Genomic DNA, 115,343 nt, shown 5'->3' with positions numbered 1-115,343 from the left:
TATTTGGCTTGGAAGCAGGATTATGAAAAACGTTGAATAACAGCAAAATTAAAAGCGCCGTTTTTGCGGCGCTTTTTGCTTTATATATTTAATTGTTCCGAGTGATTTTTGTCTGGGTATGCCCGTCGTTATCCTCGTAAATTTCGAGAGTGTATTTGTACTCCTTAGCCCCGTCCTTAACGGTAAAGTCTGTTGTGCCGTATTTATGTGCCTGAATAAGGATCGTGCTGTTCTCTCCCGTTGAGTGAACGCTAATCTCGGCTAATTCAGCGTTGTCATTGGTTATGACAGCGGCTTCGGTGAGAACCTGATCGTCCGGAAGGAAGGTAGTCACGTTAGTTTCAACCTCCGGTGTAACAAGCGCGATTATCAGAACAGCCGCAAGCGGTACCAAAAAGCCTGTCAGCCTCATCCAAAGCTTCGGGGTGAATACGTAAAGATACAACAACACCTGTCCAAGACAGAAAAGTCCGGTCACAAGCTGGTACGGAAAATGCTTGAACGAATATATAAACGAGTTTACATAAGTAAAGGTCAGAAAGATGAGCGCAGGCGACAAAATCAGCAGGCTCAGCCAGTTTTTCTTTCGGATATACCAGCCGGCAAAAGCCATAGGAAACGTGAGCAAAGTCCAGTAAAACCAGTATCTGTAATACATAAACAAGCCCCAGCCCATATTCGAAAACGGAACCTGAAAAAGATAGATAAGCGGCTGGCTTATCAGGAAAAACACAAAGGTTTTCAGCGCTGATTCAAGCGGCTTTTTGCAGTTTGCCATTATGAAAACCGCAAGCAGAATCCACGCCTCAAAGGTCACACCCATATTGTAGAACGAAGTATTTTCAAAAATCGGTACAACTAAAAAAATGAACGTTATTACAGCCGAAGCGACAGCGAGTACGATCACCTTCCACCACTTCATATCAATGCCGCCGAAAAGCTTGTCGGTACAGCGCCGTAATAATGATTGTTTTTTGTCTGTCATTAACTAATCAACTTCCTTCCATAAAAAACTACACGCCAATTATACCATAAAACTCCGCAATTTGCAATTACTAAAACAAAAAACCTGCCCTCTCCGCGGAGAAGGCAGGTTGATTTTTCAGCTTACTTTACGGGCACACAGTGCTCGTCGTTGATTTTCTGAACTTTTTTAACGCGGCGTACATATTTTTCAGCCGTCAGCGGCTCGGTTGCCATAAATGTCTTTACATTTTCCATTGCAATCATACCGCCGATGATTTTCGCGCCAAGGCAGAGCACGTTTGCGTCGTTGTGCTGTCGCGCGAGCGCCGAGCAGAACGGATCCTGACAAACGCAGGCGTAAATTCCGCTGACCTTGTTTGCAATCATAGCGCTGCCGTAGCCTACGCCGTCAACAAAAATTCCTCTGTCGCACTCGCCTTTTGCAACCGCCAATGCCGCCGGCAGTACAAAATCGGACAAATCGCAGGAGTTCTCGTCGTAAGCTCCAAAGTCAACCACAGTGTGGCCCTGAGCTTCAAGATAAGCCTTAATCTCGTTTTTCATTGATGTACCTGCGTGGTCATTCGCCATAGCTATTTTCATAAAAACATCTCCTTTATTTTAGTTTGAAAAAGGAACGCAAAGTACGGCCCTTGCGTTCCTTAAATTTTAATATGCGTTTTACTTTGCGGCTTCAAGCTTTGATTTGCGTTCTGCCTTCATTTTCGGGAGTTCCTTGTCAAACTTAAAGAACAGCAGAAGGATGATTGTCACAATAATGCAGACTATCGGAACGCCGACAAAGCCCAACTGGATAAATATTTTTTCTGTTTCGGTCTGAATATCCGAATTTGCGTCATAGCCGCCAATCTCCATAAGACCGAGCATAACGGTTACGTTAAAGCCGAAGGCGAGCTTTGCAAGGAAGCTGTCGAGCGACGACAAAATACCTGCCGCGCGGATGCCCGACTTGAGCTCGCAGTACTCTACAACGTCGGCAAGAAGCGCGAATCTGATACCCATCAGGTAGCCGAGCGGGAACCATACGAATACCGTACCTACGCAGAGCCAGATAAGATTAGCGCCGCAGAAGATAAAGATTACATTTCCTGCAAGGGCGATGAAGTTCATAAGGATAGCCGACTTCTTTTTGCCCATAATCTTGCAGAAGAACGGAATTGTCAGCTGACCTGCAACCATACTCAGCGAGGTAACAAGCGCCTGAATAGAAACGATTTCTTCAACCCCGAGCGAGCCGATATCTCCGATATAATAGTTGTAGTAATAGAATACGCCTGCCTGCTTTACGGCGAAGCCGAGCAGATAGATGAACATTGTGATTACAAACAGAATATACTGTCCGTTAATCGCCTTGATTCCGTCTTTCAGCTTGATTTTTTCTTCCTTAATCGGTTTAACAATCTCTCGCGTGTATTTGCGTATGAGAATACGAGCAGAAGGATTGCGCCGATCGAGAAGATACCGATTGTCCAAGCGTAGGAGTAAAGGTCTTTTTTGCCGCCGAAGTTGTTGATGAGGGGCAGAGCAAAGAAGGTTACGCAGAAGCTGCCCATCCCAGCCATTACCATACGGAAGGTAACGAGAACGTTGCGCTCCTTTTGGTCGGCGGAAAGGCTCGGCAAAATAGCCGAAAGCGGAGTGTTAACGATTGTATAGCAGGTGCTTACAAGGTTAAATGTGATGAACGCAAAAAGAATAATAAGCACCTTGTTGTTAGAAACAAAGGAAGGCAGAAGGAATGTAAGAACCGCAAAAAACGCGAGCGGCAACGCGCCGATTAAAAAGTACGGACGGCATTTTCCGCTTTTTAACTCGGTTTTGTCAACTACAATTCCCATCAACACGTCGGTGATAGCGTCGATAAACTTTGAAGCGAGCGTAATAACGCCTACAGCCGCGGCGTCGAGCAACAGCGCGTCTGTGTAGTACACCGTGAGGTATGTACATATCATCGGCCAAATCAGGTTACTCGCCATATCGGCGGCGCCGTAACCGAGCCGCTGCCTCATTTTAGAAAATCCCACTTGTTATCTCCTCATAAAATTATTGATATTTTTCTATAGTTTTAGTATATTATATCATTTATTCTCTTTTCTTGCAATAATATTTGGGCATTATTTTCTTATTTTTTTATATCGGAGCAGAACAATAATTTATTATTTACTCAAAACCGTGGACAAGCATATATTTTTCTGCTATGATTAATGAAAATAAAAGTCACTTCGGAGGAGCTATGCAATACAGAAAAGATAAAAACGGCGATGAGCTTTCACTGCTCGGCTACGGCTGTATGCGCTTTTCAAAAAAGGGCGGCGGGATTGACATTGACAAGGCTGAGCGCGAGCTTATGGAGGCGTACCGCTCAGGTGTTAATTACTACGATACCGCGTATATTTACGGCGGAAGCGAAGCCGCTGTCGGTGAGATTTTTGAGAGGAACAATATCCGCGAAAAAATCAAAATCGCTACCAAGCTGCCGCAGTACCTTGTGGGCAGCAGAGCCGCGCTCGACAAGTACTTAAACGAGCAGCTCTCACGCCTGAGAACGAGTTATGTCGACTATTACCTGATGCACCATCTCACGGATATCTCGATGTGGGAAAAGCTGAAAAACTTGGGCGTAATCGACTTGATTGCCGAAAAGAAGAAGAGCGGAGTTATCCGAAATATCGGTTTTTCATACCACGGCAACTCCGACGGTTTCTTAAAAATTCTGAACGACTACGACTGGGATATCTGCCAAATTCAGTATAACTACTTTGACGAGTACTCACAGGCAGGCGTGTCCGGCTTAAAGGCGGCTGCCGCAAAGGGAATTCCCGTTGTAATTATGGAGCCGCTGCGCGGCGGAAAGCTTGTAAATATGCTGCCCGAAGCCGCAAAGAAGGTTATGAAGGACAGCAAACGCGACTGGACTCCTGCTCAGTGGAGCTTCCGCTGGCTGTACAACCAGCCCGAGGTAACGGTTGTGCTTTCGGGAATGAACTCTATTGAGATGGTACGCGAAAACTGCCGCACAGCTTCGGACTCGGAAGCAGGACAATTTACAGCAGAGGATTTTGAAACCCTTAGAGCAGTAACCGAGAAAATCCGCGAAAACGAGAAGGTCGGCTGTACCGGCTGCCGTTACTGTATGCCCTGCCCAAAGGGAGTTGACATTCCCGGTACGTTTAGCAGCTACAATACGATGTTTATTGAGTCAAAGCGCGACGGTCGAATGCAGTACGCTCAGGCGGTCGGACTGACAAAGGAGAGCGCATTTGCCTCTCAATGTATTGGCTGCGGAAAATGCGAAAAACATTGTCCGCAGGAAATTCCCATCCGCAAAATGCTCAAAGAGGCTGACAAAGCGCTCAGACCTCTCCCCTATAAAATCGGCATAAATATCGCGAGGAAATTTATGCTCAGAGACGCCAAGAAGCATTAAGACAGAACAAAGCCCGGCAATCGCTGCCGGGCTTTTGTGTTTGATTATAAATCGTCCTCAACCTTATCATTAAGGCAGGGGATGAATTTTTTGTGCCACTCGGGCGGCTGGGGCATTTCCGTACCGGTCACGCATGCCCAAATAACGCGGCGGTGAATTATCAGAAACGCACCTGCGATTACCAGTAAAAACTTAAGTAAACGTTTCATAATTATCCTTTCTTAAAAATCGAGCATATTTTACCCTTTCGGGATTTCGTATAATTATATTATTCCGACATTGAAGCCGCAAATTCACGCGCCTTTGCGTAGTCGTCCTCTGAGGGCAAGCCCTTGTTAATAAAAATCCAAGAGGCAGCGCAGTGGAATTCCTTTTCGCTGAGCGGAATGTTCAGAGCGTCGCACTCCTTTTTTACCATTCCCCAGGTGGATTTTCCCGAGCATGAGGTGCTGAAATTTACAACCTCTCCGATTTTATCCTTATTACGGGCGAGGAAGTCCTTGACCTCTTTGTCGATATTCGCCGCGTACATTGCGTTGACGAGGAACAGACGGTCAACCCTATTACTGAGGTCGGTCGCTACGGTGAGCGCCTTTTTGCCTGTCGCCTTTGCAATCTGATTTGCGAGCTTTTCGGTATTGCCCTTTTTGGATTTTGTAAAATAGCGGATTTCAGTATTCATAGGATGCCTCCCTGTTTAGTATTTTCCGTAAACATCAATATTACTGATTTTATTGTAACAAATCATCATTTTGATGTCAACAAGAATTTACCATACAATCAGGATTTGCCGAGCATCTTTTTAGCCATACCGAAGTAAACCATACATACGATGTAGCCGACAAATTCAAAGCCTGCTTTTACCGCTCCGAGCAGCTCTGCTCTGCGCGGAACAAAGCCTGCGGCTATCTGCAAAATCAAAGCGACACCGAACAGAACGGTTATCACAACAATCATAACCTTTCCTGTTCTCTGGATGTGAACATTTTTCAGGTACTCCGCGAGGGTGAAAATTGCCAGAATAGCGTAAATGTTAATCAGCAGAGTGAAAACCTCGTCAATCGCGGCAAAAATGCTGTTTACCGTTCCTGCCGTCAAGGTCATTCCCACGGTACAGACGGCGCAGATAACTACAAAATACAGCGCCTTGTTGAAGTACCACTCGTCCTTGCGCGCCTGATTAAGACCGATAAACTGAATAACAAACGCTGCTATTCCCACTGCGGACGAAAGCAGAACCAACGTTGCCAAGCCCCAAAACTGGGCGGTGTCGATATCGGGCAGTTTTATTTTTCTGTCGAGCAAAACCATCAATACAGCGACGAACATCAGCCCTGCGGAGATAATATTGAGTATCTCGGAAATAAAAAGCTTTTTTACGCCCGAGTAAGCGCGAGGATATTTCATATACTTCTCTCCTTTTAAGGCTGATCGGTGCGCTGAATCGGAGCACCCGAATAGTCACCGAGCTGCAGAAGCGTCCAAACGTCCTCTTGCGCTCCCTTTTCCTTGTTGGTATTAGTCATAATATCGTCGCAGTAGCGGTAAAGCTGATTTGTCGCTGTGACAACCTCGCTCCAGTTCTCCTTCTGTTCATCGGAGAGGGGATCCACCTTGAGCTCCTCCTTGTAAAGGATTTTCTCCGACAAGTAGTCGGTAAACTTTATCGCTCCGTAAACGTTCATATGGTCGACGTTATAAAAATCGTGCTTTTCATCAATGCCGATTCGCTTTGCGTCGTTTTCAAGCGTGTAGTAACTGTAGCCCCGGCTGTTTACGATTGAAGCCATTTTATTTGAGCGCTTAACGCGGTTATATGTTTCCTGCGTTACATAGTGAGGGGCGCGTACAAACATCAAATTAATATGCTGCTCGTCGCAGTAGTCGAGCAAATCGTTGAGCTGTTTTTCAAGCTCCGGGTCTAAGTCGAGCTCGCCTGTTTCCAGTGCAAGCTTGTCGTTAAGGCACGGCTTGTCGGGGCTGTGAATATACGCGGTAGTGCGGAAGCCCTTAAGGTAGTTAAAGCCTCGCGCGTCAAGGGTTAGGTTGCTTGCAATCATATGCAAGCGTTCGGGGTATTCCGTCCACAGACCGTGGTATTTAATGAGCGGAAAAAAGTATTCCCACCGCTGATCGACAGGCACGTTTTTGTTGATGTAATCAATTTTATTTTCGCTGAGCGGAAGGTTGTCAAAGAACTTGTGAACATGCGCCTCGTTAATATCATTGTCGCTGTTGCCGTACAAAAAGGCGTTAGCCTCAACCACAATCATTCCCGGGTGTTGGGTTCGCACCGTCTCCTTAACGGCGGTTTTTATACCCTCGGAGGTGATTGACTCCGAAGCCAAAAGGTAGCTTGTAAAGCCGTACTGCTCGTAAGCTCTGCCGGGCATAAAGCTGGTGTAGATATCGCTTGCTCCGATGAACACAACGTCGAGCGAGTCGGTCTCCTCCTGATAAAAGCCTTCAATACGCAGACTGTTGTGGTCTACGTTGCGCAGGAAGAACTGCTGCAAAACAAGGCACGAAACCATAATCGCCAACAGAAAGAGGGAGACTTTTACCGTGCGTGTAACTTTTAATTGGTATCTCATCATTATCCCCCTTCCGTCAGAATTGCATATATACAAAGTCAGCCGCGTTGTAGCCCGAGCCGTAAACGCCGAATACAACAATCGACATCACGGCGATATAAAGCACGATAAATCGGAAAACATACGACTTTTTATCGAGCATAGCGCGGATAGTCGTGTCGGGATGTCTCTCCTGAATAATGCTTGCGACAAGCACTACGGTTGAGGCAAGCAGCAGGATAAGATAGTCTCGCCAGCCGAGTCCGAGCTTGGTGATTTCCGCAAAACCTGTCGCGAAATTCTGCCCTGTGAAAAACAGCCCGATTGTCCTCATACCCTGTCCAAACGAAGGCGCAACGTCAAACACATAGCCCACGAGGATAACAAGCAGGGTACGGAAAATCTGAAAACCGATAAAGACAGGATTTTTACGGCTGATTTTAAGCTTGTCAACCGCGCCGTCAAAGAGCGGCTGCATAATAATGCTCAGCATAATAATCACGCCGTTCCAAACGCCGAACGCTACGTACTTCCAGTCTGCTCCGTGCCACACGCCGACGATTAAAAACACAATCAGCGAGGCAACGCTTGTGGGCAGTACCTTTGCGATATGCGCTCCCGCGGCGGTTTTTCCGAAGCGTGTGCCCTTCATCTTCTTGCTTGCGTTGATAAACACATTTGACATAGCGATGGGATAGAACACATAGTTTTTCATCCATCCGCCGAGCGAAATATGCCACCTGCGCCAGTACTCGTTTATTGAGCGCGAGAAGTACGGACGCTTGAAGTTGTCAATCATATCTATGCCGAAAATCTGCGCAACGCCGCGCGAGATATCAATACCGCCAGAGAAGTCGGCGTAAAGCTGTATCGCGTAAAGCAAAATTGTAAAGGTCAGCGTTGTTCCGCTGTAATTAGCGTAATTTTTCTCGACCGCACCGATTAAAATATACGCTCTGTCAGCGATAATCAGCTTTTTGAAGAAGCCCCAGACAATCAGCTCCATACCGTGCTTCATACGGCCGAAGTCAAAGTCGTGCGGCTCAAAAAGCTGTTTTGCAAGCTGGTCGTAAATGCTGATAGGGCCTTGGATAATCTGCGGAAAGAACGAAACGAACAGCAGCAGCTTAAACGGATTTTTCTGCGCCTCGGTCTTTTCGCGGTAAACGTCCACGATATATCCCATTGACTGGAAGGTGTAGAACGAAATTCCGAGAGGCAAAATCAGGTTGAGCGTAGGCGCTGAAAAGCTTATTCCGAAGCCTCCGAGCACGTCGTTCAGACTGCCTGCAAAGAAGTTATAATACTTCAAAAATGCCAGTATTCCGAAGTTCAGAACAAGGCAAAGCGCCATAATCAAGCGCTTTTGTGTTTTTATTTTATTCTTGAAATTTTTCTTTTGCTCTCTGTCCCAATCCTTCTTTTTTTCTTTCAGAAGTTTTTTGGAATTTAACGACACGCGCTCAATCCAAAGCGCTATCAGGTACGTGCTGAGCGATGTAAACAGTATAAAATACGCGAGCTTATATCCGACTACCGCATAAAAGAATATACTCGCCGCCAGCAGAACCGTCCACTTATATTTCTTTACAGGAAATAAAAAGTAAACAAACATCGTCACAAACACAAATGCAAGGAAGTTCAGCGTTGTGTAAGACAAGTTAAAAAGCAAAAAACCACCCTCCTGTTATAATTCTGTTTTTAATTATAACATAAAACACTTCTATTTCATATATAAAACTTTTGATTTTTACTAAAATTATTTCAATATCCTTGAAAAACAACAAAAGCAGTGCCCTTCGGCACTGCCCTGTTAAAATGCTGTTATGTTACGCCGTATCCCTTTTCGTCAAGCAACTCCCAAACCATATCGACAACGCTGTACGTTTCGTCGGGGTCGTCGTTGGTGACTGCGAACACGTTTATTCCGTTTTTAATATCGGTATACGCCATTGTTTCGTAGGTAGTGATTGCTCCTGTATGGAACAGTCCGCCGCCTATGATACGAACTCCAAAGCCGTAATGGTCCTCGTCATCGTCGGTGTAGTCCGTCGTCATAAGCTGTAAGCTCTCTTTTGTAAGAATTTTATTCGTCCTAAAAGAGGTCAGCCATTTGTCAATATCATAAGCGTTCGAAATCATATCTCCCAAGCCCATAGTAACGCCCACGTGAACCGTCTCGGGATTTACCGTCGGCGCGGCGAGATTAGGAACATCTTTAAAATCAACCTCGTCGACAAAGAAGGTGTGCTCCATTCCGAGAGGATTTATGATTTTTTCGCGCAGATAATCGTAGTAATTCTTGCCCGAAACCTTCTCTACGATCCTCGCCAGCAGAAAATAATTTGAATTCGAATATTCAAACTCAGTATCAGGCTCGAACTCAAGCGGTTGTTCAAGCAGCCATTCCTCGAGCGCTTCGCGGTTTTCCCTGACACTGTTATCGTTCGTGACGGTTTCCCTGAGCTCGCCGGCAGGCAGCTCTGTAAACGCGCCGTCGATATATTCAATATCGTAAAACTCGCGAATTCCCGAGCGCATACTCAGCAAATGCCAAAGTGATAAATCATCGCCGTATTCGTAGTCGGGATAATATTTTGACAGCTTATCCTCTACGCTGAGCTTGCCATCCTGCTGAAGCGTAAGGACAGCCGCAGCGGTAAACTGCTTTGCCACCGAGCCTACGCAGAACAGCGTATCAATTTTAATCGGCTTTCCGGTGTCTGTATTTTGAACGCCCTCAGCCTTCTCAAAAACCGTCTTGCCGTTTTTGGTCATAAGCACAACGCCGCTGAAAGCTTTGTAATTATCAAGCGGTTTGCTCTGCGGCTTTGTCGCAGCCGTTTCGGTTGTCGTTAACGCAGTGTCGGGCTGTGTTTCGGAGCTTTCGGCTGAACTGCAGGAAGCAAAGGAAAACAACATTACTGCAGTAAGTATTAACGAGAGAATTCTTTTCATTTACTTCCCTCCTTATGCTTTTTCAATTATATTTATAATCGTACCTTAGTATAACATAAAATCCATAACAAAACCATAACAAAATTTAATTGTTTCAATCTTTTTTTGCACAACATAAGCGCAGCAGCCGTTAAACTGCCGCGCTTATATTACTAAATCCGACTTGAGGTTTTATATTCTGCCGTGTGTATTCTTCTTAGCTTAATCAGTTTGTTAATCCAAATCCGAGTATACAATAATCTTATCCTCGGCTTCAAGCGAAACCTTTATTTCAGACAAATCGCCGCTGAAGATTACTGTTTCATCATTGGCTTTTACATAGCCGAGAACCAGTACGGGATACTGCTTTTCCGAAGCTTCGGCTGATGAAACAGACGCTTCAAACACTGCGCGTACCAAATCGTAAGCCGTACACGGAGCAGGAGTTTCTCTGAAGAAGGACGAAACCTTTTTAATCTGCGGTTTCTTGCTTTGAACACCCTGTTTATCCGAAGAATAGCTCAGCAAATCCTTATAGAAATCATATATTGACTCTTTCTCCCCTATTTGCGTGATAATATTGCCCGAAAAACGGTTGCTGATTACCGCTTCGACCATATCGTAACCCTTGACTATGTCATAATGCCTCGGGTCTGTGATTTCGACGATAGTTTTAACCGCCTTTTTATCGTAGCCGGGGTTTTTACGAAGCATTTCCCTGATAAAATCCTGAACATAAACAAGATACATAAGGGCTGATGAGTCGGCGTTTTCATCAAGTTCCGTATCGTCGGACAAAATAAGTATACTTGTATCCTCCGGCGCGTCAAATAGCAGACGGTTAATCGGCTCAAAGGTTTTATCAATATTATAGATATCCAGTTCGGCAACCTCTTCAACAAAAGGATAGCTTTTGTAATAATCCATTCTTTTTAAACTGCCGGCTTCATCAATCACGGCAACTTTAAGCGGACTGTTTTGATTATCGCCGTTCTGACATGATATGTAGGCTTCGTAGCAGCTCATAATCTCTTCCACATTGCTGTTGTGGCCTATCATAATCACTCTTTTACATTCGCCTTGCGTACTGTTCAGCTTAACACTATAGCCTGAGCTTTTGAGCTCATGCTTTTTGTTAATATTTTTCTGATTATCCGCCACAAAGCAAAAACAGCTTTTGCCGTTATGGTTAAGCAATGTTAGAGGTATTGCATTTTCATGCGTTGAGAGGTAATCGCGGATATAAGCGGTTTCGTCATCGGTCTGCACAGGCGCGGTATAAAACGCTGCTCCCTTGTTTGAGAACAAATCATCGTATACAAGCGTCATTTCCGGCGTTATTGATATTTGAGCCAGAAGCTGACCGAGGAACTTTTCAACCTGGAACATTTCGATATTGCATTTTCCGCCGAGTTCTTTACCGCTGATAATTCTCTGAACAACATCATAAGTCCATTCATCGGTAATCTCGATGATGATGTTCTGATTGTGAGCGGCGTTTCCTGCCGACACAATATCCGCAACCTGCATCAAGGCTTTTACTGCCTGCGGATTACCCTCGTCCGGCTGTCCGTCCTCAGCAGCAGACTCCGACGGATCGTTGCTCAGAATAATTACAGCCTTAGCCAAGTCAATTCTTATATCCTTGAGCTGCTTTTGAGAGAAAATATTTCCTTCAATTACGATAAAAGTAACGTTTTCATCGAGCTTGTTGTTTTTGAGATACCGTCTGCGTGCAAAAAAGCCCATTTTATCAGCTTTTTTACAGACATTCTCATTCTCTTTTTCAATCGTAAGATGAAGTCTTTCTTCGATTTCCTTTTTAATTTCATCGCTGCCCGATTTAACCAGAGCGACAACCGTCTCCTTATTATCGTTGTAAAGGAGATCGTTGACAATTTCGGGAGCTCTCGCGTTCCAATTAAGGATGACAGTGTGATTTGACAGATAAAGCCGCGTATTGCCTGCGCTTGCATTCTCTATAAAATCGTTGAGAATATTTGTAAGATAACCGATAACCGCTCCCGTGAAGGTTATCATACCGATGATAATAACCGACAGGCAGGTTAAGGTTAACGCAACGCCCGTAGTGCCTATATCCTTTATTACGGACTCAATACATCCCGCGTCAAGAATCATAGTAACCGTATAATATGAGGCATGAAAAAAATTCATTTTCTCTGTTCCGTGCAGAGAAAGAGAACTAATAAGCGCAGCTGAAGCTGTGATAAAAAGCACGTTGAACAAGATAATTAATACCAATACCACACGTTTCGGATGCTTTGCAACCTGGATACTCAGCCATTCTCTGAACTTTATCATACAAACCTCCTGCAATTATCCTTAAAAAAGAATACTATTTCAAAATTAATTGTACACTCTTATATAAAGAATTGCAAGTAATCAGCGTCTTTTTGAACAGCATATAATTGAGCATATCCGATTTAAAAAACAAATAAAAACCGACGGAAAAATAAAAATCGAATAGGATAACAAAAATTGCTATAGATTCCCGTGACGAATCTATAGCAATTCTGTTTTCAATTATTCAGTTATAGAATAGGTAACAAACACATCCGTATAATCCTTCAGTGCCTTTTCTTCCTCTGTCAGCTGGTTAAGGGATTCGGCGTGCGCCGTGCCGAAATTGGTAACAGTTGCGCCGATTTGGATAGATTGCTTTTGTTCTGTTCCGTCATTAAATACTACTGTGCAGTAAAGAGTGTTGCCTATGATTGTATCCAATCGATTTGCCTTTGCTTCGAGACTTTCATCATCCGGCACAGGCTCATTTGTGCGCTTGCCGACAATTCCGATTGCACAGCCGTCGGGATTCTGGTTGTTGTAAGCAATCGTAATAGAGGTATATTTTTTGCCTTCATAACGATTCAATATTTCCTCTGCCGCGTGTTTTTCAAAGTCACTTTGATGGTCATTCTCCATTGCCGCGTCAAGCGCTTTTTGGTCGTTCTCGATACATTTGACATCAAACAAGGTGTCAATGCTTTCACTTACTACATCGCCGTCAATAACGGGATTATTATCCTTGCGGCAGTGGACGGCAATCGCGTCCTTATCCACAGAATAGGTAACGCTCTTGATATTCTCGCCTTTTACGGCAAGAGGAAGGTCTATATAATACTCCAAGCCGTCATCTTTTGTCGCAATACTCATGTCGCCTTCTCCTATTCCGACAGATACGGGATTGTCCTTTGTAATCTCAGCCGCATTGACCGTCATAACGAATGAATGTTTTGAAATATTCCTCGTGCTTTAACGTGCCAAGCTTTTCAAAGGCGGTGAGGACAGCCGTTTGCACGGCGTCCTCGCAGTCCTTTTCATTTCTGAGCATGGACATCGCCACACGGTAAAGCGTCGGCTCGCTGTCAAGAATGAGGTTGCTGAAGGTTTCTCGCGTCATACTGCACCTCATTCTTTTATTTTAACACAGTCGTCGCGGAAGTTTAGCGTTATATTCTCCGCGTTGTCGTCAATCGTCTGATTGCCCTGTGAGTTGAAACGCAGATAAGCGTTGTCCATTACATCATCGTTAATAACGATACCATAGGTTAGGGTGCGTGTTTCGCCTTTACTCATGCGGACAAGGTTGCTTCCGTCGCCGGGTGTAGAGCAGACAGTTGCTGCGTTGCCATAGAGAACTTCCTGCATAACGCCGTAAGCGTCCTCCTCGCCGTTGTGACGGTAGCTGCCGTCCTTGTCTTTTATCAGGATAACGGGCGTGAAATCTCCCATAACATCAAAATCGGCATTCGGGAAATCCGTGTTCTGCGTAATTTCTACTGTTACAGCAAAGAAGTGACGATTGTCCTGAGTGTCCCATGTTTTGCGCTGTGAATTTACACCGTCCGCATCGGTGGAATTATGACGGGTATAGGGAGTAATACTTGACGATGTTTTCAAAATCCTTTGCGGGTTCAAGAGAAAAAACATAGTGCGGCGAGTTCACGCCTTGCTCTGTTTTTATGGTTTTTATGTTACATGATTTTGAAGTTTATCAAAGCTCGGTACAGAACTCAACCTTTTTGCCTTCAAGAATGAGGTTTGTAGTTCTTACGGCGCACATTTTTCCGCACATTGAGCAGGTGTGACGGTCGGCAGGAGGAGTGCTTTCAAAGTAAGCTCTCGCCTTTTCTTCGTCGAGCGCAACCTTGAACATCTCTTCCCAATCGACCTTGTGACGAGCCGCCGCCATAGCGTCGTCGCGTTCTCTTGCGTGAGGAACACCCTTTGCGATGTCCGCGGCGTGCGCGGCGATACGGCTTGCAATTATTCCCTCCTTAACATCGTTGAGGTCGGGAAGTCTGAGGTGCTCTGCCGGAGTTACATAGCAGAGGAAATCCGCTCCGCTTGCAGCTGCGATTGCTCCGCCTATGGCAGAGGTGATGTGGTCATAACCGGGGGCTATATCGGTCACAAGCGGTCCGAGCACATAGAACGGAGCGTTGTGGCAAATTCTTTTTTCAAGCTTCATATTAGCTTCAATTTCGTTCATAGCCATGTGTCCGGGACCTTCTACCATGACCTGAACGTCCTTAGCCCAGGCTCTCTCGGTGAGTGCTCCAAGCTCGATAAGCTCTGAAATCTGTCCTGCGTCGGTGCTGTCGTCAATGCAGCCCGGTCTGAGCGCGTCACCGAGGCTGATGGTTACGTCAAACTCGCGCAGTATTTCAAGAACTTCATCATAAAATTCATAGAACGGGTTTTCGTTGCCCGTCATCATCATCCACGCAAAAAGGAGCGAGCCGCCGCGTGAAACAATGTTCATCTTGCGTTTATCGCGCATAAACGCTTCAACCGCTCTGCGGTTTATGCCTGCGTGAATTGTCATGAAGTCAACGCCTTCCTCGGCATGAGCGCGTACAACCTTGAGAAAATCCTTTGCGCTTATTTCAAGCAAATCCTTTTCAAGATAACCGATAGCGTCATACATAGGAACAGTGCCTATCATAGCAGGCGATTTTTCAATTAGCTCCTGACGGAAGGTGTTGGTCTTGCCGTAGTTGCTTAAATCCATAATAGCTTCGGCTCCGAATTTAAGCGCCATGTCAACCTTTTGCATTTCAACGGTGTAATCCTTGCAGTCGCCCGAGATGCCGAGGTTAACATTGATTTTTGTGCGCAGTCCCATTCCTATACCTTCGGGTGAGATGTTCTTGTGATTAATGTTGCAGGGAATCGCGACAACGCCTTTTGCGACAGATTCGCGGAGCTTTTCGGGATCCATATATTCCTTTTCCGCAACAATTTTCATTTCGGGTGTGATAATGCCTTTTTTAGCGGCTTCCATCTGTGTTTTGTATTCTCTCATTTTTAAACTTTCCTTTCAGTCAGATAATTAAAGTACACCTCTAAGCAAATTTACTGTTAAGGTCAAACGCGTGGTTCATCGGTCCGCTTCCCCTGCCCAGATTCAGCATTGCGGCAAGCGCGCCCGAGATATATTCCTTTGACCTTTGCACAGCTGTTTCAAGGTCATAGCCTTTGGCAAGATTTGAAGCTATGGCGCTTGAAAGAGTGCAGCCTGTTCCGTGTGTGTTGGGATTATTGATCCTTTTGCCCTCAAACCATTTGAAGCTGCCGTTTGAGTACAAAAGATCGTTAGCGTCGTTTATGCTGTGACCTCCCTTTAACAGCACTGCGCAGTTGTATTTATCCCCTATTGCCTTGGCAGCGTTTTCCATTTCTTCCGGGGTTTCGATTGCAAGTCCGCTGAGGACCCGAGCCTCGGGAATGTTGGGAGTTACAACCGCCGCAAGCGGCAAAAGCTCCTTAGCAAGAGTTGAAACCGCTTCGGTCTGCATCAGTTTTGCTTCGCTGGTTGAAACCATAACGGGATCAACAACAATGTTTTTTGCGTTGTAAAACCGCAGTCTGTCAGCAATTACGCGAATCAACCCGGAGCTTGAAACCATTCCGATTTTAACAGCGTCGGGGAAAATGTCGGTAAATACCGCGTCAAGCTGCTGTTTTAAGAATTCGGGAGTTGCTTCCTGAATAGCTGTTACGCCGGTGGTGTTTTGAGCTGTAAGCGCCGTAACCGCGCTCATGGCGTAAACACCGTTAACAGTCATCGTTTTTATATCTGCCTGAATACCGGCGCCTCCGCAGGAATCGCTTCCCGCGATTGATAATGCTGTTTTCATGTGATACCTCTTTTGCATTATTTTTATTGAGCGGCAAAGAGTGGTGCCCCCGGTTTACCGCTTTTTATTATTTTTCGGCGACAGCTTTTGCTTTTTCTTTAAGCTGTTGTGCCGCCGTTTTTATATCGTCAGCAGAGAAAAGTGCTGATACAACAGCAATTCCGCTGATTTTATTACATTTTATTTGTTCAATGTTTTTAAGATTTATTCCGCCGATCGCCACCGAAGGGATACTAACCGACGAGGCAATTTGGTTAAGCTGTTCGTTTGTGATCCGGACAGCGTTTTGTTTGGTGGAAGAAGGAAAAACAGCGCCAATTCCGAGGTAGTCCGCACCCTCGCGCTCGGCTTTTTGCGCCTGTTCAACGGTCTTTGCCGTCGCTCCGATTATAAAGCCTTCCCCTGTCTGTCTGCGAATTTCGCTGACAGGCATATCCTCGATTCCCACATGTATACCGTCCGCCCCGCTTTTGAGCGCTACAGCAAGGTTATCGTTAATTATCAAAGGCACTCCGCGGCTTTCGCACAGTTCTTTAAGCTTGATTGCCTCTGAGATAAATTCCTCATCGCCGAGGTTCTTTTCCCTGAGCTGAACCATTGTTACGCCGCCTTCAAGCGCTTGCCTTACCTGTTCATATAAAACGCCGAAGTCCGCACTTTTTCTGTCGGTTACGGCGTATAATAACAGATCATCTTTGCTAAAACTCATAGTTTACTCCGTAAATTGTTTAATATAAAGTTTAGGGTTTTCGCAAGTCATAAAACCGCTCATTACACACGCGCCCTTTGCTCCTGCTTTTATAACGTCGCTGTAATTAAGCGGGCTTATTCCGCCGAGTGCATAAACAGGAATGTTAACGCTGCGGCAGACCTCCCTTAAAAAGTCAGTCCCCTTCCCTTTTAAGCCTTTTTTGCAGTCGGTTTCATAAATATTGCTTGCGGTTATGTAAGTACAACCGAGCTTTTCGGCTTCCTTTGCCTCGCTGACCGCGTGACAGGACGCGCCGAGCGTTTGAAAAAAAGACCTTTCGTCCTTATCCATTGCGCGCAGGATCTGCATGGGAACGTGGATACTGTTTATGTTCAATTCAAGAGCGGATTTTTTAAAGCTGTGCAAAATAAGCTTCGTGTTGTTCTTAAAACAGATATTATATGCAACCTGAGCAAGCCTTGTGTACTCACCGGCGCTCAAATCCTTCTCACGCAGAATTACAGCCTTTGGGTGTGAGGAAGTTATTTTTTCCAGTCTTTTAAAAAAATCCTCACGGCACAGCTTTCTGTTTGTTATACAAATCAACTCAGACATACAGATAGTCGTTTAAAACAGGCTGCAAGCCTTCGCCGGAAATATCGGAGTACATTTTGTTAAGGCTGCGGCTGTCGGCGATCTCAAACTGTTCGTCGCCCTGTAAAGAATTTTTCTGCTTACCGCTGTATTTGGTTTCGTGGTCGCCGATTCCGGTAGAAACACCGGCGGAAACCTTTGTCGCGGCAATTTTTACGATTCCGTTTCTGAACTGCGCGCTTTCTCGTGATGAAACTGTAATTCCGGCAAACGGCATAAAGATCCTGTAGGCGCAAATAATCTGACACAGCTGAGTTTCGTGAACATCAAGCGGACTGATTTTATCGTTATTAATAATAGGTCTTAGCCTTGGGCATGAAAGCGATATTTCAGCGTGCGGGTATTTTCTTTGAAGGAAATATGCGTGAAGCCCGGTAGCGAGCGCGTCCTTTCTGAAATCAGATAGTCCGAGCAAAGCGGAAAACGCCACTCCCCTCATTCCGCCCATTAACGCGCGTTCCTGAGCGTCAAAACGGTACGGCCATACACGTTTATGACCGGCAAGGTGCAGAGTTTCGTATTTATCGGTGTCGTAGGTTTCCTGAAAAACGGTGACGTAATCCGCTCCGCATTCGTGCAGATAACGGTATTCATCGGTATTAACAGGATATATTTCGAGCCCTACCATACGAAAATACTTACGGGCGAGCTTGCACGCCTCGCCGATGTATTCCACACTGCTCATGCTTCTGCTTTCACCGGTGAGGATCAAAATCTCTTCCATTCCGCTTTCGGCAATTACCTTCATTTCATGCTCGATTTGTTCGTAATTGAGCTTCATGCGGTTTATTTTGTTGTAGCAGTTAAAGCCGCAGTAAACACAGTAGTTTTCACAATAATTTGCAATATACAAAGGAGTAAAAAGATATACGGTGTTGCCGAAGTGCTTGCCTGTTTCAAGTCTTGCTTTTTGCGCAATCTGCTCCAAAAAGGGTTCGGCGGCAGGCGAAAGCAAAGCTTTAAAATCTTCAATTGTACAGCTTTCGTGCTCCAAAGCCGCCTTTACATCCTTAGCGGAATATTTGCCGTAATCAAAGCTTTTAACCTGCGTCATAACGTTTTCGCAGACGTCAGAGTTTATTATCTCCATACCTTCCATATATTCCATATGGTTTGTACGGTATGAACGGTCGTTTTCGAGCCTGTGTTTTTTTTCGAGTGCGGCAGGCGACAGCTTGTCGGAATCTATTAAAAATTGATTTTCCATTGCTTCACCTTAGTTGCGTAAAAATCCGGTTAACGGGTCTGACGCCGAAGCTCCTCTGGTAAGTACTCTTCCCAGTCCCGAAAGATATGCTTTTCTTCCTGCTTCTATAGCGTGCTTAAAGGCGTCCGCCATCAGCGGAAGGTCGCCTGCGGTTGCAAGAGCGGTATTTGCCATAATAGCCGCTGCGCCCATTTCCATAGCTTCGCAGGCTTGGGATGGTTTGCCGATTCCCGCGTCAACTATGATTGGAAGGTCGATTTCATCAATAAGGATCTGAATAAATTCCTTTGTGGCAAGTCCTTTGTTTGAGCCGATCGGAGAAGCGAGCGGCATTATTGTTGCAGCTCCGGCATTTACCAAATCGCGTGCGACATTTAAGTCGGGATACATATACGGCATTACTACAAAGCCCTCGTTTGCGAGAATTTCGGTTGCCTTGATTGTTTCGGTGTTGTCGGGCAAAAGGTACTTTGAGTCGCGCATGATCTCAACCTTTACAAAGTTTCCGCATCCGAGCTCACGCGCGAGCCTTGCGATTCTTACTGCCTCCTTGGCGTTTCTCGCTCCGCTTGTGTTTGGAAGCAGAGTAACGTTTTCGGGGATGAAATCAAGTATATTTTCCTCATCCTTGGTGTTGGCGCGTCTTACCGCGAGAGTGATAATCTGAGCGCCTGCGTATTTGATCGCAGCTTCAATAAGGCTGAGCGAATACTTTCCGGAACCCAAAATGAACCGCGAATCAAATTCATGCCCGCCGATCACAAGCTTATCATTGTCCATTATTATCCTTCTTTCCTATACATCATATTGTCCTGCCAAAATACGGATAACCGTGTGAGCCTGATGAGCGGCACACGCCATTACACGCGCGGCGAACAAGCCCTCGCTTTTGCCGACTTCGCTGACTCCGTCTCCGCAAAGATAAAAATATTTTGACAGTCGCCTGGTTTTTATTTCGTTTGTGCTGCCTATTCCCGCCATGCCCGAGGCGCCTACATAAAATTTGCCGGGCAGCTTTTCCAAAACCGTATTAGCAAGCATCGCCTTGGCTTGGGGATTATCGAAGGCTTCGCAAATTATGTCCGCGCCCGAGAGCAAATCAACGGCGTTTTCCTCCGCGATCTTTACACAATGTGTTTCAACCACGGTGTAAGGGGCTATTTCACTTAGATTACTGCTTAAAGCTTCGGTTTTGGGCAAACCTATCTGATTTGCCTTATATTGCTGGCGGTGGAGATTTGAAATATCGACCTTGTCAAAGTCAATCAAAATGAGTTTTCCTATTCCGGCTCTTGAAAGAGCGATCGAAATATTAGAACCGAGACCTCCCAAGCCGCAAACCGCAACAGTGGCAGCGGATAGCTTTTTTTGAAGCTCTTTTCCGTGGCGTGCTTCATAGGCGGCAATCATTTCATTTTTGTTAGGTATCATCAGCCGCCTCCCACAAAGTTTACGACTTCAAGGACATCGCCGTCTTTGAGAACGGTCGAGGCGTAGTTCGCCTTAGGAACAATGTCTTCATTAAGCTCGACCGCGATAAAGGCAGTGTTGTAGTCAGAGCTTTTAATGTATTGCTCTACAGTGATTCCGTCGGCGTTAACCTTTTCACCGTTAATTATTACCATTGTCTTTCCTCCCTGCAAAAAATAAAAACGGGCTGCCGATTTGGCAGCACCGCGCATAAAGTTATAATCAGCTTCCCTACGTTGGCATTATCCAAATCAGGTATCGGTCGAAGGTCACACCTTCCTCTCAGCCTGTAATACAAGCTCCCGTTCTTTGTTTATTATATACTTACAATCATTTGATTGTCAAGTACCTGTTAATAATTTTATTATACATACAATTCGCCACTCAAATTGGTGACTATCTGCAATTAATCACCGACAGCGGTGAGTTCTATTTGAAATATAACGGTGTATCAGATAACGAATTTCGCTATTCTCTTTTTGCAGAGGTCGGACTGGCAGATGATTTTGGAGAAAACATCTATATACCGTTTCATATGCTGATATGGTTTGAAAATTGCGATTATCCGGCAATAGCAACACCGTTTAAGGGTCAGGTTTATTTCAGCAAACAATTCAGTCTTGTTGACGTTCATGGTTATTATGAGAGCAAAGGCATTTACACCGTAGAACAAGTAAATGATAATACGCTTTTTGTTGATAGCAAGGACGGTTATTCATTCAGCGTGCAACTGACTGATTACAATGATTATGTGTTATTTTCCTTAACAGAGAGAAAAAGCTGACGAGCCCTGTTTCGCCCCGTGTTGCGCGAAAAAATTTGTGGAGGTCGGTACCCAACCTCGTCCAGCAAAGCCCACACAGCCGATTTGTCGCGGTTTGTGGGCGCAAAAAGCACCGCCTGACGTAGTGTCGGGCGGTGTCACTGCAAACAGGCAGCAAGCGATGCTGCCTACTGCCTGTTTGGAAGAGATATATCATATTCAAGAAATTAGCGCATCGTTAATCCTCAAAATTGAGAGACCATTCAAGATCGTTCAGCGATACATCATACTCCTGTATCGGTTTGTTTTCTTCCGTGTTCGCGTCATAAAGAACGACCTTTATATTGCGGCTGTTGGGAAAACCGTAGCTTCTGAGCATCATCATTCCGTTACCGCTGCGGTCACCGTTTTGAAGCGAGTTTGTCATGGCAATTTCATTGCCGTCCTCATTAAATATTTTTGCTTGGATATCTTTGCCGGCATTCATCATGTCGTTTGGCACATAATACTGCATTTCAATACCGCAGATATAATCACCTACCGCTCCATGTGGGTACTGTACAATGCTCTTGATAAACAGAATGTTATCACCGTTAAGAAGCGCTTCCTCGTTATCGGTATAGGCTCTAATTATACCTCCGTCTATTTTGAACGGTTCGATAATCTTTTTTACAAGTGTGTTATCACTGTATATTTCAAAGGACGGAATGGTCATTTCCAGTCGTGCGGCGCTTGAAGGCTCGTCTATCTCTATTTCAATAACGCCTTTGAACAGTTTACCGCTTTTTGTCAGAATAATATCTTTTGTTTTCAATTTCGCTGCTCTGCCGTTTACGGTAAATGAGGAGCCGTCACCTTCTGAAAAGGAATAACGCAGGGTATCGGGAGCCGAATCAGCATTCCGGTCAGATGCAATATACTCACCGAAAAGCGCGACATACATTGTTTTGCCGTTTGAATAAGTGTTCTCGATTGCCACTGCCAATCCGTCATGAGCAATCAGAGCGTCATTGCATGTAGCAGTACTTCCGATTTTTGAAATTGTATCATATGATGGCAATAATCTTTCCGAAATACAATCGGGATCCATTGAACGGAACAGAAATACAGAAAGAATGCCAATAACCAAAGCTGCGGCGCTTGCCGAAGCGATTACCGCAATTTTGTTTACCGTTCTGCGCGGTTTTGCTGATTTGGACACTGTGATAATCCGATCTGCTGCATGATTGCCGATATCCACTTTATCGTAAAATATTTTAATTTGCTTATTCATCATTATCCTCCTTTAAGCGCTCTTTTAACTGCTTTCTGGCACGGGATAAAATCAGATTGACCGCTGCGGTTGTTTTTGAAAGCATCTTTGCGATTTCTTCTGCTTTATATCCCTCGTAGTAATAAAGATATAAAACCGTGCTGTAGGTGGGATTCAGTTTCATCAGTTCAATAGAGAAATCCTGCTGTTCGGTTTCGTGTGAGTAAAGCTCGTTTGCCACTTTTTCAATATCAATCGCAGAGTGCTTTTTATTGGTGCTTAATATGCGCTTGCTCTCGTTGATTGTCACACGGATCAGCCACGCCTTGAGGTGTTCTTCACTTTTGAAGTTTTTTCTGCAATGATATAGCCTGATAAAAACATTCTGAACAGAATTCTCGCTGTCTTCTTTATTTTTCAGATAGTTAAACGCAACCCGGTAAAGCATACTGATATAGCGCTTAACCGTACTTTCAAATTCAAGGTCAGTCATAAGAAATGGAAAGAAGAAAAAAGCATCTATACAAAAAGGTGAGGCAATTTTAACTCCGTTAGGAAAAGCATTTATTATACGTCAGAACATTAATAAAATCCCCTATTGCGACTATGTGTATGCTCTATGTTACCTCAATTTCCGCGTAACCGAATTTTTAACGCTTACGCGAGATAGTTTCAAAAAAGAAAAGCTCGACACCGGGGAGACGGTTTATTACTTTGTCGGCGGTCTTAAAACCGAAGCCGGCAAGGATAGAATTGTACCGATTCACCCTAATGTGCTCTCAATCGTTAAGAAGTGTATCGCTAAAAGAGGACAAACGGTGTTTTGCCGCGCGGACGGTTCGGCAATGAATAAAGACTATTTTCGCGAATACTGCTTTTATCCGGTGATGGACGCGCTGGGCTTTGAGCGAACCTATCAGCCCCAGAGCTGCCGCCGCACGTTCTCAACGCGAATGTCCGCCGCCGGCGCAAAAGGAGAAAATATCGCAAAGCTTATGGGCCATACGTCCTATGACGTTGATGTTAAATACTACATCAAGCAGGAATTAAAAACGCTATATGATGATGTCACCAAAATGGCATAATAAAAGCACAGTCAAAACGGCTGCGCTTTTTTCTAAAATAGAATATAATATATATGTTTTTCGTGACAATATCGTGACAATTGATATCAAAACACATTAAAACATATTCAATGCAAGCAATTTGTTACATAACGGCAGAGAAAGAAAAAGCCCAGTAAATAAGCCGATTTTAGCTTAATTACTGGGTTTCTTCATTGGCTCCCCCAACTGGGCTCGAACCAGTGACATCATGATTAACAGTCATGCGCTCTACCGACTGAGCTATGGAGGATCATATAATTGAGTAGTTTTATCGGTTTTTGCTACTCAAATTTTTGAGTAAATTTTGTGCAATTTCGGGGATGGTTGATATTTATCAACCAAACGCCGACATTGCACGGAGTGCAATGGAGGCGCGAAATTTTTTGAAAATTCACTCTGATTTTTTCCTCTAAATCCAGTCCAGTGTCAGGTACTTAAATGTACGTAGCCACTACCGACTGAGCTATGGAGGATCATATAAGTTTTCTCAGATTTCTCTGAGGATTTCCTCTTTTGCCTACCCGTTAGTGTGAGGTTTGAATGTACGTCTGCACTACCGACTGAGCTATGGAGGAATATGAGTGTTGGCATCTCCCTATTTTCCCGGGCCGTCGCCAGCCAAGTATTTTCGGCACCACTGAGCTTAACTTCTGTGTTCGGTATGGGAACAGGTGGACCCTCAGCGTCATCAACACCAACTTTTATTGTCGTTTCCATTTAGGAAACGTATGTTAACGAACTCTCAATAAATATTATTAGTTATTCATTATTCACTATTCATTATTCATTGAGCGTTCGAAGAACTCGATTCTGGTGACTCGTGGGGGAATCGACCAAGAGCTTCGCTCTTGATGGCTCGCATCACAGATGCTCACCGCTTTGAACTAAAAACAGTCCACCGGACTGTTTTCTTTACGCTCAAACCCTCGCGGGTTCGATTCCTCAAAACAGAATCTATATATCAAAATCGTCTTTTTCAGACGTTTTTTTATCATCTGGTGACTCGTGGGGGAATCGAACCCCCGTTGCCGGCGTGAGAGGCCGGAGTCTTAACCGCTTGACCAACGAGCCATATTTAGCTTAGGGGCTCGCTGTTTGAGCCCCTTTGCTTCTTTTGGTGCACCATCAGGGGCTCGAACCCGGGACACCCTGATTAAGAGTCAGGTGCTCTACCAACTGAGCTAATGGTGCATTTTTTAAGTCGTTTCGCAGGTCGGTTCTAAGCTTGACGTCCAATTCTCGACTTAAAACTTTTACTTAATACATAAGTCGGCTCTCTCTATCATAGTAAACAAATAAACCAAACTCTGTATCATAAAAAGTTTCAATTAAGCCTGACTGCGAACGTTGGGCAAATACCCTGAAAACTGAACAAAGAAGAGATAAGAAAGAAAGAAGTAAATACTGACATTAGACCAAAGTATTCTTTTGCTGCTTGATTATTGTCATGCCTCGTTACGCTTCGCTTTTCCGTAAATAACTCCCACTCGTCTAATCTGTTCCATTGACTTTGTCAATTCCACAGCTTAGTCCTCGCAGTTCGTTATTCCCGGGCTCAGCGTCTCAGCACTTCTTGTGGTCAAGCCCTCGACCTATTAGTACTGCCAAGCTGAACATGTCACCATGCTTACACACGCAGCCTATCAACCTCGTAGTCTTCAAGGGGTCTTACTCGCTTACGCGATGGGATATCTAATCTTGGAGTCGGCTTCACGCTTAGATGCTTTCAGCGTTTATCCGTTCCGTACATAGCTGCCCAGCTGTGCCACTGGCGTGACAACTGGTGCACCAGAGGTACGTCCATCCCGGTCCTCTCGTACTAAGGACAGAGCTCCTCAAATATCCTGCGCCCACGACAGATAGGGACCGAACTGTCTCGCGACGTTCTGAACCCAGCTCGCGTACCACTTTAATCGGCGAACAGCCGAACCCTTGGGACCGAATTCAGCCCCAGGATGTGATGAGCCGACATCGAGGTGCCAAACCTCCCCGTCGATGTGGACTCTTGGGGGAGATCAGCCTGTTATCCCCAGGGTAGCTTTTATCCGTTGAGCGACGGCATTTCCATTCACATACCGCCGGATCACTAACTCCAACTTTCGTTACTGCTCGCGCCGTCACGCTCGCAGTTAGGCTGGCTTTTGCGTTTACACTCAGAGGCACGGTTTCCGTCCGTGCTGAGCCAACCTTTGAGCGCCTCCGTTACTCTTTCGGAGGCGACCGCCCCAGTCAAACTGCCCGCCTGACAATGTCCCCCGACCGGATTCACGGCCGCAGGTTAGAATTCCAGAAACCTAAGGGCGGTATCCCAACATTGACTCCACCTGAGCTGACGCCCAAGCTTCCCAGTCTCCCGCCTATCCTGTACATAGATTACCGAAACCCAATATCAGGTTACAGTAAAGCTCCATGGGGTCTTTCCGTCTTGCCGCAGGTAACCGGCATCTTCACCGGTACTACAATTTCGCCGGGTGGGTAGTTGAGACAGTGCCCAGATCGTTACACCATTCGTGCGGGTCGGAACTTACCCGACAAGGAATTTCGCTACCTTAGGACCGTTATAGTTACGGCCGCCGTTTACCGGGGCTTCAATTCAATGCTCTCACATCTCCTCTTAACCTTCCGGCACCGGGCAGGTGTCAGCCCCTATACTTCATCTTTCGATTTGGCAGAGACCTGTGTTTTTGCTAAACAGTCGCCTGGGCCTATTCTCTGCGGCTCTTTCGAGCACTCCTTATTCCGAAGTTACGGAGTCAATTTGCCGAGTTCCTTAACTACCCTTCTCCCGCTGGCCTTAGAATTCTCTTCCTGTCCACCTGTGTCGGTTTGCGGTACGGGCATCTGCTTCTATTCACAAAGCTTTTCTCGCCTTAATCCAAGTGTGCTTCCCTACTCTAATTTCGGTCCCTTACGCCCGGGTCTACCAACGCCCGGGTCACACCCTTCTTAAGTGTCCCTTTGCTTAAATTGCAGATGGTTACGGAATTTCAACCGTATGTGCATCGGCTACGCCTTTCGGCCTGACCTTAGCTCCCGACTTACTTGGAGCGGACGAACCTTCCTCCAAAAACCTTAGACTTTCGGCCATTAAGATTCTCACTTAATTCTCGCTACTTATTCCGGCATTCTCACTCGTATACAGTCCACCAGCGCTTTCGCTCTGACTTCACCCCGTATACGACGCTCTCCTACCATACCTAATAGGTATCCCAAGCTTCGGTTCATAGTTTAGCCCCGTTAAATTTTCCGCGCAGAATCACTCGACCAGTGAGCTATTACGCACTCTTTTAATGAGTGGCTGCTTCTAAGCCAACATCCTGGTTGTCTAAGCAATTCCACATCGTTTTCCACTTAACTATGATTGGGGACCTTAGCTGTGGGTCTGGGCTCTTTCCCTCTTGACAATGAAACTTATCTCCCACTGTCTGACTCCTGATAAACAATTATCCGGCATTCTTAGTTTGATATGGTTCAGTAACCTCTCGGCCCCTAGCCAATTCAGTGCTTTACCTCCGGTAATCTATATCAAGGCTAGCCCTAAAGCTATTTCGGAGAGAACCAGCTATCTCCGAGTTCGATTGGAATTTCTCCGCTACCCACAGCTCATCCGCTGGCATTTCAACGACAGTCGGTTCGGTCCTCCATAAAGTTTTACCTTTACTTCAACCTGGCCATGGGTAGGTCACACGGTTTCGGGTCGAATACATTTGACTTCTTACGCCCTATTAAGACTCGCTTTCGCTGCGGCTCCGCACCTTAAGTGCTTAACCTTGCCAAATACATTCACTCGCCGGACCATTCTACAAAAGGTACCTGATCGTCCGTTGAATGACTTTCAGTGCTTGTAAACACAAGGTTTCAGGTTCTGTTTCACTCCCCGTCAGGGGTACTTTTCACCTTTCCTTCACAGTACTTCTTCTCTATCGGTCACCGAGTAGTATTTAGGCTTGGAGGATGGTCCCCCCGTATTCCCACCGGGTTTCACGTGTCCGGCGGTACTCTGGATACAGTCTGCTGAATTGACTTTTCGCTTACAGGATTTTCACCTTCTTCGATTGGCCTTCCCATACCATTCAGCTAAGTCGCTTCAATGCATTATACTGTCCGAACCCCGAAGGTATTTCTACCCTCGGTTTGGCCTCTTCCGCGTTCGCTCGCCACTACTGGCGGAATCTCTGTTGATTTCTCTTCCTCGCCCTACTTAGATGTTTCAGTTCAGGCGGTTCCCCTCATATGCCTATGTATTCAGCATATGATGACAAGACTTTCCTCTTGCCGGATTGCTCCATTCGGACATCCACGGATATATCGCTCACTTACAGCTCCCCGTGGCTTTTCGCAGTTAGTCACGTCCTTCATCGGCTCTCGGTGCCAAGGCATTCCCCTTGTGCTCTTTGTAGCTTGACCATTTCTTATGAGATATCTTTGGTTCTTCGTTTTAGTTTGAAAATAGGCTGTTTTACAACAATCTTTTTCACCCTTACAGAAATTGCAGTATTTTTACCTTCGTAATTTGAGTTTGTTTGACTAAACCTTACTTGATAAACATACTTTTCTCGCTTTATCTGCTATCTTTATTCAGTTTTCAAGGTACTCTTTACAAATGGATAATTGATAGTTGATAACGGATAATTAATTATCCACTTTCCATTTTCAATTATCAATTTGTTTGGTGGGCTTAAGTGGACTCGAACCACCGACCTCCCGCTTATCAGGCGGACGCTCTAACCGGCTGAGCTATAAGCCCATATTGGTTTGGCTCAAATCTTAAGCCGTTATTTGAAAAGATAACTCCTAAAAAAATAAAGATTTTTAATTATTCTTTATTCAATATTCATTATTCTTTTCTTCTGGTGGAGATATGCGGGATCGAACCGCAGACCCCCTGCTTGCAAAGCAGGTGCTCTCCCAGCTGAGCTATACCCCCATATCTTTTTGAAGGCAGAACCTTCAAAATTGAACAATAAGGTTACTAAAATCCATAATGCTGACCTTGGATGTTAGACTGATTTATTTCATTCAGTCAGGTCTCCATAGAAAGGAGGTGATCCAGCCGCACCTTCCGATACGGCTACCTTGTTACGACTTCACCCCAGTCGCCAATCCTACCTTCGGCAGCGCCCTCTTGCGTTAGGCTACTGACTTCGGGTATTACCGGCTCCCATGGTGTGACGGGCGGTGTGTACAAGGCCCGGGAACGTATTCACCGCGGCATGCTGATCCGCGATTACTAGCAATTCCGACTTCATGCAGGCGGGTTGCAGCCTGCAATCTGAACTGGGACCGTTTTTAGGGGTTTGCTCCACATCGCTGTTTTGCTTCCCTCTGTTGACGGCCATTGTAGTACGTGTGTAGCCCAGGTCATAAGGGGCATGATGATTTGACGTCGTCCCCACCTTCCTCCGTTTTGTCAACGGCAGTCCTATTAGAGTGCTCTTGCGTAGCAACTAATAGCAAGGGTTGCGCTCGTTGCGGGACTTAACCCAACATCTCACGACACGAGCTGACGACAACCATGCACCACCTGTCTCAACTTTCCCCGAAGGGCACCTAATGTATCTCTACTTCGTTAGTTGGATGTCAAGACCTGGTAAGGTTCTTCGCGTTGCTTCGAATTAAACCACATACTCCACTGCTTGTGCGGGCCCCCGTCAATTCCTTTGAGTTTCAACCTTGCGGCCGTACTCCCCAGGTGGATTACTTATTGTGTTAACTCCGGCACGGAAGGGGTCAGTCCCCCCACACCTAGTAATCATCGTTTACAGCGTGGACTACCAGGGTATCTAATCCTGTTTGCTACCCACGCTTTCGTGCCTCAGCGTCAGTTAAAGCCCAGCAGGCCGCCTTCGCCACTGGTGTTCCTCCCTATCTCTACGCATTTCACCGCTACACAGGGAATTCCGCCTGCCTCTACTTCACTCAAGCCAAGTAGTTTCAAATGCAGTTTATGGGTTGAGCCCATAGATTTCACATCTGACTTACTCGGCCGCCTACGCACCCTTTACACCCAGTAAATCCGGACAACGCTTGCTCCCTACGTATTACCGCGGCTGCTGGCACGTAGTTAGCCGGAGCTTATTCGTTAGGTACCGTCAAATTTCGTCCCTAACAAAAGAAGTTTACAATCCGAAAACCTTCATCCTTCACGCGGCGTTGCTGCGTCAGGGTTGCCCCCATTGCGCAATATCCCCCACTGCTGCCTCCCGTAGGAGTCTGGGCCGTGTCTCAGTCCCAATGTGGCCGTTCAACCTCTCAGTCCGGCTACCGATCGTCGCCTTGGTGGGCCGTTACCCCGCCAACAAGCTAATCGGACGCGAGTCCATCTCTAAGCGATAAATCTTTGATATCAAAGTCATGCGACTTCAATATGTTATGCGGTATTAGCGATCTTTTCAGAACGTTATTCCCCTCTTAGAGGCAGGTTACTCACGCGTTACTCACCCGTCCGCCACTAAACTAAAAATCCATCATTCCGAAGAAATCTGTCAAAATAGTTCCGTTCGACTTGCATGTGTTAGGCACGCCGCCAGCGTTCGTCCTGAGCCAGGATCAAACTCTCTAAAATTTGTATCTCAACACCTTTCGGTGTTCAAATCATTTTTCAGAGTTTTAATCTCTTTATCCAGAACTTATCATACTGACACGTTCGTGAATTTACTGTACATTTTAGTTTGTACTAACTGTAATTTCTTGAGTATAATAACTCAAAGCCATTACGGGTTTCTTGTTTTCCTTATTGTTCAATTTTCAAGGTTCTAAGCGCCTTTAGGAGCATTTTCAAATTCGCATTTGAAGTGCCGCTCTTTTCAAGCGCGTGTTTTATTATACAACGCACATCCCGATTTGTCAACATCTTTTTTTGATTTTTTAAAAAATATTTTTTCGTTAACCGCTTGACAATATCAGGCATTATATATATAATAAGTTTAATAACAAAAATAACCCCTAAAAACTATGACGGGAACAAGATATAAGCTTGTAAGCAAAGAGAGCCGGCGGTTGGTGTAAGCGCGGCGTGAGGGCTTATATGAATAGCTCATCCCCGAGTTTTCCGTGTGAATTATTTAGCGCGGAACGCAGGACTGCGTTATCGGTCAGGACTTTGTTGGAAGTCTGTGAGGGCTGTGCGGTGACGTACGGCTGAATTTGGGTGGTATCACGATTTATTCGTCCCTTAATCAACTATGTTGTTTTGGGGGCTTTTTTGTTGTAATTTTACATGGAGGCATAGAAATATGAAACCGTCATTTGAAAAGTACATTCCCTTTAAGCAAATTGACATTCCCGACAGAACATGGCCGAACAAGGTCATTGACAAGGCTCCGATTTGGTGCAGCGTGGATCTCCGCGACGGAAACCAGGCGCTTGTTGACCCGATGAACCTTGAGGAAAAGCTCGAATTCTTCCACGCGCTGTGCGATATGGGCTTTAAGGAAATCGAGATTGGATTTCCGAGCGCGTCGGAGACCGAGTACGAGATTTGCCGTGAGCTGATTGAGAAGAATCACATTCCCGACGACGTTACGATTCAGGTTCTTGTTCAGGCGAGAGAGCACCTTATCCGCAAGACCTTTGAGGCGATTAAGGGTGCTAAAAACGTTATTGTTCACTTCTACAACTCAACCTCTACCTTGCAGAGGAAGGTTGTATTTAAGACCGATATGCAGGGCGTTATCGACATCGCAGTTGACGGCGCAAGGCTCATTAAAAAGCTGACCGACGAGTACACCGGAGATACAAATATCCGTTTTGAGTACTCTCCCGAGAGCTTCAGCGGTACTGAGGTTGACAACGCGGTTGCAATCTGCGACAGAGTTATGGAGGAGCTCGGCTCTACAAAGGAAAATCCCGTTATCCTCAACCTGCCGAACACCGTTGAGATGTGCACACCGAACACCTTTGCAGACCAGATTGAATACTTCATCCGCCATATGAAGAACCGCGAGGCGGCTATCATCAGCGTTCATCCGCACAACGACCGCGGCTGCGGCGTTGCGGCAGGAGAATTGGCACTGCTCGCCGGTGCGGACAGAGTTGAAGGCACGCTTTTCGGCAACGGAGAGAGAACCGGCAACATGGACATAGTTACGATGGGACTTAATATGTTCACCCAGGGCGTTGACCCTAAGCTCGACTTTTCGAACCTGCCGATGCTCCGCGATATTTACGAGCGCTGCACGGGTATGAAGATTGACCCGCGCCAGCCGTACATCGGTGAATTGGTATTCACCGCATTCTCGGGCTCGCATCAGGACGCTATCAACAAGGGCTATCAGTACATGAAGGACAGCGGCACGGAGTACTGGGAAATTCCGTATCTTCCGATTGACCCTGCCGACGTCGGCAGAGAATACGAGCCGATTATCAGAATCAACTCGCAATCCGGCAAGGGCGGCGCGGCGTTTGTAATGAGCAATAACTTCGGATTTGATTTGCCAAAACGAATGCATCCGGAGTTTTCAAAGCTTGTTCAGGCGAAGTGTGAGGAGCTTGAGCGCGAGCTCATTCCGAAGGAGCTGTACGAGGTATTTGAGCAGAACTATCTCAACCACCCGATGAAGTACAGACTCAAGAGCAGAAAGATTTACGAGGAAAGCGAAAACGGCAGAGATTACGTTCACTTTAAGGGCATTATGAAAATCGGTGATAACGATGAGGTTAAGCTTAAAGGAACAGGTAACGGCCCGATTGACGCGTTCTTTAACGCGCTTAAGAAGGTCGGTCTCGACAAGTACGAGTTCATCAACTACAGCCAGCACGCTATCTCTCACGGCTCGGATTCGAGAGCGGTATCTTACATTGAATTGAAGAAGCCCGACGGAAACAATATTTTCGGCATCGGCATTGATTCAAACGTAAACGTCGCTTCTGTGCTCGGCGTACTTAACGCAATCAACAGAGCCGAAGCGTAAACTTAATATCAGGCAATTAATAACGGCGTTCCGATTTAGTTTCGGAACGCCGCTTTTAGTTTGAGTTTTTCCTGCCAAACGGCAAAACGGTTGTATCAAAGTTTGCTCTGATACAACCGTTTATTCATTAGGTTATGATTTTACGCTTTCGGCGTAATTACTTCATACCGTTCTCGTATGACTCAATCATACGCTTGCTCGTTTTCCCTGTACGACCAATAGATTTAGCGAGGTTTTTGACGACTTTTCCGCCTGCGTTCAGCTCGATTTCAAGCCTCATTCCGTTTTCTTCGGGGTATACAAGTATCTGCTTGATGAACCTGTCCACAAAGCTGCGATCAAGCTCGTCTCCGTTAAGGCTTTCGGCGGCGAGATCGAGGATGGAACGGATCTCAGCAAGTTCTTTGTTAACATCCTTTCTGTTTTGCATTTGGTCGGTGATGGCGGTGATCTCTTCCTGACAGTGGTCGATCTCTTCGTCGCATTCAGCAGACATCCGTACAAATTCGCTGTCCGGGAACCGTCCCTCAATATTGAGCTGTAACAACTTTTGCTTTTTCTTTTGTTCGTTCGCGATGCTCTTGTTGAGCGTTTCTATTCGGTTCGCGCCTTCGTTGGTGTTAAGGAGTTCCTCGGACAACCGCATAATGAGTTCCGACAGCTCGTTGATATTCTGCTGGCTTGATTTGAACACGTCCTCTAATATCGGAATGATCTCGTTTTCGTATATCGTCATCGACGGACAGCTCTCCGCTCCGTTTTTGATTTTACCCGAACACCGCCACGCTGAATTTGCCGTTCCCTTTTTGCTGACCGAATCCTTGCGGTAGAACGGCTTACCGCAGTGAGCGCAAATCAACTTGCCTGTAAGCAGATTATTGTGGTTGGTCTTGTTTTGCTTTTGGATAACGTCGAGACTTCTGACCTTTAGGACTTCGTTGGCTCTTTTCCAAAGCTCCTCCGATACGATCTGCGGTACTGTCTCCCCTGTTTCGTCTTTGAAGATGACCCACTCTTCCTCGGGCAGGAATTTCTGCTTTTTGGTGAACATATCGATTATCTGAACTTTGTTGCCGACGTAGTAGCCCATATACTTCGGGTTACGAATGATGTTCGCCATCGTATTGTGCGCGAGCTTATTGCCGCGCGTGTTGCGAACGCCCTTGTTATAAAAGTAGGTTTCGAGGTTCTTCATGCTGTACTTGCCGGTGGCGTACAGTTCGAACAACTCCCTGACTATCGCAGCCTGTTCCTCGTCGATATACAGCCTCTTGTCTGCTTTGCGGTAGCCGAAGATATTGCTGTTGCCGAGCACCACGCCATTCTTTATCGCCTGATGATGTCCCCACTTAACGCGCGAGCTGATTTTACGGCTCTCGTCCTGCGCCATAGATGCCATGATCGTCAGCCTGAATTCCGAGTCATCATCGAGCGTGTTGATGTTGTCATTCTGAAAATATACCGCAACGCCGTTGGCTAACAGCTGACGGGTATACTGTATGCTGTCGAGCGTGTTACGGGCGAATCGGGATACCTCTTTGGTGACGATAAGGTCGAACTTTCCATCCAAAGCATCGTCGATCATCTCATTGAACTTCTCGCGCTTTTTAGTAGACACACCCGAAAGTCCTTCGTCGATATATCCTCCCGCGAATTCCCAGTTCGGCATATCACCGATATATTCTGTAAAGTATTGCTTCTGATTTTCAAGGGAATTGAGCTGTTCAAGATAATCCGTGCTGACGCGGGCATAAAACGCTACGCGCAGAGGCAGATCCCTGAAGCTTATACCCTCGCTTTTGATTTGATTTCTGACAGATAATATATCCATTGATTTTACCTCCTTCCCAAACACTACCACGACAATTCGGTAATGTCCAGTCAAAATAGAATATACTTTTATTATAGTTTGGAACAGCCTCCTTTGCATTAGGAGGCTGTTCCCAGTTTTGTCAGATTTTACCTTTATACTTCCGGCTCAGCTCCCTATCGATCAACCGCATGAGTTTTCGGTATTCTTCATCATTGAATACCCTATGATGCAGTGCGTTTGCAAAATGCTCCAGCCACAACCTGTCGCCGATCGGGTTACCGTTACTGATAACTGCTTCCGTAGTCTTTGCTCCCTTCGGATTGGTTTCAGTTTTATTGTTGGCAAAATCTTCTTGATTTATAACTTTCTTTTCCGATGCCATAAGGCATCACAGATTCAAATTGTTTTTCCGTTTCCCTCCTTATCCTTGTATGATGATGGTGTAAATAGCAATTTTCATAGTGGGTTTCCTTTCATTTACATTGAAATTCCCTGCTCTCGTTCGTAGTCCTCACGGGTGCAGTAGGTGTGGAAGGCTACGTTGGAAATCTTTCGTCCAAGGATTTTCTCCAACCTCAACTTCTCCATCGTATTCATTTCTTTGATATAATGCGGCTGATAATAGTAGTCCGCAGGCACAGATGAAAGAATATCTCCGAGGAGATTAAACAGTCCTTCAGTGCTTGTCATGGTGAAGCTGTCGTCGTGATACGGCGTGACGTAGTCGCAATAGGTATCGAGCATTGCGCCGTCACAGCCGCCCATGGCGAAGTACAATTCAAGATTGTTTTTCAGAAAACGCTCGTCGAAAAGTTTATTGTCACGGACTTTGTAGCCCTCGGGCGTGGTGAAGGTGATATATTTATATTTGTCCTCCCATTGTACACCGTAGCCGTGCTCGTGCATATACTCGATGAATTCTTCTTTTGTCGCCGACCAGCCGATGGCGTAGGAAGCGGTTTCAATCAGGTCACGCTTCCATCTTGCGTTGCGCGGATTCTTGGTTTTTGTCTCGATAACACTCAACCCATACTCACGGCAGAGCTGATTGGAATACTCCTTCGCCTGCAGCATTTCATTGCGGCTCTGGTGAAACTTTTTGCCGTTCTCAAAGCTGACGCTGTTCATAATAAGATGATTGTGGACGGCATGGGTGTTTGTGTGCGTGGCAACAAGGATTTGAAAGCCGGGAAAGTATTCCGCAAACTTCAATCCAATCTCGTGCGCGGTCTCCGGCGTGAGGTCATCGTCAGGTGAGAACGACTGCACGATATGGTAGTAAGATCTGCCGTCCTCTTTGTGAAAACGTTTCTTGACAAACCTGAATTCATCGAGCGCACTCTCCGGAGAACAGTTAACACCGCTGATTAATTTGCTCTCCGTCGCCTCACGGCGCGTGACATAATCAAAAATATTGTTCATCGGACTTCCTGCGTTAACGAATTTAACAACTGCCAAAGCTTTGCCACCTCCTCTCTCGTTTCTCTCAAATCGACTTCGTAACAGTAGCCGGAGTTGACTGCTCTTGTCAGTTGGTTGAGATTATTGCCGATTTTTCTCAGCTCATTGGCGACGTCATCTACGCCTTTGACGACGATAATCTTTTTGTCAAGCGCGCAGTCTCGCAGATACATACTCGGCGTCCGGTAGGAAGAGTACGCCTTTTCTTCGATGATTTCTCTCTGTTTCGGCGTGACTCTCGTTGAAATGATTTCAGTTTTTGTTTGCTTTTTCATAATAATTACCTCCATTCTTTTAATAAAGGGGTGCGGGCGAGACTGTGTCAAAAGTAAAGACAAAGTCTGAAAAATATGGTATAATAATGATGCAATAAACAGATGCAAGGGAGTTGTTTGTATGCAGTATATTTCAGGTGAAGATCGGAATCAAATATCAATGCTGCCTCCCAGCATAGATGAATATGTCACAGAGGACAATCCGGTAAGGGTTATTGATGCTTTTGTCGACAGCCTTGATGTGGCTGCTATGGGATTTAATCATTCTGAGCTAAACTCAACCGGCAGACCACCGTATGCGTCTCAGGACATGCTCAAGCTATATATTTACGGTTACTTTAACCGCATTCGCTCCAGCAGATGTCTTGAACGAGAAACGCATCGCAATCTTGAGGTTATCTGGCTGATGAAAAACCTTCGACCGGATCACAAAACAATCGCTCGTTTCCGTCATGACAATACAAAAGCTCTTAAGAATACTTTTAAGGCGTTTGTAACTCTTTGTGCTAAATGCGGATTATACGGTAAAACACTTTTCTCAATAGACGGCAGTAAATTTGCAGGATGTAATTCCAAAGACAGAAATTTTAATTCCGAAAAACTAAAGGATAGAATCGCAAGAATTGATCAAAATCTTGAGAAATATTTGTCTGAGCTTGAAAGTAACGATGACGGTGAAGCTGAATCCGAAACCGGAACAAATTGCAGCATTCAACAAATAATTAGTGAGCTTACAGAGCGTCGTGATAAATATCAAGGTATGCTCGAGGATTTAAAAGAGAGCGGTGAAACACAGATTTCTTTAACAGATCCCGATTGCCGAAGAATGACCAATTCGATGAAAAAGACAGTTGTCGGCTACAATGTTCAAACGGCTGTCGACAGCAAAAATGGATTGATTGCTTCATACAAAATCACTAATCAGGTAACGGATATGGGGCAGCTTCACGATGTTGGCGCGGAAGCAAAAGATAATTTGAAAATAAAATCAAAGATAGATTTACTTGCTGATAAAGGATACAATTCTGCTACTGATATTGCTGAATGTTACGCAGATAATATGAACGCAAATGTTTGTATGGATATTGAAGAATTTGATATCTGCGTGGAAACAGATGAGGATACGCCAAAGCCAGAAACACATCAGAATGGACGCTGTGTATATCTAAAAGAGCGTAATGTTTGTATATGTCCCATGGGTGAAATACTTTATCCGGCAACTTACAGAACTGCAAAACACAGCGCTAAATTTAATAACTTCCGTAAATGCCGATTATGCAAACACCGCTGTACTACTGCAACAGCAAAGCAATTTGAAGTATGGATGTTGCCAAGTGAGTTTTCAAAAGAATACAATATTGAGAATCTTCACGTCAAACAAGTAAGAATAAAACCCAATAAAGAACTTCTCAAACAGAGGAAATGTTTGTCGGAGCACCCGTTCGGCACTGTTAAAAGAGCTTTTCATGCCGACTATCTGCTCACAAAAGGATTAACATTAACCGATGGAGAATTTGCGCTCGCTTTCTTGATTTTTAACATGAAACGAGCGCTTTCGGTGCTGGGTATAAAAAAGTTAACAAAAGCAATTAGAGCAGTGTAACAGAAATGTTATGCTGTTTTTTCATAAAACTCCCCTTCAAGGGGTTGGGGGCAACAGCGGGCAAGGTTCGGGCAGTGGCTTTTGACACAGTCTGGGGCCTTGCCCGCTTCCGCCTTTGCGGCCGCCCGAAAGAGGGCGGCCGTAATACAAAGGCGAAACTGGCAATAAAACAGAAATGTTAGTGTAAAAATATCCCCTTCTTCGACAATATCTGCTTGAATTTGATACTCAGTTTCTTTAGAATGGATATGCTGTGTTTTGGGGCAACAGGAGCAACATTTAATCTCAGCGCACTGTTTATCAGCTTTTTCAAAAACAAATCGGAGCGACAAAGATACAACATGCTGCACATTTGTCACCCCGACAGAAAAAGGAAAAATCCAGTGCTGACGGCGATTTTGAAACTGTGTCACCCGCGTCACCCCTTTATTGCGCCAACGCAGCAACAGCGTCAGCCTTGTCTTTGATCAGGCAGATAAAGCGAAGTGTCTTATCACCGATTCGAACGGATTTTGTGTTCTTGCCTTTGTCGCAAATCGTCAAGCCTTCCTCGGCGAGTGCTTTTATCAATCCGTTCTTGGAAATCGAAAACGCTTCGTCCTGCTCATTGCATAACCGCTTCACCTGTTTGTGCGCGATGTCGGCATTTAGATAAAAATTTTCATCATCTTGATAGCCGATGTAGTTTACGGGCTTGAAGTCAAACGGATGGTCTCTATCAAGCAAAACGACCTGTCCGCTTTCAATCAAGGAATATAACTTTTGAATGAATTTGTGCGTCGGTTTGTCCTGCTCAATACTACTGCTCTGCTTTTTTGCGAGCTCATAAAGACAATCTCTGCACCGAATGAAAGTTGCCTGATATTCTTCTTCGGAAATGACATCATGCTCAAACAGAAAGGATAAAAAGTATTCCATTCCTATCATCAGCCACGCGTAGATTTCGGGCACTCTGCCGTGACAACGAATCCCTGAATCAATAAACTCTTGACGATAATTGTGAAAGCTTTTCTTCAACTGATTGACGAATGACCGCTCCGTATCCTTGTCTTTCAAAAGCCGCTTCTTTATCCATTCCGTGTATGCCAGCATACAACCGCGAAGTGTGCCTTTCTCTGCTTCACGCTGAAATTTGGAAAGGTTATTCAGATCGATCATTCCATCGCGCAGCTCCAAGCAAAAATATCTTGCCGTACCGCTCTCGCCAATGTCGGGAGCCTGCTCGGCGGTGATGATGGCGTTGCCCTGCGGCGGTCTTGACTCCATTGGAGTAGAATCTGATTTTAATCTCCCTCTGCCGATACGATCGCCGTAGCCGCGCATGATCAGCTGTGCGGTCTCAGTTAGCTTTGCTGCCTCTTTTCTACCGCTTGGGTGAAAGTCATCAATGCAGGTCAGCACGTCCTTCAATGAAAAGGCATTGTACATAATACTGTTTGCCGTGTCGCGGAACGAAAGCGGCAAATCCGAACTGTTGAACCTTCCAAAAAACGAAAGGAACAATGCCGCGAGCGTACTCTTGCGCGTACCTGTTCTGCCGAGCAGACAGAGGACAAATTTCGGCTCGCAGTTTGCCTGATGAAGAAACTCATTCAGCGGAGTCAGAAAAGTATAAGCCAACAACGGCAACGTGATTTCGGCAGGCGCAAACGGCATTGTGTTTATCATCAAAAATACATTTGCCAAATCCGAGATTTTCCAATTATCAGCCCTCTCATAACGGCTGAGTTTTCCTCTCAAGCTGACATCATGCTTGCCGTCATTCGGCAGCAGATACTCCCAATGATTGTCTATCAGCTTCCAACCGGTAACGTTATAGAATTGGATTCTCTCCGTGATCTCTGCCGTTTGCTGAATGGCATGTCGGACGTATTCCTTAACGCTTCTCTCCGGTTCCAGAACGCAATCCGCTCCCCAGCGTTCTATCAGCCAGTTGAAGGTTCCGAGCTCAGCACCTGTCACATCGATTTCCGGCAGCACTCTGCCGCTCGAATGAACGCCGCCTAAACGAAGCATCGTCTTTACTTCCGCGCCGTTGTCAACACTGACCTCACTGACAATGTACGGCAGAAAGTTACAGAGTTTTTTAGACGTGATTCCGCTTTTGCCGGGAACCTCTCTGTAGAGGCAACCGTCCACCACCTTGTACGGAAGCGGATACTGTACAAGGTTGTCTTTTGAATTACTCATGGGTAATTCCTCCTTTCGGAAATATTTTTGCAAATACAAAACTCCCACCTCATTAAAAGTGGGAGTAGTATTCTTATTGCAAATAGGTTGATTTTCAAAAGGATTTATGATAATATTGATAGCAGGTGATGTAATTTGAATACGCGATATAAAATCCACATGCTCTCTGCGCGTTCACTTATCAGTTACGCGAGAGCGGAAAACAATCAATACACATTTCATCTTAGCAAACCGGACACGCGCAAGTGTATCATGCGTGAAGCTGCCGATGAACAGGACGACAACGCACTGTTTTATCAGACAATGTGTGTTCTCCACGGCAGCAATATTGAACCTCCGCAAAGCGAAACTGCCCTTTGTGATTTGCAAGACGTGATATTCTATGTTGACTTCAACGGTATCTTTGACCGGGGCAACTCTCCGAAAATGATGGAACGGCAGAAGAAAGCCGAAGCGATGTTTCGTCCTGATGGCGTAACGCTCGATTTCGGAAACGGCGCTTACCGTTACCTTGCCTTTGAGCGTTCAGGCAGTATGAGCCGTCAGGCGAAGCTGTCGTTTATCCGCGCAGATGTTTACGATAAAGTGCGCAGACGAATCATGATGGACATGGTGGTCGGTGACTGTCAACTCTCAAAGCTCTATGCCTATAACGGCTTGATGCTGTCAGGCGGCGTCAGGATCGAAGATATTGACTTAACCAATCCTCATAGTGTGATTGTTGTAAAAAATGAAACCTACCGCGCACATACAAAAGTCGTTTCGGTAGAGGGGACTGCTGTCAACGAAGCAGTCAAAAAATATACCCGCAAGGAAGAATTACGGGACTTTACGGTTCTTCGCCATGACGGTGAAGGTTTGATCTCCAAACGACTTGCGAAAGCAGTTGACAATATTTATTGCGGCAAACACATTCACCATTCCTTCCAAATCCGTATGCCGTATGTCAAGGGTATGGTTCATGAGGTCAATTTCAAGGATTTCCTGAAAAGCGCCGGTAGTCAATTTATTACGGATATATGGGGAGTTTGCCATCCTGTTGATCAGGTGGAAATGATTCTCACGCAGAGTATGTTTAAGGGTTATGGCTGGCTGACCGAAAACGGTATGGATTGGAATGATTATCTGCGTATTTACAAAAAGTACAATCATGCGCTGTATATCACCAATGTCAGCAAGGTGAAGCCCGATGACCACACAGAGTTGAATTATCAATTTCTCAATACCTTGTCTATGACTGCAGAAGAATTTCGTCCGCTTGATTTGCCTGACGGTTGGGAGAACAGCCCTGCTGCTGACAGCCGTAATTGGATCACAAAAGCAACCGAGCAGCGCTACTTTGATTTCTGTTTGAATGAAGATTTTCGCAGGCAGTATTTTATTGATAAAAGCAACGCTCTTGGCAAGTGCATTAAAAAGAATCCTTTGTTTGTCAATGAAAAGGCGTGTGTCAAGGAGCTGAATGATAACGCCGACAAGCTGATTCGGCAGTACAGTTTAGGCAGGCTGTTGGTAAAGGGCGACAACCGCTTTCTCTCAGATGATTTGCTGGATTTGTTGATATTTATGATCGATTCCGGTGGCAAAAGGGATCATCGGCAAAGCGTGTTTTGGTCGGTGGCAATGACAGAGCGGTTTAAGAAAAACAGCTTTTACTCGCCGGGGGCGTCATATGATGCCGACGCAGTTTGTACACTTCTGCGCAATCCGCATATAGCGCGAAACGAGGAGATTCAGCTCAGGCTTTATGGCAAGTCAAGTAATATGAGAAAATACTATCTTTCTCAGTTGACAGACGTTGTAATGGTTGACCCCGAGAGCCTTGCGGCGCAGCGTTTGGGAGGTGCGGATTTTGACGGCGATATGATAAAAACGATTGCCGACAATTTGCTTAACGAATGTGTGAAGCGGAATTATGAATATGACGATTTGAATGACCGCAGCAATCTTCCTCTGCTGTATATTCCGTCAGAAGAACCTGTCATGCGAAACGCCAACGACTGGCATGATCGGTTCGTAACGGTGCGCGATACCTTTTCTTCGCGTGTCGGACAAATTTGTAACGCTGCGTTTGACAGGAGCATTATCGCTTATGATGAAAACTCCAACGCCGAGGAACGCCAGCACTGCCGTGAACAGACGGAGGTTCTGTCCATTCTGACAGGCTTGGAGATAGATTCCGTTAAAAGCGGCGTGAAGCCTGATTTGTCTGAATACCTTGTCAGAGAACGAAGGGCACACAATTTGTTCCTCAAATATAAATCCTTGTTGGAGCTTGACCGTAATCACACTTGGTATGAGGACACACCGCAAAAGAAAATCAAGCAGTTCTTTTCATCTACCGATTGGGATAAAGTGACCTCGAATGTGGAGCGGTTGCCGTATTTAGCCAAGAAATTAAAAGAAAACACAAAACGGCTGAATCCGAAACCGGCAAAGGACAGCGAGTTATTCACCTTTGCGGCTAAGTCTGATTGGAAGGATAGTTTGGACTCAAATATGTTATCTTCCGTCGGATTTTTGCTGCAGCAATATGAGGCGGTTTTATCCAGAATCCGTGCCTGCCGCGCGCCAATCAAGAATAAAGCAAGTCAAAACGATATTGACCGTATTTTGTATTCACGCGGGCAGGAAGATGTGATTGACAGCGACGCGCTCTATGCCGAATTTTCAAAGCTATCGCCGGAACGGATTTCTACTATTCGAGAAGAACTCAAAAATCAGTCTTGGCATTTGATGGATAGGGATTCACGGCTTGATTTTCTGAGTGAGTTTCTCCCTGAATTTGAAGAGTATTATAACTTACTGGCAGATTTCCGCTTTGGCGGTTACCGCGTGTTTGGCGACTTAATTTGCGATATTGATGACGAAAACAACGCCACAGAACGCAAAAAACTCCTCCGGTCAAACGACTCGAAGGAGTTCACGGAAATGATGCAGGCATATTTGAATAAATCTCACGCGCAAAGTTACCGCCAGGCGGTTGCTGTTGCGTGCAGGGCTTTGATGGATAAAATCATCAAGCCGAAGAAAGCAGTACCGTATGTGGTGGCTCTCGAAAAGCGTGAGTTGCTGTGGGAGCTGCTGCCTGAAGCGGTTTATTCGCATGTATTAGGGGTGAAGAAAAATGCTGAATGAAATTGATGAATTCAAATCTTATACGCAGTTCACGAATTATTGCTCACACGGCAAACGTGACATGTCATTTCTCGGGCGGTTTACCTTTGATATGCTGATAAAGCACATCGGACTGCACAGAGTTTTGACTATTATAGCGCGCGGATATATGTTTGAATCGGAAACGCCTGATATTGACCGCGCGAAAGGAGCGTTACAGGCATGGTGCAGCTTACCGACAGAAAAGAAAGACGATTGGAAAGCAAACACCAATTTCAGCAATCTACATACAGAATTTCCTGGTTTGGTGGACAAAGACGGTCGCGGCTGGTTTTACCGTCATGTTCATAACATCTGTGATTTTGTCAAAAGTAATTCCGATTACGTCAGCAAGACGACAGTTTCAAAGTGCGAATTGCTGAAAAAGGGCTTTGACAAGGAATGGGAGAAAAAGGTGATTCAATTTCAGGTGCCGATTTTTTCAAACACAACCATAGGCTCATGGATATTACGCTTTGACGATATTCTCGCCGATGCGCTGGAGTTGGGTATGCTGAAAAACAAAGATTTTTCTCTTTCAGTCAGTATCAGCAAATACATCAAAACACATGTTGCTCCTTCTGCCCAACCTGCCGCCGAATTGTTGGTGAAATATTTTTTAGTCAACAAACCGTTTGATTCCTATAAAGTTGTGCTGCCGGTCACGAACTTTGACGCTTATTTCGGCAATGGCACTTTCAGTAAGAAGTGGCTGCCAAAGGAGTTTGACGCTGTCATCATTCGAGACCCGCAGAGCAACGGCGTATCGCGCTATATGCTCCATGAAAATCTGATAAAACTGATATGACCGAAAGTGCAGCAGAGCTAATCCGCTGCACTTTCTTCGCCCTCTGAAATAGCGCTTACAATCGCCCACAAATCGCCCGTGAGGGATTTGTTCGGCTTGTTCGGGTACGACTGCGCACTTTTTATTTGCGCGACACAGGGCAAAATTGGGTGCCTTAAAGCTTGCCGTTCATAGCGTCAATCATCAGCCTTACAGCCAACGAAAAACCCTTGCAAAACGCGTCGCGTTCGCCGAGGCTCATCAACTCTGTGTGATTGTCTTTGATTTTTTCAAGTATAGCTTTTTGCTGCTCCGTCAGCGTAGCGGATAACTCCTGCTCATGACGAATTACCAGCTTTGCAGTAACGTCATACTCACTGCCGCGTTCCACTTCATATTCATGCGGAACGATTTTGCCGTAGTAAAGATTTTCGATATTCTATTCCTTTTATTTAATAGTACCAAAATATTATATTGATAATCTGCTGTCGAAATAGGCTTTGGATACATATGAGGATTATCTTAGTTCGGATAAACCACTCACAGAGGAAGGAGCGTTGGAGTTGAAGAAGATAAAGAAACGATATGACTATGCTAAAATTCTGACAGGGCGCGTCAGATTTTCTCGCTGCTCATAAAGTCAAACATCAATCTAACAGCAAAAAATCACCCTCGGTGAGCGCGTAGCATTTACCGGGGGTGATTCACAATAAAGGTATATTCTTTCATATTTTATTGCACCGAACCGTCGCCCTTGCGCGGCCGGTGGGAGTGCAGGTAAACAGCGTGAGGTCATACTCCCCCGCTGTCAGCTTATTCAGCTCTGTGGGCTCCAAGGTCTCGACCTTTTTTACGATGTAACGGATGGTCGAACCGTCCGCCTGTGTCAAGTCGACCTCGTTCCCCTCTACCATCTCATTGAGCAAAAAGAAATGAGAATAATAGTTATGAGCAGCAATAACAAGGTCATTGCCTTTGACAGTTCCCGAATAACGCGCCGGCGCGTAATTGAGCGCTTCAAAGCTCCAGTCGGCAAATACGGGAAGTGTGACATCATACCCCACGAAGCTGAGATAGCCGAGATAATTCACATCATCTATGACCGCGAGGGTTTCTCCGTCTTCCGATACTACGCGGTCCACGGTGCTTTCTCCGGCGTCAGCTGATTTTTCTGACGGCGAAGTTGCCGCTTCGGGCGTTTCGTCCTTGAGCCGGCTGACTATCTCCTGTGAAAAAGCCTTTGCCTTTGCATCGTCATTGCTTACTTTGACAAACAGCGCGGCGGCGCCGAGCACCAAGAGTATGCCGCAAATTATCAAAAGCGTTGAAGTAATTTTGATTATCGAGCGTTTTTTCATTATTTGGAAATCTTCTTTTTGATTATGATTCCTGCCGCAACCAATACCGCGCCCGCTATCAGAAGAACGGGAACAAGCCAAAGCATCGTACCTGTCTGAGGTATATCATTTCCGGGAGGCGTAGTCGGCGGTACTGTGGTTACAGCCGTTGTAGGCTCGGTCGAAGGCTCCGTGGGCGGCACGGTAGATTTTTCATATTTCACATCCGCTTCTACTTCATATATCAGCCTGCCGTATTCGTCAGTGTACGGCAGAGAGATTATAAACGGCGTCGGCGAATATACATCCTGCTCTACTGTCTTACTATCGCCCAAAACCAGATACATTCCGGCGCTGTCGATCTTTTCAAACCGCAGCTTTCCCTGATCGTCTGTCACTGCGGTATCGTTTGCCGCGATCCCGTTTTCAGTGACAAACGTTTCCAGTTCCTTTGACAATTGCGCCAGCTGTTCCGGTGTCTTTTCGGAGATATCCTTGATATCGAACGGCTTCTTAGACTGCATTTTGCCTTCTGCGTCCGGCTCTGCGATCTTCCATGCCGAAAAACTGACATTATCCATCGGGATCCCTTCAGCGATGAAACGCAGCGACAGAGACGGTGTTTTTTCACCCTCAACAGCGCCGGCGCTCACACACGGCAATACGGCTAACGCCAAAACGAACACTGACAGGATAATGCTAACTGTCTTTTTCATTTTTATTTCCTCCCTCTTTATCTGATTTCTTCCTTTTTATCTTTTTAACGATGATGACGATCAAGCCTGTTATCAAAACAGCGGCTCCCAATATGGCTAATATCTCCGAAAGATCCGGAGCTCCCAAAATATCGGGCACGCGTATTCTGTAATAGCTTTCTCCGCCTGCGCCCTGATTGTCATCATCTGCATCATATGGTATTCTGTGGCCTCTCAGTACAAGCCTGTGGGAATTCACCCCGTAAGGCGTGCAGGTCACAAGCGTACAGATATCCTCATCGGGGTCGATAGAAATATCTTGGAGCTTTTCAGGCTCTACAACAGAAATATCGTCGATTTCATATGCCAGCTTATCACCGAGAATGCTGATAAAGAACTTGTCGCTGACTTCCAGTCTGTCAAGATTTGTAAACAAGGTCGCGCTGGTCAGCCCTCTGTGCCCCATGATTATCGAGTTGGTTCCCTTTCCGCCGACCGGAAGCGATGAACCCGGCACGTGACCCGTTCCCGCAGAAAGGTATTTTTCATCGACCGTGTGGTAAATCATAAGATTTACATCTATTTTGGGGATCCTGATATACCCCATAGTGTTGTCACTTTCATAGTTGAGGAGCGACAGGTATTCCTCCATCTGTTTTTCGGACAGCCTGTAGCCTATTTTATCATTCAGCAGCCTTTCGTTATACGCCCGCGCCGCCGAAAGATACCGCTGCTTCTCCTCATCGTCCATTTTGCTCGAGCGGTTATCATAGGAGACGATCCTTTCGTACTGCCGTGCATACATCAGATGGTTGCTTACAAACGGATACAGCAGCAGCGTGACGCATGCGAGAAAGAACATCACGAGCATCAAATTCAAAACAGCAGAAAGCGCTTTGCGTTTTTTATTCAATTGTCTTCCTCCGTTTTATCAAGCGGTATATCTCTATGGCTATCGCGGTGATCAGCAGCAAGACGCCTGCCAGCGCAAGTATCTCTTCAATCGTGGGGCCTCCCTTGCGGCTGAACGGCAGCGTATATGAATATCCGCCTGTTCCGCCTGTATCGTTCGCAACGCGTCTGCTTCCCGTAAGCTCCGCAAAAACGACCAAACGGTCGGAATTAACTCCGTAAGGGGTGCAGGTAACAAGCGTACAAAGCTGCTTCCCTTTTGTGATCCCGATTTTTGCTACGTCATCCGGTTTGACGGTTTTGATTTCTTCAACACGGTAATCAAGAACCGTGTCAAGCACCTTGATTTGAAATGTATCGCCTGCTTCAAGTCTGTCGATATTATTGAACAGCTCGGAGTTCGGAAGTCCTCTGTGCGCCATCAGCATAACATTGCTGTCACAGCCCTCAACCGGGAGCGATGACCCCTGAACATGGCCGACGCCGATTTGCAGGATCTCCTCGCTAACCGTGTGATAAACAGGCTGGCTGAGCTCAATGCACGGTATCTCCAGAGTTGCCATCAACCCGTTGCTGCCTAGGTCAAGCAGGCTCATATATTCGTCTGTAAGCGCCTCTTCAACGCTGTACCCCACCGGGTGCTCGGCAAGCTCTTTATTATAGCTCAGAGCATCGGCAAGGAGCCGCTTTTTTTCCGCTTCCGGCAGTTCGCGCGTGCGGTTATCATACGAAACACAAACTTCCTTCTGCGCGTTGCTTACAAACAAACCGCTGATATACGGATAAAGCAAAAGCGAAATGCAAATCAAAAACAAAGCGACAATAAAAACATTAAAAACCGTATTGCGCTTGGTTTTCTTTTCCTTCGTTTTCATATTTCTTCCTTTTCTTGCGTGCGTTTGAAGCACTAATACCGATCTAAATAGAATTACTGCCTCAAACCCGCGCAAGGCGGGGGTGATCCACGGAATGACCGTGGACCACCTAAACTCTAAAAGTATTATTTCTCTTTAGAGGAGATCCTTTTCTTGATGATAAGAACAACTATCATTCCGGCAAATGCCGCGCCTGCCAAGCCGAGGATCACATACAGACCGATGCCGCCTGTCGAGGGGAGCGCACCTTTTTGGAAGTTCTTAACGTTGAGCGAGGTGATACCTGTCTTGATATCAGCATAACCGTCCGGATTTGTCATGGTAACATAGCCCTGCGGACCTGTAACTTTAGCGGTGTAGGTGGTAAGAGGATATGTTCCGTCGGTATCAACCTGATTTTTAACCGAAGCCACGATCTCGATGGTGATCGCGCCTTCCATCTTGGTGTAGTTGTTGGGAGCAGCAGTCTCGGTAAGGGTGTATGTACCTACATTCAGACCCTTCCAATCAAACTTAGAGAGAGCTGTGCCGTCGATCTCAGCGACCCTAACATTGCCCTTCTTAAGCAGCCACGTCGAGCCTTCAAGCGCCTTGTCGTCGCTGTCTGTCTTGTTGACTGTGATTCCCAGTGTGAAGGTCTTGGTTTTGCTCGTGGGGGATTCGCCCGTGCCTGTTGTTGCGGGATCATGGGAATAACGAAACTTTACCTCATTGATGTTGCCTGTTTGGCCCATTACAGCGCTGTTTGTGAGCTTTGCCTTATATGTGAGCTTGATCTCGGCATCATAGGTTGCAGCCGCAATGATCTTAAGGTCTTTGATCTTAACGTTTACGCTGTTGCCCGATGCTTTGCCGTAAACATTTGCGGTGCTGTCGGTAGTAGAGATATCAACTTTTGTTCCGCCGATGGTCAGCTCCATTGGGGCAACATATTCCATATTGGTCATTGTGTCGGCGATTTCGAAATAATAGGTCTCGTACTCAGACATATCGGGGACCTTGCCGGTAACGGTAAATGTCATTTCCTCGCCGATAGCGGCGATGTTGCTCTTTTTGTCTGTCTCATCGCTGTCGGAAACAGTCTTTTCGGGCGTAGGCACGATCAGCTTGTTCGAGATCGTAACAGTTGCGCGGTCGAGCTTGAAGAGCGAGTAAACAACAGCGTCCGTGTTGCCGGGCAATTCGGGCGCCATTACATAGTAACCGTACGGAAGTCCCGAAACAGTGCAGGTATCTGCGTCAACTGTCTTAGTCGCAGCGGCAGGAACGTTGTTGGCGGCGGCAAACTTTCCGAGCTCACGGCCGAGAGCCCGAGCGTTGGCTGAGTTGGACACCACACTCGCGAGATACGCAATGATCTCGTCGTTTGTTTTGTAGCCCCCCTTGCCATCATCAAAGAACGTTTCGAAATTGCTTGTCACTTCGTAAGAGCCTGTTGCGTCCACATAGTCAAGCACGCGGTAGAATTTTAGATTCTCGCCCACTACCGCTTTCTCCACGGTTACCGTTCCTTTTGCGTCTGAGACTGCTCCGCATGTGACTGCGGTCATAGCCGCCAGCATAAGGACTGCCAGCGTCATTGCGATGATTTTTGTCAGTTTTTTCATTTTGTCGTACTCCTTTTCTCTTTGATAGATTTTTTTCTGTTCTTTATTACAACTGCTGTAAGCAGTAAAATAAACGATGAGGTCGCGGCAATTACTACCGGAATGACTCCTACCGCGCCGGTCACGGCAAGCACTATGGGCTTATCCACCATTTTAAGCATCAAAACATTCTCGCCGCCCGAGGTTATTGTTCCATCTGCGTTTACGGTAAATTCGATATCAGGCGCTTTCATATATCCGAAGGGAGCCTGCTTTTCGCGCAGGATATATGTGCCCTGCGGAATCTGAGCGGTGTGGTAGTCCTCGGTGGTGACCCACTCGTCGAGCACGTTCTCCTCGTTGCCCTTCTCGATAATCTGCAGCACCGCGTCGGTGACGAACTCATCGTCCTCGTCCACCTTGGCGATACGCACATCATAGCGCTTATCGGTGTTGGTGTATGTGATCGTGATATCGTCGTCCTTCTGAACGGTGATCTTTGAGGTAGTGAGCTGCTTGTCGGTCTCGGTGTTTTCGGCTGAAAGCGGTACTACCCTTTCGGTTCCGGTGATAGCATACGAAGCAGTGTAGTTGCACGCCTGTTCGCTGACGGTGTATTCCGCTCCTACGGGCAGGTCGCTGAACGTTACGCTGTCGCCGTGTTTGAGCGTAAGGGTCAGGTTGACCGTACCGTTTTGGTCGGTGGTGAACTGCGTGCCGTCCGAGAGCGTATAGACCGCGTTTTTGTCGAGCTTGCTCAGGGCGATGTTGAACGCGAATTCATTATCGGTCGTCGTTTTGCCGTTGATGAGCTTTTTGAGCGTGAAGCTTCCGGTATCGCGCTCCTCCTCGGGGATCTTTGTATTTTTGAACTCAATGCTCGTTTCTTTTCCGATGAGTTCTCCGCTCTGTGTAGGCTGATCGCAGGTGTACAGCGCGCTTTCAGCCTCGGTGACGGTGTAGGAGCCTACCGTGTCGGGAAGTCCGGTGATTCTAACGGTCTCGCCGTGCTTAAGGTAAGCAGTCGCCTTGCCGCCCGCGAAGATAAGTTCGCCGTACAAGCCGTTGATGTCCGCATGCAGATCAACGTTAAAGGTGAACACACGCGCCCTGTCTTCATCGTCGAGCTCTCCGCCGTCATAAGGCAGGACGGTCTTTTTGATATTCAAGCTCTTCTTTGGCTTGATATTATTGGTCACGGTAAAGGTGACGTCGCTGTTATTTTCGGTCAGAGTGCCTGAGGGCGAATAGGTGGTGTCGAAAACGCCCTGATAATTCTCCTCCTGCTCGGTGACGGTATACGTTACACCGCGCGGGATGTTGGTAAAGGTTATCTGTTCGCCCGCCTTGAGGGTAACAGTCGCTTCACCGTTGGTGAATTTTGTATATCCGAATATCTTTTTGCCGGCGACGCCATCGCCCGTCAGCTTGACGTTGAAATGGTAATCCATACCGGCGAGGTCGTATTCGGGATAATCCGACGCATTGCCTTCAAGAACCTTTTTAAGGGTGAGCGAGCAGGTGTCGGTAGTTGTACGGGTATTGGTTATGGTCGCGCTGTTCTGTCTGGGGTAGTTGATAACGGTGTAGCCTGTACTGTTATCAAGGTCGCACTTGAAGCCGGGGATAGGCTCCTCCCAAATGTAGTAGGTCGCCGGGACGTTGAACACCTTCATTTTGTACGTCCAGGTTCCGTCGCGATTATCCAGCCACTTGCCCTCTGCATCGTCGCTGTTGCTAGTAACCTCACTGTTGGTGATCTGGGAGAAGGTCACGGTGTTTGTATTGGTATCGGAGTCGCCCGGGTCACCCAAGGCGATGTCCGATTTAAAATCAATAGCTGCGGATATATCGGGTCTGCCCGCGGCTAACATCTCAGGTTTTTTCACCGTCTGTATTTCGGGAGCGGCTTGGCTGTTTTCTGCGCTGCTGTCACCGAAAACGGCGTCGGTCAAATCACTTATCAAGCCGGTAAATACATTCATCAATACTCCGAGCGGCTCGTCGTCCTTGTTACCGGTCGGCGGAACATATTTATATGTGAAGTATCCGGGCTCGTCGGGCGGGTTATCAATGCGGGCGTAGATTTTATATGTATAATAGCTTTTATACGTCGTGCCCGCCCCGCCTTTGAGGGCGTTACAACCGTAAAACATAGAAGTAGAAGAAGTTACCTTTGCGGTAGACCACAGATCGCCGACATAGACCGTTTTCAAATTGCTGCAAGAGTCGAACATATAACTCATATCCGTCACTTTGCCGGTGTCAAAGCCGCTGAGGTCGAGGGTGGTCAAGCTGTAGCAATCCCAGAACATGTCACTCATATCCGTCACGCTGCCGGTGTCAAAGCCGCTGACGTCGAGGGTGGTAAGATTGCTGCAAGAGGAGAACATGAAACTCATATTGGTCACACTGCCGGTGTCAAAGCCTCTGACGTCAAGGGTGGTAAGATTGCTGCAAGAGGAGAACATTCGATTCATATCCGTCACACTGCCGGTGTCCCAGCCGCTGACGTCGAGGGTGGTCAGACTCTGGCAATAAACGAACATGTTATTCATATCGGTCACGCTGCCGGTGACAAAGCCGCTGACGTCGAGGGTGGTCAGTTTTTTGCAATTGAAGAACATTTGACTCATATCGGTCACGCTGCCGGTGACAAAGCCGCTGACGTCGAGGGTGGTAAGATTGCTGCAATTGTTGAACATGCTTCTCATATCCGTCACACTGCCGGTATTCCAGCCGCTGACGTCGAGATTGTGCAGACTGGTGCAGGCGTAGAACATGTAACTCATATTGGTCACGCTGCCGGTGTCAAAGCCGCTGAGGTCGAGGGTGGTCAAGCGGTAGCAATCGTAGAACATGTTTCTCATATCGGTCACGCTGCCGGTGTCAAAGCCGCTGACGTCGAGGGTGGTAAGATTGCTGCAATAGGAGAACATATAACTCATATCCGTCACGTTACTTGTATCAAAGCCGCTCAAATCGACTGTTTTCAAACTTTTGTTATAATAGAATAAATCATTACATTTATCCGGCAGATGTGCCGCCGAAGCGTCAGACCACCAGTACGCATCCGTGCCTTCCAGCCAAACAAAGATGGCGGCGCGCGTTCTGCCGTCGTCAACGCGCTCGGCGTTTTCGGGCAGGGTAGAGCGGGTATAGCTCTTTGTCGTTTTTTGGAAGGTGGTCGCGTTTCTTAATCTATTTCGCAGAGTGATGCCTGATTGCACATACGCATCAGGCTTTGGGATACTGATGACAGGCTCCTCCGTGTCCACATGAACAACGGGTATCGGCAGATCCGACGAATCGGTGATGGGATTGCCGTCGGCGTCGCGCCATAGCTTGGTGATGGTGATCTCGCCCTCGTATTCCCTTGTGTTCGGAACGCCGAAGCAGTCGGCGTACAGACCGCTGTGCCAGTCGGAGGGCCTCTTCGTCAGCCCGCTGACGGTTATCTCACCTGCGCTGCTGACAGTAACTGTCCGCACGGTGGAGTCAAGCTGATAGTGCTCCGGCGCCTTTGTCTCCTGCAGGGTGTAATGACCGGGCTCCAGCCCCTTGAAGGTCGCGATACCTTCCTCAGCCAAATCTGCTGCGCTCACCGCGGTCATGTCAACGGGCGTGCCGTAGTCCGAGGTACCCTTGAGCGTGAACTCCGCGCCGCTTAGCAGGGCGTTGTTGAGCGGGTCGTATTTGACCAGACGGAAGTTATGCAGCGGCTCGTTGACGATAACGGAGTAGCCGTTCTCGGTCGGCTTCACCTCAACGGGCGAACCGTCCTCAATACGATAGAGCGTAACGATACCGTACTTGTCGCACACAACGGAATATTCTTCTGTTGATATAATATAGCCGTCCGCCGTCTTGGTCTCAGTCAGCTTGTAGGTGCCCCATTCAATATCGGTAATGGTGACAACGCCGCCGTTCTGCGACGTGCCGTATTTGAGGACAGAATTGCCGTAATTGGAAACGCCCTCGAGCTTAAACTCCGCACCCGTGAGCGGGGCGGTATCGGTGGTGCCGTCAATGTTAACCTTCTTCAGAAACTCCAGATCGCCGTGAACACGCGGCGGGTTTTTGATCACATAGGGCTTGACTTCCGTGCTGCCGTTTATTGTTAAATCTCCGTTCATATTGACCGTAACGGTGAAAACGGTATCGTTGAGGAAAAAGTCGCTGTTCGTCTCGGTTTCCTTTAGGGTGTACGTACCCTTTTCCAGGTTGCGGCGGGTGATCTTTCCTTCGGCATCTGTATAGAGCGTCTCATTGACCTTGGTGCCGTAGTCGGACGTACCGCTGAGGTTGAACTTTATACCGGGCACGACTACATTATCATCCTCACTGCTGACCTTCAACAGCTCCAAATCGGCGACGATCTTCAAGGTGATCTCGGTGTAATCCTGGTGGATCAACCGCTCGCCGGATGCATCGCCGGTCTCAACGTTGATGGTATTGTTGTTCAGATAGATATTGTTGAACGCCCTCGGGGGAATCTCGTCCTCGTCGCTTTCCTCGTCGCTTTCAATGCCGTGCGGCGCACGCATATAGACAGTGAACTGTGCACCGGTATCGACAGGCATCTCATAGGGGGAGCCGTCCGCCGCGGTACGCATATCGACCGCGATCGCTTTGACGGAGGAGAGATCGCCTGCAAAGCTGTCGCTGGGCGTCCAGACAGAGGTATCTGCCAAATTCGTGTTATCATTTTCGTTATCTTTGATGATCAGCCCGGGGATCCTAGAATAATAGACCTTGGGAGCAATGCCGAGCCTCTCAAGCTGGTGGGTATCCACGCCTTGGAAGATACCGTGCCATTTGGACTTCTGTCCGGCGTCCTTGCCCGATACGACCACGTAGTTCTCAAGCGAGTCGAAGGCAATCAGCTCTGACGCCTTGGAGTGGTCGTCGGTCGCGAAGCGGACGTTGTAATAGTAATTGTTATCTTTATAAGTGACCGCGGACTGCGAATAGCTTGTATCATCAGTGCCGCGCACCTTCTTCTCAAGTCCGAGATTGGTGGCTACCAGCAGCGACGCGTCGTGGGCGTACTCTGTATACAGAAAGCGTTTGCTGTCGCCCGACTGGTCAAGATCCTTCATCAGCTCCGACTCGGTGATATCCTGCGTCTGAGAGGAGGTTTTGCCGTCGGTGATGCTGCTGTTGCCGGTTTCGTAGGCGACAGTGTTCAAAAGCTTTGTGCCGTAGTCGACAATCGCTTCCCACGGATGAACGGTGGAGTAGACGAGGCGGTAGCTGTCCGCGCTCTCATTGATCGCGATTTTCAGCATCGTCCGCCCCGAGCCACGGTAGTTATCATCCACGGTGACGGTATATTTCCAGCTTTCCAGCTTTGTGCTGCCGGCATAGACCGACAGAGAATCCTTCTTGTATACAGCGCCGTCCGGCAGCAGGTCGTAAAAAACGCCCGACTGCTGGGGAATGAGATAAGTGCCTTCATTGTCGCGGTAGCTCTCGGACATGGAGACGTTCCATGTAACGGTATATTCCCTTTTCTTGGCACTGTTGGTGGCGCCCACGAAAGATTTTTCCAGCAAGCTTCTCTTGTTCTTTCCCGTAATGTAGTCATCGGCGCTGCGCGTGAAGCTGATGATGGTTCTGTTTGACTGACTGATCTTCGAGGCGGATGTGTTTTTCAGGCAGAGCTTCGATACGCGGTTTCCACCGATGGCGGAGCGTGCATATTTGTCCACCGTATCGGAATGCTTCAGCTTTACATAGGGGTAAGCCCCGAGCTTGGTGTACCAATATGCGTTGGTGGTTTCAAGGCGGTAGCCGGTAACATTGCCCTTGAAGTACACATTCATTCCCGAGGTTTTTGCGGTTTTTGCTTTGTCGACTATCGTGTCCGCATCCGCGGTGTATTCATAGGTGCGGCTTTTCAATTTGTAGTCCGCAACATGGACATAATTTCCGCTTCCGCCCGCCTCGGCGTAAATCTTAATGACGTCGGTGGGAGAATATGTGCTCAGGGTACGTTTGTCAAACTGCATCGTATCCTGGTTATACGTTGCCACCTCTTCATAGATGTCCATTTGTATGTATTCGAGCTCATAGTCTGCGGCTGTCAGCTTTTCGCTGTATTCCTCATTGGAGATTTCTTTGAGATAGAAGGTGTTGTCGCTGAGCGTATAGGTGACCGGATTCTTACCGTAGTAGATGCCGGGGTCGGCAGCTGCCTGATCGAGGGTGACGTCGTCGGGCAGCGTCCACGGATAGGCGTAGCCGTATACGTCGGTATAATATTTCAGATTGCCGATCGTCGCGTTGTCATCCTGATTGAACTCCAGCAGCGAATAATCGCGGATATAGTCAGAGTTCCGCACATATCTATCCGAGACATCATAGCCGTTCTTTGTGGAATAGAAGTGACCGCTCGGATGCTTAAAACGCGGAGCTTCCTTATAATATGCCGCGCGGCTCGTGAGGGTGGATGGGGAATCGACCTCGTCGGCGGGCTGTAACGTGACAGAAACGGAATTGTTCAGCGAATAGCGACCGTTTTGCTCAAGAAGCTCGTTATAGGTGGATTTTTTGTGCGCCGTCAGCACATATACGGTCATATACTTGGAACGTGAATTCGTGATCGTGAGAGAGCGCTGATAGGTTTTTTCGTCCGCCCCACTGTCCCTGTAGCCTAACAGCATCGCGTCTTTCTCATTGAAGGTGTCGCTGAACGTAAGATTGTATGGCTGGGTAGCGTTTGCCTCCATATCAATCGTCCAGATCAGATACTCATAGTCGTCGGGATTGTCGGGCTTGACCGTGTTGCCCCACGCGTTGTTCCATTCGGTATATGCCGAGTAGGGATTCCATTTTTTGACTTTCCTCAATGTGGCGGTGGTGTCGATGTATACGGGAACCTTCTGTGTTTCGCGGGAGCACTGAGCCGAACCGTTATCAATCGCGATTGTCGCTTGGAACGGATCGGATCCGCCCTTTTCGTTGCGTGCGTCTTCTGACAGATAGTCGGCGTAATCAAAAGTCGGCTTAGTTGTCGTATAGCTGACTTCGATAAATCCGCTCTGCGCGGCGCTGCAGGAGAGACGGTTGAAGATGACGAGGTTCTCACCGACCTCCTTGTAGACAAACAGATTGCTGGCCGTCAGATCATCCTCCGTGTATTCGGGGATCGGCAGCTCGTAGCTATCGGCGAAATTGCCGTCCCTGTCGCGCAAAATCGACTTCGGAATCGTGATATGTATCTGATCCTCCGCGTATTCACCGACTCCCGAGAAGGCGTAGAAAATGCGATAGGTGAAGCTGTGACCGGAATCGCTGTTCTCCGCCGTCCACACATAGTCGCCGTCGCTGTTGAGCACTGCTCCGCTGCGGACTACCGCACGGAAATCGTTAAGCTCGATATCCTGCTGAGCGCTGTCGTCGGTACCGCGCAGGTGCAGGAGCGCTCTGGGCGCAGCAAGCTCCTCCTCACTGACCTTGCCCGTCAGCTGGTCGGAGTATGTTCCGATCTCCTCGCCCTCAACGTCCTTCATTTTATTGGAATCATCGATTGTGATACCCTCGAAGGTCTGCCTCGGCTCGAAAGCTTTGGCAGGAATACCGACATACTCACCGTCCTCGGCGTCCGCGAGCATTCCTGACTCGGATACAAACACCTCCTCCAGATCCACCGACTGCGATCTCGCCTCATCATCGGTCGCCTTATTCGCCATGATATTCGCGATCGGATTAGAGCTGAACAATAATGTACCAATTAGCATAAAAGAGAAAATGCTTTTTAACATGGTAATTTTCCTCCATTCATTAGCTTCAAAAACAAAAATGTTATCTGAATTTGTTTACTTGCTTTTATTGTATTTATTCCGTACCCCATTGAACGCTATCAATTTTATAACAATATCCGGATCACTTATCCTGCTTATCCAAATGTGAGGCACAGTATCTGCAGCGGAACTCAAATGGCGTTGCGCCATATTTTGCCTTAAACGCAGCGCTGAATTTTGTGTGAGTGGAGTAACCGACACGCTGAGCAATTTCTCCGATTTGATAATCGGTTTCGCGCAGCATTTCCTCGGCGCGCTCCATACGCACTTTTATTTGATATTCCTTTATTTCGTAACCGTACACGCTAAAAAAATACTTATTAAGCGTGGTACCGCTTATTTTAAATTTTTCAGCAAAACACTTGGTTGTCCATGGCTCGTTATAGCGTTTTGTTAAACAGTTCATAATCTCCTCTGCAATTTTCAGCTGAGATTTTTTTACTAACCTGCGGCTTCCCGAATTTGAAGTGCTGATATCATCTATATAATGCAATCCAACTTCAATCACTTTTATCAAAATCATGTCCTGACTCTCGTTTGAGAAGCACATGCCTAAAAGGGTCTCCACCGCACGGCGAGTCAAGTTTGACTGTCGGAAATAAAACAGGGAATCCTTTTTTTCTTTATTCAAGCCCAATTTTCCCACTTTATCTTTCAAACGCGAATAAATACTATCACCCTTAGGCATTTTATCTAAATATAATACAGTTACCAAGCCGAGATAATCAGACGAAACATCAAGAAACGGATAATCGTCTAATCTCCGTTCTGCAACTCCATCGCGAGGATTAAGCACCTTGATGCAGTTGTCTTTCTTATGCTTGTATGTACCCGATAAGCATACGGCAGAAAGAATAAAGTGACCCCGTGATAAATTATTCATTATCAGTCTTTTTACTTCCTCTTGTATTCCGCACATTATATCACAGGCAAAGATATGAACTCCTTCCAAAGGACAATACACAACTATTCTTCCGCCGTTTTTCAGCGATATCTCAAGCCTGCGGTTATCCTTATCGTTAATTACATCGTTATATGTCAAATACTCAATACCTCCCAATATATTACACGATAACAATGAATGTGCTTGCAATTTCTTATATTGTAAATAATAGCACTATTTTAATACTTTTGCTATCCCGATTATCAATTTTTATTCCATCTGCATAATGGTTTGTAAAATTTTCTTATTATTTTGGCTTTATTCGAAAAAAATCAGTACAAAAGGACATGAAATAATTGTCTTGTCTCGTTTTCAATTTTCAAAATTACCGTTTCGCTGATTTCTGTGATGTCTGCACCTGCAATGTGCGCTCGTAGAATCACCCTATTGCTTAACACGACAGTGTTTCGGCGGCAAATGTATTTCTTTTGGTTTTTCTGCTTTTAGCACAAAAAAACACGAGAGGTGATGAAACCTCCCGCAAACGGTAAATCATTTAATTGACATCATAGCCACATTCCAACAAAAGGATTGTGCACCGATAAAATTTCATTTACAACCCAAACTACTGTCATTTCTTCACCCTGAAATTATCCGAGTAACAGCCCGCGTATTCCTTTGAGTCAAAAGTAATCTTGACGGGCTGATAGTACACAAAATCTTTGACGTTCGACTTTCTTAAGCAGCCATGAGATCACCCCTCACACAGCCCCTCATAATAGGTTTTCTCACTATCGGAGATTATTATATTCTCATTTGATAATCTAACAGGAATGCTGATAAAAAATTCTTTACACCGTTGAATGCTGATTTGATTTTTTTCTGTTGTCAAAATCGCACTGCCGAGCTTCCGCGCGATTGCCGCCGTAACAGATTCTTCAAAAAACAGCCAATCATGTGCACCGTTCCCTGAACGGGAACGCTCAACAAATAACGGTATATCGAACTGTCTGCACACGGTTCTGACAGCGGTGACATCATCTTTCCGGTTTTCCTGCCGATAAATAAGGATTTGAACAACGCTATTTTCTTTTCGGGCGATGCGTATTTATTAAACGCAGGTTCTTCGCGTTTTGCATTTTCAAGCCAAGCTTCAACCGGGCAGATAAAAGAACAGCCGTGCTCGTCCTCGAAGAGCACAGCTGTCCTGTTGGTTATCATATCTGTTTCGGTTTTGATAAAGCGATATTCTTTTCCGTTAATGATAGCTTTTTGATTCATCATTTTTCCTTATTTGCTGTATTCAAGTTTTTTTGCTATTGCTAACCGGTGCTTTGAAAGGGCTATCATGTTCTCACTAAGCAACCATCAAGCCCTCTTTCATGACATTCTGATAGAAAGGTAATACACCCAGATACTTTCGGAAAGTATCCGCGTCCTTAATCAACGGCGTGATTTGAACATCATACGCAAGTCCTAATTCAGAGGACTTTTCTGTGATGGAATCTCTGTATCTCCACAAATTCTCGGGAGCGATCCCCTTTACCAAAATCATCATATCCACATCAGAATCGGGCGTATAATCGCCGCGCGCATAGGAGCCGTAGAGGATAACGGAATCAAGATGCTCACCGAAGGTCTCCCTCGCTGTTTTAGCTATTTCGGATAGAATTATCTGCAATTCACTTTTTGAGCACATAGGAACACTCCTTTCTCTTTGATAGTTTGATTATAGCATACCCAAATTTATTTGTCTATCTTTCTTTTGATTTTATACCGCCAACCCGTATTGATATGTAATCCTCTCAACCTGTCCCCTTTCACGCCACGAGCTCCGCATAAAATCTGTTTGTCGTACATGCCACATGACGTTGAAAATTGGAAAAGCTTACGAGAAAAGGAATAAAAAGGTATTTATTCAGCAATGGATCAACCGCTGCATGCGCCGCAATCAAAGCAGCCGTTGCAAAGGATTTTAAAGGAACAGGTGTCGCATTTTTTCGACCAATGCGGTGTATATAAATCTTTCTCCGGGATCAGATTTCCGGAGCTGTCCCTGAGTGCAAAGTGCAGTTTTCTGCCCTGATAGCTCAAGCCTGAACGAAATGCCTGCAGGTTCTGCAGGCGTTTGCTTTCGATTTTGTACTCCCTGCCGTCCTTGATAAAGGTCGTTCCTGTTTCCATGAAACAAAACGTAATATCACGCGACGTGCATTCTTCTCTCAGCGCCTTTACCCAATCAAAATCACATGGACGTGCGCCGCCGTAGTTTTCTCCGCCGCAGGCGACCTGCTCGATCTGTCCGCTGTCAAGGTATTTGCCGATCGTGACAGCTTCCAACAGCGGAGCGCAGTACACGCCCTTGTGCTTAAAAGGCAGCTCCAAAAGCAGCGGAATCCTTTCGTCTGCCCTGCGCTGCGTTTCGCATGTCACGTTCAGAAAGATATTATCCCAGCCGTCTCCCCAATCCTCCGGCAAACATTTTCTGATCCTTTCCGGTCTTTTGGTCAAAAGAAGAAAAACTACGTCACATCTCTCGCGCATGATATTCCACGCTTCGTCCCGCCATTCATCCGCTTCCTCCAGAAAGAAATCAGAGGTCATGCAGACGCTGAGCATTTCGCCGCTTTGTATCTTATACTGTTTTTTTCTGTCCCTCGACAATGGATATTTGAATCCGGTCTTTGTTTTATAGATCTCCGCAGCGTTCTTTCCCCGGAGCCTGTCCGAATAGTATACATAGCAATTCTGACAGCCTTCACTGCATTTGATACATCCGTGCCATGGATTCCAGTTACTGTGCATTGCCATTTTAGTGCGTCCTTTCCAGAAACAATAGTTGCGCCCGTATTGCAAGGTACAGCTATTTTTTGTTCTTATTATGCTTGACCGGTCTATAATTTATTTTGCAAACATATACCGGTACTTATGCTTTTGATGATAGAGCAGGTCTTTCACTCTGGTGATGATTTCGTCAGAATAGTATTCGCCGACTTCATCAAAAGCCTGCTCAATATCCTGATTTGTAAAATGCAGTTCTAAATGATTGCCGTATAATTCCTGCGCCGCATCAAGTTGTATGTCAAAATCGCGGTCAAAGGGTTTTGCGTGGATTTTGTTTATCAGTTGATATATGTCCTCGCCCATCGGATAATCTTCGGTCGTATCGGCGAGCAGTGACAATCCAAAATCAAAATACGGACAGAAACGGTACTCACCGGTATCGTCATTCAGTATAAAGGCGATGTTATTCGTGTGCCTGTCCTCGTTGAGGAAGAATGCGTCAAGTTCCAGCATCGTTGTGAGATAAGCGCCGGCGTTTTCCAAATTGGTTACTTTCTCAACGAAATCAACAGTGTGTCGGATTTTATCTTTCACAGCCGGATAGCGTGTTAGTTCCTTCGCAAAGGAATTCGCCAACCACTGTTTGGAGAGGTGTTCAAGCGTGACAAGGCTCTCATTTTTTTGACGAAAGTTTTTGGAATAGCAACCGTTCATCTCTCTGCCGTCAAATAAAATGCGAATGGGTTCATAGCTGACAAAATTGCCGATATTGGATTTTTCAAGCAACTTAGAAACAATCACCTCGCACAAACCTTCATAGCCCATGTGGTCTGCCTTGTACCAATTGTTCCTCACAAGCCATTTAAGCTGATTGCCCTTTGATGAGGTGGCTTTGGTATCGATCAGTGAAACGTTATTTAAGTCAATCGTTTTCAAAATGCCAACCTCCTTTTTCTCGTGAAATTGATATACTGGTTATCCTCGGCGGTTCTGCCCTTGTTCAGTTCCAGAATTTGCAAAGGGTCATAGCTATCCACGCCGATTCGCTGTAAAATTGTCTTTTTCATTGCGCGTGAATTTGGAAAACAGCGCTCCTCCAAAAAGCTCTCAAAATCCTCCCATGTCGGGTTTTCGTTCACGCCGAAGGCTCTTTTCATAATGTCATTTGTGCGGTTTATGATTTTGATTTGCTTGTTTTCAAAATCGACATAGATCTCAGTGCAAACCTTCTGTTTGTACATAAAATCCAACCGCATCACATAAGAGTCAGTTAAGGGCTTGTTGAGATACTTTGAGATCGTCTGCCTGCTGACGCCAAAATGCTCCGCTATCTTTTTTGTGCTCATTCCCCTGCCTTGCATTTTTATCGCGTTATCAATATCTTTTTCTGTCAGCGATTTCTTTCTGCCTCCACGCAGACGACCGGCTATTTTGCGCAGTTCGGTTTCGTCATCTGTTCCGAATAATTCAATACATAGCTTGTGATAGTCTTTCATAGCATCACCCGATTATATGTCAATTATCATTCTTTACACTATTATATATTATTTATTTTAAATTGTCAATCATACAAAAGAAAATGGAGCGGGTTTTATCCCGCTCCGAAGTAAGAAAACAGCAGTTGTTTTGAATTTATTATCGGCTAAACAACCAACCCGTATGTATAAACAACTCTTTCAACCTGACCTTTGGATTCCCAGCAACTACGCATAAAATCTGCTTGTCGTACGTGCCACATTACGCTTACCATCTGGTCGCCGACAGAACCTGCCTGACGAGATGTGAGGTCGCCGTTGTAGCCCTGCTTGAGGTTTACGCCTACTTCGTTTGCGCACTCCATCTTAAAACGGTTCATAGCTTCCTTGGCTTCAGGTACGTTGATCTGATTGCTGTTATTTCTTGACATAACTGTTTTTCTCCTTGTTATCTATATTAAGCGGCGGTTTGCCTTCGCAACTTTTCGCCGCAATAGTATTGTTAGGAGAATATTTATTTTTATTGCTTGTAAATTTTGTTAGTTTTGCAGTTGCCATATCATTATTGACAATCAAACGTAATAATGATATAATACGATTTGCAAAAATTGAAAAGAGGGATATAATGTCAGAATACTGGCTAATTCCGATGGATTTTCTTGTATGTAATTTTGATAAATTACAAAAAGAGTATCGGAAAAACGGAAAAATCATGTGGGAGATTCCCGGAAAACCTAAGAAAACACAACAGGGCTTTAGCGTAAAACACTTAATAACAGCAACCACGATCAAGCCTGGCGACATTATTTTTTTCTACGTATGTAATATTCCCACCTATACAAGCACCTCGTCAAAAGCAAGGATATTGCTGCGCGGTGAGGTTTATGACGCTCCTCATGCTGTGCTGCGTCAGGATGTTTATGTTCATGACGAAATAGACAATCATGGCGATGATTGGATTAGTGGTATATCTATCTCTAACTTGACAACCCTCACAAAAAAGGAACTGGAGGATGATCGTGTCTTCAGTAGGAAGTGGCTACAAGAGAATGAACAGGATACGCCGCAGGGTAAGAACTGGCCAAACACCTACAACAATAATTTCAAAAAAGGTGTAATTAAAGAATTAGAAAGCAAATTCAAAACGGCTGGGATTGATCACGACTTTTACGATTTGATTAAACATTTTAATAAACAATGCTTTTTCAGCGGAAAACTGGGTCCGAAAAGTCACCATCTGACCTTCAAACGCAGAAACGGAACCGACTACTATGAAATTCACCACTTCATTCAGCAACACTCCTCCCAAAAGGCAGATGAATTATCCAGCATTGTTTACTCGGAAGAAAACTGCATCTGCTTATGCTCCAACTGCCATAATAAATTGCATTACGGCGATCCTATTGAGATCAATCTTATGTTGGAAGAGCTTTGGAATGATCCTCAAATACGCGATATGCTTCAACGAAACAACTTTAAAGGCAAAATCGGCGCTGCTGATGATGACGAAGCACTATCCTGGATTAAGTGTGTATACAGATCAAATCTTGATCGTCAAAAGAAAGATAATGATAATATATAAAAGTTCTCTCAGTAATGAAGGCTGTCGTACGAGCGGTACGGCAGCCTCCTTTTTATTCAGAAGCAGAGAAAAGCAATCCTGTTCATATTTGTCGAGTCTATCAACCCTCGTTTATTCGCAATCCTCGTCACAATCACTTTCGCAATCGTCATCCGCGTAATGCTCGCCAAAGACGTCCATGCCTTCTTCATAATACGTGTCGTCAAAGAATTCAGACTCGCTCTGTTCGTCGGTTTCACCGCCGGAGGATTCCTCCCAATCATCATCCCAGCCATCAAAGGATTCCAGCGCACGTTGTTCGCTCTGTTCGCCGGTTTCGCTGTCTGAGGATTTCTGCCACTCAAAGTGCCAATCTTCCAACTCGTATTCTTCCTCGTCTTCGAGGTCTTCAAGAATTTCAAGAAGCTCAGCGCAAATTTTTTTGGCAGTATAGGACTCGTTATTATTAAAAGCCTGCAACCACATATTCGTTCTTGTAATTTCTTCCGTGTAGCTCCAGTTCTCCGACAGCCTGCAATAATGCTCAAAGAGTTTTTTCAGCATACCATCATCGCTGTAGCGGCACATCATAGTCAAAAGATCCCGTTCCTGCTCCGGATTTCTGCGCAGCAGCTCCAGCCAATCTTCGTCAGAAACCGAAGCAAACGCCTTCTGAAATTCTTCCAAATCAGACGCTTGACTTGCTGTAAAACAACCCGGCAGCAGGGTGTTAAGCACGTCGCTCCTGATTGCCGACGCAACCACGGAGCGTACAAACTCTTTCGGTATGCGTTCGCCAGAGGTATAGTGCAAATCCGACTCGCCGATCAGCGCCGGGCTGCCAAAGCGGTATGTAAGCAGCCAATCCGCTTCATAAGGAGAAACAAGCAAGCAAACGTAAGGAATTCCGCCGGATGGCTTGCGGCAATATTTTTCAAACAAATCAGCGGCTTTACCGGCGCCGCACTGAAATGCCTCGCGGCAAAGGCTGTCAATAATTTCATCATCATAAAAATCGCCTTCGAACAAGGAATAGAACTCCGGGTCAAGTCCGTAACGATAATATTTGCAGTTAAAAAAGGACAAAAACTCCGCAAGATGAAGCATATCACCGGGAATATGGCGGTATTTCGTGCGAATATATGCAATTGCGTTCTTGCTAATCTCCATATACGGACAGGCGATGTGTTTTTCCTTTACCATTTCCGCCGCGAGAAAACGCGCGGTTTTGTCGTTTTGGAACAGCGCAATGGAAGCGAAATCATTTTCATCGGTCATGCCTTTCCAAACCGAATTGCACAACGTCAGTGCCATGATTGCGTCAAACTGCTCCTGCTGCCTGAGATACCCTTTGGGCATATTCATCTCAGCCGGCAGATAACGGGTAAAATCAATCGGATACCCTTTTACCCTCTCATCCCAATCAGCAAACGCATAGCGCGAAATATTCCGCACGCTGTCGGGCAGCACAACGCTTTTGAGTGGCTTTAATCTGCCGAAAGCAAATGAGCCGATGGTTTCCACGCCATCGGGCACAGCAATGCTTCTGCTTCCGTATTTTGCCCGCGGCGACAGCGCGTGATAATAGGTCACCGGCAGGTGAAGCGGACAGCTTTCAAACGCGCCTGCGTGAATGTCGCAGACAGACTGAGAAAACGGAAAATGCTTCAGCGATCTACAGTTTAAAAACGCAGCGTTCTCCACTGTCTCAAGTCCTTCGCCGCCGTACACCCTTTCAAGTGCCGTGCAGTTTGCAAAAGCGTTTGACTCAATCAGTGTTACCGCAGCGGGAATACGGATTTCTCTCAGCTTTTCGCAACCGGCAAACACGCCAGACTCTATTTCTTCGAGTCCATGCGGAAGGCGCACCCTTTCAAGAGAAGCACAGGCTCTAAAAGCAGAAAAACCTATCGTTTTTACGCTGTCCGGCAAGTAGATTTCAGACAGCTTCTCACAGCCCTCAAACGCTCTTACGCCGATTTTCACAATATCTCCGCGCAAAATCACCTGCCTGAGCTCTTTCATATCCTCAAAGGCACCGATTTCAATATAGCTGCATCCCTTCACAATCACGCAAACGCAGTCCGGGTTTTGCTTGAGCTTGTCAAAATCGTCGCTGTCTGTGATGATGACAACATCCTCGGAAAGCGGCTCGGGCTGAGCATTGGTATTCATTTTCGATTTAAGTGTTAACATAACAAATTCTCCTTTGAAATAAAGTATTGTCATGTCAAAAAAGCGCTTTGTTTGACTGCCCACATCATACCAAAACAGAGTTGCTCCACGCAAGAGAAAGAGTGAAAAACTTTTTTTACGGCAAAAAGTTTAGGCAGTTCAACGAAAACCTGATTAGTCTTTGCTTTCCGTTTGGGCACTGGGTCAAAAAATTTGAGTTGTTTTTGACTTTATTTGACTTTATAGCTTGGATTTTTTTACTGTATAGCCGAAGCGTATATAATACACACAAAAAATCTAACCCAACAAAACGGAACCTTCTGCATTCCTGCATACATGACGTTTTGCTTATAAACAATGCAGCAGACACAAATCAAGATTCGATTTGTGCCTGCTGCATTTTATACCGCCAACCCATATGTATACACAACGCGCTCGATTTGCTTCCTTGAAGTCCAAGAACTCCGCATAAAATCTGTTTGTCGTACATGCCACATGACGTTTACCATCTGGCCGCCGACAGAACCTGCCTGACGAGATGTGAGGTCGCCGTTGTAGCCCTGCTTGAGGTTAACGCCTACTTCGTTTGCGCACTCCATCTTAAAACGGTTCATGGCTTCCTTTGCCTCAGGTACGTTAATCTGATTGCTGTTATTTCTTGACATAAATGTTTTTCTCCTTGTTATCTATATTAAGCGGCGGTTTGCCTTCGCATTTTATCGCCGCAATAGTATTGTTAGGAGTAAATTCATTTTTATTGCTTGAAAATTTTGTTATTTTATATTTTCAGTAAATAAGGCTGTGACTCAAATGAATCACAGCCTTATATTATTGTTTAAGCTACCGATTATCAGACGTCGGTCAGTTTAAGGTTCTTTACCTTTCTCGTGCCGAACGCGTTGATTGCGATGGAGAACGCCGCTGTAATCGCAGCGCTAATCAGCCATCCTAAGAAGAACGGTGTTCTGACGAACTGGGCGTGCGGCATTTCGATAAACCTGATTACGATATAGCCCATCAAGGCGCCTACGCCGATACCGAGCAGAATTCCGATTATCGAGGTGATTATTGTTTCGGTGTTAAGGTACCTTTTGACCTCTTTGACGGTGAAGCCGTTGATACGCATAATCGTCAGCTCGCGCGTCTTTTGGTTTACGTACATCTTCGTGATATTTAGAAGAATGAAGTATGCCATCAGACCTGCTATCACAAGCAGAAGGATTGCCACCTTGTTGAATACGTTTGTAACAAGCTCAAGCTTTCCTTTGTCCTCGGTTGCAGGAGAAAGGCTCTCGAAGCCCTTTACCTTATCGAGCTTTTCAACCAGCTTTTCCTTATCGGCTCCGTTTAGGAACAGGAAATATGTGTTCATCTCGGGCTTTTCGCCAAAGTACTTTTCATAGGACGCTTCGTTCATAATCATATTGCGGCCCATATAGTTGTTGAACACGCCTGCAACTTTTACATTATTCGGCGCCATGGTGCTGTCGTAGATAATGATTTCGTCGCCCTGGTTCTTGCCCGAGGTCTCGGTGGTTCTGCACTGGATGAACACGCCGTCCGAATCTGTAGGAAGCTTACTGTCCTCTTTCCAAGTCTTAAAGTTATAGAACTCAGAGAGCGCTTCCATATCGCCGCAAATCAGGTCGGTGTACTCTACGTCGCTGCCTGCCTTGAACGCGCGCAATCCGCTCTGCGCCTTAACCCAGGTCGCGCCTGAATCGTTAAGGATTGTTTCAATCTCTTTCTCGGCATTTTCGGATGTGCCGGAGTTAAAGGTCAGCCTTTCATCATATTTTACGATTTCGCCGTACTGCTTGTCACCGACGCTGCTTACACTGCCGCGCAGGGTAAAGCCGATTACCAGAAGCGCACAGCATCCGGCTACGCTGACGGTCGTAACGATAACACGCGCAAGGTCGGAGCGCATATTGCGGAAAATAAGCCTTGAATACAAGCTGCCGCCGCTCTTGGATTTTTTAGATTCTTTCCACGCCTTCGGCTGTTTTTCTCTCATCAAATCCATCGCGGTTGAACGCATCAAACCAAGGCAGGAGATTGTTACCGCAACTATGGCAAGCACAATCGCCAAACCTACGGCGAGCACGGAAGTGCCAACCAGAATTCCTGCCGGTATTGCCCCGATTACATACATATTACTGTAAGAATTGAGCACCACACCCTGGATAACAAAGTAACCTGCGAGGATACCGATTAACGCGCCGGCGATGGTCGCGCTGATTCCAAAGACAAGATATTTTCCCAAAATTTCGCTGTTAAAAAAGCCGAGCGCCTTTGTCGTGCCGACCAGCCTTCTCTGCTCGTCCACAATTCGCTTGATTGTCGTGTAAATAACGAGAGCCGCGATGACAACAAAGAACAGCGAGAAGGTGACGCTCAGGTTGGATATGCTCTTTGCCGAAAGCGAAAGGTGCATATATCCGCCGTTAGAGCCAACATCAAAAACAAACCAGCTGCAGTCCTTGATATCAGCGAGAGCCTTTTTGGCGTCGTCAAGCTTTTGAACATTCTTATTATATTCTGCTAAGCCGTTGTTGTATTCTTTCTCTTTATCGGCAAGGGTATTTTTACCGTTTTCGAGCTCTTTAACGCCGTTATCATATTTTTCCTTATTTTCAGTGTACTTTGCGACTCCGTCATCATACTGACTTTTGCCGCTGTTATATTCTGCGAGGCCGGACTCATACTGCGCCAAGCCCGAGTAATACTCAGCCGCGCCTGCGTCATACTTCGCTTTGCCTTCCTCGTACTGTGCAACGGCGCTGTCATACTTGGCTTTGCCGGCGTTATACTGCGCCAAAGCGCTGTCGTATTTGGCTTTGCCTGCGTCAAACTGCTGCTTACCTTTGTTGTACTCCGCTAAGCCTTGATTATACAGTTCCTCGGCGGCTGCAACTAGCTCATTATAAGCCTCAATCTCCTCAGGCGTATACTCAGCGAGCTCTTCGGGTGTAACGCTCTTTGCTTCCTTCAGCGCCTGTTCGGCTTCGTCGAAAAATTCCTTTACGGATTTGAGCTCGGCTTCAGCCTCGTCGAGCTTTTGCTTATTAGCGTCGAGCTCGGCTTTTGCCGCGTCAAGCTTCTTTTTGTTTGCGTCGAGCTCGGCTTTTGCGACGGCAAGCTTTTGATTCGAGGTGTAAAGCTCATTTCCTGCCGAGTCAAGCTTATCCTTTGAGCTGCTCAGAGTGTCCTCGGCGCTGTCAAGCTTTGACTTTGAGCTGTCCAGCGTTTCCTTACCGTTGTCAAGCTCGGTTTTAGCATTTTTGAGCTTTTCTTCGTTCTCACTTATAGTGCTTTTTCCTTTGTCAAGCTCAGTTTTGCCGTTATCAAGCTTTTCTTTTGCTTCGTCGAGCTTTTTCTGACCGTCATTAATCTCTTTTTGATACTTATCCTTGACCTCAGCGGTGCGGAGCGCCGACCTTTCATCGGCAATCCCGTTAAGGCGTTCCCTGGCGGCGTCGGTTTTCTTTTTATACTCGTCGCTGAAACGGTTCAAGCCCTCGGTAGATTTGAGCACGACCTCGGCTCTCATAAAGCAGCCGTCGAGCTGCTCGTCGTCAAAAGCGTTTGGTGCGACCAAAATGTACCTGTTGCCGGGAGCAAAATCGGGCTTTGCGAGATGATCCGGATGCATAGCTATACCCGTGACTTTATATTCCTTACCCTTCAAAAACTTCGGTGTTTCACCCTGTTCATCGCAGGCGGTGACGGTATCTCCGATTTTATAACCGAGTTTTTCCGCGATAGTCTGCTCGAGAGCACATTCATCGGCTTTTTGCGGCAGCGTACCTTCCGCAATCTCGGGTACGTTAATTTTTTCGCTTACGGAAACGACGTTGACGTTCTCGTGAACATCGCCGTTGCTGACCTTTGCGTTCGCAAAATAGATACCTTCGACATCCTTGACGTCATCCGCCGCCTTGAGCGCGTCGATATCTCCGTTTGTCAAAAGCAGCGACGAGGTGACCTCAAAATCCCTGAAGGACGTTCTTTGATAAAAGCTGTCGCCTGCGTTCCTCATTGACTCGGCGGAGTAGCAAATGCCGAGATAGGACGACGCTGCCATTGCCGCGATGAAAACAACGGAAATCCACGAAAGAAGGTTCTTTTTTATGTTTCGCGTTGCGTCCTTAACCTGTGTTTTTTTCATAATGAACCCCTTTCCCGGCTTACCAGATCAAATCTACAGCGTGAAGCGGGTGCATATTTTTCTTTATGGAAGCGATCTTGCCGTTGCGCACTTTTACAACACGGTCCGCCATCTTGGCAATCTCAACGTTATGCGTAACCATCATAACGGTAGTACCCTGCGTCTTGACGATATCCTCGATGGTCTGGAGAACCTCGATACTTGTGGTATAGTCAAGCGCCGCAGTGGGCTCGTCGGCAAGAATAAGCTTTGGCCTTTTTACGATCGCGCGGGCGATTGAAACGCGCTGCTGCTGACCGCCCGACATCTGTCCGGGATAGTTGTTCTCACGCTGCGACATATTAACCTTTGCGAGCGCCTCCTTGGACGACATCGGATTTTCAGCCAGTTCAGCGATGAACTCTACATTTTCAAGCGCCGTCAGGTTGGGCATAAGGTTATACGACTGGAAGATATAGCCGATGTAGTCGCGGCGGTATTTGGTGAGCTCGTCGTCGGAGGGATGGGAGAAATCCTTTCCCTCAATAGTGAGCTCGCCTGTCGTAAGAAAGTCCATTCCGCCGACGATGTTCATCATCGTGGATTTACCGCAGCCCGACTCACCGAGCACAACGATAAACTCGTTTTTGTATACATCGAGGTTAATGCCCTTCAAAACCTTCAGCGTGGTATCGCCTGTCTGGAATTCCTTGGTGATATTGCGCAGGGTTGCGAGGATTTCTTTTTTCTCCTCTAAATCGACAATAAGTCCTTTTTCGTCAATCGTGATTGCCGCGAGAGAAGCCATACGCTCGCAAAGCTTCATTTCCTCTTCATCATACAGCGTACCGTCGAGCTTGTTGACAATCTGAACGCAGCCGATAATATCGTGTGTGTTGTTGAGCGGCACACAAATCATCGTCTTGGTGACAAGGTCGTTGTCGTCAAAAACAGTGCCGTCAAAACGTGGATCCGTCGCGGCGTCCTCTACGAACATAGACTTACCTGTCTGCGTAACGATACCTTCAATGCCCAGACCGTTCTCCACGCTTATGTTGGAGATGTCGGCAGGGCCGATATGGAAAACAGGCGACAGTCTGTCGGTCTTGGGATCGAGAAGCCATATCGCTCCTGCCTCACTGTTCAGCGTTTTGACGATAATGTCCAAGCTGCCCGACAGCGCCTCCTCCAAGTTGTCTACCTTGAGCAACTGCGCCATGATTGCCCATGACGCTTTTGCGAATCGTTTGTTTTCTGCCATTATCTCTATCCTCCCGAAAGATTTCAGTGTATGTAATGTTATGAAATATCTGTATTGCCGTCTGAACCGTAGTAAGTGAATCCGATCATCGTGATATCGTCAAACTGCTCGGCTTCTCCGACAAAAGCGTTGATACCGTTTGTTACGTTCTCCAGCACCTGCTGCGGAGAAGCGTTTTTATCGTTGTTCAAAACCGTAAGCAAGCGGTCTGTGCCGAACAGCTCGCGTTCGGTGTTCTTTGCCTCGGCAACGCCGTCCGTATAGACAAACAGCCTGTCGCCCGGTTTTAGTTCAAAATCGTGTTCTCGGAACCGCAGTCCCTTGAGCAGTGATACAGGCGGTGAATGTCTGTATTCGACGAGCTCGTATTCACCGTCAGCGCGTTTGAGAACGGGATGTTCATGTCCGGCGTTTGCCGCCGTTCCCTTTCCCGATGAAAGCTCCAGCACCGCAAGCCATACGGTGACAAACTGCTTGGGCTTGATGTTGTTGGTTTCAATCAACTGGTTGTTGACCTTTTCGAGCGCCGCGGACGGGCTGTCGCCTGCCTTAAGGCGGTTTTTGATGAGGATTTTTGAAATCATCATAAACAGCGACGCCGGAATTCCCTTGCCGGAAACATCGGCAATTACCATCGCGAGATGGTCGTCGTCGACGAGGAAGAAGTCGTAGAAATCTCCGCCGACCTCCTTTGCAGGAGTCATGGACGCGTAGATGTCAAATTCCTTCCTGTCAGGAAAAGCCGGAAAAGTGCTGGGAAGCTGAGCCGCCTGAATATCCTTAGCCATATTCAGCTCAGCGCCGATACGTTCTTTTTCTGCGGTCGCGAGCCTGAGCTGACGGATATAATCGCGCAGCTCCACGTTCATTTGCTCAAACGAATCGGAAAGCTCCTCGATTTCGTCGCCGGTATGGATGTCGGGTGAAACGAGCTTCTCCGACTCCAAATCCCCTACCATTTGCTTTGCGGAGGAATTCAACCGCTTTATCGGCAGCAGCACGCCTTTCTTTGTTCTTCTGTAGAAAATTAAAATCGGGATGATACTTGACACGAGTACTATTACCAGCGTGGCAAGGTTAAAATCCACAATCTTTAATATAATGCTTTCGCCCTTGAATTCGGAGGCGACCATAGCGACCGGATTTCCGTTTTTGTCGTAAATCGGTGAAAACGCCGTAACCACCAGATTGTTGGCGCTCTTATCGTCTATGTATACGTTTTCCTCGGATTTACCGGAAAAAGTACTCATCGCGCTTTTCTTGAATTCTCCGTCAAAAGCCTGACGTGAGCCTAACGCATTCCCTGCGGTTTTGTTGGTATCCCAAACGGTCACAAGCTCATTTTCCGACGGCACAAAAACATACATACGGTCAAGCTTGCCTTCCGATTGCAACAGCTTAAGAAAATCACGCATCTGCCCATAGTAGTCGTCCGTTGTTCCGTTCTTGTAATACCCGGTTAACTTTTCGCCGTCGATATACTCGGACGCCGTGTGCGTCAAGGCAAAGGCAGTTCCGTAGTGACTGTCATCAAAGTCGTCGATGTAGCGCCATGTGATACCGATACAGACAAAAATGACGATGAAAATGAGAACAAAAATCAAGCCGAGTATCGCCTTGACCGTCAGCTTTTTTCTTTTTTTCTTCGGTTCTTTACTCATGGGTACTCTCCGCCTGTGAATGGTTTTTCTTAATCGTCAGGACGTTTTTTCCGTCCTGATAAGCGTAGCTGACTTCGTCCATAAACCTCTTGGTTAGAAAAATTCCGAGCCCGCCCTTTTTTGCCAGTGAAAGGGGACGGTTTTTTTCGGGATCGGGCTTAGCCAGAGGGTCAAAGGGCTTTCCGCTGTCGATAAACGACAGCGTGACCGTCAGAGGACTTTCGCACCCGTCCGCGGTTACGGTAATCATACCCGTATCGGGCTTGTATGCGTAGCTTGAGACGTTAACAAAAATCTCCTCGGTGCAAAGCTTTAACTGAAAAAGCTCCTTTTTATCAAAGCCGAGCTTTTCCGCAAAATCAATGACAAAGTCGATTACCTCGTTCAGCCTTGTTTTTTCGGCAGGTATCTCTATACTTATCATTTTACGTCGATAATATCAACAAAGCCTGTTACTTCAAAAATGTTCTTGACTTCATCGTTAGAGTTGATTACGCACATCTCGCCGTTTTCCTGCATAACCTCGGCGGCGCCGAACAGTGCGCGCAGACCTGCGCTGGAGATATAGTCCATTTTTTGAGCGTCGATAACCAGAGATGTAACCCCGTCAAGACATGTTTCGAATTCCTTTTCGAGCTTGGGAGCGGTGTTTGTGTTTAATTCTCCTTCAATGGCAACCGTAAGCTTGGTGCCTTCCTGTGTTTTTGTAATCGTCATCAGATAATTCCTCCTAAAAATTTATGAAATGTTAAAATATTACCAAATTATATAATACCACACTAATCGTGCCAATGCAACACTCGAAATCTATGTTTTCTCCAAAAATCATTACATAGAACACAAAATTTTATTTAAAACCTTTTGAAACATAGTGACAATAATATACAATTAGCAGATAGAAGGTCAGTATAAGCAGGTTAACTCGTCCTCAATACTTACGACAGTAATTGATGTTATCGCGGACGCATTTGTAGTCTTTGTATTGCACGGCGGAATGCTGCAAATCGGCTTGGCTACCTCGCTCGGATATATCGTTCCGTTCTTTGTATGCGCGTCTTTTTACGCAGGCAAAAAGAGCGCGTCTGTTTTTCGCCTGAAGTTCAAGGGCTTTAGCCCAAAGCTGTGCGCTGAAATGATTAGTCTCGGCGCTCCGATGGGCGTTGCAAAGGGCAGCAAAGCCCTGGGCGGTCTCATCATCAACAATCTGCTCACTTCCTTCAATATGCCCTATCTTGTGGCGGCTCACGGCGTATTCGCCCAGATTACCGTATTTGTACGCGCGGCATGGTACGCACCTGCCGATACGCTTATGGCGTTTGCCGGCGTTTTTGTCGGAGAAGAGGACAAAAAATCAATCAAGCTGTCACAAAGAATCTCTCTGATTCACGCGCTGGTTATGTCAAGTGTTGTTACGGTTGTACTGTTTGTATTTTGCGATCCGCTGGCGGCGTTCTTCCTGAAATCTAATAACCCCGAGGCGTTGGAGCTTGCCAAGCAGTGTATAAAGGTTTCTTGTCTGTCATTGCCGTTCCACACGATCGTATACAATTTCAACAATTACCTGATGGGAATAAAACGGCTGCGTTTTGCCAATATATACAGCTTTTTGATTGAATGCGGCAACCTGATTCCTATTACCTTTTTAATGCTGCGCGTTATAGGCTATGAGGGCGCGTTTATATCCAAAATTTTCAATATGGCAGGACTTTCGCTGATTGCCTTATTGTACATATTTTTGAATAGAGAGGGAAAGTCTTTCGGCGATAAAATGCTGCTTATGCCGAGAGACTTCGGCACAACTCCCGATAATGAGATTTCGGTAATAGCCTCATCAACTCAGGAAATTGAGGAATTATCAAAGATTGCGATTGCGTTTGCCATGGAGCACGGCGCGGACAAAAAACGCGCACGGAAATACGGGCTTATCACCGAGGAATTGTCCGTATTTTTAGCGGAGCACGGCTTTAACGACGGAAAAGAGCATAATATTAATATGAGATTGGTTGCAAAGGGCGATGACCTGATTATCCGTATGCGCGATGACTGCAAGCCGATGAATTTAAAGGATTACTACAAGCTTTTACAGGGCAGTCAGGATAAAAAAGAGGAAGAAATAAACCTTGCGATTATCCTCAAAATGGCGAAGGACGTTAAATACACCGCTGCCTTTGGTGCAAATAACCTGATTGTCAGGGTTTAACAGTTTTAAGGCAACACCGCACAATTCAAGGCGCACGGCTTGCTTGAATATTATTCCGTCAGCTTGCCCAAAAAATCTCGTCAAGGCGTCAGCCTTACCTTGATTTATTTGTACAACCTGACAAAAAATCTTGCTGCGCAATCCGCACACCTGAATTATGCGGTATTGCCTTAATGCAAATAAAAGCAGACGTCACGCGGCGTCTGCTTTTTAGATTTAAGATTTATTATTTTTTGAGAACCTTTTTGTTCCATGTGGTTTTTCCGCATTTCGGGCACTTCATATAACGCGTTCTGCCCATATGCGGCGCCCAAAGCACACTGCCGAAGGTGGGAATATAGCGGTGTCCGCAATCGGCGCATTCGTAATAGCCTGCGGTCTGCTCAATTTTAAGCGCAAAAAACAATCCCACTAAGCACGGGACTACTCCCGCGATAATCAAACAGATTCTCGCCCAATCGGGCATATCAAAAAAGCTTGCGGCAAAGGTAAAGCCAAGTAAGATAATCACTGATAAAACGCCGATTAAAATTTCAAGCGCGAGCAGATTTTTGTCTGCCTGCTCCTTTTGCTTTGCCATTTCGATTAACAGTTTTTCGGATTTTTCCCTGTAGTCCTCCATTACTACAACCTCCCCGTTAAACAAATCGTTGATTGTGATGTTCAGCAGCCCGCACAGCTCAGGCATAATCGCAACGTCGGGCAGGGATTTTCCTGTTTCCCATTTTGAAACCGCTCTGTCGGTAATTCCGAGCTTTTCCGCAAGCTGCATTTGCGTCATATTATTTGCCTTTCTGCGCTGCGCGATAAAGCGTCCGATTTTCACCTGATCCATATTTCTGCCTCCTTTCACTTTAAATTATAGTCGGGTAAGGGTTAAAAATCTACAAACCGTTGGTTGATATGGAGATTTTTTGTTTTAATTTAAGTATACTTTCGCTCTGCTGCGATGTCAATACTGTCGTAAAATTGATTTTTTACGGTTTTTGATGTATTATAAATGTGAATTTCAGAATTTGAGGTAAAGTTATGATATACATAGGCAACCACGTTTCGGTATCAAAGGGATATCTCGCCATGGGCACGCATGAGGTAGAGCTCGGCGGAAACACCTTCGCGTTCTTTCCGAGAAATCCGCGCGGCGGAAAATCAAAGTCCGTTTCCGCTGAGGATATCGCTGCTCTGCGCGATTATATTCACGAAAACAATTTCGGAAAGCTCGTTGTTCACGGCGCGTATACAATGAACATCTGCGCCGCGAAGGAAGAAATTAGAGCTAACTCACGAGAAATGTTGCGTGATGATTTAATTAAGCTTCAAAACCTGCCCGGCAATTACTACAACTTTCATCCCGGTTGTCACGTAGGTCAGGGAACGGAGACCGGCATTAAGCTGATTGCGGAAAACCTTGTAAGCGTGATTGATGAGGTTGAGCGCGAAAGCGGAGCGCTTAAAAATATAATTTTGCTTGAAACAATGGCAGGCAAGGGCAGTGAAATCGGCGGAAGGTTCGAGGAGATAAAGAGCATTTTGGATTTGGCTGTTTCGCTCGGCGGAGAAAGCTTCAAGGACAAGCTCGGAGTTTGCCTTGACACCTGCCACATTTGGGATGGCGGCTACGATATAAAAGCCGACCTTGACGGTGTTTTGGCTGAGTTTGACACGGTTATCGGGCTTGACAGGCTGTACGCGCTCCACCTTAACGACAGCAAAAACGTCTGCGGTTCGCACAAGGACCGTCATGAAAAGCTCGGTGAAGGCTTGCTCGGAGAAGAAGCGTTAAAGACGGTTGTTCAGCATCCATTACTCCAAGACCGTCCGTTTATTCTTGAAACGCCGAACGACGACAATGGCTACGCAAAGGAGATTGCAACTGTAAAAAGCTGGATAAAATAATAGAACTGTCATTCCGTAAGCGTGGAATGACAGTTTTTTATTATGCTTTTATTATGCTCATTAAACAGGCTCAAAGAAGGTGTCGGGGTGGTTGGGGTCAAACTGCTCGTTTGCCCACATCAGGGTAACGAGGTTTTCCGTTTCGGACAAATTGATGATGTTGTGCGTCCAGCCCGGAATCATATGAACCGCCTCGATTTTTTCTCCCGAAACCTCAAAAGCAACCTTTTCGTTTGTGTGGATATTGCGCTCCTCAATCAGCGCTCTGCCCGATACAACAATGAAAAACTCCCACTTTGAGTTGTGCCAGTGCTGTCCCTTGGTGATACCAGGCTTGCTGATGTTTACTGAGAACTGACCGCAGTTTACGGTTTTTAGCATTTCAGTAAACGAACCGCGGTCGTCGCAGTTCATTTTAAGCGCGAATTTGAACTTTTCGGCAGGGAGATACGACAGATAAAGGCTGTAGAGCTTTTTGGCAAAGCTGCCTTTCGGAATATCGGGCATAACAAGCGTTTCGGGCTGAGATTTAAAACTATTAAGCAGATCGACAATCTCACCGAGCGTTACTTTATAGGTCAGCGGAACATAGCAGTATCTGCCGTTATTATTCTCTACAGGAATTAAGCCATCATAGTCGCAGTGTTTTTCCTTACCCTCGAGCAAATCAAACATACCCTCAACCAAGTCGTCGATATAGAGCAGCTCAACCTCGGCGTTTCGGTCGTTCACGGTATATGGCAGGTCGTTTGCGACAGCGTTGCAGAAGGTGGAAACGGCTGAATTGTAGTTCGGGCGGCTGTGCCCCATCAAGTTCGGGAAGCGGTAAACCGCAACCTTTGCACCTGTTTCCTCGCCGTACTTAAATAGCAATTCCTCGCCTGCAAGCTTGCTTTTGCCGTAGTCGCTTTGACCGTATCTGCCGATTAAAGTCGCCTGAATTGAGCTTGAAAGCATAACCGTGGCTTTGTTATTATTCTTTTTAAGAAAATTAAGCAAGGTTTCGCCAAAGCCGAAATTGCCCTGCATAAACTCGTCGTTTGTTTTCGGGCGGTTAATTCCTGCAAGGTTAAAGACAAAATCAGCCTTTTGACAGAATTCATTTAATTCTTCTAAGGAATTATCTATGTCGTATTCATATATTTCTTTTATAGAAATTTCAGGACGTGTGCGGTTCTTTCCGTCGCGAATATTTTTAAGGTTTGCGCACAAGGCTTGACCTACCATTCCCTTCGCGCCTGTAACAAGTATATTCATATTGAACCTCTTTTTTCAAGTATATTAATTGCCTGTCGAGGCGCTTGGCTTTCTCCAGACCATCTTGTTAACAACGCCTGTGTAGGACTGTATAATTTTGATTACCTTGTCGGACACATTCTCGTCAACATAATCGGGAACGGGAATTCCGAGGTCGCCGTTTTTATTCATCTCGACCGCGGTATCAACCGCCTGAAGCAGGCTTTTTTCGTCGATACCTGCAAGGATAAAGTCAGCCTTGTCGAGTGCCTCGGGACGTTCGGTGGAGGTTCTTATACAAATTGCAGGAAACGGCTTGCCGATTGAGGTGAAAAAGCTGCTTTCCTCGGGCAGTGTTCCGCTGTCCGACACAACCGCAAAGGCGTTCATCTGCAAACAGTTGTAGTCGTGAAAGCCGAGCGGCTCGTGCTGAATAACACGGCTGTCGAGCTTAAAACCGCTCTGCTCCAAGCGCTTTTTTGAGCGTGGATGGCAGGAGTAGAGAATAGGCATATCGTACTTTTCCGCCATTTTATTGATTGCGGTAAAGAGTGAAGTAAAGTTTTGCTCCGTGTCAATATTCTCCTCGCGGTGAGCCGAGAGCAGGATATATTTTCCTTTTTCAAGTCCGAGCTTTTGGTGAATATTTGAAGCTTCAATCTGCTCGAGATTGTTGTGAAGAACCTCTGCCATAGGCGAGCCTGTAACATAGGTTCTCTCCTTGGGAAGTCCCGTATCGGCAAGGTAGCGCCTTGCGTGCTCGGAGTACGCCATATTGACGTCGGAGATAATATCCACAATTCTGCGGTTGGTCTCCTCGGGCAGGCACTCGTCCTTGCAGCGGTTGCCGGCTTCCATATGGAAAATCGGAATGTGCAGACGCTTTGCGCCGATTACGCTCAGGCAGGAGTTTGTATCGCCCAAAACCAGAACCGCGTCAGGTTTGATTTCAGCCATAAGCTGATATGACTTTGCGATGATATTTCCCATTGTCTCGCCCAAATCAGCGCCGACAGCGTTGAGATATACATCGGGATTGTCAAGCTGTAAATCCTTAAAGAACACGCCGTTTAGGTTGTAATCGTAGTTCTGTCCGGTGTGGGCAAGGATTGTGTCGAAGTACCTTCTCGCCTTGTTAATCACCGCCGCAAGACGGATAATCTCGGGGCGTGTGCCGACGATAATCAAAAGCTTTAGCTTACCGTTATTTTTGAAATTTGCACCAAAATTTTCCATAGCTATTCCTTATCTATTTAATTCATCGTTTACGTAGTCTGTGGTTAAAATCTTCTTAACCGTACCCTCAACGTCGAGCAGATTGGTGTTGTGGCTGGTATAGGACTCGTCCGCCTCAGTGTCGACAACACCCTTTACCACAAATTTATCGTAGTTCAAATCTCTGCTGTCGGCGGCAACACGGTAATAATTTCCCATATCCTCGGAGCGGAGCTTTTCTTCCCTTGTCATGAGGGTTTCGTAGAGCTTTTCGCCGTGACGTGTACCGATAATTTTTGTTCCGGTATCTCCGAAAAGCTGCTGGACCGCCTTGGCGAGAACGCCGATTGTTGAAGCGTCAGCCTTTTGAATGAACAAATCTCCGGGGTTCGCATTCTCAAACGCGAACTTTACAAGGTCTACAGCCTCGTCAAGGTTCATCAGAAACCTTGTCATTTCCGGATTTGTTATGGTTATCGGATTTCCCGATTTTATCTGGTCGATAAACAGAGGGATTACCGAGCCGCGGCTGCACATTACGTTGCCGTAGCGAGTACACGAAATTACCGTGCCGCCTCTTTCCGCGGCAACTCTGGCATTAGCAGTTACAACGTGCTCCATAAGCGCCTTTGAAATTCCCATAGCGTTAATCGGATACGCCGCCTTGTCGGTGGAAAGGCAGACAACGCGCTTTACTCCGCAGTCGATAGCCGCGTGGAGCATATTGTCGGTTCCCTCGACATTAGTGCGGACAGCCTCCATCGGGAAAAACTCGCACGACGGCACTTGTTTTAACGCCGCGGCGTGGAAAACATAGTCAACGCCCCACATCGCGTCCTTAATTGACTGTGGATTGCGCACGTCACCGATATGAAATTTTACTTTATTAGCGTAATCGGGAAAACGTGCCTGCAAGTCGTGGCGCATATCGTCCTGCTTTTTTTCATCGCGCGAAAAAATACGGATTTCACCGATATCGGTTGTTAAAAAATGCTTAAGCACGGTGTTGCCGAATGAACCCGTACCGCCTGTAATCATTAATGTGGCACCGCTGAATGATGACATAATGCTAACCCTCTTTACAGATATTTTTTAATGTAAATGTCCATTTTTAAATTATACTTTTATGATAATTGTTTGTCAATAGATAACGGCTATAAATACACGCTTGAAGCGCAGTGGAAAATGATTTTTCGCCGTATACTTTTGCAAAAGCATAAAATCAATATTACCTGCAAAAAAGGTTGAAGATTTTTTACCGGCGTGTTATACTTAAACCGGCAATAAAATACATCAAAAACAGAGAGGAGCTATAAAAATGATTGGCATTATCTGTGCGCTTAAGATTGAGGTTGACGGTCTTAAGGCGCTTATGGAAAACCCCGAAATCACCAAAAAAGCAGGTCTTGAATTTACAAGCGGTAAGATTTTTGACAAGGACGTTGTGCTTTTGGAGTGCGGAGTCGGCAAGGTTAACGCCGCTGTGGGCACTCAGATTATGATTGACCTGTTTACACCCGACGTCGTTATCAACTCGGGCATCGCCGGAAGTCTGTCGAAGAACCTGATTATCGGTGACATCGTAATCTCTACCGACACTGTCGAGCACGACTTTAACTGTATGGCGCTTGACGAGCCGAGAGGTCAAATTTGGTTTACCGACGAAAAGAGAATTAGTATGCCTGCCGACAAAGAAGTTTGCGACAAGCTTGTTGAGTGCTGTCAGGGACTGGGCTCACACGTGCTTACCGGACGTATCGCTACCGGCGATATCTTTGTAAGCTACCGCTCAAAGCGCGAGTTTATCGCTATGGAATTTGACGCCCTGTGCTGCGAGATGGAAGGCGGAGCTGTCGGCCACGTTTGCTATATGAACAAGGTTCCGTTCGCAATTCTTCGCTCAATCAGCGACGACTTCAAGTACAACAAAGCTGAAAACTACGAGGACTTCAAGGAGCTTGCCGCCGACAGAGCGATTAAAGCTATCAAAAAATTTATTCAGATGGATTAAATAATAACAAAGAAAATCAAAACTTAAAACATTGCAAAAAGTGGGGTTCGGTCTTGACCGAACCCCACATTTGTTTTATTAGGTTTTTATTGCCTAAATTAAAATCAATTCCTATTTTTTGATTATTTTCATTTTTTCGCGCAAGGCGTTATACGCCGCGTCGCAGTCGTCAATGTTTTCGACCGTCTGCTCCATTGGGCATACGCCGTCTCCCCTGCGGTTTATAATTTTTCCGGTAAGCTCCTTGTACGAAAAAGGTGTGTTGTTTTTTTCAAGGAACTCCGCCGCGGATTTGGACATCACCACGCCGTAAACCGAGGCGATTTTCGCCTTGACAAAGAGCATTGCAGCCGCCTTGCCGACGATTACATCCGCAGCCGAATATCCGTCAAGGTCAAGCCCCTGCGCAATAAAGCGCATCATCGGAGAAATTCCCCTGCCGTCGTCGGTGAAAAACTCGCCGTTTTTGCACAGGCAAATGCTGTGACCTTCTAAATTCCTCTTTGCAATTTCAATATCGGTCATTTACTTTTCCTTAACCAAAATTGCCCTGAGTCCGATTACGATGAGCGGAACCGCGATAAGCTGAATTGCAAGTCCGAGCCAGCCTGCGAGGATTTGGCTCCAAATCATTTCCGCCGTAAAGGGCGCAACACTTTGGAAAATAAACGCCAATCCGAGGAAAGCCGCCCTGCCTGCAAGCTGAGCCGCAAGCACTGCCGGAAATGCCCAAAGACCGTTTTTGTAAATTTTGTTGGAGAACAAGCCCGAAACAACCGCGAACACCGCAAGCTCCGCCATCATAAACGGAAGTCTTGCGAGCACAGGCATGGGATTGCCCATAAGCGAGGTGAGCGCGAAGCTTGCAAGCGGAGAAAGTACGCCTACAAACATTGCCCAGCGCCATCCGAGGAGACATCCGCCGATGAGCACAGGCAGGTACATTGGAAGCAGCTGAACACCGCCGGGCTGACCTAAAGCGAGGTGTACAAGCTGAGGCAGAACAACCGCAAGCGCGATTAAACCGATTGAAACTAAGGTTTTACAGGTTATTTTTGTTTTTGAAGCCGCGTTGTTTTTTGTCAAAACATTTTCAAGCATTACAAAGCTCCTTTCGATTACAGTGTAAACGGTTTGAGGTCTTTAACCGCTGTTTTTTGGTCGATTTTCTGCTCGCCGTTGTCGAGGTCAATGAGAATATATTTGTCGTTGCCCATTCCCATTTCCTTCATACAGCTGAGCTGGCGGTGGCCGTGGCGCGTCTCAATACGCTCAACAAGCGCGTGGTTTTCATCCTCGCGCATAGCGTAGATTAAGTCCACACATGCCTGGTCAATTGCCAAAATATCGTTTGACGCCAAAATTCCTACGTTCGGCGTTACAACCGGCTCGGCGTCAAGCCCCTCGCAGTCGCAGGAAACCGACATATTTCTCATAACATTTACATAGGTGATGTTCTTGCCAAAGAAGTCAATCGTCGCCTTTGTCGATTCGGTAATGCGCTCCATAAGCTCCTCTGTCGCGATTGACCACATATCCTCGCCCTCACGGGTGTGTATCCACTTTTTGCCGATTCGTCCGTCAGCGCAGCCGATTCCGATGTTCTTGTTTGATCCGCCGAAGCCGCCCATTGTGTGTCCCTTGAAGTGGGTTAGCACGAGCATTGAATCGTAATCGACCATCGTCTTGCCGTGGCACATCTCCTTCATCCACTTGCCGCCCTCAATCGGCAGAAGAACCGTACCCTCGGAGTCCATAATATCCACCGGACAAAAAGTCCATCCGTTGACCTTGAGAGTTTCAAGGTGCTGTTCGGTGGTGTAGCGGTCGCCCTCGTAGTAGGTGTTAGTCTCTACGATTGAAGCGTTTTTAAGCTCGGGCTCGCCCTGCATAAGCTCCTTAACCCAGCCGTGAGGAATGATGTTTGGGCCGTGCTGTTCGCCTGTGTGAAGCTTAACGGCGATTTTTCCGTTCATATTCGCGTTAACCTTCTCGTAGACCTTCTTTAGTCCTTCGGCTGAGAGGTCGCGTGTAAAATAAACGATGGACTCGTTGCCCGTCCGCTCGTCATACGGAACGTACCTTTCGCCGCCCTTGCCTGCGGTTATTTTTTCGTTTGACATAAAATTTCACCTCTTGTTTTTTATTATACATTATTATTTTAACATCTCATTTTTCTGTTTACAATAATCATTTTAAGCAAAATATAATAATATATCAAAAAATCAACATCCGCAGACTGCGCCTGCGGATGTTACTCGTTATATCTTCCTCTGTTTTCCTTTTTCTTAAATTTCCTTAAGCCTTTTATTTCTCCGAACATTCTGTTAGGATACTTTACAAATCCTCTGATAGGGCGGTACATAATCCAAAACGGATATAAAACCGCGTGACGGTAAACAAGAGGATGCTCGCGGCGTAAGCTTTCCCTCGACGGAAAGATACGTCTCATGGCGTATTTTCGCTTTGCCGCTGTGCTGTCATCGTTGCTCAGCTTTTGCATTAAAAGGTTTTCCTTTGTTCCGTGTGTGTTTGAACCTGCAAAAAACATAAGCTCATCAAGCTCTTGCTCCGAAAGCTCCTTAAACCCGAATACTTTACTCGCAAGCACGCTCATGCCCTGCTCGAACTCCGACAAATTCAACCGCTTTAATTCAGCTTGGATATAATCATTTTCCGACAACCCGTTGAATTTTTTCCTGAACATATAAATATCGAGCAGTGAACGCAAGCCTGTTCCGCACTGAACATAATGCTTGCGCAGATGACAAATCAAATAAATATACAAATCCTCGTTTGTCATATGATATCCGCAGGTACTGTCGTCGTCTTTGACAAGCTTACTTTTTATATCCTTAAAATAGTTATACCATTCGTAATCGTCAAAGCTGTCAAACAGAAACCTGTGCATTTCAAAATCAAGCTGAGGAGGCTTTTCATACACATCATGGTTAGTCTTGCCGTAGAGCTTACATTTAAAGCCAAGACCTTCCATAATATCTTTTACTTCCTCATATTTTTCGCAGTCAAAAAGAATGTCGTTATCAGACATCTCCCTCATCGCGGTTTTGGGGTAATAATCCTTTAGCACAATCCCCTTCAACGGCAGATACCAAATACCGCTGTCCTCGAGCTTACTCAGAACTTTTCCGCGTTCTGTATTGAGCAGAGAAAGCCTGCGAACAGCCTTGAACTTTTCCTCTCTGAATTCACCTGAAATTATGCCTGCGTTTTCGAGCGCGATAGCCGCAGCCGCTGACAGAGACTGATTGCGCGCAAGTTTAAGAACCTTGTCGAGGTTCATTTTATCGCATATATTTTTTTCGGGAGTTTCGCCGTTTACCGCGCAAGATACAAGATATACTAAATCTTTCGCGGTTTTTAATAAATCGTTGCTTTTCATGCTCCGCTTCCTCTGACTGAAGATACTGCTTTGAATTTATTTTAATTAGTCTCTGCTCATTAACCGCACGAAACGGATATGAGGTTATTTTTCAGCTTCAGCAGCATTGATATTACGTCGTACAGGAATCCCAAAAATCGGCGCAAAGAACCTCTTGCTAATTTTTCGAGGTTCAATACCAGTAGGGAAAGCGCAATGGAACAACGGGTCGTTGTATCGAGCTTCGTTCTGATGAGTCCCAAGCCGCAGCATCTCTTTGCGAGGCTGAAGCCTCGCTCGACTTCGATACGATCCGTGTTATCACTGTATGCAGTTTTGCGTTCCTCCGGCGTCGGTTCTTTTTTTGGACGCCCCAAAGCCGGACCGGATATACGGATACCCTTGCTCTTGCAGAAAGCTCTGTTGTTCCGATTGCGGTATATCTGATCGACCAGCACCCTTTCGGGATAGCGTCCGGTTCGCTTGCGGTATCTCTCTATTGCCGAGATGAGCACATCCGCTTCATTGTAAGCGTCAAAGGATAATCTCTCTAACCGTGCGAATCCGTTTTCATCAATGCTCATATCCAGCTTTGCACCGAATTCTACCGGAGCTTTTGCTTTGCCGCGCACGATGGGTCGGATATACGGCTGAGAAATACTGACGATGCGGTCTTTGACGCTGTGAACATTGTTGTCATACATGTACTTTTGCTGTTCATACAGCTCTTTGATGACCGTTAACCGCTTGGCTTGCTTTTCGGTAAGAACTACTCCGTTGGCTAATACAAACATATCGATATAGCCGAGGTCTCGACGAATATACTGAAGCTGCTGCTTGATCGCCTTGCGGATCTTTTTCTTGGTACGCTTTTTGCATTTCGCCAAATTCAGATAATCTTTTCTCGCGTTTTTGCGATACATCCTTGGCTTGTAAAAATTGTAGGTATAGCAGATATCGTCTATGATGGATTCAAGATTTTCTCTTGCCTCGTTCAGCAGATTGATGTCCTGCGGGTAAGAGATGTTCTGAGGAGCACAGGTAGCGTCAAGAATCAATGTGCCTTTGTTGTCTGCTTCGGATTTCTCATTCTCTTTGCTTTCAGCATCCTCGCCGCCATCGGAGTGACTGTTGTTATCCGAATCATCGTCTTCATTGTTTTCAGGCAGATTGAATTGGATCATCATTTCGTTGATGTCTTCAAGGATGTCATCTGTCAGACGTTTGCGAAACTCTACCAAAAGTGACGGCGCAAAAGGCGCTTCATAAGAATATCCCGGAAGTCCGATAAAGTATTGGTAGTAGGCATTCTCCTTGATTTGCTCGACAAGCTCACGGTCGGAATAATCATATTTCTTCTGGATCATCAGCGACCCGAGAGCTGTTTGTAAAGGTTTTGCCGGCATACCGGTCTCGCTCGGAAACAGCGCGGCATATTTTATCTCGATGTCGTACCACGGTATACTCGCAGCCTTCTTTACCCAGCGGTTCTCAGGATCCATCTGCATCCCTGCGGGCTGATTGAAATCTGTAAAACTCATTTGTTGATTTCTATGGAACTTATACATACTGTCCTCTAACTTAAGTGCAAGCTTTTTTATTGCTCTTGATTATTTTCTTGCACTTATTATAGCACATTTCGATGAAAAATGCACTGTTTATCGAGAATTTTACTGATTGCTTGTTTTGAAGGCAGTGACTAATTATATATTTAAATTTTTTTATTGTCAATTCCATTTAAATTGCAGTAAAATATGCAATTTTTCCTGATTTGGAAGTATAAGTGGAAGGGTATTTTATTAAAGCTCTTTCGCACAGGCGTTTTATTATTATAATCAGGAGGTAAAAATGGAAATTAAAAACATCTGCGTAAGCTATGACATAGACCGCAACTGCCCTCCGAAAAGGGCATCGGTAACCCATGTCAACGACGTAAACACAAGGATAATTGAGCTCACACTCAGACAGGGTGATGATAAGCTCAACCTTGATTCAGGATGTACGGCAAGCGCCTCGATTGTTGAGCGCGTTACAAAAAAGCTGATTGCAAGCGGAATAGAGTGCGAAATCAGCGAATCGGGCACTGTTCTTATACCCGTAGACAATCTGCATTTCCGCGACAAAATAGACATTAACATTGAGGTTTCGGTAAGCGACAGCTCCGACGGACAGGTTTTAACTTTGCCCTACCCCATCTGGATTAGAGTAAATCCTTCCGTGCTCGATGAAGCGGAAGTCACTGATAAATCTCTCGGCACAATCCCTGAGCTTATAGAAGAAGCAAAGGAGCTTGTCGAAAGCTATCACTATGAGCTTACCGATGAGGACGCCCAAAAAATTGCAGCCGAGGTCGATGTAACCGGCAAAGAAAATACATCCAATAAGAAAACAATAATAAATAATCAGTCACAAACAGGTGACAGCGACACAAATTACCCGACAGTCGGCGCGGTGAGGGATTTTGTCAATTTTGTAAAGGACGATTTGGAGGATTATGTTGATGATGAAATTGGCGCAACTCCACAATATGTAATCGACGAGAGCGAAAGCGTGCTCGCAAAGGCGTTTGCGCATAAAGGTCTCGGCAGAACAATCCGCTTTATTGCTGTATCGGACAGCCACAACGACGCGACAAAAACCTCGCACGACTATACGCGCGTGAGTAACTTGCACTGCGGACAGGCAGTCAAGTATATTGCGGATAGAATTCCGCTTGATTTTGTAGCCTCTCTCGGCGATATGACGTGGGCAGGTGTTGCGCATACGACGGCGCAATATCAAACCGATTGGCTAAAAGCCGATATTCAGGAAATGAATATGTTCCTTAAGGATGGTTTTAGCGGAGTGCCAAACATCAGGTGTGTAGGCAATCACGACCAGTGCGCTACCACCGGCAGCGGCGGCACGGTGAGCCGCCTGCAAAACAACGGCGCGTATCAGTACTTCGGCAGGTATAACGCCGGCGTAAATGACGGCCTGAGCAACTACGGCTATTACGATATTGATAACGTAAAGCTCAGAATTATTTATCTCAACACATCTGATACGGTGAGTACATCCACGCAAGGTACGCTGCTCGGCGTATCTCAGGAGCAGAAGAATTGGCTCTGCGAAACTCTTATTGACGTAAACTCAAAGAGCGACGCGGCGAATTGGAAAATCCTGCTTTTGTCGCACGCTCCACTTGATATGGTATCAGGCATAGCCGCCGATATTCTTATTCCCTATACAAACGGCGGAACATACGGCAGCTATACCTTTACAAACCACAGTGCGAAGATTATCGGTAACTGCCACGGTCACACACACTGCTACAATATTGGATATATCTCGGATGTAATCCGCAGATTTACAATTCCGAATTCTAATTTTTACGATAACAATCACTACAAGGACAACGCGAATTATTCGGCGTGGAACGAGGACACCACATATCCGAAAACCGCGAACAGCCGTACCGATACATCGTTCTCGCTTGTAACGGTAGATTTGGACAACCTGACCTGTTATGTTGACAACTATGGCGCAGGCTACGACAGGGAATTCAGCCTTGATTATAAGTCTGCTCCTGCACCGGTTAATCTGTTCGATAAAAACGACGCGGATGTGGTATTAAGAGCGCGTTTCAATTCCTCACACGTTCCGGCAAGCTGGGACGCAAGTCAGCTTATAACAGGATTTATTGAAGTAACGGCAGGAGATACGTTTACTGTAAGCGGAGATAACACGCAAAACTTAAACGTATACACAGGCGTTGCACAGCTCTATAATTCTAATAAAGAATATATCGGCATTTATTCCTCGCCCGTTCAAGATCCCACCCATCAAAAATGGGTATGGGCAGCGGATTACTTATCCGGCAGCTTAGATACCTCTGTAGCTCCGAACAACGGAACAAACAGCGGTGCTGCATATATCAGGTTTTGCCTTGCCTATACCAATATTGATAATCTTGTTATCACAAAGTAAAATTCATTGACAACCCTATTTTAGGAAAATAAGAACACCCCTGACGGAACTTGTACACACTTGTATAAGCTTTGTCAGGGGATGTTTTTCTATTTTTTTATTGCTTAAAGTTAGAATCCTTTTTTAAGTTTTCCAGTATAACATTAATATCCTTTAGCACGGCTGTTTGCTCGGGCGTAGTTACATTATAATCCTTAACATAAATCGGAGTTTCTTTGTAAGTTCCCAGCTTATATCCGTCGGTTTCGCGAAAATACAAATCAAAAACAGGAGTTTCATCAACAGAGAATTTTACGCTGTCATCTTCTACGTCTACTTTAACCTTATCTTTCCACTTGTTCGGGAACTTTAATGTAACCAACGAGGTTTTAATATCAAACGTTCCCTTATCCTCTTCTATTTCTTCTCCCCGAACAAAGTCGGAATTCTCAATTAATCCCTGAATTATATCGTTTACACCCTGCTGATACTGCGTATATCTCTCGTAATTTGGGGAATCCTTTGAAATTTCGGAAACGTTCATATAAACAACCGTATTTTTGTCCTTGCCGACAATTGTTCCGACAAGTGCCTGACCTTTTCCGCCGAAAACGAAGGCGAAGATTTCTTTTTGATCGTCCTTAACCGAGAAAGATACCGTATACGGATCTTCACCGGTTACCTTATGGTCTACATTTTCCGCTATAGATTGTCTAAGCTTTAAGTCGGCATACGGTGTTGTAATTTTATCATACGACACGCTTGTAGTTGCTTCATCAGCAGCAGCCTCTTCAGAATTGGATTCGGTATTTGAACCGCATGCACAAAAAGCCGAAAGGCATAAAACCAACAGTACTAAAGCAAGTATTCTTTTCATTTTCATACTCCTATCTTAAATCATTTCTTCTTTTTTATTACTTTTTTATAATTGAACCGAACAAGGTTTTTTCGTATTTATTCAAGCCGAAAAGCCACATACACAGAACATATACCGACACCATAATTATGCCGTTTGCTATTACTGTCAACCAGCTTTCCGAAAAGAAAAACGAAAAACCAAATCCGAAGCAAACCGCTATTGCTGCCGATGGAATTATTCCCTTCATGATTCCTTTGTAGTAGGCAAATAAATTTATGCCGATTTTTTTGACAAAAATAATGTTCATTACCACAATATCCCCGACTATCAGGGAAATAAAAGTTCCGAGTGTGGCGCCAATCAAAGGCTGCCATTTAATCAGAATAACAGTAAGCAAGATGTTCGCAAGCACTATTCCCATTTTGAGGAACGATTGCTCTTTATGCTCGTTTAACGCCCACAAAACCTGAGTTCCGATTGCCTCGGTTAATACCAAAACATATGCGGTCATCAGTATAAGCGCAACCAAATACGCATCCTTATTTTCAGCACCTGCCCATAAAACAACAAATTGCTGTCCGTTAACCAAAAATCCTGCCCAAATCAGCATTAATACCATAAAGATTATTCTGCCAATTCTAACCATCTCATCCGACAGTTCCTTTGGAGTTGCTTTTCGTTCAACCATACTGACAATTCCGGGCATCATAACTCCTGTAAAGGCGGTTCCGATTGACTGAAAATACTGTACAATCTGAGTTCCCACACCGTAAACCGCGAGAATAACCGCTGAAGAAGCTACCAGCGATCCGATTAAAACCTGGTCTATCGAGGCGTTTAGCTGAGTAGCAATCATCTGAAGCAAAATCAGCGACGAATAGGCAACGATTTCTTTTATAAAAGAAGCTTTTATTCCCTTATACATTGGAAATATTTTTAATTTGAAGAAAACGTAAACCACAAAAAACGATCTGCACAAAACCGTCATAACAAGGTTGACCGTTACAATACCAATAGAACCCATTCCGGATTTTACTGCCAAAAATGTAAGAATCATCCTGAATATTATTTGTACAATAGAGCTTCCCCGCGACACTGAAAAACGTTCGTACGCAATCAGGACATTTGCAAAAGGAACCGTTCCAAGCGTAACCGCTGAATTTATCATTGTTATAGCCAGCAATTTTTGACCGAGGACCGTCTCGTCCGGAGACAATCCTTTCGCAAATGCAGTTGGAAAAATCAAGACAAGTATTACGCCGATAATAATTGCTATAATGGCAATTATTATGTAAAAAACAGTTGCAACGCCTAAAAACTGACTTTGCTTTTTATTGTCTCCGTCGACTCTGTATTTCGCTACATATCTTGTAATAGCGTTACCTACTCCCAAATCCAGAAGCAGCAAATATGCGTTTATTGCAATTGAAAGCTTATATACGCCAAATTCTGATTGTCCCAGTGTACGGATGATATACGGAGTCAACAGTAAAGTTGAAATCACCTCTAATACCATCAAAACATAGGACAACATTACTCCGACTTTTCTGCTCATTATCTTACTCCGTTTTAAGGAAATAATGTTTTTAACTTTTCACGAAAAGTTTTATCAAGTTGTTCCAGCGCTGCCCGGCTGTCATATTCATCGTTAAAATCAATTTTCATTATAGCCTCAGCAATTTCCTCCGGCGTCTGATTATCGTAATAATAAATCATACTTCCGACCTCAGACTGCTCAATTGCAGGAATTCTTATGCTGACCACTCTGAGCCCGTTAGCCATATACGACAGTATCTTGCTCGGAAATGAAGTGGCGTTAAACTCAGCGTCGGGATTCTGCGGACTGAGTCCTATATCACAGCTTTGGAGAAAATTATTATAATCCCCGCCATACAGAACTCCGTCGTACGTAACCTTAGCTGAGGCGTTTTCCTGAATTTTTTCCAAATTGCTTTTGAACTCGCTTACCTTTTCAGGCGAGCCGTATCCAAGGATATGAATGTGATAATTTTCAGGAAGAAACCTTGCGGCTGCAGCAGCGTTCAATCCGCCTTTGCGTACGTCAAGAATTCCTGCGTAAACACAATGAATTACTCTGTTTGACATATCGCCGGATTTGCTTTTGAATACATCAACGTTTGTATACGGCTCAGAACGGTATGTTCCGTTTACGATAAGCTCCGGTTTTTTATCACCGTTTATCTCACGACTTAACATCGACGTGGAAAAAATATATCCTTTTCCGAGCTTAAGAGTGTTTATTTCTTTTTCTCGCAAATGACTTTTTCCGAGAACATCGGAATAAATTTCCTCCGCTTCATATACAAAGTCTTTTCCGTTTCTCTTTAACAATCGCGCCGTTTTAAGAAGATAAAGCGAATGATAAATCAGCACGGAGCAATCGCTATTGCATACAATTTTTTTGATATATATTTTTTTGCTCAGCCAAGAAAGCTTTCTGCCGAGCAAACGCAAGATACGGAATCTTGAGTTAAAGCAATTAAAAAACCTGACTGTAACATCGCCGGCTTTTTTTTGATAACCGCTGTCCTTTCTCCACAAGCAATCCCTTATATCGCTTTCGCAAAAGGATAAAACCTCAACCTGATAGCCCTCTTTAACCATTGCCTCGATAATATACTGCATCTTTGTGTCAGCTGAGGGAGCTGTTCTTCTGCATTTACTTTCATCGGAATCGCTGAAATATCCAATATAAAAAATCTTTTTCACTTATAAGCTCCAACTGTTTGTAATAATTAAAAATCAAATATTAAAATACAAATCCAAATATTCTTTATATTTTTCCGATTTGCTGAAACCGGCAGCTCGGTCGATACAGCTTTGAGCGTCAAACGGTTTCTGCGCTGAAATCCGTATTATCTGTTTTTCCATTTCGTCTACGTCATCTTTTTCAACCACCACGCCGGACTCAGCATTAATACATTCGGGGCTGCCGCCTGTATTAAAGGTAATTACCGGCGTACCGCAGGCGTTTGCTTCAAGATTCACCAATCCGAGAGTTTCTTCTCTGGTGGGATTGACAAACACATCAGCCGCGGTATAAATTCCGGCAAGCTCGTGTTGGTTTTCAGTTCTGTGTATTCCTAAAATATTTGAAGGAAGCCGCTTGTCAACATCATTGTCAGTTCCGATTAACACAATTTTGTACTTTTCGCAGTCAAGTCTTTTCGACAGCTCTAAAAATACGTCCAAGCCCTTGCGTTTTTCCCATTTGTACGCAACTCCCAGTACGATGAAACGAGCTTCCTGATTATATTTTTCTTTAAAATCACTCTCGACAGGCTTAAAGACTGAGCAATCTATTCCATTGTAAATAACCTTTACAGGATAGTTTCCGAAAAAGGACTGTTTAACCTGTGCCGCAAGCCATTTTGAAGGGGTAACTATAGTTAAATCCAAGTCAGAAAACAGCCGTTTTTTATTCTTAAACAAATAATTACTCCTGTCAAAAAACAAACTGTAGTGATTTTTGACAGGACATTTTTTACACTCTTTTTTCCACTGACCGCATTGCACAAGATCGTAATATGTACAATAGCCGGTAAAAGCCCAGCAATCGTGAAAAGTCCAGATTATTTTTATTTTTTTCCTTTTCAGATATTCAAAAAGCAGCTCCAAATTGACATTGTGGCTGTGAAGATTATGCAAATGAACAATATCCGGAGATATTTCCTCTATTTTACTAATAAGCCTGTTGGTTGACTGCTTAGTACAAAATCCGTATTTGCCCGAAATTTTTGATTTTAAAGCCTGAAGCTTTACCTCTTTTTCAGACATATATTTTATTGCATTCGGACTTTTGGAGTTTCCGATAGCGTATAAAATATAATTCTCAATTCCTTTTTCCGTTAACAGTTTGCTGATTTCCGAGCAAATTTTTCCGGTGCTTCCGCTTTCGTAAACACTGTTAATCTGAACAATTTTCATATTATCTATCCCTATTTTGACTCATTAATTCTGCCGGAATTATTATTCCGTTGTCCGCCGCACGCCGCGTGGAGGCATTAATGATGTGCGACAACCTGCCCAAAACGGGCAGGCGCTTTTAATATCTAAAAGCATTATTCTTCAACATAAATACTCTTGAGAGTATCAATCTGATCCTGTGTCATTCCGCAATCAAGCAGATAAGCATTAGCGCTTGCCTGAATATTTGACGCGGGATAATTATTTTTAAGACCGTTTACAACCTTCATTACATCCTTACCGTATGCGCCTACGCTAAGCATATACTCTTTATTCAAATAACTCTGAGGAACGCCTATAATAGCTTCAAGCAGACATGCAACTGTACCTGTACGGTCTACGCCGTGTGTACAGTGGAGATATACGGGATAGTTGTCGGGATTAGCAAGGTCGGTAAATACTTCCTTTACCTTAGCTTTTCCGGCTGTGGTGAATATCTCATCGTAATAAACCATATTATAAACTTTATGCTGAACTCCGTCACCGAGAACATTTCTGGTTACAACAGAGGGTTCACGCAAGTCCATATCGGTCTTTACTTTGTAAGTGTTTTTGAGGCTGTCAATACCCAGAGCAATATACTCCTCGGGATAATGATATACAGCATTGTCAACCTCGCCGCCGCGAATCAGAACACCTGACTTGATATCCTTGCCGTCAGTAGTCTTAATGTAGTCGATATCACCGATATCTCTGCCGTTGGGAATACCGTCGATAATACCCATCATTTTTCCTTCTGAATCGAAGTTGTAGTACCACTCTCTGAGGTATGTTCCTGTAAGGTACTCCGCGTTAACGTAGAGGTATTGGTTCTTGGCGATTTTATTGCCGTTATAAATAAAGTAGTAATTTCCGTCGTACTGAACAACCTGATAAGCCTTTTGCATCACACCGTTCAAATAGAATGTACCGTCGGGCTGAGGTCCGTTCTTGATGACAATCTTACCGGTTTCATCGAACTGGTAAACGCCGGGCTCAAGCGGGCTGTCCTTTACAAACTTCTCGCCAAGATAAAGAGTAATGTTCTTAGCATACTTGTGGTAATCGCTGATGAAGTAGTAGTTGCCTTCAAACTCAACAAGCTGGTATGCGTTGAGCTTTACACCGTAGTTATAGAAATAACCGTCGGCATCAGGACCGTTCTTGATAATGATTTTACCTGTATCATCAAACTTGTAAACGCCGGGTGCAATCGGAGTTCCGTTTGTAAACTGCTCGCCGAGATACAGTGTGGTGTTCTTAGCGTACTTGTGGTAATCGCTGATAAAGTAGTAATTGCCTTCAAACTCAACAAGCTGATAATTGTTCAGTCTTACACCGTCACGATAGAAGAAACCATCATCCTGCGGGCCGTTCTTGATAATTATCTTACCGGTTTCGTCGAACTCATATACACCGGGCTGAAGCGGTGTACCGTTTGTAAACTTCTCGCCAAGATAAAGGGTAATATTCTTTGCATACTTGTGATAGTCGCTTACAAAGTAGTAGTTGCCCTTATACTCTGCAATCTGATAAGCATAAAGCTTTACGCCGTTGCGATAGAAGTAACCGTCATCCTGCGGACCGTTGAGAATCTGGATTTTGCCATCGTCGCCAAACTCATAAACACCGGGATCGAGTCCGGTTCCCTTTGTGAACTGGCTTCCGATATAAAGAGTTGTATTTCTCGCGTACTTGTGATAATCACTGATAAAGTAGAAGTCTCCGTCATACTCAACAATCTGATAAGCGTTCAGCTTAACGCCGTCGCGGTAGAAGTAACCATCATCCTGCGGGCCGTCCTTGACGATAAGCTTACCGTCATTGTCAAAGCTGTAAACGCCGGGATCGAACGGAGTTCCATCTGTAAATTTACTTCCGAGATAAAGAGAAACGTTTTTAGCGTACTTATTATAGTCGCTGATGAAGTAGTAATCGCCTTCATACTCAACAAGCTGGTAAGCGTTCAGCTTAACGCCGTCCCGGTAGAAGAAGCCGTCGTCCTTCGGGCCGTTATCAGGCTGAGGCGGATTGATCATTCTGCCTTCCTGATCGAACTGATACAAACCATTTTGAAGGAGTCCGTTTGTACGTGTGATTACATAGTTTCCGCTTACTGTAACGTATCCGCTGTTGATATAGTAGTAATAACCGTCTTCCTTAATCAAGCCTGCAGCGAAGGGCACGCCGTTCTTAAGGTAAGTAGTTACATACTGCTCTTTGAACAAGCCTGTGTAATCAGACTCATATTTACCGATGAGCTTACCATCCTCGGTGAATTCATACATCTCAGGATCATTGTTACTCTCATAAACCATTGAGATGCCGTTGTGTCTGTAACCCTTGCGGTCAAACGCATAACGGTCGCCGTTGATATCAACCCAGAAAGTATTTGCATGCGGGTTAGCCGCACGACACTTATAGAAGTCAGGGCCGTAGTAGTATTTGTATCCGGTTCCGTCGTAATACCAAACGCCGGATGATAACTTACCGTCGTCGTTGAAGTGATAGGTAACGCCGGTTGTGAATTTATAGTCGCCCACATAAGCGGAGTAATCGTTCTGGAACAAATACCAATCTTCATCAACCTGCTGCCAACCGGTAACAAGCTTGCCGCCGATAGCATAGTAGGTTTTGTCGTTGATTTGAACTATGCCTGTTCCAAGCTCATACTCAACACCGCAATCCGAACAAACGAACTTGCCGTTAACGAGCTCATAGCTGTGACCTTTTGCAGGAACAATTGTACCCCAGTCAACAACAGAGCCGCACTCTTCGCAATAGGTTCTGCCGGTAAAGCCTTCCTCTGTGCAGGTAGCGGCTTTGTCCTCAACAGCCTCTGCTGTGTGCTGGTGCCACATACCGTTAGCCTTATTGCCCAAAAGCTTTGTATCAACCGAGATATTACCTAAGAATGAAGTTTTTGAGTTATCTGTAAGACCGGCTGTGCCGTTTACAACCTCAACATCTACATAAACCTTAGGCTCGCCGTATTTATTAAAGCGCTCCTCTGTTGTGTAATGAACAGCAGTTGCGCCGTCGCCTCCTACAGTGGTGTTCTCATCGAACGACCATACTCGTACAGGAATGCTTACAAGCGTCTGCTCACCTGTGAGAGTGCAGTTACCTGTCTTTTTAACAGTTACCGTAGCAAGCTTTGAAATTTCGTTATAGGAATACTCTGCCGTATAGCCTTCTGCCGGGATCATGTGGTCAAGCTCCCATGCATTAGCAGTATTGAGCTTGAGAGTTGCCGTAGCGGAATCTACCTGAGCAATGTCGGATGCAACAAGATCCGCATAGTATATAGAACCGGACTCGGGCACATTGTTTTTGTCGTTATGACCTTCAAGGCTTACAAGCGCCTTTGAAGAACCGGTGTCAACAGTGAGTTTTCTTGTAATATAACTGAAGTTACCGATTTTATCACTGATCTCAAATTTGATTGAGTGGCTGCCCTCGGAAAGAACGACGTTCTTGACACCCATGGTGTTGTCCGAAGCACTTACGCCGTCAAGCTTAACGCCGTCAACATAAATAGCTGCCGTGCTGTAATCCAGACCTTCCGAGTTGGAAGCTGCGAAATCGGCAATGTTAGCGTCAAACGAAACTGTGTTAGAACCGATCACCGGATTGTTAAGCGCGATATTTGTATCGCTCAGACAATATGTGGGATTAGTGATGAGGGGAGCGTCACGGTCGTCAACAGCCGAGCTGTAGTCGAGTGTGAATTCATCAAAATAGTATGTAAGCTCTTGTGCGCGTGTGGGCTTGATGTACATACGTAAGAACGAAGGCTCTCTGTAGGTAGTGCCCTTCGGAGCAGTAAGTGAATAGTAGTCTGAGCCTGTAAGGTCGGCTTTGAGATATACCCATCTGTCTTCGGGAATATCAGCTTCAGTACAAGCGTTAAGGCTTACCATCTTCTGCTGGTTCTCTGAATAGAACTGGAAGTTGAGCTGAGTACCGCTTGTGCCTTCGGGATTCTTGTAAACGGTGAGCTGCATAGCCAGAGCACCGCTTGTATCGTCTACCGGGTTGCAGAAGCCCTCAGGAACATAGCACCACATACCGAGCGAAGTCGCCAGTTTGCCGTTAGCTACGTCACGGAGCACATACTGATCCTGCACATTGTACAGAATAGCGTAAACCCATCCGTTGAACTCAACGTTGCGGAAGTCAAAATTGACGCCGAGAGCGTTGTTGCCGTTGTGGACCTGTCCGCCGTTTTCCTTTGTTGAAAGGAAGGTGTGCGACTGCTGGCTGAACGAGATTTGTCCGCCCGAGATAAGTGTTTTAAGCTGATCTTCTTCAGCAACGCCGTTCTCGGTCAGCCATTTCTTTACGTCTTGGTCTCCGCCGTACCAGTTGGAGACATCGCCGTCTTCAAAGTCCCACAGAGTTTCTGAACCCTTGCCGTAGGTGATTGAATAAACGAGCTCCTGATTTGTCGGGAGATACTTTGCCGTAACTACCGTACCGGTCACGGTTTCGTCTGATGTGGCGGTGAAGGTAAAGCCGTCAATCGTTCCGGCGCCTTCTACCGATGAGGTGATTTCAAAAGCATTAGTGTCATAATAAACATTTGCTTCACCGATTTTTGCAACGATCGGGATATTGATCTTTCTGGGCTTTTCAGCTGTGGAATACGACAGAATCGTAGACGCAGCCGAAAGCTCGAGCGTTGTGGGATTGGCAACATGGATAGTCTTGCTTCCGACAACCTTTCCGCCTGAATTCATCTGAATATCAACGTCTCCGGTAGTTCCGTTTGATGTAAATGTGCCGTTCTGAATAGTACCGAAGCTGCTGTCTGAAAGCGACCACGAAGCGTCGGCAGGCATATCCATGGAATAGCCGTGAGTGTCGATCGCCTCAGCACTGAAGGTGAATGATGAACCGGGAGCGAAATAATCATAATTGCCCTTGATGTTAACATTATTCAGTTCTCCAGTGGGAGCAACATTAGAAACAACAAATACGCTGTGAATGGTAGGACGCTCCGCGCCGTCGCAGGGAACGCAACGCATCGCAAAGTTATCCTCACCTGCACGCTTTGTAATAAACGACGATGAACCGCCGCCGTCGCAGTTGAATGCCCACTTACAGCCGAGAGCAAGCATAGCCTCGCCTTCCTCATAAGGGCTGAAGCCGACTGAGTTGTTGGCATTACGGCCGTCGTTCATAACAAGAACAAGAGTTCCGTTCTCTTTAACACCGATCATCGAACGGGCCGCTCCGCTGCCGCGGTTTGCCTTGGTAGTAACGAGCTTGCCGTTTTTAACAACCATTGCAAAGTTTGCGGCTACAGCCTGCCACTCGTCACCGCGGAGACCTTCATCAGAGGTTCTGAGTTCGCAGTAACAGCTTCCGTCATCGTTTTTGTAAACGCACAGAATTGATTTAGCTAAACCGCTGTGGAAGTTATTGATATCATTATTCGCGTCAGCAAGAACCTGTCCGTTGTATACAAGATACGAATACGGTGCGTTGCTGTCATATGCCAGGGCTGTGTTCATACCGCCGACAACATTATATCCGAGATTATTCTCGTAATAAGCCGCGGTTTCGGTAACGCCTGCCGCCTTCTGGTTTTTGACATTTGTAAGATCCTTGTCTATTCCGTAGTATCCGGGAACGATAGATACATCAGGATTAGACGGGTCCACTTCAATAATGTGCATAACCTGTCTGCGGCTGCCTGCCGAGTTGTTCAGAACCATCTCTGATTCAACAGCAGCGCCGGGCACGAGTGTGTAATCTTTTTTAGAGATTACGTTGTAATAGTTCTTTGTTCCGAACGTTGCTTTGTCATAAACAACGTTTTCCGTATCCCAATTTTCCATTGCGGAAACAGAGGCAAACGGAATCACGCTGATAACCATAAGTACGCACAAAACTGAAGCTACTACTTTGATTAGTGCTTTCTTTTGCATAGAGTTCTCTCCTTTTGAAATATTTATACGATCGCCCTCAGGCAAAAATATACTGACTGAAATCAGGCTGTTTCCCAGAAAAATCTGTATGGAAAAGTCATGAGGTCGTTCTTCTGATATACAACCATAAAGAAATATACGCCGAACAGTAATATAAACGCATAACGTGAGATAACGGCAATTTGATTCCATCGGACACTTCTGCTCTCAATAATCCGGGGAATTACAAGCGGAATGAAAATTATATAGTAGTAATTCATTCTCATAGCAACGGTATGGAGCGGTGCGAACATTTGGAGCACAACCGCAAGCAACAAAAAATTTCTCATTCCTATTGTATCTTTATCAAGCTTCTTTTCGTCCGGAATCAAGAATGAAAACACCGCGAGAATTACTATTACAGCCAACATTGTATACGAACCGGTCAACGTAATACTTGTCTCGTACTTTGTAAACGACGACAGCACCGTACCCAAAAGCAGGAATACCGGCTGATTGAAAACAAACAGCAAAACCAAAGCCGGAATTACAAACACAAGCCATTTCCTTGTAACCCGCAAATGGTACAGCGGATACATAAACAGAATCATAAATGCGCTCGAATGGAACAGTACGGCAATTACAACAACCAAAATAAAAAAGACCGGTTTTTTTCTTCGTACAAATTCAAACGCCAAAAATCCAAACGATACCGCAATAGACTGTTTTAAGGCGCTGAACATTACGACAAAATTAGACATATTTATAAATAAAACGATTGTCAGTGCCGCATCCGGTGAATGCCGGACATAGCCGTAAGCCAAAAAACCAATGCTGAGAACCGCGGAAATAACAATAATCCATCTAAAATCAGAGGAAATTGAAGCTACTGCCTTCAATAAAAAGTTATTGGCATACTCAAAGCTTCTTGTCAGAGCCGCCGGCCAGCTTTTAACGCCTATGCTTCTGAAAATAGCTTTATAGTTCATAAGGTCGATTCCGATTTTCTCGTTCCTGAGAACCAAAAGCAAAAACAAAATGATAAAAAACACAATCAGCGCAATTTTTGATTTTTGTTTCCAGCCGACTATTTTCAATGTGCCGTTTTGTATATTAAAATGCTGAATAAGTATCGGCAAAACGACCAGCAAAACATACGGCCACACTCTACACTCCTCCTATGATAATTTTGCTTAAATCTGCTTGTAATTCTCTTGATACAGCAGAGGCATCGTGATGTTCTCCTGCAAACTCACGAATTTTCAGAGCGCGCCGGCTGTAATTTGAGCTATCGTTAAGTACATCAACCAATTCATTTTTTAAGCTGTCGGTATTCTTTATCACATATGCACCCGGAATATCATCAAAATACTTTATCGACGATATTTCGCCGGGACCGATAGCAAGCACCGCGCTTCCGCTTTGAAGATAATCGATAATCTTTGTAGAAAAAGAATACTTTGTATTTATTATTTGTTCTGTGTCAAACGACTCGACAAACAAAACAAGGTCAGCCTCGGAAAGCTTCCTTTTTATCTCATCATAATCTCTTTTGCCGCAAAAACACGTGCAGGTTTTATCTCCGAAATACTTCTGAATATCAGATGGTAAAAGAACCGAGTTGCTGAAAATATCAAAAGAAACTCCGCCGCCTGATTTGTAACCCTCGATTATTTCGGCAGCTTTTGTTATAATCTCTAATCTTCCGTAAAGCAAATTACCGGCATACACAACCTTTACCGGATTATTCACTTTTTCTTTTACAGTCTCCGAAAACTCACAACTCTTATAAAGAGGCGAAGCGCTGCAGAAAAATACAGAATTATAATAACTGCAGATTTCGCGTGAGCAGCCTTTTATAATATTTGAATTTTCAATTATATATTTTAATTTGGTTATTTTTTTATAGGAATTCTTTTTCGAAAGCCTTCCATATTCATCATCGGCTATCCACGTAAACAAGGGAGTATTGTAATTATCCTTAATATATTTAACCGTCAGATAGTACTGAGGATCTGCTTTTGCAAAGGTAAAGATTACGTCCGGAGAGAAGGACTCTATAAAAGCCCTTAAATTATTATTAAGCCACTTCTTGCTGTTCCAGATATAATCAGAAAATTTATACGCGAAATTTATTCCGTATTTATGAATCAACCTGATTAGCTTTTTTTCATCCCTGATTTTTTTTGCCTTCGACTCTCCGCTGAAATTAAAGTCTTTTCCGTTTTTTTCCGGAGAAAACCAATTCCTCAACACTTCGAATTCCGTTGTTCTGTAATATCTCTTGCAGATTTTATTATTGGGACTTGAAGCTCTGAAATAAATATTCGCAAACTCGCAATTGTCAAAATGCTCAAAGAAGTTAGATACTGTGTTGCCTATCGCATTTGTATCATCCCAGGCATTTCTGGTGATAACCAATATTTTCATTTATCAATAACTCACCTTTTATTGTACGGTAGAAATAATAATGTCCGCAAACTCCATTGGATTCTTGCGTTCAATTAAATATCCGGGAACAGAAGCTTGGATTTTTTCAATTATATCATCTTCTGTTTTTTCAGCCGATGTAACCGAAAAATCATCATTAAACCAATCCAACACCCGCAAAAACGGAGAATAGTAATATCCTACTGCGTATCGGCTTATCATCTTGAGTTTTTCAAAATATTTATCAATCGGCTTGAGCTGTTCATCACTGCCCTTTTGCATAAAAAACAAGTAATCTATTTTCCCGGATGGAACCATATCCTCTGACGAAATATCCTTCGAAATCTCATTATTGTAGTTTCTAAAGGATTCTGTATTCGGAACTCCGTAAATAAATTCACCGTCGGTAACAGCCATATCCTCAGCGATAATTTTTGCGTTATATTTATTCAAAAGGTTAAGTGCCGTCAGCGATTTTCCCGCATTTGGCGGAGAGAGCATAACCGCCGTTTTTCCGCCTGACAGCTTAACTGCTGAACAATATACGGTTAATAGTCCGTTTTTTAACAGCATCAGCGTTACCAAATCAAATAATATAAATCTGACCGGATGAATATACATTGTTTTTATTTTAACTGTTTTGATATACGATTTTCCGAAAACCGCATTAACCGTATTTCCGCTTACGGTCACTAAATAACGAAGACGGATAAATTTTGCAATTGTTTGGTCAAATATAATGGATTTTTTATTTTCGGACGCCTTGAAATGTCTGAAGGATGTTTTATAGTTTTCCGTATCTACGCAATCAAAAACATTTTTATCGTCGACTGCATTCAAAGCAACCTTGATTTTGCATTTTTCATATTCGGTTTTATCAACAGGTTTTCTGCATATTCCGTAAGGCCAGTTGAAATTTTTAATATTTGTTTTTATTCCGACATAACCGTCTACACAACGGTAATACAAAAATTCTTTCATTTGTGAATTCCCTGTTATTACAAATTGTAAATCGACAGCATAATTTCGTTTACTTTGCCTGTGTCGAATAAATTTATATCAACAACATTTTCCTGCTTGTATTCTCCGTCGATTATCCTCTGCATTCCGGAAGCAAAGCCGTCTGAATCGTTGCAATCGTAAACAAAATCAAAACCGTCCTTAAGCAAATCCACATTACCCCTGATTTTACTGCAAACAACCGGCAAGCCTGCAGCAATAGCCTCCATAAGCGCTACCGGCAGCCCCTCCTGCGTACTTGGGAACGCAAAAGCGTCCGCCGATTTAAGGAGCTCTGCAACATCCTTTCTGTAGCCCGCAAAAACAATCCTGTCGTCAACGCACAGATTTTGCGACAAAGTAATAAGATTTTTTTCTTCTGCTCCTTCTCCGACTATCAGATATTTCAAGCTATCGTCATTAATTTTATTCAGAGCTTTTACAACCGTTTGATGATTTTTTCTCTTTGAAAGCTCACCGGTAGACATAAAGACAAAATCTTTCTCCGAAAAGCCAAATTCTTTTCTTTTTTCCGCACGGTTAACTTTTGTATTTTTTATTCTATCAACATCTATTCCGACGCCCGGAACGTACTTTATTTGTTTCGCCTTTAACGATTTACAGGCAAGTTGATAATCCTCTTTATTTATTGTGATTAAAACATCTGTCCAATGTGCGCTGATTTTTTCAATGGGGTAATACAACAACCGGTTTTTTGCCGGTGCTCCGCTGAAAAAATGAAATCCGTGAGCGGTGTAAAATACTCTTAACCCTTGCTTTCTGAGCTTTCTGCAAGCATATCTTGTACAAAATCCGGCTACAGGCGTATGACAGTGGACAATATCATAATTGCCGTCGGAGATAATTGATTTTAGTTTCTTAATCGCCTTAAGGTTGCTCGTTTTAAGCGGTGACCTTTGCCAGTTGACCTGAAACACCTTACAGCCCAACTGTCTGTAAAAATCATCCACCTGATAATCGTCTTCGTTGGTGGCTATATCCACAGTATGTCCGGCTTCAATTAACTGCTTTACCAACCCTCTAAAGAAAATCATAGTTAACCCTATGGTTGTGGTGTAAAGTATCCTCATTTAATTCTCCTTGCCGGAACGCCGACATATGTTCCGACGTCATTTATATTGCAAATCACTGCGCTTCCGGCGCCTACAACGCAATTGTCCGTAACGGAAAGATTATTTAATATCACGCAGCCTGCGCCGAGAAATACAGATTTGCCTGCTTTGACCGAACCGGCAAGGCGTGCTCCGACTGCTACGTGTGTCCAATTACCCACAACGCAATCATGGTCAACCGAGCTGCATGTGTTTATAATTACCCCTTCTCCGATTTTTGCGTTTGCCTGCACTACGGCGCCTGCCATAATCACAGTGCCTTCGCCTATTTCGGCGCTTTTTGAAACACTGCTGAACGGGTGGATTATCGAAGCAAGCTCACCGCCCAGTTCTTTTACATTTTTTAATATTTTTTTGCGAAGGCTGTTGTCGCCTATCGCAACAAAAAAGCAGCATTCGCAAATATATTTTTCTATATCATTTAAGGTGCCGATAACCGGCAACCCCTCAACGTTTTTATCGTCTAAAAAAGCTATTTCTTTGTAACCGCTGAGCGACGCTGCCTCCGCGCAAACTCTGCCGTGACCGCCTGCTCCGATAATTATCAGCTTTTTATTACTGTTCATTCAAATCATTTCCCATAAATTCTTCCATAGTAGAGGAGGTTTGACTGCTGATACCGCTGCGGGTAAGCACCACTATAATCGTCTTAAAAAACACCTTAACGTCCATAATAAAAGTCAAATGATCAACATAATAGACATCCAACTCAAATTTTTTCTGCCATGAAAGATTATTTCTGCCATGCGACTGGGCGTAACCCGTCAGCCCGGGTCTAACCTCGTGTCTGCGCCTTTGTTCAGGCGAATATCTGTCAAGATAACGTACAAGCAACGGTCTCGGACCAATCAGCGCGCAGCTCCCTGTGAGAACGTTAAAAAGCTGCGGAAGTTCGTCAAGACTTGTTTTTCTAAGGATAACTCCGTAACCGTTCAGGCGTTTTTCATCGGGAAGAAGGTTGCCGTCCTTATCCCTTTCGTTCGTCATTGTGCGGAACTTTATCAGATTAAAAATCTTTTCCTTGCCGTCCTTGCCGATTTTTCCGGGACGCGGCTGAACAAAGAAAGGATTGCCTTTCATTTGCCATGCGCCCAACAGCGTCAGCAAAACCATTACGGGAGAAAGAATAATCAACGCGGTCAGCGAAATACAAAAACCCAACACCCTTTTTACATAACGCGCATAGATACCTTGTCTTTTGACGTTCATACGCTTACCCTTCGTATGTTTATTCAAAGCAAGCGCGAACCGCTTTTATAACCGCGTTCTGCTGTTCTTCGGTCATTTTATTATCACTCGGCAAACACAAGCCGCGCATAAACAAATCCCTGCCATTATCGTTATTCACCGTGATATAATCATATTTCTTAAACAGAGGCTGCAAATGCATCGGTTTCCACAGCGGTCTGCCCTCGGCGTTAATGGTTTTTATCGCTTCTAAAATCTCCATCGGGCAGGTTTTTCCGCTTTCTTTTGTATATGTATACTCTGTATCACCGAGCCTTTGCTCACACATTGCCCCGGGATTCACCGTCATACATGACAGCCAATAGTTCGGGCTGCTGTTTTCGGGAATAGGATTCATCTGAACAGGCAAATCCTTAAAGCCCTCTTTATATCTTTGATATATTTTTTTCTTTTGAGCTATATGCTCACCGATATACGGTATTTGTCCGCGGATTACTCCTGCGACAATGTTACTCATACGGTAGTTGTAGCCGAGCTCGGAATGTTGGTACCACTGAGCGCAGTCTCTGCTTTGAGTAGACCATTTCCTCGCTTTTTTTGCAACGCTTTCATCATCTGTGAGCAGCATACCGCCTGATGTACCGGTGATTATTTTATTTCCGTTAAAGCTAACGGCGCTTATATCGCCAAATGTTCCCGCCCGACGTCCGTTGTATACAGTTCCGAGCGATTCCGCAGCGTCCTCGATGATTACAGCGTTGTGCCTGTCGCAAATCTCACGGATTCTTTCATAATCGCACGGTGTGCCGAAAAGGTTCACCGTAACCACGTGCTTTACCTCGGGGTATTTTTCAAACGCTTTTTCCAAGGCTTCGGGATCCATATTCCATGACTTGTATTCGGAATCAATGAATATAGGCTCTGCTCCTTCATAAATAACCGGATTAGTGCTTGCAATAAAGGTTAAATCAGAGCAGAACACCTTTGTTCCCTTTGTTATTCCGGCAAGCTTAACCGCCAAATGAAGTGACGAAGTGCCCGAAGTAAGTGCTACGGAGTATTTTCTGCCGACAAAACCGCTTATAAGCCTTTCGGTTTCATTAATATTTTCGCCTACCGTTGACATCCAGTTGGTGTCATACGCCTCTTTAATATATTCAAGCTCGCCGCCGTGCATTGTCGGCGATGAAAGATATAGCTTTTTTTCAAACGGATGTATATTTGTACCCTTAAACATTTTTACAGTTCATTCCCTATCTCAAAAATTACTCGCCCTTTTTGTAATAATAGTAGTTGTAGTAATACTTGCTGTATTTACCCTTGCGATAGTACTTTTTATTCTCTTCCTTACCGTTATATACAAAACCAAGAATTTTTGCGTCGGCAAACTGCATTTGTCTTAAGGTTTCGTTTATCTTGGAAAATTCAGACTCGTTATGGCGGATTACAATCAAATATCCGTCTACGATTCGTGACATTGACGCCGCATCGCTGACGATTGTAGCCGGCGGAAAGTCAAGTATTATATAGTCGTAGTACTTTTTAAGCAGCTCAATAAAAGCGTCCATCTGCTTTGAGCCGAGCAGCGCAGTAGGATCGGGCGGAATATCGCCTGCGGCCATAATGTCAATGCCGTACTCGCTTGAACGCCTGATAAGCGGCTGCTCACTCTCCTGATTTCCCGAAAGGAAGTTGCTCAGTCCGGGCTTGGGCTCAATTTGAAGCTTTGAAGCGATTGTCGGAAGTCTCAAATCGCAGTCAACAATAATTACCTTTTTATTTATCTGCGAAAAAGAGATAGCGAGGTTAATCGCAACCGAGCTCTTTCCGTCGCCGCGGTCGGGAGAAACAACTCCTATGCACTTGCTTTCCTTACCGGGCAAAGAAAACATTACGTTCGTTCTAAGTGTTTTATATGCTTCTTTAACGGAAAAGGCAGACTTGTCCGAAAGGAGCATTTTTTGGGGATTAAATATAACCGTTTTGTTATAATTTTTCTTCATCTTTTTGCTCGCTTTCGAATTTTTTATCTTCGGAATTCTGAGAATAGTAGTAATAATCGGAATGATTATTCGAGGCTTTTGATACATCCGGTATTACTCCGAGAATCGGGATTGAGAAGCTTGATTCAATATCGCTTTCGCTCTTAACGGTGTCGTCCGTAAAATATCTGATAATCACAAAAACTATAACAATCAATGCGCCTATCAAAAATCCGATCAGCGCAAATCTCGAATAGCTTGGCTTGTACCGCTTGTCGCTGAACTCGGGATAGTCGATAATCTTCATCGAGCTTCCCTCTACAATTTGAGCCATATACTGAGGAGCTGTCTTTGAAATTGCCTGAGCGTAGTCATAAGCAAACTGAGGATCAGTATCGACCACAAACACCGAGATAATCTCAGTCTCGTCCTTTACCTCGGTAGATACAAGCTTTTGAAGCGTATTGTAAGAAGCGTCTAACTCCATTGACTTTGCCGCGGCTGTGAGAATTGTGTTTGATGTTAGTATCTTTTGATAAGTAAGAACAAGCTGCTTAGAAGCTGTTACATCCGAGCTGGAAAGAAAATCAGTATTTTCCTTGCTCTGCTTATTATTTACATATGCGGTAAAGCCGCTTCGGTAGGTAGGCTTAATCAAAACTTTTGTTCCTACGAACACCGCTCCGCTTAAAATCAAGCCCACCAAAATAATTAACCATAGTTTTTTTAGAAGTTCCTTAAGAATGGGAATAATGTCAATCTCACGCTCCGGAACTTCTTTTCTTTTAGTATCGTCTTTCCTCATGATATTTGCCCCAATTTTTATATATTTACTAAACCAAGTATCTGTCATCAGTAAAATCGACGGCACTATTCATAAAAATGCATAGTAAAATCAGAAAATCCGTCGAATAATTTGATTATTTCCCATAATATTATAACATTTTTTTTAAGAGATGTCAATAAAAGTATAAACAACATCATTGACTAAAAAAGCAATTATTCTAAATTCGAATATTTATGCCAAAATTTAATGCTTTATTCCCCGTCTTAACTGTACTGAATTTTTCAAAGACAACTGTTTAACAAAAAAATACTGACAAAAAATAAATTAAAGGTTGAAAGAAAGCTAAAACAGAGTTATAATAGATTTGATTAATTTTGTCGCAGTTTTATAAATTCGCGGCAAACAAATCAATAAGGAACTTGGTTCCGAAAAAAACAAAAAAGGAGAAAAAAAGATGAAATTTCCAAACGCAGCTAAAGGTATTAGCAAAATTTTCACATCAGAGATTCTCGCTCTGATTGCCGCAATCGCAACAGGCGTTGCTTCCATTCTTGCCGCAGTAATGTATGCTTCGGCAAAAACTAACAGCACCGCAGGCGCAGCAGCTTCCGGTATCGGAACGCTTGTTCTCGTTTTAGGCGCGTCCGTACTCTTAGTTATCGCGCTTATCCTCAAGATTGTAGGCGTTGTTCAGACATCAAAGGATGAGGATTCGTTCAAGATGATTATTTACCTCACAATTTTCACCTTGATTGTTGCAGTTATTGCAGCTATCTTCTCAAGGGTAACTTTCCTCAACAACATTGCAAACGCAGTTTCGGCAATCGGCAGCTTTGTTACTACTCTTCTTATCATCCTCGGTATCGGCAACCTCGGCGTACAGGTTGGTAATGATGAAGTAATTGACAAGTGCTCAAGCCAGTTCAAGCTTATCCTCGGCATCGGTATCGTTGCTCTTCTCGCAAGATTTTTCTGCATCTTCCTTCCCACCGTTCCGGCTCAGGGTATCGTAATTGCTCTTGCAGTTGTTGCTCTGGTTCTCAACATTATTCAGTACATCCTTTATCTCTCACTGCTTTCAAAAGCAAAGAAGATGCTCAACGACTAATTGCTGAAAATACTAAACTACAAAATCCCGAACGGAATTCCGTTCGGGATTTTTTATAATTCTATCATAGTTTTCCTCAAAGCAAAGCTAATCCCACAGGCTCAGCTGCTGCGGCGCGTTCTTTTCTTCAAACTGACTAAGATATTCAAAAATCAAATCGTTGTCGTGCATTATGCCATTTTGCTCGCAGGTGCGGTGAAAAAGCCGCATTAACTCCGCGCTTTTCGGACTGTTTATCACATACTGATTGCCGTACTCGCGGATATACCGCTCCTTAAGGCCCGGGAAGCTTTTGTCGAGCTGACGGTAAAAATATTCCCTGTTGCCTTCGCGCAAGGTCAGTCCTATTCCGAAGCAGATTATTCCGCGCACCTTTGCCGCAACGCACATATCCAAAATCCGGCAGATATTGTCCTCGGTATCGTTTATGTACGGCAGAACAGGGCACAGCCATACGACGGTCGGAATATTGTTGTCGCGCAGGATTTTGAGCGCTTCAAAGCGCTGTTTTGTCGTGCTGACATTCGGCTCGATAAGCTTGCACAGGGCTTCATCGGCGGTCGTTAACGTCATCTGAACGACCGCCTTTGTCTTTTGATTTATGCGTTTTAGGATATCCAAATCCCTTAGAACGCGGTCTGATTTTGTAATCAGCGTTGCGCCGAAGCCGTATTTTTCAATTAACAACAAGGCTTTTCGCGTGTATTCAAGCTGAGCTTCGAGCGGCATATACGGATCGCTCATAGAGCCTGTGCCGATCATACAGCGCTTTCTCTTTCGGCGCAGGGCGTTTTCGAGAAGCTCAATCGCGTTCTCTTTTACCTCGATATCCTCAAACTCGTGGTTCATCTGATAGCAGTTGCTACGCGAGTCGCAGTAAATACAGCCGTGCGTGCAGCCGCGGTACAAATTCATTCCATTGTTTTGGGAGAGTATTCCTTTTACCTTTGTATAATGCATATCCGTTCCCTAAGATTTTTATAATGCAACACCGCATAATTCAGTTGTGCGAATTGTGCGGCGTTGTCTTAATATTTAATATTATTTTAACATATTGTTTTTCTGTTTACAATAATTATTTTCGGTATAATAATATCAAGGTTAGTTTTACGACTGCAAATTTACAAGGTGAGCGATTGACGGAATGGTTTTGCTCTGTCCTGCGGTTGTTGCGCTTAAAAGCGCTCCTGTCGCGATAAAGAGGATATTTTTCAGCTTACCGTGCTCCAAATCGTTGAGGATTTTTGAGCAAAGCACCGAGGCACAACAGCCGCAGCCCGAGCCTCCGGCGTGAACGTCCTGAAAACGGCGTTCAAATATCATTAAGCCGCAGTCACGGTGATTGTTTTTGATGTCTATTCCCTCTCTTTGTAAAAGCTCGTACAACGAATTGCTTCCGACCTCACCCAAATCGCCCGTGAAAATGCAGTCAAAGTCCGACGGCGAGCTGTCCGTATCCTTAAAAAACGCGGCTATGGTCTCCGCCGCAGCAGGTGCCATGGCGGCGCCCATATTATTGGCGTCGGTTATGCCGAGGTCGATGATTTTTCCGACCGTCGCGCGGCTGATTTTGACCTTGCCTTCGCCGTTTCCAATGATACAACAGCCTGCGCCCGTCACCGTCCACTGCGCGGTCGGAGTGCGGATTGCGCCGTATTCGAGCGGATAGCGGTACTGCCGTTCGGCTGAGCAAAAGTGTGACGAGGTTGAACAGCCTGCGTTTTCCGCCGCTCCCGATTCGACAAACACCGAGGCGGCTATAATGTTCTGCGCCATGGTCGAGCATGCGCCGTACTGACCGAGGTACGGAATGTTGTAGTCCTTAAGCCCAAAGCTTGAGCCCACGCACTGGTTTAGCAAATCGCCTGCAAACACAAAGTCGATATCCGATTTTTTTAGCTTTCCCTTTTTAAGCGCAAGCGCCATAGCCTCGGTTTGAAGCTGACTTTCCGCGTCCTCGTAGGTGTCGAGCCCGTCGTAGCTGTCGGTTATAATCTTATCAAAAAGTCCGCCGAGCGGCCCTTCGCTCTCTTTTTTTCCGGCAACCGAAGCATAAGCCCTGACAGTCGGCTGATTTATAAATTCAAGTGTTCTGTTTCCGATTCTTTTAATCATAATAATTCCTCCTGCAATTATTATTCAAGCTTGCGGAAAAATTATTATTGCAAAATGAAAATCCGCCTTGCGGCGGACTTTTTTATTTTAGAAGATTTTTAATTCTTTCGACAGCCTCGATTGTTTTGTCGCGGTCACCGAATGAGGTCAGGCGGAAAAAGCCTTTTCCGTTTTCTCCAAAGCCCTCGCCCGGAGTGCCGACAACTGCGGCGTTTTGGAGCAGGTAATCGAAAAATTCCCAGCTGCCCATACCGTTGGGGCATTTAAGCCAGATGTACGGCGAATTTTTGCCGCCGGTGTAGTAAATTCCGAGCTCGTCAAGCGCGGAAGCGATAATCTTCGCGTTGCCGCTGTAGTAGTCGAGGTTCTCTTTGATTTGATTTTGTCCCTCGGCACTGAACACCTCTGCCGCGGCACACTGAACCGGCCACGACACGCCGTTGAACTTTGTCGCCTGACGGCGGTACCACATTGAGTGCAGGTTGTGTCCGTCGCGCTCAAGCTCCTTGGGAATGACGGTATAGCCGCAGCGTGTTCCGGTAAAGCCTGCGGTTTTTGAGAGCGAGCAAAGCTCTATCGCGCAGGTGCGCGCGCCCTCAATACAGAAAATCGAACGAGGCGACTCGTCCTTGATAAACGCCTCATACGCCGCGTCGTATATAATCACCGCGCCGTTTTTGTTGGCGTAGTCTACCCAGATTTTAAGCTGCTCTGCGCTGTAAGCCGCGCCTGTCGGATTGCCGGGAGAACAGAGATAAATTATATCTGCCTTAACATTTTCGTCGGGCATTGCGAGGAAGTGATTTTCCTGAGTCGCGGCGGCGTAGATGATTTTTCTGCCTGCCATCAGGTTCGCGTCAACATAAACCGGGTAAACCGGGTCGGTGACAAGCACGGTGTTGTCCTGCGAGAAGATGTCGCCAAGGTTTCCGCAGTCGGACTTTGCGCCGTCCGAAATAAAAATTTCATCCGCGCCGACCTTAACGCCGTAGCTCTTGTAATAGCCCGACACCGCCTCGCGAACAAAGTCATAGCCCTCATACTCGGGATAGCCCTTGAAGGTTTCCTTGTGGCGCAAATCCTCGCAGCCCTTTTTCATAGAGGCAACGACAATCGGCGCAATCGGCAGGGTAACATCACCGATACCGAGCCTAATAATCTCTTTATCGGGGTTCGCGGCGGCGAATTCATTGGTCTTGCGCGCGACGTCCGCAAACAGATAATTCGGTACAAGCAAGTCAAAATTGCTGTTGATTTTCATAATTACACTTCCTGTTCTGCGTAAAATTACCTTTTTATTATATTATTGAGCAGGAGTATTGTCAATAGATTTTGCAGCTTTTATTTTTGTAATATTCAATTATTTTTGCTTTTGTGCGGATAATTACAAATTTTTCGGGATATTTGCAACTTTCAATGCGCATTTCCTGCATTTTGTAATACAGATTATAATCATTCATAAAATAGGTCTTGATTTTTATAAAACTTAGTATTATAATAGGTTTTGAGATAACCTACCTTTTTAGTAGTTTTTATGTGAAAGGATGATTTTATGAGAGAAGTTTACGCGGACAATTCAGCGACAACGCGCCTGTCCCCTGCGGTTTTGGAGAAGATGACGCCGTACCTCACCGAAATTTACGGCAATCCGTCGAGCATATACAGAATCGGCGGAAAGGCAAAGGAAGCCGTTGAAGCCGCAAGGGAGAATATTGCGAAGAACCTCGGCGCTGAAAGACCGGGCGAAATATACTTTACCTCGGGCGGAAGCGAGTCCGACAACTGGGCGATTCGCGGCGTTGCCTACGCGCTCAAAAAGAAGGGCAAAAACCACATTATCACGTCGAAATTTGAACACCACGCAGTGCTTTACACCTGCCAGGCGCTCGAAAAAGAGGGCTTTGAGGTAACGTACCTCGACGTTTACGAAAACGGAATTGTAAAGCCCGAGGACGTTGAAAACGCAATTAAGGACAATACCGCCCTCGTCACCATAATGTACGCGAACAACGAAATCGGCACGATTCAGCCTATCGCGGAAATCGGCGCTGTTTGCAAAAAGCACGGCGTGCTTTTCCACACCGACGCGGTTCAGGCGGCAGGATATGTGAAGATAAATGTAACTGAGCAGAACATCGACCTGCTGTCGATGACGGCGCACAAAATCCACGGACCAAAGGGCTGCGGACTGCTCTATGTGCGCAGAGGAGTGCCGATTCAAAACCTTATTTACGGCGGCGCTCAGGAAAAGGGAAAACGCGCAGGAACAGAAAATGTCGCCGGAATTGTAGGACTTGACGCGGCGCTGCAAATCGCCGTTGACACAATGGACGAGCGAAACAAAAAGATATCCGCGCTGAGAGATAAGCTGATAGGCAGCCTGCTAAAAATTGAGCGTTCAAGACTAAACGGCGACCGTGTTCACAGATTGCCGAACAACGTCAATATGTGCTTTGAGGGCATTGAGGGCGAAAGCCTGCTGTTAAAGCTCGATATGAACGGAATACAGTCCTCATCGGGCTCGGCGTGCACATCGGGAAGCCTTGATCCAAGCCATGTGCTGCTCGCAATCGGACTTCCGCATGAAATCGCCCACGGCAGTATGCGCCTTTCTTTCTCGGAAGAAACGACCGAGGAAGATATTGACTACATCGCAAAGATTGTGCCCGAGGTTGTGACATATCTGAGAAATATGTCGCCACTGTGGGAGGACATTAAAAAGAAAGAAAAGGAGAATTGATATGGTATATTCGGAAAAAGTTATTGACCACTTTGCAAATCCGCGCAACGTGGGAGAAATAGAAAACGCCGACGGTATCGGCGAGGTTGGCAACTCCAAGTGCGGAGATATTATGAAGATGTACATTAAGGTTGACGACAACAAAATCTCCGACGTAAAGTTCAAGACCTTCGGCTGCGGAGCGGCTATCGCCACAAGCAGTATGGCTACCGAGCTGATTAAGGGCAAGTCAGTTGACGACGCGCTTAAGCTAACAAACAAGGCGGTCATGGAAGCTCTCGACGGACTTCCGCCGGTTAAGGTTCACTGCTCGGTTCTTGCCGAGGAAGCGATAAAGGCAGCTGTCAGCGATTATTATAAGAAGATTGGCGTTGATCCTGAAATAATAAAGTAAGCAAAGTATAAGGGACTGAATTTTATGAATTCAGTCCCTATGTTTATATTTTGCCTGTGCGGTACATTGTCAATAAAGTTTTCAAGTCATCAATGGTTTTGCTGATAGTCTCGCCCGAATCGGTGTCGAGCACCATCATCCTGTGCTTTTCGGTCTCGACAATCTCGGAATCCGAGTGGATGTCGCGGTTTTCACCAAGAGCTTCCTCAACGCTCCTGAACGGATGATGCGCCTTTAAGCGCAGACCGTGGGAGTTATAAATCAGCGTGTAGCCGGCAATTCCCGTTGTGCTGTGGTATTCCTTGCAGAAGCCGCCGTCGATTACAAGCAGCTTGCCGTCGGCTCTGATAGGCAGCTCGCCCTTGACGGTTCTGACGGGTGTATGTCCGTTGATGATGTGCGAGCTCTCCGCGCCCAAGCCGAACTCGGAAAGTATCATCTCGCAGGTCTGCTTTTGATAGTAGAAGTCGTAGTAGGGGTTCTTTTCCTCGCGCCACGCACTTTTGTCATCAATAAACGCGCGTTCAAAGGTCTTGATATTCCGTCCGCAGAGCGGAGAATTCGGTGCGCACCATAGGTACCACATAAAGTCGAGCCCGATTTGCTGTCTGCCGCTCTCGAAAAACGCGAGCCTTGCGACCTTGTCCGCCATATCAAAGTATTCTCTGCCGCTGAGCCTTTCACCGAACAGCTCAATTTCGAGCAGTTTGCCGTTCTTATCGAGCGGAACGCAGCCGTGATAGAGCAGGTTGCCGTTGTAGATTTTGTACATACTTCCGTTTTCATACAAAAACTCAACGTGCTTTTTGAGCCTGTGGCTGTTGACAAATGACTCCCTCAGCGCGGACGCAACCGCCTGCTCTTTCTCTGTCAGCTCATACGGATTTTCAGGGTTCAAGGTCGGGAAAAATGTGTCGTTAAGCTTGTACTTTACACCCTCGGATATCACCGTGCCGTCGGTCAAATCAATATTTTCAAGCACCAATCTATTTTCCATTTTATAGTCGGGATTGCGCTTTATAATCTGCCCCTCGAGCTTGAACTGAATGACGGAAATTGCCTTTAGTGCAGCCTTCATCGGACTGAGCGTGGGATATGTTTTTTCCGCGAATAAAATCAACTTTCTAAGGCTTATGCCGTAGGCGCTTTCGAGCGTATTGAGCGTGTTGTACTTAATGCTGTTGCGCACAACGTTCGCGATACACGCCTCGCTTCCGCACGCCGCGCCCATCCAGAGGATGTCGTGGT

Annotated in this window: 93 protein-coding genes, 5 tRNA genes, 3 rRNA genes, 1 pseudogene, 1 riboswitch and 1 other annotated feature (2 of these 104 only partly in view); of the genes and pseudogenes, 16 read left to right on the top strand and 86 right to left on the bottom strand. The window is 45.5% G+C overall.

Annotated features, from left to right (window positions below; all coding sequences use genetic code 11):
• Positions 1 to 40, top strand: partial view of a hypothetical protein gene (locus AB1I50_RS10435; RefSeq protein ID WP_407723951.1) — the 3' end only. 266 nt of this gene lie to the left of the window's left edge; only the last 40 of its 306 coding nucleotides appear in the window; the start codon falls outside the window, past its left edge; its stop codon occupies positions 38 to 40.
• Between the two features lie 48 nt (positions 41 to 88).
• Here the strand turns inward: AB1I50_RS10435 and AB1I50_RS10430 are convergent, their stop codons facing one another.
• The 3 genes and pseudogenes from AB1I50_RS10430 to AB1I50_RS10420 all read right to left on the bottom strand — a co-directional run bounded on the left by AB1I50_RS10430 (position 89) and on the right by AB1I50_RS10420 (position 2,939).
• Positions 89 to 985, bottom strand: a complete 897-nt coding sequence (locus tag AB1I50_RS10430; protein ID WP_407723950.1) for a hypothetical protein — start codon at positions 983 to 985, stop codon at positions 89 to 91.
• Between the two features lie 122 nt (positions 986 to 1,107).
• Positions 1,108 to 1,569 carry an RpiB/LacA/LacB family sugar-phosphate isomerase gene (locus AB1I50_RS10425; protein WP_407723949.1) on the bottom strand — a complete coding sequence of 154 codons (462 nt, stop codon included), beginning with the start codon at positions 1,567 to 1,569 and terminating at the stop codon, positions 1,108 to 1,110.
• A gap of 78 nt (positions 1,570 to 1,647) precedes the next feature.
• Positions 1,648 to 2,939: pseudogene (locus tag AB1I50_RS10420) on the bottom strand (MFS transporter).
• A 281-nt stretch (positions 2,940 to 3,220) separates the two neighbouring features.
• Between AB1I50_RS10420 and AB1I50_RS10415 the strand changes: the two are divergent.
• Complete coding sequence (locus AB1I50_RS10415; protein ID WP_407723948.1) at positions 3,221 to 4,414, top strand: aldo/keto reductase; 1,194 nt, start codon at positions 3,221 to 3,223, stop codon at positions 4,412 to 4,414.
• Between the two features lie 44 nt (positions 4,415 to 4,458).
• On the opposite strand, the gene AB1I50_RS10410 is transcribed toward AB1I50_RS10415, so the two are convergent.
• The 18 genes from AB1I50_RS10410 to thiS all read right to left on the bottom strand — a co-directional run bounded on the left by AB1I50_RS10410 (position 4,459) and on the right by thiS (position 20,265).
• Positions 4,459 to 4,623 carry a hypothetical protein gene (locus AB1I50_RS10410; protein ID WP_407723947.1) on the bottom strand — a complete coding sequence of 55 codons (165 nt, stop codon included), beginning with the start codon at positions 4,621 to 4,623 and terminating at the stop codon, positions 4,459 to 4,461.
• A gap of 59 nt (positions 4,624 to 4,682) precedes the next feature.
• Positions 4,683 to 5,096: a flavodoxin family protein gene (locus AB1I50_RS10405; RefSeq protein ID WP_407723946.1), complete on the bottom strand. Its 414-nt coding sequence runs from the start codon at positions 5,094 to 5,096 to the stop codon at positions 4,683 to 4,685.
• Positions 5,097 to 5,194: 98 nt separating this feature from the next.
• Positions 5,195 to 5,821 (bottom strand): hypothetical protein, encoded by a 627-nt coding sequence (locus tag AB1I50_RS10400; protein WP_407723945.1) that lies wholly within the window; start codon positions 5,819 to 5,821, stop codon positions 5,195 to 5,197.
• Between the two features lie 14 nt (positions 5,822 to 5,835).
• Positions 5,836 to 7,008, bottom strand: a complete 1,173-nt coding sequence (locus AB1I50_RS10395) for a hypothetical protein (protein ID WP_407723944.1) — start codon at positions 7,006 to 7,008, stop codon at positions 5,836 to 5,838.
• A gap of 16 nt (positions 7,009 to 7,024) precedes the next feature.
• On the bottom strand, positions 7,025 to 8,659 hold the full coding sequence (locus tag AB1I50_RS10390) for an MBOAT family O-acyltransferase (RefSeq protein WP_407723943.1): 1,635 nt from the start codon (positions 8,657 to 8,659) through the stop codon (positions 7,025 to 7,027).
• 152 nt (positions 8,660 to 8,811) lie between these two features.
• Entirely contained in the window at positions 8,812 to 9,945 is a 1,134-nt protein-coding gene (locus AB1I50_RS10385; protein ID WP_407723942.1) for a serine hydrolase domain-containing protein, read from the bottom strand.
• A 213-nt stretch (positions 9,946 to 10,158) separates the two neighbouring features.
• Complete coding sequence (locus AB1I50_RS10380; protein WP_407723941.1) at positions 10,159 to 12,246, bottom strand: hypothetical protein; 2,088 nt, start codon at positions 12,244 to 12,246, stop codon at positions 10,159 to 10,161.
• A 222-nt stretch (positions 12,247 to 12,468) separates the two neighbouring features.
• Positions 12,469 to 13,164 carry a hypothetical protein gene (locus AB1I50_RS10375; protein WP_407723940.1) on the bottom strand — a complete coding sequence of 232 codons (696 nt, stop codon included), beginning with the start codon at positions 13,162 to 13,164 and terminating at the stop codon, positions 12,469 to 12,471.
• Positions 13,145 to 13,345 (bottom strand): sigma factor, encoded by a 201-nt coding sequence (locus tag AB1I50_RS10370; protein WP_407723939.1) that lies wholly within the window; start codon positions 13,343 to 13,345, stop codon positions 13,145 to 13,147. The genes AB1I50_RS10375 and AB1I50_RS10370 overlap by 20 nt, the downstream gene beginning before the upstream one ends.
• Positions 13,346 to 13,353: 8 nt before the next feature.
• Positions 13,354 to 13,875: a hypothetical protein gene (locus tag AB1I50_RS10365; RefSeq protein ID WP_407723938.1), complete on the bottom strand. Its 522-nt coding sequence runs from the start codon at positions 13,873 to 13,875 to the stop codon at positions 13,354 to 13,356.
• A 64-nt stretch (positions 13,876 to 13,939) separates the two neighbouring features.
• Positions 13,940 to 15,253 carry a phosphomethylpyrimidine synthase ThiC gene (thiC, locus tag AB1I50_RS10360; RefSeq protein WP_405357030.1) on the bottom strand — a complete coding sequence of 438 codons (1,314 nt, stop codon included), beginning with the start codon at positions 15,251 to 15,253 and terminating at the stop codon, positions 13,940 to 13,942.
• Between the two features lie 40 nt (positions 15,254 to 15,293).
• Positions 15,294 to 16,088, bottom strand: a complete 795-nt coding sequence (gene thiD / locus AB1I50_RS10355; RefSeq protein ID WP_407723937.1) for a bifunctional hydroxymethylpyrimidine kinase/phosphomethylpyrimidine kinase — start codon at positions 16,086 to 16,088, stop codon at positions 15,294 to 15,296.
• Between the two features lie 67 nt (positions 16,089 to 16,155).
• Positions 16,156 to 16,797, bottom strand: coding sequence for a thiamine phosphate synthase (thiE, locus tag AB1I50_RS10350; RefSeq protein ID WP_407723936.1), 642 nt, complete (start codon positions 16,795 to 16,797; stop codon positions 16,156 to 16,158).
• Positions 16,798 to 16,800: 3 nt separating this feature from the next.
• Positions 16,801 to 17,394 (bottom strand): thiamine phosphate synthase, encoded by a 594-nt coding sequence (locus tag AB1I50_RS10345; protein ID WP_407723935.1) that lies wholly within the window; start codon positions 17,392 to 17,394, stop codon positions 16,801 to 16,803.
• Positions 17,387 to 18,640 (bottom strand): 2-iminoacetate synthase ThiH, encoded by a 1,254-nt coding sequence (gene thiH, locus AB1I50_RS10340; protein WP_407723934.1) that lies wholly within the window; start codon positions 18,638 to 18,640, stop codon positions 17,387 to 17,389. The genes AB1I50_RS10345 and thiH overlap by 8 nt, the downstream gene beginning before the upstream one ends.
• Before the next feature lie 9 nt (positions 18,641 to 18,649).
• A complete protein-coding gene (locus AB1I50_RS10335; protein WP_407723933.1) occupies positions 18,650 to 19,420 on the bottom strand; it encodes a thiazole synthase in 771 nt (256 codons plus the stop codon).
• Positions 19,421 to 19,435: 15 nt separating this feature from the next.
• Positions 19,436 to 20,071, bottom strand: coding sequence for a thiamine biosynthesis protein ThiF (thiF, locus tag AB1I50_RS10330; RefSeq protein WP_407723932.1), 636 nt, complete (start codon positions 20,069 to 20,071; stop codon positions 19,436 to 19,438).
• Entirely contained in the window at positions 20,071 to 20,265 is a 195-nt protein-coding gene (gene thiS, locus AB1I50_RS10325; RefSeq protein ID WP_407723931.1) for a sulfur carrier protein ThiS, read from the bottom strand. The genes thiF and thiS overlap by 1 nt, the downstream gene beginning before the upstream one ends.
• A gap of 55 nt (positions 20,266 to 20,320) precedes the next feature.
• A riboswitch (TPP riboswitch) is annotated at positions 20,321 to 20,426 on the bottom strand.
• A 117-nt stretch (positions 20,427 to 20,543) separates the two neighbouring features.
• On the opposite strand from thiS, the gene AB1I50_RS10320 reads away from it, so the two are divergent.
• Positions 20,544 to 20,894, top strand: coding sequence for a hypothetical protein (locus AB1I50_RS10320; protein ID WP_407723930.1), 351 nt, complete (start codon positions 20,544 to 20,546; stop codon positions 20,892 to 20,894).
• Between the two features lie 217 nt (positions 20,895 to 21,111).
• On the opposite strand, the gene AB1I50_RS10315 is transcribed toward AB1I50_RS10320, so the two are convergent.
• The gene (locus AB1I50_RS10315; RefSeq protein ID WP_407723929.1) at positions 21,112 to 22,146 is read right to left on the bottom strand and encodes a hypothetical protein; all 1,035 of its coding nucleotides are present in this window, start codon (positions 22,144 to 22,146) and stop codon (positions 21,112 to 21,114) included.
• Positions 22,139 to 22,618 carry an RNA polymerase sigma factor gene (locus AB1I50_RS10310; RefSeq protein WP_407723928.1) on the bottom strand — a complete coding sequence of 160 codons (480 nt, stop codon included), beginning with the start codon at positions 22,616 to 22,618 and terminating at the stop codon, positions 22,139 to 22,141. The genes AB1I50_RS10315 and AB1I50_RS10310 overlap by 8 nt, the downstream gene beginning before the upstream one ends.
• Before the next feature lie 115 nt (positions 22,619 to 22,733).
• Between AB1I50_RS10310 and AB1I50_RS10305 the strand changes: the two genes are divergently transcribed.
• Positions 22,734 to 23,210: a tyrosine-type recombinase/integrase gene (locus AB1I50_RS10305; RefSeq protein WP_407723927.1), complete on the top strand. Its 477-nt coding sequence runs from the start codon at positions 22,734 to 22,736 to the stop codon at positions 23,208 to 23,210.
• A 195-nt stretch (positions 23,211 to 23,405) separates the two neighbouring features.
• Here the strand turns inward: AB1I50_RS10305 and AB1I50_RS10300 are convergent.
• From AB1I50_RS10300 to AB1I50_RS10265, 8 genes are all read right to left on the bottom strand, one after another.
• Positions 23,406 to 23,481: transfer RNA gene (locus AB1I50_RS10300), tRNA-Asn, on the bottom strand.
• 332 nt (positions 23,482 to 23,813) lie between these two features.
• Positions 23,814 to 23,930: ribosomal RNA gene (gene rrf / locus AB1I50_RS10295) — 5S ribosomal RNA — on the bottom strand.
• 297 nt (positions 23,931 to 24,227) lie between these two features.
• A tRNA-Glu gene (locus AB1I50_RS10290) sits at positions 24,228 to 24,302 on the bottom strand.
• Between the two features lie 44 nt (positions 24,303 to 24,346).
• Positions 24,347 to 24,422: transfer RNA gene (locus AB1I50_RS10285), tRNA-Lys, on the bottom strand.
• 384 nt (positions 24,423 to 24,806) lie between these two features.
• A 23S ribosomal RNA gene (locus AB1I50_RS10280) occupies positions 24,807 to 27,638 on the bottom strand.
• 263 nt (positions 27,639 to 27,901) lie between these two features.
• Positions 27,902 to 27,978 (bottom strand) — tRNA-Ile (locus AB1I50_RS10275).
• 104 nt (positions 27,979 to 28,082) lie between these two features.
• Positions 28,083 to 28,158: transfer RNA gene (locus AB1I50_RS10270), tRNA-Ala, on the bottom strand.
• Positions 28,159 to 28,268: 110 nt separating this feature from the next.
• Positions 28,269 to 29,796 (bottom strand): 16S ribosomal RNA (locus tag AB1I50_RS10265).
• The 16S, 23S and 5S rRNA genes sit together here with 5 tRNA genes alongside, the layout of an rRNA operon.
• Before the next feature lie 380 nt (positions 29,797 to 30,176).
• Positions 30,177 to 30,409: a binding site (T-box leader), on the top strand.
• Between the two features lie 57 nt (positions 30,410 to 30,466).
• Here AB1I50_RS10265 and leuA point away from each other — a divergent pair.
• Positions 30,467 to 32,143 (top strand): 2-isopropylmalate synthase, encoded by a 1,677-nt coding sequence (gene leuA, locus AB1I50_RS10260; RefSeq protein ID WP_407723926.1) that lies wholly within the window; start codon positions 30,467 to 30,469, stop codon positions 32,141 to 32,143.
• A 157-nt stretch (positions 32,144 to 32,300) separates the two neighbouring features.
• On the opposite strand, the gene AB1I50_RS10255 is transcribed toward leuA, so the two are convergent.
• The 4 genes from AB1I50_RS10255 to AB1I50_RS10240 all read right to left on the bottom strand — a co-directional run bounded on the left by AB1I50_RS10255 (position 32,301) and on the right by AB1I50_RS10240 (position 35,692).
• Complete coding sequence (locus AB1I50_RS10255; RefSeq protein ID WP_407723925.1) at positions 32,301 to 33,974, bottom strand: recombinase family protein; 1,674 nt, start codon at positions 33,972 to 33,974, stop codon at positions 32,301 to 32,303.
• A gap of 121 nt (positions 33,975 to 34,095) precedes the next feature.
• Positions 34,096 to 34,338, bottom strand: coding sequence for a hypothetical protein (locus tag AB1I50_RS10250; RefSeq protein ID WP_138156484.1), 243 nt, complete (start codon positions 34,336 to 34,338; stop codon positions 34,096 to 34,098).
• Positions 34,339 to 34,433: 95 nt separating this feature from the next.
• On the bottom strand, positions 34,434 to 35,414 hold the full coding sequence (locus AB1I50_RS10245) for a relaxase/mobilization nuclease domain-containing protein (RefSeq protein ID WP_407723924.1): 981 nt from the start codon (positions 35,412 to 35,414) through the stop codon (positions 34,434 to 34,436).
• Positions 35,375 to 35,692, bottom strand: a complete 318-nt coding sequence (locus AB1I50_RS10240; RefSeq protein ID WP_407723923.1) for a plasmid mobilization protein — start codon at positions 35,690 to 35,692, stop codon at positions 35,375 to 35,377. Before AB1I50_RS10240 ends, AB1I50_RS10245 begins: the two co-directional genes overlap by 40 nt.
• 121 nt (positions 35,693 to 35,813) lie before the next feature.
• On the opposite strand from AB1I50_RS10240, the gene AB1I50_RS10235 reads away from it, so the two are divergent.
• Positions 35,814 to 37,295 (top strand): IS1182 family transposase, encoded by a 1,482-nt coding sequence (locus tag AB1I50_RS10235; protein ID WP_407723922.1) that lies wholly within the window; start codon positions 35,814 to 35,816, stop codon positions 37,293 to 37,295.
• 8 nt (positions 37,296 to 37,303) lie between these two features.
• On the opposite strand, the gene AB1I50_RS10230 is transcribed toward AB1I50_RS10235, so the two are convergent.
• Together AB1I50_RS10230 and AB1I50_RS10225 are read right to left on the bottom strand one after the other, a co-directional pair.
• Positions 37,304 to 37,708, bottom strand: a complete 405-nt coding sequence (locus tag AB1I50_RS10230) for a hypothetical protein (RefSeq protein WP_407723921.1) — start codon at positions 37,706 to 37,708, stop codon at positions 37,304 to 37,306.
• 13 nt (positions 37,709 to 37,721) lie between these two features.
• Positions 37,722 to 39,485 carry a hypothetical protein gene (locus tag AB1I50_RS10225; protein WP_407723920.1) on the bottom strand — a complete coding sequence of 588 codons (1,764 nt, stop codon included), beginning with the start codon at positions 39,483 to 39,485 and terminating at the stop codon, positions 37,722 to 37,724.
• A gap of 135 nt (positions 39,486 to 39,620) precedes the next feature.
• Here AB1I50_RS10225 and AB1I50_RS10220 point away from each other — a divergent pair, with 135 nt between their 5' ends.
• Together AB1I50_RS10220 and AB1I50_RS10215 are read left to right on the top strand one after the other, a co-directional pair.
• Positions 39,621 to 42,623, top strand: a complete 3,003-nt coding sequence (locus AB1I50_RS10220) for a hypothetical protein (RefSeq protein WP_407723919.1) — start codon at positions 39,621 to 39,623, stop codon at positions 42,621 to 42,623.
• Positions 42,613 to 43,449, top strand: coding sequence for a hypothetical protein (locus AB1I50_RS10215; RefSeq protein ID WP_407723918.1), 837 nt, complete (start codon positions 42,613 to 42,615; stop codon positions 43,447 to 43,449). The genes AB1I50_RS10220 and AB1I50_RS10215 overlap by 11 nt, the downstream gene beginning before the upstream one ends.
• 154 nt (positions 43,450 to 43,603) lie before the next feature.
• On the opposite strand, the gene AB1I50_RS10210 is transcribed toward AB1I50_RS10215, so the two are convergent.
• The 15 genes from AB1I50_RS10210 to AB1I50_RS10140 all read right to left on the bottom strand — a co-directional run bounded on the left by AB1I50_RS10210 (position 43,604) and on the right by AB1I50_RS10140 (position 62,214).
• Complete coding sequence (locus AB1I50_RS10210; RefSeq protein WP_407725339.1) at positions 43,604 to 43,864, bottom strand: DUF6809 family protein; 261 nt, start codon at positions 43,862 to 43,864, stop codon at positions 43,604 to 43,606.
• A gap of 289 nt (positions 43,865 to 44,153) precedes the next feature.
• Entirely contained in the window at positions 44,154 to 44,786 is a 633-nt protein-coding gene (locus AB1I50_RS10205) for a sortase (RefSeq protein ID WP_407723917.1), read from the bottom strand.
• Positions 44,786 to 45,481, bottom strand: coding sequence for a pilin N-terminal domain-containing protein (locus AB1I50_RS10200; protein ID WP_407723916.1), 696 nt, complete (start codon positions 45,479 to 45,481; stop codon positions 44,786 to 44,788). The genes AB1I50_RS10205 and AB1I50_RS10200 overlap by 1 nt, the downstream gene beginning before the upstream one ends.
• Positions 45,465 to 46,373, bottom strand: coding sequence for a class C sortase (locus AB1I50_RS10195; protein ID WP_407723915.1), 909 nt, complete (start codon positions 46,371 to 46,373; stop codon positions 45,465 to 45,467). The genes AB1I50_RS10200 and AB1I50_RS10195 overlap by 17 nt, the downstream gene beginning before the upstream one ends.
• Positions 46,366 to 47,247, bottom strand: a complete 882-nt coding sequence (locus tag AB1I50_RS10190) for a class C sortase (RefSeq protein WP_407723914.1) — start codon at positions 47,245 to 47,247, stop codon at positions 46,366 to 46,368. The genes AB1I50_RS10195 and AB1I50_RS10190 overlap by 8 nt, the downstream gene beginning before the upstream one ends.
• 125 nt (positions 47,248 to 47,372) lie before the next feature.
• Complete coding sequence (locus AB1I50_RS10185) at positions 47,373 to 48,854, bottom strand: isopeptide-forming domain-containing fimbrial protein (protein ID WP_407723913.1); 1,482 nt, start codon at positions 48,852 to 48,854, stop codon at positions 47,373 to 47,375.
• Positions 48,851 to 56,530 (bottom strand): BspA family leucine-rich repeat surface protein, encoded by a 7,680-nt coding sequence (locus tag AB1I50_RS10180; RefSeq protein WP_407723912.1) that lies wholly within the window; start codon positions 56,528 to 56,530, stop codon positions 48,851 to 48,853. The genes AB1I50_RS10185 and AB1I50_RS10180 overlap by 4 nt, the downstream gene beginning before the upstream one ends.
• Before the next feature lie 193 nt (positions 56,531 to 56,723).
• Entirely contained in the window at positions 56,724 to 57,683 is a 960-nt protein-coding gene (locus AB1I50_RS10175) for a helix-turn-helix transcriptional regulator (protein ID WP_407723911.1), read from the bottom strand.
• Positions 57,684 to 58,278: 595 nt separating this feature from the next.
• Positions 58,279 to 58,524 carry a TOTE conflict system archaeo-eukaryotic primase domain-containing protein gene (locus AB1I50_RS10170; RefSeq protein ID WP_407725338.1) on the bottom strand — a complete coding sequence of 82 codons (246 nt, stop codon included), beginning with the start codon at positions 58,522 to 58,524 and terminating at the stop codon, positions 58,279 to 58,281.
• Positions 58,413 to 58,808 (bottom strand): hypothetical protein, encoded by a 396-nt coding sequence (locus tag AB1I50_RS10165; RefSeq protein WP_407725351.1) that lies wholly within the window; start codon positions 58,806 to 58,808, stop codon positions 58,413 to 58,415. Before AB1I50_RS10165 ends, AB1I50_RS10170 begins: the two co-directional genes overlap by 112 nt.
• Positions 58,809 to 58,881: 73 nt before the next feature.
• A complete protein-coding gene (locus AB1I50_RS10160; protein ID WP_138156499.1) occupies positions 58,882 to 59,223 on the bottom strand; it encodes a nucleotidyltransferase domain-containing protein in 342 nt (113 codons plus the stop codon).
• A gap of 230 nt (positions 59,224 to 59,453) precedes the next feature.
• Positions 59,454 to 60,335, bottom strand: a complete 882-nt coding sequence (locus tag AB1I50_RS10155; protein ID WP_407723910.1) for a DUF5131 family protein — start codon at positions 60,333 to 60,335, stop codon at positions 59,454 to 59,456.
• A gap of 90 nt (positions 60,336 to 60,425) precedes the next feature.
• Positions 60,426 to 61,244 (bottom strand): HipA domain-containing protein, encoded by an 819-nt coding sequence (locus tag AB1I50_RS10150; protein WP_407723909.1) that lies wholly within the window; start codon positions 61,242 to 61,244, stop codon positions 60,426 to 60,428.
• Entirely contained in the window at positions 61,241 to 61,804 is a 564-nt protein-coding gene (locus tag AB1I50_RS10145; protein WP_407723908.1) for a helix-turn-helix domain-containing protein, read from the bottom strand. Before AB1I50_RS10145 ends, AB1I50_RS10150 begins: the two co-directional genes overlap by 4 nt.
• 146 nt (positions 61,805 to 61,950) lie before the next feature.
• Complete coding sequence (locus tag AB1I50_RS10140) at positions 61,951 to 62,214, bottom strand: alpha/beta-type small acid-soluble spore protein (RefSeq protein WP_407723907.1); 264 nt, start codon at positions 62,212 to 62,214, stop codon at positions 61,951 to 61,953.
• 14 nt (positions 62,215 to 62,228) lie between these two features.
• On the opposite strand from AB1I50_RS10140, the gene AB1I50_RS10135 reads away from it, so the two are divergent.
• The gene (locus AB1I50_RS10135) at positions 62,229 to 63,365 is read left to right on the top strand and encodes a hypothetical protein (protein WP_407723906.1); all 1,137 of its coding nucleotides are present in this window, start codon (positions 62,229 to 62,231) and stop codon (positions 63,363 to 63,365) included.
• A 111-nt stretch (positions 63,366 to 63,476) separates the two neighbouring features.
• Here AB1I50_RS10135 and AB1I50_RS10130 read toward each other — a convergent pair whose 3' ends face one another.
• The 7 genes from AB1I50_RS10130 to AB1I50_RS10100 all read right to left on the bottom strand — a co-directional run bounded on the left by AB1I50_RS10130 (position 63,477) and on the right by AB1I50_RS10100 (position 73,308).
• Positions 63,477 to 65,540 (bottom strand): leucine-rich repeat domain-containing protein, encoded by a 2,064-nt coding sequence (locus AB1I50_RS10130; protein WP_407723905.1) that lies wholly within the window; start codon positions 65,538 to 65,540, stop codon positions 63,477 to 63,479.
• 380 nt (positions 65,541 to 65,920) lie between these two features.
• A complete protein-coding gene (locus AB1I50_RS10125; protein ID WP_407723904.1) occupies positions 65,921 to 66,184 on the bottom strand; it encodes an alpha/beta-type small acid-soluble spore protein in 264 nt (87 codons plus the stop codon).
• 185 nt (positions 66,185 to 66,369) lie between these two features.
• Positions 66,370 to 69,690, bottom strand: coding sequence for an ABC transporter permease (locus tag AB1I50_RS10120; RefSeq protein ID WP_407723903.1), 3,321 nt, complete (start codon positions 69,688 to 69,690; stop codon positions 66,370 to 66,372).
• 19 nt (positions 69,691 to 69,709) lie between these two features.
• A complete protein-coding gene (locus AB1I50_RS10115; protein ID WP_407723902.1) occupies positions 69,710 to 70,930 on the bottom strand; it encodes an ATP-binding cassette domain-containing protein in 1,221 nt (406 codons plus the stop codon).
• A gap of 38 nt (positions 70,931 to 70,968) precedes the next feature.
• Positions 70,969 to 72,591: a PP2C family protein-serine/threonine phosphatase gene (locus AB1I50_RS10110; RefSeq protein WP_407723901.1), complete on the bottom strand. Its 1,623-nt coding sequence runs from the start codon at positions 72,589 to 72,591 to the stop codon at positions 70,969 to 70,971.
• Entirely contained in the window at positions 72,584 to 73,015 is a 432-nt protein-coding gene (locus AB1I50_RS10105; protein ID WP_407723900.1) for an ATP-binding protein, read from the bottom strand. The genes AB1I50_RS10110 and AB1I50_RS10105 overlap by 8 nt, the downstream gene beginning before the upstream one ends.
• Positions 73,012 to 73,308 carry an STAS domain-containing protein gene (locus AB1I50_RS10100; protein ID WP_407723899.1) on the bottom strand — a complete coding sequence of 99 codons (297 nt, stop codon included), beginning with the start codon at positions 73,306 to 73,308 and terminating at the stop codon, positions 73,012 to 73,014. Before AB1I50_RS10100 ends, AB1I50_RS10105 begins: the two co-directional genes overlap by 4 nt.
• Positions 73,309 to 73,573: 265 nt before the next feature.
• Between AB1I50_RS10100 and AB1I50_RS10095 the strand changes: the two genes are divergently transcribed.
• Positions 73,574 to 74,791, top strand: a complete 1,218-nt coding sequence (locus tag AB1I50_RS10095) for an MATE family efflux transporter (protein ID WP_407723898.1) — start codon at positions 73,574 to 73,576, stop codon at positions 74,789 to 74,791.
• Positions 74,792 to 75,017: 226 nt separating this feature from the next.
• On the opposite strand, the gene AB1I50_RS10090 is transcribed toward AB1I50_RS10095, so the two are convergent.
• Positions 75,018 to 75,626, bottom strand: a complete 609-nt coding sequence (locus AB1I50_RS10090; protein WP_407723897.1) for a helix-turn-helix domain-containing protein — start codon at positions 75,624 to 75,626, stop codon at positions 75,018 to 75,020.
• A gap of 194 nt (positions 75,627 to 75,820) precedes the next feature.
• On the opposite strand from AB1I50_RS10090, the gene AB1I50_RS10085 reads away from it, so the two are divergent.
• On the top strand, positions 75,821 to 76,687 hold the full coding sequence (locus tag AB1I50_RS10085; protein ID WP_407723896.1) for a deoxyribonuclease IV: 867 nt from the start codon (positions 75,821 to 75,823) through the stop codon (positions 76,685 to 76,687).
• A gap of 60 nt (positions 76,688 to 76,747) precedes the next feature.
• Here the strand turns inward: AB1I50_RS10085 and AB1I50_RS10080 are convergent, their stop codons facing one another.
• The 3 genes from AB1I50_RS10080 to AB1I50_RS10070 are packed head-to-tail and all read right to left on the bottom strand — an operon-like array spanning position 76,748 to position 80,203.
• Positions 76,748 to 77,944 carry a polysaccharide biosynthesis C-terminal domain-containing protein gene (locus AB1I50_RS10080; RefSeq protein WP_407723895.1) on the bottom strand — a complete coding sequence of 399 codons (1,197 nt, stop codon included), beginning with the start codon at positions 77,942 to 77,944 and terminating at the stop codon, positions 76,748 to 76,750.
• 24 nt (positions 77,945 to 77,968) lie between these two features.
• Positions 77,969 to 79,159 carry a non-hydrolyzing UDP-N-acetylglucosamine 2-epimerase gene (wecB, locus tag AB1I50_RS10075; protein ID WP_407723894.1) on the bottom strand — a complete coding sequence of 397 codons (1,191 nt, stop codon included), beginning with the start codon at positions 79,157 to 79,159 and terminating at the stop codon, positions 77,969 to 77,971.
• A gap of 9 nt (positions 79,160 to 79,168) precedes the next feature.
• Positions 79,169 to 80,203 (bottom strand): polysaccharide biosynthesis protein, encoded by a 1,035-nt coding sequence (locus AB1I50_RS10070; RefSeq protein ID WP_407723893.1) that lies wholly within the window; start codon positions 80,201 to 80,203, stop codon positions 79,169 to 79,171.
• Positions 80,204 to 80,456: 253 nt separating this feature from the next.
• Here AB1I50_RS10070 and AB1I50_RS10065 point away from each other — a divergent pair, with 253 nt between their 5' ends.
• Positions 80,457 to 81,149 carry a 5'-methylthioadenosine/adenosylhomocysteine nucleosidase gene (locus AB1I50_RS10065; RefSeq protein WP_407723892.1) on the top strand — a complete coding sequence of 231 codons (693 nt, stop codon included), beginning with the start codon at positions 80,457 to 80,459 and terminating at the stop codon, positions 81,147 to 81,149.
• A 111-nt stretch (positions 81,150 to 81,260) separates the two neighbouring features.
• Here the strand turns inward: AB1I50_RS10065 and AB1I50_RS10060 are convergent, their stop codons facing one another.
• The 5 genes from AB1I50_RS10060 to AB1I50_RS10040 all read right to left on the bottom strand — a co-directional run bounded on the left by AB1I50_RS10060 (position 81,261) and on the right by AB1I50_RS10040 (position 86,099).
• Positions 81,261 to 81,674 carry a DUF1893 domain-containing protein gene (locus AB1I50_RS10060; RefSeq protein ID WP_407723891.1) on the bottom strand — a complete coding sequence of 138 codons (414 nt, stop codon included), beginning with the start codon at positions 81,672 to 81,674 and terminating at the stop codon, positions 81,261 to 81,263.
• On the bottom strand, positions 81,675 to 82,250 hold the full coding sequence (locus AB1I50_RS10055) for an ECF transporter S component (RefSeq protein WP_407723890.1): 576 nt from the start codon (positions 82,248 to 82,250) through the stop codon (positions 81,675 to 81,677). It abuts the gene before it with no gap.
• A 17-nt stretch (positions 82,251 to 82,267) separates the two neighbouring features.
• Entirely contained in the window at positions 82,268 to 83,272 is a 1,005-nt protein-coding gene (locus AB1I50_RS10050) for a DUF362 domain-containing protein (RefSeq protein ID WP_407723889.1), read from the bottom strand.
• A 131-nt stretch (positions 83,273 to 83,403) separates the two neighbouring features.
• Positions 83,404 to 84,552: a nucleotidyltransferase domain-containing protein gene (locus tag AB1I50_RS10045; protein WP_407723888.1), complete on the bottom strand. Its 1,149-nt coding sequence runs from the start codon at positions 84,550 to 84,552 to the stop codon at positions 83,404 to 83,406.
• A 59-nt stretch (positions 84,553 to 84,611) separates the two neighbouring features.
• On the bottom strand, positions 84,612 to 86,099 hold the full coding sequence (locus AB1I50_RS10040; protein ID WP_407723075.1) for an IS5 family transposase: 1,488 nt from the start codon (positions 86,097 to 86,099) through the stop codon (positions 84,612 to 84,614).
• A gap of 280 nt (positions 86,100 to 86,379) precedes the next feature.
• Here AB1I50_RS10040 and AB1I50_RS10035 point away from each other — a divergent pair, with 280 nt between their 5' ends.
• Positions 86,380 to 88,500, top strand: coding sequence for a metallophosphoesterase family protein (locus AB1I50_RS10035; RefSeq protein WP_407723887.1), 2,121 nt, complete (start codon positions 86,380 to 86,382; stop codon positions 88,498 to 88,500).
• A 97-nt stretch (positions 88,501 to 88,597) separates the two neighbouring features.
• Here the strand turns inward: AB1I50_RS10035 and AB1I50_RS10030 are convergent, their stop codons facing one another.
• The 14 genes from AB1I50_RS10030 to AB1I50_RS09965 all read right to left on the bottom strand — a co-directional run bounded on the left by AB1I50_RS10030 (position 88,598) and on the right by AB1I50_RS09965 (position 107,756).
• The gene (locus AB1I50_RS10030) at positions 88,598 to 89,356 is read right to left on the bottom strand and encodes a hypothetical protein (protein ID WP_407723886.1); all 759 of its coding nucleotides are present in this window, start codon (positions 89,354 to 89,356) and stop codon (positions 88,598 to 88,600) included.
• Positions 89,357 to 89,393: 37 nt separating this feature from the next.
• Positions 89,394 to 90,854 (bottom strand): oligosaccharide flippase family protein, encoded by a 1,461-nt coding sequence (locus AB1I50_RS10025; RefSeq protein ID WP_407725337.1) that lies wholly within the window; start codon positions 90,852 to 90,854, stop codon positions 89,394 to 89,396.
• 53 nt (positions 90,855 to 90,907) lie between these two features.
• Entirely contained in the window at positions 90,908 to 92,068 is a 1,161-nt protein-coding gene (locus AB1I50_RS10020) for a glycosyltransferase (protein ID WP_407723885.1), read from the bottom strand.
• A 33-nt stretch (positions 92,069 to 92,101) separates the two neighbouring features.
• Complete coding sequence (locus tag AB1I50_RS10015; RefSeq protein WP_407723884.1) at positions 92,102 to 93,286, bottom strand: glycosyltransferase; 1,185 nt, start codon at positions 93,284 to 93,286, stop codon at positions 92,102 to 92,104.
• A 134-nt stretch (positions 93,287 to 93,420) separates the two neighbouring features.
• The gene (locus AB1I50_RS10010; RefSeq protein WP_407723883.1) at positions 93,421 to 99,240 is read right to left on the bottom strand and encodes a phosphodiester glycosidase family protein; all 5,820 of its coding nucleotides are present in this window, start codon (positions 99,238 to 99,240) and stop codon (positions 93,421 to 93,423) included.
• A 62-nt stretch (positions 99,241 to 99,302) separates the two neighbouring features.
• Entirely contained in the window at positions 99,303 to 100,385 is a 1,083-nt protein-coding gene (locus AB1I50_RS10005) for an EpsG family protein (protein ID WP_407723882.1), read from the bottom strand.
• A 1-nt stretch (position 100,386) separates the two neighbouring features.
• A complete protein-coding gene (locus AB1I50_RS10000) occupies positions 100,387 to 101,649 on the bottom strand; it encodes a glycosyltransferase family protein (protein WP_407723881.1) in 1,263 nt (420 codons plus the stop codon).
• An 18-nt stretch (positions 101,650 to 101,667) separates the two neighbouring features.
• On the bottom strand, positions 101,668 to 102,630 hold the full coding sequence (locus AB1I50_RS09995) for a hypothetical protein (RefSeq protein WP_407723880.1): 963 nt from the start codon (positions 102,628 to 102,630) through the stop codon (positions 101,668 to 101,670).
• A gap of 17 nt (positions 102,631 to 102,647) precedes the next feature.
• Entirely contained in the window at positions 102,648 to 103,739 is a 1,092-nt protein-coding gene (locus tag AB1I50_RS09990) for a glycosyltransferase family 4 protein (RefSeq protein ID WP_407723879.1), read from the bottom strand.
• Positions 103,736 to 104,347: an acetyltransferase gene (locus tag AB1I50_RS09985; protein ID WP_407723878.1), complete on the bottom strand. Its 612-nt coding sequence runs from the start codon at positions 104,345 to 104,347 to the stop codon at positions 103,736 to 103,738. The genes AB1I50_RS09990 and AB1I50_RS09985 overlap by 4 nt, the downstream gene beginning before the upstream one ends.
• Positions 104,337 to 104,990, bottom strand: coding sequence for a sugar transferase (locus tag AB1I50_RS09980; RefSeq protein WP_407723877.1), 654 nt, complete (start codon positions 104,988 to 104,990; stop codon positions 104,337 to 104,339). Before AB1I50_RS09980 ends, AB1I50_RS09985 begins: the two co-directional genes overlap by 11 nt.
• A 19-nt stretch (positions 104,991 to 105,009) precedes the next feature.
• Positions 105,010 to 106,206: a DegT/DnrJ/EryC1/StrS family aminotransferase gene (locus AB1I50_RS09975; protein ID WP_407723876.1), complete on the bottom strand. Its 1,197-nt coding sequence runs from the start codon at positions 106,204 to 106,206 to the stop codon at positions 105,010 to 105,012.
• Positions 106,207 to 106,234: 28 nt separating this feature from the next.
• The gene (locus tag AB1I50_RS09970; protein ID WP_407723875.1) at positions 106,235 to 106,972 is read right to left on the bottom strand and encodes a CpsD/CapB family tyrosine-protein kinase; all 738 of its coding nucleotides are present in this window, start codon (positions 106,970 to 106,972) and stop codon (positions 106,235 to 106,237) included.
• Complete coding sequence (locus AB1I50_RS09965; RefSeq protein ID WP_407723874.1) at positions 106,956 to 107,756, bottom strand: YveK family protein; 801 nt, start codon at positions 107,754 to 107,756, stop codon at positions 106,956 to 106,958. The genes AB1I50_RS09970 and AB1I50_RS09965 overlap by 17 nt, the downstream gene beginning before the upstream one ends.
• Positions 107,757 to 108,192: 436 nt before the next feature.
• Between AB1I50_RS09965 and AB1I50_RS09960 the strand changes: the two genes are divergently transcribed.
• Positions 108,193 to 108,846, top strand: coding sequence for a hypothetical protein (locus AB1I50_RS09960; RefSeq protein ID WP_407723873.1), 654 nt, complete (start codon positions 108,193 to 108,195; stop codon positions 108,844 to 108,846).
• An 87-nt stretch (positions 108,847 to 108,933) separates the two neighbouring features.
• Here AB1I50_RS09960 and AB1I50_RS09955 read toward each other — a convergent pair whose 3' ends face one another.
• From AB1I50_RS09955 to AB1I50_RS09945, 3 genes are all read right to left on the bottom strand, one after another.
• Positions 108,934 to 109,806 carry an SPL family radical SAM protein gene (locus tag AB1I50_RS09955; protein WP_407723872.1) on the bottom strand — a complete coding sequence of 291 codons (873 nt, stop codon included), beginning with the start codon at positions 109,804 to 109,806 and terminating at the stop codon, positions 108,934 to 108,936.
• 147 nt (positions 109,807 to 109,953) lie between these two features.
• Positions 109,954 to 110,961, bottom strand: a complete 1,008-nt coding sequence (spoVAD, locus tag AB1I50_RS09950) for a stage V sporulation protein AD (RefSeq protein WP_407723871.1) — start codon at positions 110,959 to 110,961, stop codon at positions 109,954 to 109,956.
• A gap of 82 nt (positions 110,962 to 111,043) precedes the next feature.
• Positions 111,044 to 112,222: an LL-diaminopimelate aminotransferase gene (locus AB1I50_RS09945; protein ID WP_407723870.1), complete on the bottom strand. Its 1,179-nt coding sequence runs from the start codon at positions 112,220 to 112,222 to the stop codon at positions 111,044 to 111,046.
• A gap of 291 nt (positions 112,223 to 112,513) precedes the next feature.
• On the opposite strand from AB1I50_RS09945, the gene nifS reads away from it, so the two are divergent.
• Positions 112,514 to 113,701 carry a cysteine desulfurase NifS gene (nifS, locus tag AB1I50_RS09940; protein WP_407723869.1) on the top strand — a complete coding sequence of 396 codons (1,188 nt, stop codon included), beginning with the start codon at positions 112,514 to 112,516 and terminating at the stop codon, positions 113,699 to 113,701.
• Position 113,702: 1 nt separating this feature from the next.
• Positions 113,703 to 114,095 (top strand): Fe-S cluster assembly scaffold protein NifU, encoded by a 393-nt coding sequence (nifU, locus tag AB1I50_RS09935; RefSeq protein WP_407723868.1) that lies wholly within the window; start codon positions 113,703 to 113,705, stop codon positions 114,093 to 114,095.
• A 43-nt stretch (positions 114,096 to 114,138) separates the two neighbouring features.
• Here nifU and AB1I50_RS09930 read toward each other — a convergent pair whose 3' ends face one another.
• Positions 114,139 to 115,343: the 3' portion of a fructose-1,6-bisphosphatase gene (locus AB1I50_RS09930; protein ID WP_407723866.1), read on the bottom strand. Its footprint extends 673 nt past the window's final position; 1,205 of the gene's 1,878 nt are visible here — the last part of the coding sequence; its start codon lies beyond the right edge, outside the window; its stop codon occupies positions 114,139 to 114,141.

Origin of the sequence: Ruminococcus sp. NATIVEDY161 (genome assembly GCF_045819895.1) — a bacterium.
Taxonomy (GTDB): Bacteria; Bacillota; Clostridia; order Oscillospirales; family Acutalibacteraceae; genus Ruminococcoides.
This window is presented reverse-complemented; position numbering and strand designations above follow the sequence as displayed.

Excerpts from the sequence above, each read along its gene's own strand:
- AB1I50_RS10430 (WP_407723950.1), bottom strand. The coding sequence starts at position 985 with ATGACAGACAAAAAACAATCATTATTACGGCGCTGTACCGACAAGCTT.
- AB1I50_RS10425 (WP_407723949.1), bottom strand. The coding sequence starts at position 1,569 with ATGAAAATAGCTATGGCGAATGACCACGCAGGTACATCAATGAAAAAC.
- AB1I50_RS10415 (WP_407723948.1), top strand. The coding sequence starts at position 3,221 with ATGCAATACAGAAAAGATAAAAACGGCGATGAGCTTTCACTGCTCGGC.
- AB1I50_RS10410 (WP_407723947.1), bottom strand. The coding sequence starts at position 4,623 with ATGAAACGTTTACTTAAGTTTTTACTGGTAATCGCAGGTGCGTTTCTG.
- AB1I50_RS10405 (WP_407723946.1), bottom strand. The coding sequence starts at position 5,096 with ATGAATACTGAAATCCGCTATTTTACAAAATCCAAAAAGGGCAATACC.
- AB1I50_RS10400 (WP_407723945.1), bottom strand. The coding sequence starts at position 5,821 with ATGAAATATCCTCGCGCTTACTCGGGCGTAAAAAAGCTTTTTATTTCC.
- AB1I50_RS10395 (WP_407723944.1), bottom strand. The coding sequence starts at position 7,008 with ATGAGATACCAATTAAAAGTTACACGCACGGTAAAAGTCTCCCTCTTT.
- AB1I50_RS10385 (WP_407723942.1), bottom strand. The coding sequence starts at position 9,945 with ATGAAAAGAATTCTCTCGTTAATACTTACTGCAGTAATGTTGTTTTCC.
- AB1I50_RS10380 (WP_407723941.1), bottom strand. The coding sequence starts at position 12,246 with ATGATAAAGTTCAGAGAATGGCTGAGTATCCAGGTTGCAAAGCATCCG.
- AB1I50_RS10375 (WP_407723940.1), bottom strand. The coding sequence starts at position 13,164 with ATGACGGTCAATGCGGCTGAGATTACAAAGGACAATCCCGTATCTGTC.
- AB1I50_RS10370 (WP_407723939.1), bottom strand. The coding sequence starts at position 13,345 with ATGACGCGAGAAACCTTCAGCAACCTCATTCTTGACAGCGAGCCGACG.
- AB1I50_RS10365 (WP_407723938.1), bottom strand. The coding sequence starts at position 13,875 with ATGTTTTTTCTCTTGAACCCGCAAAGGATTTTGAAAACATCGTCAAGT.
- thiC (WP_405357030.1), bottom strand. The coding sequence starts at position 15,253 with ATGAGAGAATACAAAACACAGATGGAAGCCGCTAAAAAAGGCATTATC.
- thiD (WP_407723937.1), bottom strand. The coding sequence starts at position 16,088 with ATGAAAACAGCATTATCAATCGCGGGAAGCGATTCCTGCGGAGGCGCC.
- thiE (WP_407723936.1), bottom strand. The coding sequence starts at position 16,797 with ATGAGTTTTAGCAAAGATGATCTGTTATTATACGCCGTAACCGACAGA.
- AB1I50_RS10345 (WP_407723935.1), bottom strand. The coding sequence starts at position 17,394 with ATGTCTGAGTTGATTTGTATAACAAACAGAAAGCTGTGCCGTGAGGAT.
- thiH (WP_407723934.1), bottom strand. The coding sequence starts at position 18,640 with ATGGAAAATCAATTTTTAATAGATTCCGACAAGCTGTCGCCTGCCGCA.
- AB1I50_RS10335 (WP_407723933.1), bottom strand. The coding sequence starts at position 19,420 with ATGGACAATGATAAGCTTGTGATCGGCGGGCATGAATTTGATTCGCGG.
- thiF (WP_407723932.1), bottom strand. The coding sequence starts at position 20,071 with ATGATACCTAACAAAAATGAAATGATTGCCGCCTATGAAGCACGCCAC.
- thiS (WP_407723931.1), bottom strand. The coding sequence starts at position 20,265 with ATGGTAATAATTAACGGTGAAAAGGTTAACGCCGACGGAATCACTGTA.
- AB1I50_RS10315 (WP_407723929.1), bottom strand. The coding sequence starts at position 22,146 with ATGAATAAGCAAATTAAAATATTTTACGATAAAGTGGATATCGGCAAT.
- AB1I50_RS10310 (WP_407723928.1), bottom strand. The coding sequence starts at position 22,618 with ATGACTGACCTTGAATTTGAAAGTACGGTTAAGCGCTATATCAGTATG.
- leuA (WP_407723926.1), top strand. The coding sequence starts at position 30,467 with ATGAAACCGTCATTTGAAAAGTACATTCCCTTTAAGCAAATTGACATT.
- AB1I50_RS10255 (WP_407723925.1), bottom strand. The coding sequence starts at position 33,974 with ATGGATATATTATCTGTCAGAAATCAAATCAAAAGCGAGGGTATAAGC.
- AB1I50_RS10250 (WP_138156484.1), bottom strand. The coding sequence starts at position 34,338 with ATGGCATCGGAAAAGAAAGTTATAAATCAAGAAGATTTTGCCAACAAT.
- AB1I50_RS10240 (WP_407723923.1), bottom strand. The coding sequence starts at position 35,692 with ATGAAAAAGCAAACAAAAACTGAAATCATTTCAACGAGAGTCACGCCG.
- AB1I50_RS10235 (WP_407723922.1), top strand. The coding sequence starts at position 35,814 with ATGCAGTATATTTCAGGTGAAGATCGGAATCAAATATCAATGCTGCCT.
- AB1I50_RS10225 (WP_407723920.1), bottom strand. The coding sequence starts at position 39,485 with ATGAGTAATTCAAAAGACAACCTTGTACAGTATCCGCTTCCGTACAAG.
- AB1I50_RS10215 (WP_407723918.1), top strand. The coding sequence starts at position 42,613 with ATGCTGAATGAAATTGATGAATTCAAATCTTATACGCAGTTCACGAAT.
- AB1I50_RS10205 (WP_407723917.1), bottom strand. The coding sequence starts at position 44,786 with ATGAAAAAACGCTCGATAATCAAAATTACTTCAACGCTTTTGATAATT.
- AB1I50_RS10200 (WP_407723916.1), bottom strand. The coding sequence starts at position 45,481 with ATGAAAAAGACAGTTAGCATTATCCTGTCAGTGTTCGTTTTGGCGTTA.
- AB1I50_RS10190 (WP_407723914.1), bottom strand. The coding sequence starts at position 47,247 with ATGAAAACGAAGGAAAAGAAAACCAAGCGCAATACGGTTTTTAATGTT.
- AB1I50_RS10185 (WP_407723913.1), bottom strand. The coding sequence starts at position 48,854 with ATGAAAAAACTGACAAAAATCATCGCAATGACGCTGGCAGTCCTTATG.
- AB1I50_RS10180 (WP_407723912.1), bottom strand. The coding sequence starts at position 56,530 with ATGGCGAATAAGGCGACCGATGATGAGGCGAGATCGCAGTCGGTGGAT.
- AB1I50_RS10165 (WP_407725351.1), bottom strand. The coding sequence starts at position 58,808 with ATGATGAATCAAAAAGCTATCATTAACGGAAAAGAATATCGCTTTATC.
- AB1I50_RS10160 (WP_138156499.1), bottom strand. The coding sequence starts at position 59,223 with ATGTGCTCAAAAAGTGAATTGCAGATAATTCTATCCGAAATAGCTAAA.
- AB1I50_RS10155 (WP_407723910.1), bottom strand. The coding sequence starts at position 60,335 with ATGGCAATGCACAGTAACTGGAATCCATGGCACGGATGTATCAAATGC.
- AB1I50_RS10145 (WP_407723908.1), bottom strand. The coding sequence starts at position 61,804 with ATGAAAGACTATCACAAGCTATGTATTGAATTATTCGGAACAGATGAC.
- AB1I50_RS10140 (WP_407723907.1), bottom strand. The coding sequence starts at position 62,214 with ATGTCAAGAAATAACAGCAATCAGATCAACGTACCTGAAGCCAAGGAA.
- AB1I50_RS10130 (WP_407723905.1), bottom strand. The coding sequence starts at position 65,540 with ATGTTAACACTTAAATCGAAAATGAATACCAATGCTCAGCCCGAGCCG.
- AB1I50_RS10125 (WP_407723904.1), bottom strand. The coding sequence starts at position 66,184 with ATGTCAAGAAATAACAGCAATCAGATTAACGTACCTGAGGCAAAGGAA.
- AB1I50_RS10120 (WP_407723903.1), bottom strand. The coding sequence starts at position 69,690 with ATGAAAAAAACACAGGTTAAGGACGCAACGCGAAACATAAAAAAGAAC.
- AB1I50_RS10115 (WP_407723902.1), bottom strand. The coding sequence starts at position 70,930 with ATGGCAGAAAACAAACGATTCGCAAAAGCGTCATGGGCAATCATGGCG.
- AB1I50_RS10110 (WP_407723901.1), bottom strand. The coding sequence starts at position 72,591 with ATGAGTAAAGAACCGAAGAAAAAAAGAAAAAAGCTGACGGTCAAGGCG.
- AB1I50_RS10105 (WP_407723900.1), bottom strand. The coding sequence starts at position 73,015 with ATGATAAGTATAGAGATACCTGCCGAAAAAACAAGGCTGAACGAGGTA.
- AB1I50_RS10100 (WP_407723899.1), bottom strand. The coding sequence starts at position 73,308 with ATGACGATTACAAAAACACAGGAAGGCACCAAGCTTACGGTTGCCATT.
- AB1I50_RS10090 (WP_407723897.1), bottom strand. The coding sequence starts at position 75,626 with ATGGATCAGGTGAAAATCGGACGCTTTATCGCGCAGCGCAGAAAGGCA.
- AB1I50_RS10085 (WP_407723896.1), top strand. The coding sequence starts at position 75,821 with ATGATATACATAGGCAACCACGTTTCGGTATCAAAGGGATATCTCGCC.
- AB1I50_RS10080 (WP_407723895.1), bottom strand. The coding sequence starts at position 77,944 with ATGAATATACTTGTTACAGGCGCGAAGGGAATGGTAGGTCAAGCCTTG.
- wecB (WP_407723894.1), bottom strand. The coding sequence starts at position 79,159 with ATGGAAAATTTTGGTGCAAATTTCAAAAATAACGGTAAGCTAAAGCTT.
- AB1I50_RS10070 (WP_407723893.1), bottom strand. The coding sequence starts at position 80,203 with ATGTCATCATTCAGCGGTGCCACATTAATGATTACAGGCGGTACGGGT.
- AB1I50_RS10065 (WP_407723892.1), top strand. The coding sequence starts at position 80,457 with ATGATTGGCATTATCTGTGCGCTTAAGATTGAGGTTGACGGTCTTAAG.
- AB1I50_RS10060 (WP_407723891.1), bottom strand. The coding sequence starts at position 81,674 with ATGACCGATATTGAAATTGCAAAGAGGAATTTAGAAGGTCACAGCATT.
- AB1I50_RS10055 (WP_407723890.1), bottom strand. The coding sequence starts at position 82,250 with ATGCTTGAAAATGTTTTGACAAAAAACAACGCGGCTTCAAAAACAAAA.
- AB1I50_RS10050 (WP_407723889.1), bottom strand. The coding sequence starts at position 83,272 with ATGTCAAACGAAAAAATAACCGCAGGCAAGGGCGGCGAAAGGTACGTT.
- AB1I50_RS10045 (WP_407723888.1), bottom strand. The coding sequence starts at position 84,552 with ATGAAAAGCAACGATTTATTAAAAACCGCGAAAGATTTAGTATATCTT.
- AB1I50_RS10040 (WP_407723075.1), bottom strand. The coding sequence starts at position 86,099 with ATGTATAAGTTCCATAGAAATCAACAAATGAGTTTTACAGATTTCAAT.
- AB1I50_RS10035 (WP_407723887.1), top strand. The coding sequence starts at position 86,380 with ATGGAAATTAAAAACATCTGCGTAAGCTATGACATAGACCGCAACTGC.
- AB1I50_RS10030 (WP_407723886.1), bottom strand. The coding sequence starts at position 89,356 with ATGAAAAGAATACTTGCTTTAGTACTGTTGGTTTTATGCCTTTCGGCT.
- AB1I50_RS10025 (WP_407725337.1), bottom strand. The coding sequence starts at position 90,854 with ATGGTATTAGAGGTGATTTCAACTTTACTGTTGACTCCGTATATCATC.
- AB1I50_RS10015 (WP_407723884.1), bottom strand. The coding sequence starts at position 93,286 with ATGAAAATTGTTCAGATTAACAGTGTTTACGAAAGCGGAAGCACCGGA.
- AB1I50_RS10010 (WP_407723883.1), bottom strand. The coding sequence starts at position 99,240 with ATGCAAAAGAAAGCACTAATCAAAGTAGTAGCTTCAGTTTTGTGCGTA.
- AB1I50_RS10000 (WP_407723881.1), bottom strand. The coding sequence starts at position 101,649 with ATGAAAATATTGGTTATCACCAGAAATGCCTGGGATGATACAAATGCG.
- AB1I50_RS09995 (WP_407723880.1), bottom strand. The coding sequence starts at position 102,630 with ATGAAAGAATTTTTGTATTACCGTTGTGTAGACGGTTATGTCGGAATA.
- AB1I50_RS09990 (WP_407723879.1), bottom strand. The coding sequence starts at position 103,739 with ATGAGGATACTTTACACCACAACCATAGGGTTAACTATGATTTTCTTT.
- AB1I50_RS09985 (WP_407723878.1), bottom strand. The coding sequence starts at position 104,347 with ATGAACAGTAATAAAAAGCTGATAATTATCGGAGCAGGCGGTCACGGC.
- AB1I50_RS09980 (WP_407723877.1), bottom strand. The coding sequence starts at position 104,990 with ATGAACGTCAAAAGACAAGGTATCTATGCGCGTTATGTAAAAAGGGTG.
- AB1I50_RS09975 (WP_407723876.1), bottom strand. The coding sequence starts at position 106,206 with ATGTTTAAGGGTACAAATATACATCCGTTTGAAAAAAAGCTATATCTT.
- AB1I50_RS09970 (WP_407723875.1), bottom strand. The coding sequence starts at position 106,972 with ATGAAGAAAAATTATAACAAAACGGTTATATTTAATCCCCAAAAAATG.
- AB1I50_RS09965 (WP_407723874.1), bottom strand. The coding sequence starts at position 107,756 with ATGAGGAAAGACGATACTAAAAGAAAAGAAGTTCCGGAGCGTGAGATT.
- AB1I50_RS09960 (WP_407723873.1), top strand. The coding sequence starts at position 108,193 with ATGAAATTTCCAAACGCAGCTAAAGGTATTAGCAAAATTTTCACATCA.
- AB1I50_RS09955 (WP_407723872.1), bottom strand. The coding sequence starts at position 109,806 with ATGCATTATACAAAGGTAAAAGGAATACTCTCCCAAAACAATGGAATG.
- spoVAD (WP_407723871.1), bottom strand. The coding sequence starts at position 110,961 with ATGATTAAAAGAATCGGAAACAGAACACTTGAATTTATAAATCAGCCG.
- AB1I50_RS09945 (WP_407723870.1), bottom strand. The coding sequence starts at position 112,222 with ATGAAAATCAACAGCAATTTTGACTTGCTTGTACCGAATTATCTGTTT.
- nifS (WP_407723869.1), top strand. The coding sequence starts at position 112,514 with ATGAGAGAAGTTTACGCGGACAATTCAGCGACAACGCGCCTGTCCCCT.
- nifU (WP_407723868.1), top strand. The coding sequence starts at position 113,703 with ATGGTATATTCGGAAAAAGTTATTGACCACTTTGCAAATCCGCGCAAC.